The 115343-nt window shown below is 42.4% G+C and carries 94 protein-coding genes, 2 pseudogenes and 2 riboswitches; of the genes and pseudogenes, 27 read left to right on the forward strand and 69 right to left on the reverse strand.

Annotated elements, in window-relative coordinates:
* Positions 1-468: 468 nt before the first annotated feature.
* The 25 genes and pseudogenes from GC093_RS16915 to GC093_RS17030 form a co-directional block, all read right to left on the reverse strand.
* Positions 469-3645, reverse strand: coding sequence for a leucine-rich repeat domain-containing protein (locus tag GC093_RS16915; protein ID WP_171653076.1), 3177 nt, complete (start codon positions 3643-3645; stop codon positions 469-471).
* A gap of 37 nt (positions 3646-3682) precedes the next feature.
* Positions 3683-6643, reverse strand: a complete 2961-nt coding sequence (locus GC093_RS16920) for an EAL domain-containing protein (protein WP_171653077.1) — start codon at positions 6641-6643, stop codon at positions 3683-3685.
* Between the two features lie 130 nt (positions 6644-6773).
* A riboswitch (cyclic di-GMP riboswitch) is annotated at positions 6774-6860 on the reverse strand.
* A 932-nt stretch (positions 6861-7792) separates the two neighbouring features.
* Complete coding sequence (locus GC093_RS16925; RefSeq protein ID WP_171653078.1) at positions 7793-9229, reverse strand: sensor histidine kinase; 1437 nt, start codon at positions 9227-9229, stop codon at positions 7793-7795.
* Positions 9220-9969, reverse strand: a complete 750-nt coding sequence (locus GC093_RS16930) for a response regulator transcription factor (protein ID WP_171653079.1) — start codon at positions 9967-9969, stop codon at positions 9220-9222. Before GC093_RS16930 ends, GC093_RS16925 begins: the two co-directional genes overlap by 10 nt.
* A gap of 266 nt (positions 9970-10235) precedes the next feature.
* Entirely contained in the window at positions 10236-11108 is an 873-nt protein-coding gene (locus GC093_RS16935; RefSeq protein ID WP_246314647.1) for a hypothetical protein, read from the reverse strand.
* A 59-nt stretch (positions 11109-11167) separates the two neighbouring features.
* The gene (locus GC093_RS16940; protein WP_171653081.1) at positions 11168-12376 is read right to left on the reverse strand and encodes a copper amine oxidase N-terminal domain-containing protein; all 1209 of its coding nucleotides are present in this window, start codon (positions 12374-12376) and stop codon (positions 11168-11170) included.
* Between the two features lie 55 nt (positions 12377-12431).
* Positions 12432-12659, reverse strand: a complete 228-nt coding sequence (locus tag GC093_RS16945; RefSeq protein ID WP_171653082.1) for a hypothetical protein — start codon at positions 12657-12659, stop codon at positions 12432-12434.
* Between the two features lie 68 nt (positions 12660-12727).
* Complete coding sequence (locus GC093_RS16950) at positions 12728-13486, reverse strand: sugar phosphate nucleotidyltransferase (RefSeq protein ID WP_171653083.1); 759 nt, start codon at positions 13484-13486, stop codon at positions 12728-12730.
* Positions 13487-13507: 21 nt separating this feature from the next.
* Complete coding sequence (gene glmS / locus GC093_RS16955) at positions 13508-15337, reverse strand: glutamine--fructose-6-phosphate transaminase (isomerizing) (RefSeq protein ID WP_171653084.1); 1830 nt, start codon at positions 15335-15337, stop codon at positions 13508-13510.
* A gap of 31 nt (positions 15338-15368) precedes the next feature.
* Positions 15369-16724: a nucleotide sugar dehydrogenase gene (locus GC093_RS16960; protein WP_171653085.1), complete on the reverse strand. Its 1356-nt coding sequence runs from the start codon at positions 16722-16724 to the stop codon at positions 15369-15371.
* Positions 16725-16756: 32 nt separating this feature from the next.
* Positions 16757-17575, reverse strand: coding sequence for a response regulator (locus GC093_RS16965; protein WP_171653086.1), 819 nt, complete (start codon positions 17573-17575; stop codon positions 16757-16759).
* A gap of 44 nt (positions 17576-17619) precedes the next feature.
* Positions 17620-19068 (reverse strand): glycosyltransferase family 2 protein, encoded by a 1449-nt coding sequence (locus tag GC093_RS16970; RefSeq protein WP_171653087.1) that lies wholly within the window; start codon positions 19066-19068, stop codon positions 17620-17622.
* 15 nt (positions 19069-19083) lie between these two features.
* Entirely contained in the window at positions 19084-20253 is a 1170-nt protein-coding gene (locus GC093_RS16975; protein WP_171653088.1) for a HEAT repeat domain-containing protein, read from the reverse strand.
* Positions 20254-20274: 21 nt separating this feature from the next.
* The gene (locus GC093_RS16980; RefSeq protein ID WP_376768659.1) at positions 20275-22512 is read right to left on the reverse strand and encodes a hypothetical protein; all 2238 of its coding nucleotides are present in this window, start codon (positions 22510-22512) and stop codon (positions 20275-20277) included.
* A 523-nt stretch (positions 22513-23035) separates the two neighbouring features.
* Positions 23036-25741 carry a UxaA family hydrolase gene (locus GC093_RS16985; RefSeq protein ID WP_171653089.1) on the reverse strand — a complete coding sequence of 902 codons (2706 nt, stop codon included), beginning with the start codon at positions 25739-25741 and terminating at the stop codon, positions 23036-23038.
* 556 nt (positions 25742-26297) lie between these two features.
* Positions 26298-27785, reverse strand: a complete 1488-nt coding sequence (locus GC093_RS16990) for a nicotinate phosphoribosyltransferase (protein ID WP_171653090.1) — start codon at positions 27783-27785, stop codon at positions 26298-26300.
* 1 nt (position 27786) lies between these two features.
* On the reverse strand, positions 27787-28596 hold the full coding sequence (locus GC093_RS16995; protein WP_171653091.1) for a phosphoribosyltransferase family protein: 810 nt from the start codon (positions 28594-28596) through the stop codon (positions 27787-27789).
* A gap of 112 nt (positions 28597-28708) precedes the next feature.
* A complete protein-coding gene (locus GC093_RS17000; RefSeq protein ID WP_171653092.1) occupies positions 28709-29473 on the reverse strand; it encodes an NUDIX hydrolase in 765 nt (254 codons plus the stop codon).
* A 133-nt stretch (positions 29474-29606) separates the two neighbouring features.
* On the reverse strand, positions 29607-30401 hold the full coding sequence (locus tag GC093_RS17005; protein ID WP_171653093.1) for a TatD family hydrolase: 795 nt from the start codon (positions 30399-30401) through the stop codon (positions 29607-29609).
* Entirely contained in the window at positions 30398-30976 is a 579-nt protein-coding gene (locus GC093_RS17010) for an RNA 2'-phosphotransferase (RefSeq protein WP_171653094.1), read from the reverse strand. The genes GC093_RS17005 and GC093_RS17010 overlap by 4 nt, the downstream gene beginning before the upstream one ends.
* Before the next feature lie 184 nt (positions 30977-31160).
* Positions 31161-31280 (reverse strand): annotated as a pseudogene (locus GC093_RS35505) (hypothetical protein); the annotation flags it as partial.
* Between the two features lie 28 nt (positions 31281-31308).
* On the reverse strand, positions 31309-32730 hold the full coding sequence (locus GC093_RS17015) for an RtcB family protein (protein WP_171653095.1): 1422 nt from the start codon (positions 32728-32730) through the stop codon (positions 31309-31311).
* 540 nt (positions 32731-33270) lie between these two features.
* Positions 33271-33450: a hypothetical protein gene (locus GC093_RS17020; RefSeq protein WP_171653096.1), complete on the reverse strand. Its 180-nt coding sequence runs from the start codon at positions 33448-33450 to the stop codon at positions 33271-33273.
* A 143-nt stretch (positions 33451-33593) separates the two neighbouring features.
* Positions 33594-34454 carry a phosphorothioated DNA-binding restriction endonuclease gene (locus GC093_RS17025; RefSeq protein ID WP_171653097.1) on the reverse strand — a complete coding sequence of 287 codons (861 nt, stop codon included), beginning with the start codon at positions 34452-34454 and terminating at the stop codon, positions 33594-33596.
* A 49-nt stretch (positions 34455-34503) separates the two neighbouring features.
* Positions 34504-34815: a hypothetical protein gene (locus GC093_RS17030; protein WP_171653098.1), complete on the reverse strand. Its 312-nt coding sequence runs from the start codon at positions 34813-34815 to the stop codon at positions 34504-34506.
* A 111-nt stretch (positions 34816-34926) separates the two neighbouring features.
* Between GC093_RS17030 and GC093_RS17035 the strand changes: the two genes are divergently transcribed.
* Complete coding sequence (locus GC093_RS17035; RefSeq protein WP_171653099.1) at positions 34927-35154, forward strand: helix-turn-helix domain-containing protein; 228 nt, start codon at positions 34927-34929, stop codon at positions 35152-35154.
* A gap of 680 nt (positions 35155-35834) precedes the next feature.
* Here GC093_RS17035 and GC093_RS17040 read toward each other — a convergent pair.
* From GC093_RS17040 to hsdR, 3 genes are read right to left on the reverse strand one after another with little or no spacing between them, the layout of a single operon-like run.
* On the reverse strand, positions 35835-37313 hold the full coding sequence (locus tag GC093_RS17040; RefSeq protein WP_171653100.1) for a restriction endonuclease subunit S: 1479 nt from the start codon (positions 37311-37313) through the stop codon (positions 35835-35837).
* A gap of 1 nt (position 37314) precedes the next feature.
* Positions 37315-38784, reverse strand: a complete 1470-nt coding sequence (locus GC093_RS17045; RefSeq protein ID WP_171653101.1) for a class I SAM-dependent DNA methyltransferase — start codon at positions 38782-38784, stop codon at positions 37315-37317.
* A 35-nt stretch (positions 38785-38819) separates the two neighbouring features.
* Positions 38820-41171, reverse strand: coding sequence for an EcoAI/FtnUII family type I restriction enzme subunit R (gene hsdR / locus GC093_RS17050; RefSeq protein WP_171653102.1), 2352 nt, complete (start codon positions 41169-41171; stop codon positions 38820-38822).
* A gap of 549 nt (positions 41172-41720) precedes the next feature.
* Between hsdR and GC093_RS17055 the strand changes: the two genes are divergently transcribed.
* Both GC093_RS17055 and GC093_RS17060 read left to right on the forward strand, forming a co-directional pair.
* Positions 41721-42389 (forward strand): helix-turn-helix domain-containing protein, encoded by a 669-nt coding sequence (locus tag GC093_RS17055; protein ID WP_171653103.1) that lies wholly within the window; start codon positions 41721-41723, stop codon positions 42387-42389.
* Between the two features lie 871 nt (positions 42390-43260).
* The gene (locus GC093_RS17060; RefSeq protein ID WP_171653104.1) at positions 43261-44775 is read left to right on the forward strand and encodes a recombinase family protein; all 1515 of its coding nucleotides are present in this window, start codon (positions 43261-43263) and stop codon (positions 44773-44775) included.
* Between the two features lie 141 nt (positions 44776-44916).
* Here GC093_RS17060 and GC093_RS17065 read toward each other — a convergent pair whose 3' ends face one another.
* From GC093_RS17065 to GC093_RS17130, 14 genes are all read right to left on the reverse strand, one after another.
* Positions 44917-45486, reverse strand: coding sequence for a hypothetical protein (locus tag GC093_RS17065; protein WP_171653105.1), 570 nt, complete (start codon positions 45484-45486; stop codon positions 44917-44919).
* A 35-nt stretch (positions 45487-45521) separates the two neighbouring features.
* Positions 45522-46025 (reverse strand): hypothetical protein, encoded by a 504-nt coding sequence (locus GC093_RS17070; RefSeq protein ID WP_171653106.1) that lies wholly within the window; start codon positions 46023-46025, stop codon positions 45522-45524.
* Between the two features lie 212 nt (positions 46026-46237).
* Complete coding sequence (locus GC093_RS17075; protein WP_171653107.1) at positions 46238-46690, reverse strand: hypothetical protein; 453 nt, start codon at positions 46688-46690, stop codon at positions 46238-46240.
* 517 nt (positions 46691-47207) lie between these two features.
* Positions 47208-47741: a hypothetical protein gene (locus tag GC093_RS17080; protein WP_171653108.1), complete on the reverse strand. Its 534-nt coding sequence runs from the start codon at positions 47739-47741 to the stop codon at positions 47208-47210.
* A gap of 47 nt (positions 47742-47788) precedes the next feature.
* On the reverse strand, positions 47789-48235 hold the full coding sequence (locus GC093_RS17085) for a hypothetical protein (protein ID WP_171653109.1): 447 nt from the start codon (positions 48233-48235) through the stop codon (positions 47789-47791).
* Positions 48236-48281: 46 nt separating this feature from the next.
* Positions 48282-48674 (reverse strand): hypothetical protein, encoded by a 393-nt coding sequence (locus GC093_RS17090; protein ID WP_171653110.1) that lies wholly within the window; start codon positions 48672-48674, stop codon positions 48282-48284.
* A 326-nt stretch (positions 48675-49000) separates the two neighbouring features.
* Positions 49001-50020: a PM1201 family protein gene (locus GC093_RS17095; protein WP_171653111.1), complete on the reverse strand. Its 1020-nt coding sequence runs from the start codon at positions 50018-50020 to the stop codon at positions 49001-49003.
* Between the two features lie 57 nt (positions 50021-50077).
* The gene (locus GC093_RS17100; protein WP_171653112.1) at positions 50078-50740 is read right to left on the reverse strand and encodes a uracil-DNA glycosylase family protein; all 663 of its coding nucleotides are present in this window, start codon (positions 50738-50740) and stop codon (positions 50078-50080) included.
* A gap of 590 nt (positions 50741-51330) precedes the next feature.
* Positions 51331-54447, reverse strand: coding sequence for an AAA family ATPase (locus tag GC093_RS17105; protein WP_171653113.1), 3117 nt, complete (start codon positions 54445-54447; stop codon positions 51331-51333).
* Positions 54444-54977 carry an ABC-three component system middle component 1 gene (locus tag GC093_RS17110; RefSeq protein WP_171653114.1) on the reverse strand — a complete coding sequence of 178 codons (534 nt, stop codon included), beginning with the start codon at positions 54975-54977 and terminating at the stop codon, positions 54444-54446. The genes GC093_RS17105 and GC093_RS17110 overlap by 4 nt, the downstream gene beginning before the upstream one ends.
* Positions 54967-56286 (reverse strand): ABC-three component system protein, encoded by a 1320-nt coding sequence (locus GC093_RS17115; protein ID WP_171653115.1) that lies wholly within the window; start codon positions 56284-56286, stop codon positions 54967-54969. The genes GC093_RS17110 and GC093_RS17115 overlap by 11 nt, the downstream gene beginning before the upstream one ends.
* 4 nt (positions 56287-56290) lie before the next feature.
* Complete coding sequence (locus tag GC093_RS17120; RefSeq protein WP_171653116.1) at positions 56291-57340, reverse strand: ComEC/Rec2 family competence protein; 1050 nt, start codon at positions 57338-57340, stop codon at positions 56291-56293.
* A 385-nt stretch (positions 57341-57725) separates the two neighbouring features.
* The gene (locus tag GC093_RS17125; RefSeq protein ID WP_171653117.1) at positions 57726-58328 is read right to left on the reverse strand and encodes a recombinase family protein; all 603 of its coding nucleotides are present in this window, start codon (positions 58326-58328) and stop codon (positions 57726-57728) included.
* A 242-nt stretch (positions 58329-58570) separates the two neighbouring features.
* Positions 58571-58843, reverse strand: coding sequence for a hypothetical protein (locus GC093_RS17130; RefSeq protein ID WP_171653118.1), 273 nt, complete (start codon positions 58841-58843; stop codon positions 58571-58573).
* Between the two features lie 1090 nt (positions 58844-59933).
* Here GC093_RS17130 and GC093_RS17135 point away from each other — a divergent pair.
* Positions 59934-60161, forward strand: coding sequence for a hypothetical protein (locus GC093_RS17135; protein ID WP_171653119.1), 228 nt, complete (start codon positions 59934-59936; stop codon positions 60159-60161).
* A gap of 92 nt (positions 60162-60253) precedes the next feature.
* Here GC093_RS17135 and GC093_RS17140 read toward each other — a convergent pair whose 3' ends face one another.
* Positions 60254-62269 (reverse strand): NACHT domain-containing protein, encoded by a 2016-nt coding sequence (locus GC093_RS17140; protein WP_171653120.1) that lies wholly within the window; start codon positions 62267-62269, stop codon positions 60254-60256.
* Positions 62270-62690: 421 nt separating this feature from the next.
* On the opposite strand from GC093_RS17140, the gene GC093_RS17145 reads away from it, so the two are divergent.
* Together GC093_RS17145 and GC093_RS36440 are read left to right on the forward strand one after the other, a co-directional pair.
* Complete coding sequence (locus GC093_RS17145; RefSeq protein ID WP_376768660.1) at positions 62691-63032, forward strand: recombinase family protein; 342 nt, start codon at positions 62691-62693, stop codon at positions 63030-63032.
* Positions 63007-63132 (forward strand): hypothetical protein, encoded by a 126-nt coding sequence (locus tag GC093_RS36440; protein ID WP_281365260.1) that lies wholly within the window; start codon positions 63007-63009, stop codon positions 63130-63132. The genes GC093_RS17145 and GC093_RS36440 overlap by 26 nt, the downstream gene beginning before the upstream one ends.
* A gap of 554 nt (positions 63133-63686) precedes the next feature.
* Here GC093_RS36440 and GC093_RS17150 read toward each other — a convergent pair.
* The 3 genes from GC093_RS17150 to GC093_RS36645 form a co-directional block, all read right to left on the reverse strand.
* Positions 63687-66296, reverse strand: a complete 2610-nt coding sequence (locus tag GC093_RS17150) for a DEAD/DEAH box helicase (RefSeq protein ID WP_171653121.1) — start codon at positions 66294-66296, stop codon at positions 63687-63689.
* A 1154-nt stretch (positions 66297-67450) separates the two neighbouring features.
* Entirely contained in the window at positions 67451-67675 is a 225-nt protein-coding gene (locus tag GC093_RS17160) for a hypothetical protein (RefSeq protein WP_171653123.1), read from the reverse strand.
* Positions 67676-68196: 521 nt separating this feature from the next.
* Positions 68197-68529 carry a helix-turn-helix domain-containing protein gene (locus tag GC093_RS36645; protein ID WP_312886553.1) on the reverse strand — a complete coding sequence of 111 codons (333 nt, stop codon included), beginning with the start codon at positions 68527-68529 and terminating at the stop codon, positions 68197-68199.
* A gap of 405 nt (positions 68530-68934) precedes the next feature.
* On the opposite strand from GC093_RS36645, the gene GC093_RS17170 reads away from it, so the two are divergent.
* From GC093_RS17170 to GC093_RS17190, 5 genes are all read left to right on the forward strand, one after another.
* Positions 68935-69732 (forward strand): hypothetical protein, encoded by a 798-nt coding sequence (locus tag GC093_RS17170; protein ID WP_171653124.1) that lies wholly within the window; start codon positions 68935-68937, stop codon positions 69730-69732.
* Between the two features lie 113 nt (positions 69733-69845).
* The gene (locus GC093_RS17175) at positions 69846-71339 is read left to right on the forward strand and encodes a tyrosine-type recombinase/integrase (protein ID WP_171653125.1); all 1494 of its coding nucleotides are present in this window, start codon (positions 69846-69848) and stop codon (positions 71337-71339) included.
* Positions 71340-71349: 10 nt separating this feature from the next.
* Complete coding sequence (locus GC093_RS17180) at positions 71350-72450, forward strand: tyrosine-type recombinase/integrase (RefSeq protein ID WP_171653126.1); 1101 nt, start codon at positions 71350-71352, stop codon at positions 72448-72450.
* 8 nt (positions 72451-72458) lie between these two features.
* On the forward strand, positions 72459-73397 hold the full coding sequence (locus tag GC093_RS17185; protein WP_216624677.1) for a tyrosine-type recombinase/integrase: 939 nt from the start codon (positions 72459-72461) through the stop codon (positions 73395-73397).
* 103 nt (positions 73398-73500) lie between these two features.
* On the forward strand, positions 73501-74679 hold the full coding sequence (locus GC093_RS17190) for a site-specific integrase (RefSeq protein ID WP_171653128.1): 1179 nt from the start codon (positions 73501-73503) through the stop codon (positions 74677-74679).
* 9 nt (positions 74680-74688) lie between these two features.
* Here the strand turns inward: GC093_RS17190 and GC093_RS17195 are convergent, their stop codons facing one another.
* From GC093_RS17195 to GC093_RS17210, 5 genes are all read right to left on the reverse strand, one after another.
* Positions 74689-74871, reverse strand: a complete 183-nt coding sequence (locus GC093_RS17195) for a hypothetical protein (protein ID WP_171653129.1) — start codon at positions 74869-74871, stop codon at positions 74689-74691.
* Positions 74861-75022, reverse strand: a complete 162-nt coding sequence (locus tag GC093_RS35510; RefSeq protein WP_216624678.1) for a hypothetical protein — start codon at positions 75020-75022, stop codon at positions 74861-74863. The genes GC093_RS17195 and GC093_RS35510 overlap by 11 nt, the downstream gene beginning before the upstream one ends.
* Complete coding sequence (locus tag GC093_RS17200; RefSeq protein ID WP_171653130.1) at positions 75015-75449, reverse strand: hypothetical protein; 435 nt, start codon at positions 75447-75449, stop codon at positions 75015-75017. The genes GC093_RS35510 and GC093_RS17200 overlap by 8 nt, the downstream gene beginning before the upstream one ends.
* Positions 75439-75765: a hypothetical protein gene (locus GC093_RS17205; RefSeq protein ID WP_171653131.1), complete on the reverse strand. Its 327-nt coding sequence runs from the start codon at positions 75763-75765 to the stop codon at positions 75439-75441. The genes GC093_RS17200 and GC093_RS17205 overlap by 11 nt, the downstream gene beginning before the upstream one ends.
* Before the next feature lie 213 nt (positions 75766-75978).
* Positions 75979-76791 carry an FRG domain-containing protein gene (locus tag GC093_RS17210; protein ID WP_171653132.1) on the reverse strand — a complete coding sequence of 271 codons (813 nt, stop codon included), beginning with the start codon at positions 76789-76791 and terminating at the stop codon, positions 75979-75981.
* A gap of 73 nt (positions 76792-76864) precedes the next feature.
* Here GC093_RS17210 and GC093_RS36030 point away from each other — a divergent pair, with 73 nt between their 5' ends.
* Positions 76865-77053, forward strand: coding sequence for a hypothetical protein (locus tag GC093_RS36030; protein ID WP_246314657.1), 189 nt, complete (start codon positions 76865-76867; stop codon positions 77051-77053).
* Positions 77008-77218: pseudogene (locus tag GC093_RS37075) on the forward strand (tyrosine-type recombinase/integrase); the annotation flags it as partial. The gene GC093_RS36030 and the pseudogene GC093_RS37075, both read left to right, overlap by 46 nt.
* A 159-nt stretch (positions 77219-77377) precedes the next feature.
* Here GC093_RS37075 and rlmD read toward each other — a convergent pair.
* From rlmD to GC093_RS17235, 4 genes are all read right to left on the reverse strand, one after another.
* Positions 77378-78958 (reverse strand): 23S rRNA (uracil(1939)-C(5))-methyltransferase RlmD, encoded by a 1581-nt coding sequence (rlmD, locus tag GC093_RS17220; RefSeq protein WP_171653182.1) that lies wholly within the window; start codon positions 78956-78958, stop codon positions 77378-77380.
* Entirely contained in the window at positions 78951-79931 is a 981-nt protein-coding gene (locus GC093_RS17225) for a diacylglycerol kinase (RefSeq protein ID WP_171653133.1), read from the reverse strand. Before GC093_RS17225 ends, rlmD begins: the two co-directional genes overlap by 8 nt.
* Positions 79928-80731, reverse strand: a complete 804-nt coding sequence (locus GC093_RS17230; RefSeq protein ID WP_171653183.1) for a sirohydrochlorin chelatase — start codon at positions 80729-80731, stop codon at positions 79928-79930. Before GC093_RS17230 ends, GC093_RS17225 begins: the two co-directional genes overlap by 4 nt.
* Before the next feature lie 372 nt (positions 80732-81103).
* The gene (locus GC093_RS17235) at positions 81104-81394 is read right to left on the reverse strand and encodes a YerC/YecD family TrpR-related protein (protein ID WP_171653134.1); all 291 of its coding nucleotides are present in this window, start codon (positions 81392-81394) and stop codon (positions 81104-81106) included.
* Positions 81395-81667: 273 nt separating this feature from the next.
* Between GC093_RS17235 and GC093_RS17240 the strand changes: the two genes are divergently transcribed.
* On the forward strand, positions 81668-82168 hold the full coding sequence (locus tag GC093_RS17240) for a hypothetical protein (protein WP_171653135.1): 501 nt from the start codon (positions 81668-81670) through the stop codon (positions 82166-82168).
* Positions 82169-82320: 152 nt separating this feature from the next.
* Here GC093_RS17240 and GC093_RS17245 read toward each other — a convergent pair whose 3' ends face one another.
* Positions 82321-84393 carry an S-layer homology domain-containing protein gene (locus GC093_RS17245; RefSeq protein ID WP_171653136.1) on the reverse strand — a complete coding sequence of 691 codons (2073 nt, stop codon included), beginning with the start codon at positions 84391-84393 and terminating at the stop codon, positions 82321-82323.
* Between the two features lie 70 nt (positions 84394-84463).
* Here GC093_RS17245 and GC093_RS17250 point away from each other — a divergent pair, with 70 nt between their 5' ends.
* Entirely contained in the window at positions 84464-84619 is a 156-nt protein-coding gene (locus tag GC093_RS17250; protein ID WP_171653137.1) for a hypothetical protein, read from the forward strand.
* Here GC093_RS17250 and GC093_RS17255 read toward each other — a convergent pair.
* Positions 84616-85347, reverse strand: a complete 732-nt coding sequence (locus tag GC093_RS17255; RefSeq protein WP_171653138.1) for a ThuA domain-containing protein — start codon at positions 85345-85347, stop codon at positions 84616-84618. The two genes, GC093_RS17250 and GC093_RS17255, sit on opposite strands and share 4 nt — an antisense overlap.
* Before the next feature lie 212 nt (positions 85348-85559).
* Here GC093_RS17255 and GC093_RS17260 point away from each other — a divergent pair, with 212 nt between their 5' ends.
* The gene (locus GC093_RS17260; RefSeq protein WP_171653139.1) at positions 85560-86465 is read left to right on the forward strand and encodes an AraC family transcriptional regulator; all 906 of its coding nucleotides are present in this window, start codon (positions 85560-85562) and stop codon (positions 86463-86465) included.
* Between the two features lie 561 nt (positions 86466-87026).
* Here the strand turns inward: GC093_RS17260 and GC093_RS17265 are convergent.
* Together GC093_RS17265 and GC093_RS17270 are read right to left on the reverse strand one after the other, a co-directional pair.
* Positions 87027-88181, reverse strand: coding sequence for a glycoside hydrolase family 88 protein (locus tag GC093_RS17265; protein ID WP_171653140.1), 1155 nt, complete (start codon positions 88179-88181; stop codon positions 87027-87029).
* A 110-nt stretch (positions 88182-88291) separates the two neighbouring features.
* The gene (locus GC093_RS17270) at positions 88292-90850 is read right to left on the reverse strand and encodes a glycoside hydrolase family 2 protein (protein WP_171653141.1); all 2559 of its coding nucleotides are present in this window, start codon (positions 90848-90850) and stop codon (positions 88292-88294) included.
* Positions 90851-91023: 173 nt separating this feature from the next.
* On the opposite strand from GC093_RS17270, the gene GC093_RS17275 reads away from it, so the two are divergent.
* Positions 91024-91887: an AraC family transcriptional regulator gene (locus GC093_RS17275; RefSeq protein WP_171653142.1), complete on the forward strand. Its 864-nt coding sequence runs from the start codon at positions 91024-91026 to the stop codon at positions 91885-91887.
* Positions 91888-92002: 115 nt separating this feature from the next.
* Here the strand turns inward: GC093_RS17275 and GC093_RS17280 are convergent, their stop codons facing one another.
* Both GC093_RS17280 and GC093_RS17285 read right to left on the reverse strand, forming a co-directional pair.
* On the reverse strand, positions 92003-92419 hold the full coding sequence (locus GC093_RS17280; protein ID WP_171653143.1) for a hypothetical protein: 417 nt from the start codon (positions 92417-92419) through the stop codon (positions 92003-92005).
* A 140-nt stretch (positions 92420-92559) separates the two neighbouring features.
* On the reverse strand, positions 92560-95619 hold the full coding sequence (locus GC093_RS17285) for a stalk domain-containing protein (protein WP_171653144.1): 3060 nt from the start codon (positions 95617-95619) through the stop codon (positions 92560-92562).
* Positions 95620-95973: 354 nt separating this feature from the next.
* Between GC093_RS17285 and GC093_RS17290 the strand changes: the two genes are divergently transcribed.
* Positions 95974-96123: a hypothetical protein gene (locus GC093_RS17290; protein ID WP_171653145.1), complete on the forward strand. Its 150-nt coding sequence runs from the start codon at positions 95974-95976 to the stop codon at positions 96121-96123.
* Between the two features lie 275 nt (positions 96124-96398).
* Here GC093_RS17290 and aroA read toward each other — a convergent pair whose 3' ends face one another.
* Entirely contained in the window at positions 96399-97751 is a 1353-nt protein-coding gene (gene aroA / locus GC093_RS17295; RefSeq protein WP_171653146.1) for a 3-phosphoshikimate 1-carboxyvinyltransferase, read from the reverse strand.
* 180 nt (positions 97752-97931) lie between these two features.
* Between aroA and GC093_RS17300 the strand changes: the two genes are divergently transcribed.
* Both GC093_RS17300 and GC093_RS17305 read left to right on the forward strand, forming a co-directional pair.
* Positions 97932-98840, forward strand: a complete 909-nt coding sequence (locus GC093_RS17300; protein WP_171653147.1) for a LysR family transcriptional regulator — start codon at positions 97932-97934, stop codon at positions 98838-98840.
* 97 nt (positions 98841-98937) lie between these two features.
* Positions 98938-99020: riboswitch (cyclic di-GMP riboswitch) on the forward strand.
* A 103-nt stretch (positions 99021-99123) separates the two neighbouring features.
* A complete protein-coding gene (locus tag GC093_RS17305) occupies positions 99124-100881 on the forward strand; it encodes a sensor domain-containing diguanylate cyclase (RefSeq protein WP_171653148.1) in 1758 nt (585 codons plus the stop codon).
* 28 nt (positions 100882-100909) lie between these two features.
* On the opposite strand, the gene GC093_RS17310 is transcribed toward GC093_RS17305, so the two are convergent.
* Positions 100910-101800, reverse strand: a complete 891-nt coding sequence (locus tag GC093_RS17310) for a helix-turn-helix domain-containing protein (RefSeq protein ID WP_246314661.1) — start codon at positions 101798-101800, stop codon at positions 100910-100912.
* 341 nt (positions 101801-102141) lie between these two features.
* Here GC093_RS17310 and GC093_RS17315 point away from each other — a divergent pair, with 341 nt between their 5' ends.
* The 3 genes from GC093_RS17315 to GC093_RS17325 all read left to right on the forward strand — a co-directional run bounded on the left by GC093_RS17315 (position 102142) and on the right by GC093_RS17325 (position 103596).
* Positions 102142-102432 carry a hypothetical protein gene (locus GC093_RS17315; protein WP_171653149.1) on the forward strand — a complete coding sequence of 97 codons (291 nt, stop codon included), beginning with the start codon at positions 102142-102144 and terminating at the stop codon, positions 102430-102432.
* Positions 102425-103213 carry a phytanoyl-CoA dioxygenase family protein gene (locus GC093_RS17320; RefSeq protein ID WP_171653150.1) on the forward strand — a complete coding sequence of 263 codons (789 nt, stop codon included), beginning with the start codon at positions 102425-102427 and terminating at the stop codon, positions 103211-103213. Before GC093_RS17315 ends, GC093_RS17320 begins: the two co-directional genes overlap by 8 nt.
* A gap of 227 nt (positions 103214-103440) precedes the next feature.
* Positions 103441-103596: a hypothetical protein gene (locus GC093_RS17325; RefSeq protein WP_171653151.1), complete on the forward strand. Its 156-nt coding sequence runs from the start codon at positions 103441-103443 to the stop codon at positions 103594-103596.
* Positions 103597-103864: 268 nt separating this feature from the next.
* On the opposite strand, the gene GC093_RS17330 is transcribed toward GC093_RS17325, so the two are convergent.
* Positions 103865-105001, reverse strand: a complete 1137-nt coding sequence (locus GC093_RS17330; protein WP_171653152.1) for a prenyltransferase/squalene oxidase repeat-containing protein — start codon at positions 104999-105001, stop codon at positions 103865-103867.
* Positions 105002-105318: 317 nt separating this feature from the next.
* Positions 105319-105723: a DUF2500 domain-containing protein gene (locus tag GC093_RS17335; protein ID WP_171653153.1), complete on the reverse strand. Its 405-nt coding sequence runs from the start codon at positions 105721-105723 to the stop codon at positions 105319-105321.
* Positions 105724-105951: 228 nt separating this feature from the next.
* Here GC093_RS17335 and GC093_RS17340 point away from each other — a divergent pair, with 228 nt between their 5' ends.
* Complete coding sequence (locus tag GC093_RS17340) at positions 105952-107301, forward strand: polysaccharide biosynthesis protein (RefSeq protein WP_171653154.1); 1350 nt, start codon at positions 105952-105954, stop codon at positions 107299-107301.
* An 83-nt stretch (positions 107302-107384) separates the two neighbouring features.
* Here GC093_RS17340 and GC093_RS17345 read toward each other — a convergent pair whose 3' ends face one another.
* The 3 genes from GC093_RS17345 to GC093_RS17355 form a co-directional block, all read right to left on the reverse strand.
* Positions 107385-108773, reverse strand: coding sequence for an ABC transporter substrate-binding protein (locus GC093_RS17345; RefSeq protein ID WP_171653155.1), 1389 nt, complete (start codon positions 108771-108773; stop codon positions 107385-107387).
* A gap of 61 nt (positions 108774-108834) precedes the next feature.
* Positions 108835-110391 (reverse strand): ABC transporter substrate-binding protein, encoded by a 1557-nt coding sequence (locus tag GC093_RS17350; RefSeq protein ID WP_171653156.1) that lies wholly within the window; start codon positions 110389-110391, stop codon positions 108835-108837.
* Positions 110388-110939: an RNA polymerase sigma factor gene (locus tag GC093_RS17355; RefSeq protein WP_171653157.1), complete on the reverse strand. Its 552-nt coding sequence runs from the start codon at positions 110937-110939 to the stop codon at positions 110388-110390. Before GC093_RS17355 ends, GC093_RS17350 begins: the two co-directional genes overlap by 4 nt.
* A 267-nt stretch (positions 110940-111206) precedes the next feature.
* On the opposite strand from GC093_RS17355, the gene GC093_RS17360 reads away from it, so the two are divergent.
* Genes GC093_RS17360 through GC093_RS17370 form a run of 3 tightly spaced genes read left to right on the forward strand, consistent with a single transcriptional unit; the run spans position 111207 to position 113581 of the window.
* A complete protein-coding gene (locus GC093_RS17360; protein WP_171653158.1) occupies positions 111207-111344 on the forward strand; it encodes a hypothetical protein in 138 nt (45 codons plus the stop codon).
* A 16-nt stretch (positions 111345-111360) separates the two neighbouring features.
* The gene (locus GC093_RS17365) at positions 111361-113415 is read left to right on the forward strand and encodes a peptidoglycan D,D-transpeptidase FtsI family protein (RefSeq protein ID WP_171653159.1); all 2055 of its coding nucleotides are present in this window, start codon (positions 111361-111363) and stop codon (positions 113413-113415) included.
* Positions 113399-113581, forward strand: a complete 183-nt coding sequence (locus GC093_RS17370; protein WP_171653160.1) for a hypothetical protein — start codon at positions 113399-113401, stop codon at positions 113579-113581. The genes GC093_RS17365 and GC093_RS17370 overlap by 17 nt, the downstream gene beginning before the upstream one ends.
* 538 nt (positions 113582-114119) lie before the next feature.
* Here the strand turns inward: GC093_RS17370 and GC093_RS17375 are convergent.
* A complete protein-coding gene (locus GC093_RS17375; protein WP_171653161.1) occupies positions 114120-115316 on the reverse strand; it encodes an enolase C-terminal domain-like protein in 1197 nt (398 codons plus the stop codon).
* Between the last annotated feature and the right edge of the window lie 27 nt (positions 115317-115343).

Here is a 115343-nt window from a genome sequence, read left to right on the forward strand (position 1 = left end):
CTTTTTTTATTTCTCACGGATGTTGTTTTTTCAACCTTCATTCGTGTTATAAACAATTATCGTAAGCACCCGCTCTGAAATCCCACTGACACTCCACACCAAGAATAGGATATAAAAATTTCGTCTGTCTCACCTTAATCGATCAACTGTTATACTCCTCAAGCTCTAACAGTTGTAGGGGACTCAAGCAGCCGATCTTCCAATGGCAGCTCCAGTGAGTATTATCCGGCTCTAAGTGCAGCAATGGAAGCTCTAGTACTTCAAGCTGTTCAAGCAACTAACGAACTTCTACAACTTTGCACATAAAAGAGCTTTATTACACAAAAATACCGGCATTCATCTGCAGTCGCAGATAATGCCGGTATTTTAAATGTCAGTTACAGATTTGTCCGCTCGACTCAATTATATGTATCTGCAGATAATTGAGTCGAGCAGATGCCGATAATTAAGTTACTTCATCTTCTTCATTTACTTCATTCTGACCGTCATCCAATCTCCCACAAACAAATCTTTTTTCTCATTAATGTAATTGGCGTAAGGCTTGGACTCATCAAAATCGCCTTTAAAGCTAATCATTCGAATATACGGGCCTGTTGCCGTCAGTATTTGCGGTGTTCCATCCGGACGGGTTACTGTACCCATATTATCTCTATAAATTTGTTGCAGAGCCGTGTAATCAATATCACGCACCTGGAATACTTTGGGTTGGCTGGAGTGATTAGCAACAACTACTTTTCCGCCAAAGTGGTAGTTATAATGATCCTCCTCAAATTTCACAAAGGAAGTCCCTGCTGTAACATAAATGGCGCTATAGGACGGCAAAGTAAAGGAGCTTTTGTTGAAAAAACCATAGTAGTTTACCTTGCTGCCATCCGGTTGCGGATGGCTTTGGTGGATATATAATTCAAATAAGTTCCCATCGAAGGTATTCGTTGTTGCAGCAGGTTCAGCCTCCGGTTGTTTCTTCGTATCTACTTTTTTGAGTGGCGCTGTTTTATCGTGCATTCTTTTTGCCATAATAACGGCTTGTTCAATTGTCGCATTTTGCTTAGAACCAAACGTATTTTCAGTAATACCTTTAATCACATCAATCGATGACATGAAATCAATTGAATCTGCTGCATAAGAACTAAACCCACCTTGATCTGCAAACTCCACAGACTTCCCTTTAGAAATGGTTAATTCCGTCCGATCCAATACACGCTTAAGCATGGTGGCCAGTTGTTCACGAGTGATCAAAGCATCAGGCGAAAATTGGTCCGCAGCCGTGCCTATTACGATACCTAACTGATAGGCCTTCAGAATTTCGGGATTGACAGTATCCTTAAACGGGTTATCCTTTCCTTGCGGAACGGTTGCAGCCTTGAGGACCTCATACAGCTTGACCGCTATCTCACTGAACTGTTCACGGGTAATGTCTTTGGTAAAGATCAATTCCCTCACGGGTTGGGTCAATCCAATCTCGCTTGCGGACAAAAGATCAGCTTTTGCCCAATCGGATGCTCCACGCAGTTCGATTTTAATAGTAAATTCAATGGTTGTACGGTTACCTGCTTTATCGGTTACTACCAGCTTGTAGGCGCCTGAGTCGCTAATCATGTCTCCATTTTTAAATGGCTGGTCGTTCAATGTTGCAGTTCCATGATCAAAGGTTATCACCTTCGCCGAATTGTAAGTCCCTCCTACTGATACACCTGTCACAACTGGAGCTATCTTATAAATGGAAAACCGGATCGTTGTACGTTTGCCTTCCATACCCGTAACAACAAGTGTATAGGTACCATCCTCACTAACCTTATCTCCACTAGAAAATGGCTTATCGTTAAGCGTTGCCGTACCTTGTTCAAAGGTTATCACCTTGTCCGTATTATAAAACCCACCATCAGAAACACCACGCACACCCGGAGCAGCTCGATTAAGAGTAAAGTTAATGGTTACACGATTACTAGCTTGATCGGTGACGACAAGTATATATTCCCCATCGGCACTGATCTTACCAGAGCTTGAAAAGGATTTGCCGTTTAAAGTTGCTGTACCTTCATTAAAGGTAATAATCGTATCCGTATCGTAAACTCCTTCAGAAGACACGCCTGTCACAACTGGGGGAGTTTTGTCGATAATAAAATGAATCGATGTAACAATGCCTGTTTTATCGATTATATCAAGCGTGTATCCACCCTCTTCGCTGACTGTACCTCCATTGGCAAAAGGCTTGTTATTTAGCATGGCTGTGCCTTTATCGTAAGTAATCACCCTGTCCGTGTTGTAAAATCCTCCATCAGATACACCTTTTGCTGTCGGTTCTATCGTCGATTTATTGCTGTCATCCGTTCGTAGATCTCTCAAGCTATTCAACTTGGAAAGCGGGCTTAGATCACGAATCGGATTATTAGTAAGCCATAAGATCTCCAAATTCATCAGCTTGGAAAGCGGGGTTACATCACTGACTTGATTGTCATCAAGAGAAAGCTCCTTTAAGCCGATTAATTGGGAAAGTGGGCTTGTATCAACGATTTTATTTTTGGAAAGCCCTAAGCTTTTTAAGTTGATCAATTTGGAAAGCTCCGCGATGTTACTTATATCGTTGTTACTAAGAACAAGCTCCTTTAAGTCGGTCAATTGGGAAAGTGGGCTTAGATCACGGATTTTGTTGTTAGGAAGATACAGCTTCTTCAAATTTGTTAAATTTCTGAGTGGGCTGACATCACTAATTTCGTTCTTATTAAGGCCGATGTCTTCCAATCGAATCAGTTTCGCAAGGGGGGCAACGTTATTTATACGGTTATCATCAAGAAGGAGGTTCTGTAAACCAGTCAAATTAGCAAGCGGGGATACATCACTTACCGTATTGAAATCAAGATGAAGTTCCTTTAAACCCGTTAAATTCGATAGAGGACTGATATCATTAATCGTGTTCTCACTAAGATATAAGATCTGCAGCCCCTTTAATCTCGCAAGCGGACTGATATCACTTACCTTGTTCGTTACAAGATTGACCTCCCGCAAGCTGGACAGATTCGATAGAGGACTAATATCGCTTATTGCATTATTAAAAAACTGAATGATTTTCAAATTGTTCAGCTTAGCAAGGGGCCTTATGTCGCTGATCTTGTTGCCTTGCAGATATAAATATTCCAAGCCACTCATCGTTGCAAGCGGGCTTAAATCGCTGATCCCGTTTCCCTCGAGAGTCAAAAGTCTCACACCTGTCAAATTAGCCAGCGGGCTTAGATCAGTAATATTACTAAAACCAAGACCTATGCTTTCTAATTTGTTTAGTTTCGCAAGGGGGCTGAGATCACTAATTTTATTCTTATTAAGAGCAATGCTTGTTACATTCACGGCGTACTCAAGCCCCGTTAAATTAGTAATCCCCTGATTTCCTAGGTTAAGCGACCCCATGCCATTACCCATACCCAACGAATCGGAACGAGCAGCCAACTCGCCGCGTGTAATATTCCCATCTCCACTGGTATCCACACCAATGTTTAATAAAGCTTTCTTCAAGTTTGCATCCGGAAAATTTACAATTTCATTACTGCTATCCGATGCGTTAACATGAACAAGCGAATTCCCGGAACACAATAAGGAACCAATTACCGCTAATGATACTAATAATTTATTCGTTCGTTTCATACTTCTCATCCTCTTACTTCCTCCATCTGCAAGCAGCTTATTATTTTCACAATTTCTTTTTCTGTTCTTTAATTCTACTTACTGGGTCCCCAACAAATATTTGTGTATGAGGTGGAACTCCTTCACGAATTTTGATAGCTAGTAAGTTTAAGTTTTTGACCAATTCTAACTGTTTATTTTCTTCAATCTGAAATTGAACACCGTATTCATAAACCTCACCACCCTCAATTTCGTTCATCCAAACAATATTCCCGTGAAGTTCATAAGCTTGATGCAATATTTCCGTGCCAAATTTTAAAATAATGTCATCATTAACAGGTAATTTAACTCCCATCAAAAACTTCAGTCCACTTGGTCCTATATTAGTTATGAACACTTCTGTACTGCCTAGATCAACCTTTCTTCCCTTAAACATGAAAATGGTCATTCCCGCCACCAATGGATCTTCAAGATCAACCCGAAAGTATCCTCTGCGGTTTGCAATTAGTTTCTCTTGTTTTGTTTTCGATGATTGATTTAACAATTGTTTATTTTTCAATAAATGCACAAATTCTTCCGCATCAATAGGACGGCTGAAAAAATATCCTTGAATCTCGTTACATTGTTGTTCCTTCAAAAAGGCATATTGTTCAGCAGTCTCTACACCTTCAGCAGTAACGTTCATTTGCAGCGCTTTCGCTAAATTCAGGATACATTCAATAATGCTTTTATTTACCGGATCAGTTAGAATCTCCTCAACAAATGTTTTATCAATTTTAATCGTATCCAGCGCTAATCGTTTAAGCAAATATAAGGAAGAATAACCTGTACCAAAATCATCAAGTGAAGCTTTTATTTTCCGTTTCTTTAACTCAACCAGTAGTTGGGTCACTTCTTTTTCATTACTAATGAAAGAACTCTCCGTAATCTCAATTTCTAACCGATCAGGCGATATTCCTGACTCTTCAACGATTTCATCGATGGTTTGCAAAACATTTTGTTTCAATAACTGTTGGACTGAAAAATTGACCGAGACTGTCATTGGAGGAAGCCCCATGTCCTGCCACTGTTTATTTTGTTTACAGGCTTCACGTAAAACCCATTCACCGATAGGTACAATAAGTCCTGTTTCCTCTGCGATTGGGATAAACTCGGCTGGGGAAATAAGGCCCCAATCAGGATGATTCCATCTAATTAAAGCTTCTGCCCCCACTATTTGTGTCGTTTGGGCATCTACACGAGGCATATATTGTAGGAATAATTCCTTTTTATCTATTGCTTTTCGAAGATCATTGCTTAAAGTAAACAGCTTAAAGGATTGAACGTTTAAAGATGAGGAGTAATATTGAGCTTGGTCTCTCCCCTGCGATTTGGACAAATAAAGAGCAGTATCCGCATTTTTGAGTAAGCTTTCTACAGTAATGCCATCTTCAGGTGAAAGGCATATCCCTATGCTGGCCGTTATATGTAACTCGTAACCTTCAATTAAAAATTGTTCTTTGGTTATTTGTATAATTTTGTACGAAAGCGACATGACTTCACTGCGACTCTCCACTTCGGATAACACAATACAAAATTCGTCACCACCTAGACGATAAACAGTTTGATCTTCACCTAAGCAATTCTTCAACTTATTTGCAAGTTGCTTTAACAACTTGTCACCTATTGGATGACCAAGAGTATCGTTAACACACTTAAAACGATCCAAGTCAATTAACAACACCGCTAGCTTCTTATTATCAAATTGAGCCAGCCTTAATTGTTTGTCCAGTTGTTCCTCAAACATCCTTCGATTAGGAAGATCGGTTAAATAATCATGGTAGGCTAAGTAGTGATTTAATTCCTCTGTTTTCTTCCGTTCTGTAATATCCAAGACAGTACCTAAAATCGCTGTTTTCCCCTTATGAAGTACTTTCGTATAATGAACCTCTACAATAATAACAGTACCATCCTGTTTTATCGCCCTATGACAGAGATTCTGAATGGATTGCCCTTCATTTAAAGTTGAAAGCCGGCTAACAATGGGGGCTCTACCTTCGACATCTATTGTCAGTTCTACATCTAAACCTGTTAAAGAGTTGTATCCCAACATTCTCTCTAACTCCGGATTCGTATATACAAATACTCCATCTTGGGCAATAAATACACCGACTATGGACTGTTCTATAATACTACGATATTTAGTTTCCGCTTCAAGCAGAGATCGCTCCATTGCTTTTTTTTCTGTAATATTTTTAGCTATCCCATAAATGCCGACCAGTTCTTTATTTATTATGATAGGGATATTCGTAACAATAAATTCTATAAACTCTCCATTTTTATGTATACCTGTAGTGTCATAAGTTTGTGGTAAAAGAGTTCTTATTGTATCCAAAAAGTATTTTTTTGTTTTTTGCAAAGACTCTGGTTCTACGAGACGATCGAAATTCGCTTGTAATAGCTCTTCTTTCGAATATCCAAACATATCTTCTAGGGATGAATTGCATGATAAAAAATTACCTTGAAGATCAAAAGAGTAAACTGCATCCGCATTATTTTCAAATAATGACTTATAATATTGTTCTTCTTCAATTAATCGTAATCGAAGATTTTTATTGTCCGTTATATCTTGGATTGTACCTATTGCCCCAGACCACTCGCTAAATTCATTGGAGAAAAATTCAGTACTTTCAAAAACATATCGTACTTCCCCATTGGGACGGACTATTCGATATTCGATTTCATATGGTGTTTTTGCCTCAGCAGATAACGAAAATGTTTCAAATACTCGTTTTCGATCATTAGGATGCATTAAATTAAAAATTTCTTCCAGCTTTACCGTTAAATCATTATCGATACCGTATATAACAAACATTTGTTTTGACCATGAAACCTTGTCGAGCAATTGGTCATATTCCCAATATCCCACGTTGGATATTTTTTGGGCTAACTCAAAACTCTTTTCTTTTCTTTTAAGTAATTCAATTAATTCTTCTTTGTCATTTGTTGTTAAAATTTCGTCTTTCTTTATATTGTATTTCTTTTCCATTCTCCATTTTCACTTCCCTATTCTATGGCTCCATTCTTCATAACTTCGGAAAATTTCTTTTAGAGTCATTATGTTATTATTGAAAAAAACAAGAGACACTACCTTTGGTAGTGTCTCTCTCTCTCTACTTAAGGGTAACCCGGCTATCATTGCAGTTTCTGCAGAAGACCCGTGGCTTTGCGTCCCTATCTTTCGATTAGGTTTGCTATTTTCCTATGTTTTTGATTTATTCAACAAGAAAATGTTTGTGAAATGTTCTGTCAAGTTCCTACAGATACATTATAACAACAAAATATTGCATTATATCATAGGTCTATGGAACTAATTATTTAAGGTTTTTTGGAGTCGAAATGGTAACGGACTTGTATAGATGCGGAAAGGGACATAAAATATAGCATGATTTGCATTCATAAATAAATACAATTATGGTACTATGACGGTACATCTGATGTTAAAGCTTACCATTAAGTACACATCGTTGAATTACTTAGGAAGGGGAATTGTTGTTTTGCGTTATACTGCCTTTGAAGCTTTATCCATTGTATTTGCATTATTATGTTTTGCGCTTGTGTATTTCATAATTACGAGGATTCTAAAATCTAGGAACAAAAGCTTATTGCAAAGTTGCAAAGCATGTACCAAGGAAGTTGCTTCAACCGCTAACAACTGTCCACACTGTGGGGCTAGTCTTCGTTTACATCCTCTTATTAGATTTTTAATTGGGCTAGTGCTATGGATTGTGATAATACTCATTACGATCTTCGGTATTATTTTTCTAAAAACATTCATATCGGCTATACCTTACATATTCGGGTAAAAAAAGAGAGGGGCTAATACCCCTCTTTACTATTTCCGCCCATACATCCTAACTCCTGACCAACAGTGAGCAACACTCCACATGCACGTTACGGTTTAACACCATTTGATCACCAACTTTTTATATCATTACTTTGTATATAAACATTCTTTTAGGCATTTGAAAGATAGTGTAATACTGAAATAAGCAGGTCGCCTCGGCAACCTGCTGGTGTATTTCGTTCGCAGAAAAAGGAATTGCCCTACTCTGCAGTCTTTAAACAAGCATGTTGATTTGGAATGTATCTAAGGTACTCCAACGATTACCTGGCTTACCGACGGTTGCCGGTGCTGTCAGTTATCATAAAGCGGAATTCTTACCTCGAAGGTGCTTCCTTTTCCCATCTCGCTTCTAACGCCGATGCTTCCGTTGTGGAGCTCGACAAGCTCCCTGACGATGGCAAGCCCCAAGCCGGATGAGCCTTTATGCTTTACCGGTCTGCCTCTTTCCACTTTAAAGAACCGTTCCCAGATGAGCTCTTGATCCTCCGGCGATATCCCGATTCCAGTATCGGTTACCGTGATCAGGACGCACTTCTCCGACGGAACCGCCATCGCCTTCAGTTTTATCGTTCCGTTCTCGGTGAACTTGACCGCATTTTTGATCAGATTGTTTAAAATTTGTTCCAGCCGGTCAGGATCGGCATAGGCCTGCGGTGAATCTTCATCCATGATGGAGTGGATGACCGTCCCTCGGGCTTCGGCTTCCGGATGGAATTTGAAGGCCAGCTTGGACAGCATTGCCTGAACATCGACCGCCATCCATACGAGCTCGATTTCTTTATTTTCCAGCTTCATCAAATCGGTAATATCATCTACCAGCCGGTTCATATGAAGTGTTTCGTTATACATGATTTCGTAATATTTTTCTCTCGCTACCTCTTCGATCAAACCATCCTGCAGAGCCTCCAAAAAACCCTGCAGAGCCGTAAGGGGAGTACGCAGCTCATGCGAAACATTAGCCAAAAAATCATGCCGAAGCTGATTCAGCTTTCTCTTTTCCTGATCAACGCGTTCAAGCTGCTCCATCATGTGGTTGATCGTCGTCGCCAGATCTCCGATCTCATCCCTGGAGTCTATCTGAATTCTCTCACTGTAATCTCCGACGGCGATCTTGGCAGCCGCCTTATCAATCCGTTGAATGGGTCGGGTAATCGACCAGGATAGATAGGAGGATACACCAAATGAAAAGAAGATGCCGAGCAGAGTAACCCAAAGGATCGTTTCTCTTAGCTGAGCGATGGTCTCATTCATCCCTTTAAGAGGCGAATGAAGAACGATACCACCATATACGTCGTTATCCTTTCCCCACGGAACCGCAACCGAAAGCATACCTTCCTTTAGTCCTTCGAATTGATTCCATTTCGCAGGCTCACCATTGATGACTTGATTCACCACCTCGGTGCTGACGACCTTGCCTACGTTCACCTCATCCTTGGAGGAGGTTGTGACGATGTTTCCATCCATATCAAAAATCCAAATCCGCGAGTCAAAGGCTTGATCAAAAAAATGCAGCTGCTCCTTAAAGCTGTCATTAGGTTTCGTCTGATTTTGTATAGCGAGATTGACCTGCTTGGCCTGCCGGATCATCTCATTACTTTTGGAGTTGACTATGTATTCTTTGGCGAACAATGAAATCACGAGCCCGACCGCACAAAGCCCCAGGAGCACCGTAACGATAGAGCTGGTCAGCATTTTGCGGAGAATGCTTTTATTCGGATTCAGGAACATGCTTCTACCTCAAGCTTGTAACCCACTCCCCATACCGTATGAATGCACACATTATGACAAGAGCTTAACTTTTCACGAAGCTTTTTGATGTGAACGTCCACCGTTCTCATATCGCCTAAAAAATCATATCCCCAAACCTGCTCCAGCAGCTGTTCTCTCGTAAACACATCACCTGGAGATTTCGCAAAAAACGTGAGAAGCTCAAACTCCTTGGGGCGTAAGTCGATTTTCACGCTACCCGCGATGACCTCCCGGCGGGTCACATGAATGGCTAAATCATCAAACTCGTATTGGGAGGGCGCATCAACTTCGATGGCGGCCTGTCCTTTCTGCATTCTGCGAAAGATCGCTTTAATGCGCGCCACCAGCTCCCTCGGACTGAAGGGTTTGGTCATATAATCGTCCGCGCCGAGCTCAAGACCAAGTACCCGATCAAATTCATCGTTCTTTGCTGTCAGCATAATGACGGGTACATCGTATCGTTTTGTAATCTCCCGGCATGTTTCAAAACCGTCAAGCCCGGGCATCATCACATCCAGTATTACTATATCAGGCTTAACTTCCGCTAGCATCGCCAAGGCCGAGACGCCGTCAGGTGCTTCTATCAATTCAATGAGCTGCTGACGAAAATAGAGTCGGATTATTTCCCTCACATTCGGATCATCATCCGCGATCAACACTTTCCAGGGCACAAGCGGTTCACACCTTTCTATGGTCCTTATATAGGATTCTGAAATCATTTCCATTTTAAGTGGGTAGCCGGCCTGCGGTGTATTATTTATACGACTAAGTGATAAACGGCTGCGCTAAGAGGACACGTCAGTAAGCTGCTTCAGAAACACGCGTTTGTCTAGGCAGATCCAGGTTTATACAAGTTACCTTTTCTCTCTACTAAAAAACGCCCTCTATCGCATAGAGGGCGTCACAATCTGATTATTAATATGTGTTTGGGAAGCGAAGCGCTTATGCCAAAGTTTCGAACGCGGTGGTTAGGGAGAGCATTGCTTTACCAGGAAGACAACGTCGTCCTCTTCCATGTGTTGGGGGCAACACAAACATACACGTACCCGTTGTCCCAGGCGATTTCCCCCTCTTGTCCGGGGGCTGAGGACGAGGCTGGCGTCATGGATTTCCTGATGCGGATGCTGTCATCGCTGATGTCCAGCTTGGTCTTGGCGTCCGTATTTCCAATGCCAATGTTGCCGCTGCTGCGATTGATGCTTAGCGGGTTGTCCAGTGCTTTACCGTCATCCGAATAACGGATAATTTGCAGATTGGAGCCGGCATTCCCTCCGGATTCCTCGGATGCATCCGCGCGCACGGCCCAGCGGGGAGTCGTGACATTCCCATCAACCGATTTAGCCCAAGTCAAATCGCGATTAATGCCTTCGGTTCCGGCAATTCGTAAAATGCCATCCATGACATTGAAATTGGAGGAATGCGTGCGAATTTCAGCCATATCCTGATCGAACGGAATCTCCAGACGCGTAAACAGCTCATTGGGGTATTTGCCGTCAGGCGACATCGTCGTTTCAAACGACATATGATTATGATCATGCTGTTCAGGGTCATTCGCTTTGGCATGAGAAACGATAGCCGTCTTATCATTACCATTTTCATCCAACCATGATATGGCTGGCTTCGCCCGGTCTTTGGTCCACTGAAGCCGGATGAGATCCGACAAGTGGCCGTCTGTGGAAATCCACTGCTTATCCGTAGAAAGGTGAATCCTTTCATTGTGGGGGACCTCAATGCCTCCTCCTGGTAAAGACGATTCCTGAAAGGTATTGGCTATATCGCTGCCGCCTGCGAGAGCCATCCCTGAAATACCGAGAGCCGCACCAGCCAACAGGGAAACAACCAAACCTGAAATTTTCATTTTGCTCATCCTCCTTCTTTTTCACCAATCCTGCTCCAACTCTGTCCGGCACCCATCTGTCAGCGATTATTTTGCAATAACTCGCTCCATCTCACGTAATCATGGATAGCTATTCCGGAATAGCTCGGGTAAGGGGTGAGGTTTTCCTTGACCAGCTGCAATTGCGACTCCATATGCGCAGGGTCAAGCGTATAAAAGGTGGTAAAATCACCTTCCTTGCTGGGTAGCGTATCCACCGCAACGATTGCTTGTTTCTTAAGCGTCACTGCTTCCAAGATGATCGACTTGGCCATGGCGATAATTCCGTTACTTCCCAGTGCGGTATTGCGATATGCCATAATGACGACACTGTCCGCCTTCTCCAGCAGCCAAGCACTAAAGGAATAGTTTGTTCCCGGAACTACGATACTGTCGATCCAGAAGGGAATATCAAAGGCTATCGTCATGCTGCGATCGGCGCTTCTCACTTCCTTTTCAATCAGTCTGATCGTATCCATCCAACGTTCGAGCACCCAGCTCTGCTGTGTTTTCCAGATGCCCAGAGTGTACGGTTCAATATCAAAGTGGTAGCCTTGAAATCGCTCCAGGGCATCCACCGAAGTGTTATATTGGGTAACCGCCCCAATAAATTGTTGGATATAAATCTGCTTATTTTCATAAATCCAATCCGACGCTCCGGCCAGAGCTTCAACCCTGATACCCAAATCATTAGCGCTGCGGATAAACATCCGGTAGGCTTCTTGATTGGTATACGTTTCGTAGCGAAGATATATCGAAGTCAACCTTTGGTTGACCGCAAACTGAAGGATGCTGTCGCGGTCGTTCTCAATCATCTTGCTGTCCCAGATCCAAGTAGACCTTTGCACTTTGTCAGACGAAGTCACCAGCACCAGATTCCTTTCCTGCACCCAATCGACATCGGCTCCGAGGCTTTCGCTAACAGCCCTGAGCGGTACCATGGTTCGGTCATTTTTAATGACTGCCGGCGCGTCCAGCTTAACTTCCTGGCCGTTGACTGAAGCATATTTTTGACCGATGGTTAATTTCGCAGTGAGGTGCTGATTATGAAGGGTCACCTGTTCCAGCGAACGATCCCATTCCACCTCAGCCCCCAATCTTTCGGCGATCTCTCTTGCCGGAACCATCGTACTGCCCGTCTGCTCATCGATGTAAGGCTGCACATTCGCAAAGTCCATCTTTTCCCCGTTCACCTCCACCTCAAGCTCGGTAATGAAAGAGTACACCGGGATCAACAAGGGTACGATCAAAAAAATCAGGCAAAAGACTAAACATGCAATCGTCTTTCTCATATGTTCAATTAGACTAAACAACGCTATATTCAAGCTCTTCTTTTACCACCTCTACAATGCCCTCATCATACCCAGACAACTCCCTTTCATCCGGACCCTCCGCCATCACACGCACCCGAGCCTCCGTACCCGAACGCCGCACCAATACACGGCCGCAACCAGCCTTCTCACTCTCAACATGCCTTATCACCGCATCAATTCGCCGATTGCCATCCAGCTTGTATTTGTTTATCGCCCACACATTAACAACCCTCTGACACCATCCGTACCGAAAATAACTCCCATATTGGAACTCCTCCCCATGACTTATTATGCAAAAATCCCCATTCGTGCATAAAAGGCCCGATTCGCCTCCTCTAATTGTTCAGGGGTGTTAATCCCCATAACCTCCGTCGGATCCTCGAGGACGATCGCTTCAAATCTCAGACCCCCTGAAATGCCCGTCTGACTCATTACCTTCACAATATCAGTCAAGTAGAACTCATGCTGAGCATTGTTATTGCTAATGGCGGGGAGCGCACGAAACAAACTTTCATTATCAAAACAGAAAATCCCTGTGTTGATCTCGTTAATCCGTTTCTGCTCCGGTGTCGCGTCCTTCTCTTCAATAATATCGATGACTTCACCGTTCAAGGGATCGCGGATAATTCTTCCGTAGCCGGTCGGATCATGAATCACCGCAGTCAATACCACTCCGGAGCATGAGTTTGCCCTCTGGGCAGCAAGCAGCCGTTCGATGGTAGATTGCCTGATTAGAGGCGTATCCCCCGTAAGCACCAAGGTCGATCCACAGCGGTTTCTGAGCAGATGCTCGGTCTGGAGAACGGCATGCGCCGTTCCAAGCTGTTTGGTCTGCTCAACGAATGTAACCCGCGTTCCCAAATACGCCTGCACAAGCTCCCCCCTATGTCCGATGACCACCATAATCCGGCTGATGGGCATGCTTTCCAGCTTGTCGACCAAACGTCCGACCATCGGTATGCCCCCGACGGGATGAAGTACTTTGGGCAGCTCCGACTTCATTCGTGTGCCTTTACCTGCAGCTAACAGAATAGCGAATGCTTCCATGTGTATTCCCCCTCATATCGTTTATTCGACCGTAACGCTTTTGGCCAAATTGCGGGGTTTATCAATATCGTTCCCTAGGGCCAAAGAGGCGTAGTAGGAAATCAACTGCAGCGGCACGACCGCCAAAATGGGCGCCAGCAGCTGAAGCGATGGAGGGATGAAGCAAATTTCGTCCACCGCATTAAGCAGCTCCACGTTTCCTTCGACCGTTATCCCCATGACATGGGCCCCGCGAGCCTTGACTTCTTTAATATTGCTGACTGTTTTTTCGTAAAGATCCATATGTGTGGCCAGCGCAATAACCGGCGTACCCTTCTCGATCAGAGCCAATGTGCCGTGCTTCATCTCTCCGGCCGCATAGGCTTCCGAGTGAATATAGGAAATTTCCTTTAATTTGAGAGAGCCCTCAAGGGCAACGGGGTAGTCCAGTCCCCTTCCGATAAAAAACAGGCTTTTGGCTTCTTTGATCGATTCGGCAAACAACTTCACCTCATCGGCGTTCTCCAGCACCTTCTCCACTTGAACGGGAAGTGTCTTTAATCCTTTAACCAGCTCCGAATGAAGCTCTTTACCCAGCGTCTGTCTTTCCTGTGCCAAGTAGATGCTGAACAAATAAAAAGCAAGCAGCTGAGCGGTATATGCTTTGGTCGAAGCCACAGCAATTTCCGGGCCAGCCTTCGTCGCAATCACATAGTCCGCATCCCGCGCAATAGAGCTGGTCGGCACATTGGTGATGGCCAGTATTTTAGCACCATTTCTCCTGCTTTCGTGCAGGGCGGCAAGCGTATCCGCCGTTTCACCGGATTGGCTGACGACAATCACCAGCGTTCTATCCGTTATGATAGGGTCGCGATACCTGAACTCCGATGCAATATCGGACTGAACCGGGATTCGCGTTAATTTCTCAATAATCGTGCTGCCGACGAGTCCGGCATGATAGGCGGTGCCGCAGGCAACGATGAAGATTTTGTCCACGTCTTTGAAGGCACCCGCTGCGTGCGCCAATTCCGGAAAGCTCACTTCATCCCGGTCATTGATGCGTCCCAGCATCGTATTTCTGAGCGTTAACGGCTGTTCATGAATTTCCTTCAGCATGAAATGTTCGAACTGGCCCTTCTCCACCTGGTCGACGCTCCAATCGATTTGCAGCAGCTTACGGTCCGCCGCCTCCCCTGTTTCGGCCTTCATGATGGAGATGTGGTCCTGAGTAATGACCGCCAGATCTCCATCCTCCAAAATATACACCTTGCGGGTATGCTCAATTACGGCTGAAATGTCCGAAGCAATGAAGTTTTCCCCTTGACCTGCACCAATGACGAGCGGACTGGACTGTCTGACCGCGACAAGCTTATCCGGCTCATGCTCCGTCATGACGCCGAGTGAAAAGGCCCCATGCAGCTTCTGGATCACCATTCGCATGGCGGCAACGATATCGCCTTGGTATTGTTCGGCGAGCAAATGTGCGATCACCTCGGTATCGGTCTCCGAAGTAAACATGACTCCTTTTTGCTCAAGCTCTTTTTTCAGCTCCATATAGTTTTCTACGATGCCGTTATGCACAACGGTAAATTTGCCCGACATATCCGCATGAGGATGTGAGTTCGCATCCGACGGCTTGCCATGCGTTGCCCAACGCGTATGGCCGATGCCGGCCGATCCCTTCAACGGGTGCTTGTCCATCTGACCCGATAAGTTCGCCAGACGTCCTTCCACCTTGCTTATCTTGATCTGATCCCGCTCCAGCACCGCTATCCCAGCGGAATCGTACCCTCTATACTCCAGCTTGCTTAATCCATTCAGCAGAATCGGCTGCACATCTCGTTTTCCAATATAGCCTACAATGCCACACATCGTTGTTTCTCCTCTCTATGCTGTGATGAGCTTAAACCCCTACCGCGATTTTCACTTCTTGTTTCCGGATGCCGGTACCCAGTTTATAAATATTGTTGGCCTGAATCTCTGCAAACGCATTGCGCGTATCGATGATCGGCACTCCCAAGTCGGCCAGCTCTCGATTATTGAAGCAACGGTGATTCGTGATCAGCACCATGCAGTCATACTTAGCTAATGCAGACAGGTCATAGTCCACAGAATGAACCGTATGGCCTTGCTTGTCCCGGAACGAACCAGCATGCGGGTCGTAATAATCCACATCAGCTCCGCTCTCCCGCAGAAGTTCGTACAGTTCAAGCCCCGGCGATTCACGGAGATCGTCTACATCCGGCTTATACGCCATTCCCAGAATGAGAATCTTCGAATTGCGGATGGACTTCGCATACATATTGAGCACCTGCGAAGCTTTATAGCGGACATACTCCGGCATATTATCGTTAATGGACTGAGCCAGCTCGATAAACTTGCTGTAGAAACGAAATTCCTTCGCCTTCCACGACAAATACATCGGGTCCAGAGGAATGCAATGACCGCCGATGCCTGGTCCCGGGTGGAAAGGCATAAACCCGAACGGCTTCGTCGATGCTGCTTTAATGACCTCCCAGACGTCGATGTCCATTTTGTCGCACATCATGGCCATTTCATTAATAAACGCAATGTTAATGCTGCGAAAAGTATTTTCCAGAAGCTTGGACATCTCCGCCACCTTCGGAGAGGATACGGGAACGACATTTTCCACCACATGACTGTATAAGGTAACCCCCAGGTCCATGCACGCTTCGGTCGTGCCTCCGATCACCTTCGGCGTATTATAGGTGTTAAAGCTCGGATTGCCCGGATCAACACGCTCGGGTGAGAAGCAGAGGAAGAAGTCCCTGCCCACCTTCAGCCCTTGTGCTTCCAGCTCGAACTGAATCAATTCCTCTGTGGTCCCCGGATAGGTCGTGCTCTCAAGAACGATCAAAGCCCCTCGCTTTAGATTTTTCTTTATTTCCAGAACGACACTCTTAATATAGGAGGTATCCGGGTCCTGATTATCGTTGAGCGGAGTCGGAACGCAGATGCTGATAGCATCCAGCTTTTGAACCGTATGGTAGTCGTCGGTTGGAATAAATCGGCCGGATTCCATCGCTTTCTGTATCCCCTCACTCGGGACATCCTGAATATATGACTCGCCGTTGCGAAGCGACTCCACCTTACGGAAATCCAGATCAATGCCATATACCGTAAACCCGCCTTTTACCATCTCCATACATAGGGGCAGTCCCACATAGCCAAGACCGATCACCCCTATTTCGGCGGTTTTTTTCAGGAATTTATATTTTAAATTGCTGTATGCGCTCATCGTACTTCCACCTTTCCATTTTTATTTCCAGCTTAGTAGCCCAACCGAGAACCCAATTTTTTGATTCTCCATTCCAACTCCGAAATGGAGAAAGGCTTCGTCACATAATCGGATGCACCCAGTTCAAAGGCACGGTCCATACTTTTCGGCAGCTGCTTATCCGTGAGAACGATCACTTTTCCTTCACTGGAATAGTTTCTCTTGATTTTATCGATCAATTGATAGCCATCCAGAATGGGCAGGTTCAATTCGGTGATCACCAAATTTGGCATGGTTTTCTCGAATTTCTCGAGCGCTTCACTTCCGTCTTTAGCCTCTTCCACCTTGTAACCGTTCATCTCAAGCCGAAGTTTGACAAATTCCCTGCTCACTTCGTCCGGGTCAGCGATTAGAATAGAAGAAATCCCTTGCTGAATACCTTGATTCATAAACAAATGAATATCTCTGTTCTCTCCTTTCGCATGAAGTGTCGTGTGAAGCAGCTGTGACAGTGACTGTTCTGTCAGTTCTCCGCTCTCCGGGAAGCTGGCGACAACCATTTGACCCTGGAGCAAGCCCTGCCGTTCCACAAATTCTTTGAGAACGAGCGACACATAATGGGTGTCGATCAGCTTTTGCTCGGCTAGAACCACCCCGAGAAGGCCAGTTGGATCCAAGTAGAAGCATTGAAGGGGCACCTCCAGCTCAAAGCCGCTCACAAAGGTTTGGAATTGTTCCAATACCTTCTGGTTGACCGCTGTGCATGGAGCCAAAATAATCCCGCATGAGGTACCTTCTTCATATGAGGCCTGGACTCGCCGGGCCAACTCAAATTTTGCTTCTTGAATCGGATCGTGAACTAATACCGCCATCTTCTCCACTCCTCTTGTCTTTGATTAGGATCGAGTCTACAAAGCTATTTATTAAAATTAGTACGGACCATCGTTCCCCATGAGTTGTTGTTGCGCAGGAATTGGACATGTCCGTTTAACCTCCACCACACGCCAATCTGCCGATAGCCTACAAACATCAAGAAGGAATACAGGAGCATTTTGTTTAAATCGCTGAGCTTCGGATAACGACCGAAGGCGGTCTCTTCAATGAACAAGGCCCCCAGACTTAAGGAAAAGCAGGAAAATAAATTCACTAAAGAAAAGATGACGATGGTGCTCCAATCCGTCATGTTCAGCATCCAGTACCCCAATATAGCCAGCATGCCGCTGAGACGGAAATACGGATTCAGCGTTTCGAACACGATGTTATACGGAAGCGTGAGTAGCCCAAAAATTTTGTATTTCGGGCGAAATACCATATGGATGCCTTCCTCAATCATATTTTTCAGATTTCCCCGCCCCCAGCGCTTACGCTGGCTGCTCAAAATCCGATACGAATCAGGGGCTTGCGTCCAGCAAACGGCATCCGGGCAAAAGGCTACCCGGTAAGGGATCTTGTTTTCCAGGCAGTAACGGTGAAGCTTGATGACAATGTTCATGTCCTCGCCGGGATAGCCACCCCGATATCCCCCGACCGCAATCACCTTATCCTTTTGAAACACCCCGAATGCTCCTGATATGATAATGAGACCATTGACTGCACTCCAGCCTATCCTCCCACCGAGAAACGCTTTCGTATATTCGACGTTTTGCAGCGCCGGCAACAGCTTACGGGGAAATTGGACATCCTTGACGATACCGTCTTCTACTGTGCAGCTGTTGACGATGCGGACGTTGCCGCCGACGGCGATCGTTTCTTCGGGGTTCTCCATGTAGACCCGGGCAATCCTCGTTAATGCGTCCTTTTCCAGCAAAGAGTCTGCATCAATGGTTGAGATGAGCCGGTAATGGGAAAGATTAATGCCTGCATTCAGAGAGTCGGCCTTCCCCCCATTCTCCTTATCCACCAAGTAGAGATTGGGATACTCGGGATTATGGTACACCCCTCTGATTTTCCCTGTCCGAATGGTGCTTGAAGGCACAGGATGGATGAGCTCCAGCTTAAATTCGTTGATCATGCGCTGCAGGGTAAGATCCTGCGAACCGTCATTGACGACGATCACTTCATACTCCGCATAATTGAGAGCCAGCAAGGACCTTACATTTTCGATAATGGTTAACTCTTCATTAAAGGCGGGGACCAATAAGGAGACCGGCGGAAGATGACTGGAGCTGGATAACTTATTCATCCGGTTATACTGGATTCCCCGCTTGATTGAAAAAATATGGCGGATCGAAAATCCGAATATGAAATAATAAAGCAGCGTTACGAGAATCACATAAAACAGAGCAGTGTAGCTGTAAAATAACAAGAATTGTCTTAATCCGCTCAAGAATGAATCCACAAGCACCTGATAATCGAAAATCCACATGTATGCGCAACCCTCCTAAACCACACGATACATTCGTGTATGTTTGCGAAATATTTTGTCATAGGTGTACATCAGTGTGTTATATTGCATGAGCTTATCCAAATCGTGCAGCTGCATAGACAAATGCTTGAGCTCCTCATCGATCAGCCGCTGCATGAATTCCCCACGATCCGTGCCCTGAGCCGCAGCTGCGCTCTCACAAAGCGCAACCATGCCTTCTTCTCCCATTTTGAGCATGCCTTTGGCACTCGTATAGACCACACGCTGATCGGCGTCTGCCAGACTGGTTTTCATCAATTCCACGTATGTAGCGTTTTTGATGTTCCCCAATGCATCTAACGTCAGCCTGCGAATATCCAAATTCGGATGGCTCAGCAGCTTGCTGACTACATTCCTTGGAAGCAGGCGTGAGCTTTTCAGATAGACATCCACTGCTTTTACTTGAATATCCTCATGCTCGGAATCCATGAGCCGGTAGACGGCAGAGGAGGCCGCAGGGTCGGAGTAACCATTCATCCCGATCAACCCGATCTGGATATATGCCGGATTCTCATGGTTCACGTATTCCGTGTACAAGGAAACGGTCTCCAGCTCCGAATCGGCAATAATATCGACGATCAGCTCATAACATTTCTTATTGTGCTGGAGCAGAACCTGAACCATAGCACCAAGGTCCTGCTGGCTGCGGGCGCACTTGGCAACAGCTCGGGCCACAACAAACAGCGAGGAATTCAACCGATGCTCCTTTAGCAATTCCAGTAAAGCCGGCACCGCCTCCTTCGCCCTCATACATCCCAAATGGTAAGCGGCATCCAGCTTCACCGGGTAAGAGCGGTGATTGAATCGTGCCAGATGATGCTTCACCAATCCAAGATCTTCGCAAAGCGTGATCAGCTTTTGGCGCTGCCAACCAGAGAAGCATTCCATCATATCGTTCAGCCTTTCCTGCATCGCCTCCCTTTCCACCTCGTTCATAGTCCATGGAGGAACCCTTAACGGCTCCACACCATTAAGGTTGGCGTGAACATAGGTCAAGTAATCTTTAAACTTCACTTGAAACCGGTCGTTCAGCCTCCTCCTTTGGATATTTCTCAGCTTGATGGCATAAATGAATGCAATACAAACAAGATTAAAAGCAACAATGACATATAACGCTTTTATGGCTACATCAAGATTCGTGTACACCTCATGAACTCCTCTCCTGCTTCAGCTGCCCGATATGTCGGTAACGGGACCGTCAATCTTCTGCATAGCCTCTTTCATGATCGAGTAACTTTGTTTAGGCCGTTCCACATAATCGACCTTATCCTCCCATCGCTGCCATGTGTATTTCGGCAGACGGGACACCGGATATGGCTCCGCCGCAGCCGAATCCTCCCGGCCTAAGACTTTATCGTCCTGCACAATCCACGGAACGATGCGAACACCTTCCACCTGAGTCACTTCGAATTTGCTCCGGCTCGTTTGATTGTAGTTGATTACGCTCAGGGAACTAGGATCGCTGAAGCCCAGCAGCATCCAAGGAATACGCATTTCCAGCACCTGTCCCTGAGCCTGCCACATAGCCTTGGAACTATAATCGGGACGAGACGGATCGGTGTAGCCTCTCTCCAATTCCCCTACCTCCACATCGCCGAACGGATGATTAAATCGGGAATCCGGATATTCCAGAAGATAATTCACAGCAAGCTTCCATGGCTTAAAAATCCCCGAATCATCCTGATTTTCCTTCGGGTCGATATCCGGCAATCCGGAACGCTCATACAAACGAGCGTGAAGATCATAATTAGAGGCTATCATCATCCGGCCTTTATTTTCGTCTGACAGCTCAATAAGGGTTTCCAGGCCTTCATCTAATGTCACTCCATGAAGCTGCGGTGCATGACGATTTCCTCCGGCTATCGTATCTGCTCCCAAATATATGCTTTGCCGGGACGGGTCGAAGGGCTCAGATAGCTTGGCCATAAGGTAAAGATACCCTTCGTCATGCGTGGCCCAAATCTCCTCAAAGCCGGGAACCTGCACATCCAGCCGCTTCTTATCGTCTCCCAGCCGCTTCCAATCCGAAGCGTCTCCATCTATATGAATATCATCATCCTTGCTGGGGAACATCCCCAATACCCCGAAAAAGGACTCATTGGTCAGCGTATTATACCAGTATGCGCGGCGATCGGCTTCATCGTAGCGTTGGGTGTTCCACGTCTTTTTAAACCATTCATCCTGCCACGTGAACAAAATCGCCCCCGAATAGCCAGCCCCGTGAATTTCCTGAAATAAATCCGCATCGATGTCACCCTGCTGCTTCTCGTTATGACCGCCTTGATTGCGGCCGAGCATTCCCAAGTGGGCTACCCCCAACGAAGCCGGCACTCCGTATTCGGTGATCATGACCGGTATGTCGGGGTGAGCTTCTTTTAATTTATGCAAATACGTTGTGTAGCTGTCGATTTGTCCTTTACTGTTGGCCATTGTCTGAAAAGAGCTGTCAAATGAAAAAAAGTCCGGGTAATACGGATACACATGATAGGAAGCAAAATATCCCGCCGCCCAATCCGCCACCTCAATATGGGCAGGATCGACACTAACCAGATCCTCTTCAAATAACGGCTCTCCCGGATGCTCCAAAGGATCGGTAGTCACCCAATTGGCAAAAGCGATAGGATGCTGCCAGCCGTACTGGATTTCCGTTTGCGCGGCAGTATCCATCATTAAGGCCAGCCACTTTTCAAAGGCCGACGCTCCCGGTTTATTGCGGAAGTGTTTCCCTTCATAATCTGCGGTATCGACGTGCAGATCGTTGGTCCCCTTCACCATTTTGGGCTCCCATTCCGTACCGACAATCCAACTCATGAGATAGGGACCTGCATTATATTTGTACGCACCTCCTGCTTTTCCCGAATGAGGCTCGGGTGTAAGTGTCGTTTTTCCATAAACCGCCGCAACCGCGTCTTTAATTTCTTGCTCGAATTTCTGCTTGATCTGGGGGTCATACGCATCCTGCCCTTCAATCAGCTGCTCCTCGGGACTCCATATTCCCTGAATAAAAAACAGCGGATTTTTTTGATGCTCCCTATTGTATTTGACCAGCGCTTCATAAAATTCGGGCATCATGATCGTATAGATCCGGACGACATTCGACCCCATGTCCTGGATCATTTCAAACCATCTCTCATAGTCATCCTCAGAAATGGCCAATTCACCAGGAAAATGTCCGGGGACGGTCGCCCCCATATTTACCCCTTTGGCGAAGTAGGGCTTCCAGGCTTGATTCGAATACTCCTCCACGTTCGTTCCTTGGACCCTAAACTTCACATGTATGCCGTCGGCAATCGTCGTGCTTTCTACCTTTACCAAAAGAGGACGCAGCCAATAAAAGAGCGCACCGGCTACAATCGCAAAGACAAGACCGAGCTTTAATACGTATTTGAACCACTTGCCCATCATATTCACCTTCGTTAGTTCCTGATAGTTATGCTGTCTGGTTGTCATGTTACGACATTAAAGTGCTGTTTGTCTGTTTTCTAAATGTTAAACATTGTGATCATTTCAAACTAATTGTGTTCCTTATTTAAATTTTGTTATCAAAGATTAAACCTTTATTAACAAACCTTTATCTTTATGAGAATTGGGGACTACAGAAGATTATCAAGCAGTTCAAGCTACGCTGGAGCGGAAAAACGAAGAAAGGAGCAGGAAAACACGTGGTTAGCTACGATGTGGAACTAAAGGGGATTCGATAAAAACAGAAAAAAAGAAGCCAGCAGAAATAATCTTTCAGCTGACTCCTCTTCCTATAGAAATCAAAAAACTTAGTTAAAATCGAGCTGCCTCTCAAGTGAGATTATCTACTTTTAGGACAGCCCCTGTTTCGATTCACATATGGAGTATTATTTTGTATCACACCATGAGGACTTCAGCAAAGCTGACTTTCATCTGAAGCCAGAGTCGACCTCAGCTTACGTCCCGATCACAACGAAACGCCCAGAAATCCGCGTGTTAATTGAAAATCAACGTTACCCTGTTGATAAAGCCGAGGAGTATAGCTATGCTCAATGACTTGCTTACAACTCTCTAGAATCTGATCGGTCCAAACAGCGGGATTTCCGGCGAGTAACAGATCCAAATCATTAGCATAGGTTTGCTGCATAGACGGGTCCGATGCCACTTGAAGCATAGGCACGAACGGATGCGTCTGCATAGGGCGGCGATGGACCAGCGCTATAATCAACTCTACTCCCGTGGCTGCTAAGCCCGTGACCGTCTCTACCCAATGCTCGGTTGGTGTTTCCATGACGTGGAAACCGGTTCGGTGGGCATGTTCCCCATAGGCCAATGACGGCTTAACATTGGATGTAGTCAATAAATCTTCACTGTAAGTAGACGTTGAAAGCAGCCCGCTGTTCTCGGGAACAACCACCATACCGCCTGCGCCGACAATCATTTTTGTCAACATCGCCAGTTGTTCACCAGCAGCGTCAGTAACGGAACCATCACTTAAGATCCCAACACGCAATGCTTCTAGTCCGGCAGTCTCTTTCGTAATTGGCCCAGTTGCAGACAATTGATCAGCAAACCACGCTTCCACCTTCTGAGTTACCTTATTAATCCCACCATCAAGTTGAATACTAGCAAAACCAAGACGACTCGGATCAACCCCCATCTCCTCCATCTCGTGACGCATAAAGTCATTGTGGGTTTTCTCACAGCCATGTTCCAGCAGCAGACAATGCTTGACTAGCGGATGGGTGACATAACCAATCATTGTTCGGGCATACAACTGCTCGGGTTGACCACCCGAATTCCCGCATCCTTCCGTGTGAGCCAAGGCCACAAAACGCGAGAGATGTCCGGGTTGACCCAGCCCCTGTTTGTTCAACCGCAGTGCAATCATATTCGCCACCTGACCGGCGCATAGACTGGTGGGCAGGATTAATCCGATGTTATCACTGGCCCGACGGTCTTGGTGACGAGTGAATGTAAATCGGATCTGGTTGGCGACCGCGGCTATATCTGTTCGAATCGCAATAGGTTCCCCTGTCGGTAGAGACACATTGAGCAAGGTATCCAGTTGGCTCGCATCCGTTTGCTGCCAGTTGCGCCAGATCTGCACCTGCGAGTGGCCAGCTTTCTCACCGACACTGCGCTGACCGGAGGCTATTTGTATCGAGTGTTCGAAGGCTTGCTTGCCCAATTCATCCATGGATACACCCTCCAGATACTGACCGGCGTTGATATCCATATCATTGACCAGCAATTGGAAGCGACGCGTCGTTGTCACCACCTTGACCGTTGGCACAAAAGGAAAGTTGGTGATCGAGCCGTTACCTGTCGTAAAGAATATCAGGTTGCAGCCTGAAGCCACCTGCCCGGCAATGCTCTCGAGGTCATTACCGGGGCTATCCATAAAATAATATCCGGGGTCTTTCATCAACCCACCGTATTCAATGGCATAGTCAAGGCGAGTGGCTGGGTCTTTCTTGCGAGCAGCACCAATGGACTTGAGGTAAATGTTATAAAGGCCGCGATATTTATTACCACCCGATGGATTTCCTTCGGCGTTAGCACCATGCCAAGCCGTACGCTCCCTGAATTTTTCTACAAGCGTTAAGAATTTGCGGGCGGTTTCCACGTCGCGCACCTTCTGCAAGACATAAGGCTCAGCGCCAATTAATTCATCGGTTTCAGCCAGACTGGCAGCGCCGCCGTAGCGTATCAATTCCTGCGCAATCCAACCCAGCAGCGGATTAGCGGAAATGCCGGAAAAGGCATCTGAGCCTCCACATTGTAGTCCAATCTTTAGATTGCTAATAGATTCCGGGGTCCGTTCCATGGCATTTACCGTAGGTAACCAATCACGCACAATAGCTTCCCCTATGGTCAGATTATCTTGAAAGCCACCTTTAATTGATAAGAATCGATGCACCACTTCATCTAATGGATAATTGTGTTCGCGTAAATACGCTTCTACCATCTGGTTAGTCACGGATTCAATCCCATAGTCTACTATTAAGACCGCACCCACGTTGGGATTAACGATAAATCCGGCCAACGTGCGCAGCAATAGCTCTAGGTTATTAGGCTGATCCGTGCCCCCCTCAGTATGCGCCACGGGAACAATACCCTCGACTTGGGAATAGTTCTTCAGTTCGCCTTGCAGACGAGCTGCAAGCTGCTTGACATAACTCCCTGTACGTGAGGTTGTACCCAACAAGACAATCGTGTTGCGGGTACCGACGCCGCGAGCTTGGCTGCGCCGATAACCCAGGAAGGTGCGCGTATCCGGGTAAGCGGGCATTGCTGGAGCAGGTTGGAAATTAGCCTCGTCGAGAACATAAGGGTGAACTTGGTCAGCAAAATTGGGCGTCACCGGCAGCGCGAATTTTAACGAACGCACACTAAGCGCCTCCAACACAGACTTGTTAATTACATAACTACCTGGCTGAATGGATTGCAGCGCTACACCAAAGGGTAATTCCCAGGAGAGTAAGACTTCACCAGGAGCAATCGCATTTACTGCAAAACGATGACCTTCCATAACGGTGTAATCCAAGGTCAGGGTTTGGTCTTGATAGTAAATGATGGTGCCAGCGTCCAGTTGGCGAGTGGCAACAGCAACATTATCTCCGGGTAAGGGAAGTCTACCGACTTCGTCAAAGCGGTAAGATACGCTCATAGATTTCATACTCCTTATATAAGATTTCGCTTGAGTTAAATATAAATCCGTAGCCGCACTGATCTTTAAAGAGCATACCGATCACCGACAGAAAGAATTGAAACCGATTACAACAAGTCGAACGAAGCTTCGCATCAGCACATGTTCATGCACATATTGTATCATAAATCAAAGAAATTGAATGATATTTTCAGCACATGGGAAGGTTCGTTATGTCAGTGTTAGTGAAGGACAGAAGCACAGATGGCCCAAGCCTATGTTCGTTTGCAAACGTTTGTTCTTTAGCACGTTAGACTGATATTTCCTTTATGTCATCAAAATCCTATCTTTGCACGAGGAAATGCCGCATAGTTGCAGGCAATTGTAAACAATGAACTATGCAGGTCATCAGACTTCTATATACAGTTTTTTTGTACTCCCCTAAGATAAAACCATTCGTACAATTAACGAATAGGTAAACACAAAAAAGCGTCGGCACTCTAGCCAACGCTTCTTCGTTATTTTTTAAAGTACCCCCATCCCCATATACCTGAGATGAAAAAGAGTACGCCCTGCATTAGAGATTTTGGAGTAAATTCTCTCGAATTTCTTTTAATGATTTATCTCGAACTAAATTCCCATCCTCAAACACAACTTCCAATAAATCAGCAGACTGTTTATTTTCATATTCATCTACACTAAGATTATCTATATAATCTATTTCCCCATCCTTCTCAGTAACAAGTACCAACCCAGTTTGGGATTTCTTAAAGTGACCGCTGTCCGTTTTAGGATCCTTGAAAATTTTACGTTCTTCTCCATTAATGATGGTGAACGTAGATTTTAACGCAAACCCAAATGTATCTCTCGTGTTGTACTGATAGGTATAAGAACCGATTCCATAAACCATATTGGTCGAAGCGAATCCTTTTGCGGCTAACTTTTCACATATTTCCCGACAGCGGCTGATGGTAATCGCATCCCCATATATGGCGCCGATATGACTGTCCAATTGCTTATATCCCTTATCGGTAATCGTACCCCCAAAAATTTCCCAGAGGATTTCAATAACTCCTTTTCGTTCAAACTCATTTATTGATTCAAGGTCGCCGCAGATGATTTTAACTGGATCTCCACTATCAGGGCGAATTACGACTTTCCCATCTCTGCTAAGAATATCTTCTTTTAATCCTCTAATAACAACATCAAGCACACTCCACAAATCCCAAGTATCCGATACAATCGAAACAAAGCCACTGGGATAAACTTCTTTTATTAAAAATCTATAAGAAGCCATTTCATCTGTACCGTGCGCGCACATAACACTATGCTCCGTTGCGGGAATCGAGGTTCCCACTAATTCTTTCTCAATATTAGCCTTGTAGTAGTCTTCAAGATAAAGAATCGCTGGGATGGTATCTGTCCCTGTAAAAGAAATCAAATGACCTGCACCGCTGCTCTTAGCAGCTTCAAGCGAACTCATGCCGCGCATCGAGAAATCATGTCCTTGAAAGGGAACCATCGATGTATCGCCATTCGTTAATTTTGCAAACTCTTCAAGAATTTTGCGGTATTCAAATGCCAATGTTGCGCTTGTTGCAGGCATCCATAACTGACAGGACATCAAAGTTTCCAAGTAATTCGTTAGCCAAAAGAACTCAGGTTTCGTATTCTCAATCGTCAGCATAGGAACCTTAATTGGTACTAGTGTGCCTTCTTTAATGGCTTTAATTTTAATCGGCAAAAATCCTAAATCATGTAGGGCCTCTATATGCGATGCATCCGGATCTTCGACTCCAAGGGCATATTTAATCACTCTTTTATATTCATTGGCTACTTCGGCTTTAGTTCTTTCAAAGAAATTTTCATTAAAATAGTTTATTAAATATTCCTTGATAAAGGATTGAAACCCAAAAGCCACTACTTTGTTGATATCTTCAATTCGGCTCGTGCGCGCAGTCCATGTCGAATATACAAGCTCCGTGCCTTTAGGGTATTGATTCTTATGGCTTACCTTATAAAAATCGCATAGAAGTGTAGCCGGATATACGAATTTTTGAGTCATTTTACATACCTCCTATTTCGAATACATGGATTTTTTCATGATCTGCCTGATCTAAAATTGAGTTGGTAGTAAAGACCTTATCAATTGCATCAGTTTCGAGAAGCTTCCCTTTATAAATAGATTTTTCACAGTGTCCTACCAGTAAGTAAATTTCGGAAGCCCCGATTTCCTTTAACTTCTCAGCACTCCTGATAAATGTGCCTCCATATGAGCACAGGTCATCCACAATGATTACTTTAAACCCTTTTCTTTCTACACTCCCAACAACATCCAGCTTCATAATCTGTCCTGTTTGGAAATCCCTCACTTTAAACCCTACAAGCTGTTGATACCCTCTTACCTTACCATAGCGCTTCTGTGCTCCTGCATCGGGAAAGAACAAGTAATCCTCATTGAGTTTAAAGCCTACTTCTGAAATGACTTTGTCTAGCAATTCAACGGAAGGATACCTTGCGGTACTTTTATTGATTAATGCTAGAGAAACATCCGAATGGGGTTCGACCAGAGTTACTTTTTCAAAATTCAAAGAATTAATAAAGTTTGAAACATATTTTAAAGTAAAGACAGAAGATCCCTCTACTCGATCCATTCGACTATAAGGCATATAGTAAACGATGAGAGATGCTTTTAAGTCAAGATCGTCTAGATAGTTCTTTAAGAACATTACCTTTATTAAATCACTGTCATTTTCATATTTAAAAGTAACTATATTGAACTCATTAACATGATTAAGTATTTGTTCCCCATCGACCAAGGTCTCACCATTAGGAAAAAGTTTGAATTCCAATACTACGTCATTTAGCTGAATCACAGTACTCACTCTCCCCGTTTCATAATCTCTAAAGCTGATTTCAGACAAGTATATGCTGAGCTCAACCCTGCCTGATCGTTACGTTTAAATCTATTTCGCATGACCACCTAATTCAACTATAGATAGACAATTGGGGTTCTAGGTCTGTAAATCGATACAACTGAGCTGCCCTTTGTGAATACCGATTGGATAATTCTAAGCTTCCATTCCTGTCTTTTACTTCTTCAATAATCCCTTTGCGGCTTTGAGTTGATGTGATTTTTCGAATGAAGTTTTTCTCCTCGAACTCTGGCACTACCGTTTGAATAACTTGATAAAGCTCCCCAATCGTAAACTCTTCAGGAAGAAACTCTTTAGCAATTGTTGTGGTAAGCATTCTCTGGCGGATTCTTTGTAAGGCATCCTGGAGAATCTGTCGATGATCGAAAGCTAGATCCAAGGACAAAGCTTCATTTACTGTATATAATCGAACTTCCGATGCATCAACTGCAGCTCTTCGATTTTCTAATACATTTTCATTCACTAAGGCAAGAAAAGCGTGAGAAATGATCCATCCTCTCGGATCACGTCCAGGATCACTATAGACATTAAAATATTCAAGATGAGCAAGATCAACACCCGTTTCTTCCTTCAACTCACGTTCTGCGCAAGAATAAACCGTTTCTGTTTCTCGAGTAAACCCACCTGGTAGAGCCCACTTTCTTTCATATGGCCAAATATTTCTTTGGATCAACATCACGTACAATTCACGTGAGGGTAAAGACTTTTTAACCTTATTTTTCTCCTTAGATAGAATCGTGAAAATGACAATATCTGTTGGTGCTCCATCAGGAGTTCTGTATTTATTCGCTGAATAGTTCAACTCATTTTCGAACATGCTGTTAATCACCATTCCATAATTTCACTTTGATATTATCATTATGACATAATTAAAGATCGTGTCAAGATATTTTTGGAAAAAACCACCTCTTTCTTAATAGAATAGAGGCAGCTTCTTGAATTTAAACTTATTATTTCAAATCAAAAAATTCCTTCGCTGTCTTAGTCGTAATATCCGCAACTTCCTCTGTCGTCTTTCCCACACATGCGGCTACCGCTTGTGCAATATGTGGTAGAAAAGCAGGCTCATTTCGTCCATCCAGCGGCTTCACACTCAAGTCTCTTGGAGTTAGAAACGGGGCGTCCGTCTCGATCATCAATCGATTCAACGGTACTCTTTTGACCACTTCCCGAAGATGTTTTCCTCTGCGCTCGTCACAAATCCAGCCCGTGATTCCAATGTAAAAGCCCATGTTCAAATAGACCTGCAGTTCTTGGATGGAGCCCGTGAAGCAATGCACAACCGCTTTATGGATTCGCCCGGCATACGGCTTTAGTAATCGAATAAAATCATAATGTGCCTCCCGCTCATGCAAAAAAAGCGGTATCTTCAGCTCACACGCTAGCTGAACTTGCTCTTCGAACCATTTTTTCTGTACATCCCTAGGCGAAAAATCCCGGTTGTAGTCAAGCCCGCACTCTCCAATAGCAACCACTTGGGGTAGTAAAGCCAGCCGATGCAGCTTTTCTATCGTATGAGCCGTGCAATTGCGCGCATCATGCGGATGAATCCCTGCCGTTGCATATAATTTCTCTGGGAACCGCGCGGCATACCGTGCCGCCTCTTCACTGTTTCTCTCATGTGTCCCTGTGAGGATCAACGGTGAAACGCCTGCTTCCACCGCGCGTGCAACAACCCTGTCACGATCCTGCTGAAAAGAGCGGTGCATCAAATTCACGCCAATATCAATCATCTGTTTATTCATACCCGACCAATTCCTCCATCACTATTGTCAAAAATACTACAGCACACTGACGGAATTCCGTCTGCAAGCCAGACCTCGTTACCTGCATAATAAAAAGGGACTCCCAAACTTGCAGCTTTGGCCGTATCGACCGCCAATATTACAAGCTCCCCCCTCCGTTCTCCGGCAAGGGTGGCAAAATGAAGGCCCTCCGATAAATGCACATACTGCCGCTTCATCGGTTGGATGCCTTCTTTCAAAATAACGGGTGCAGCCTTGATGTTCGTTCCATGGTATAGCACATCAGGCGGCTCAGCAGCCGGATAGCTTATCTTGTCATGGCTGTGTCCATAACGCGCTCGGATTCGTCCGCCCGTAATTTCAAAACGCTGCTTCTCACAGTTCCTGACTACTTGTTCAATGTCTTCTAAACCGATATCAAACCATTTTGCTTCTTTAACTAAGACTGTCAGCAGCTCATCCAACGTACAAGAACCATCCGCAGCATTTAAAGACAGGCCAAAATCTTGAGGTGAATGCCGTAAAATTTTGCTCATCAGCTTGCTTAAACTCATTTCCTGACTTTCGTTCAACATGTTAATCACTTCCTAATATTCATATTTACTTCTAATTTGCATAGTTACATAGCCGATAATCCGAATTGCTTTTCCGTATCCTCTTTCAACCAGGATAACATCTGTCCTTTATGGAGATCCGGCTTCATCGCTTTAATGTGTTTCTCTATTTGGATCGTTTGCTCGTAGTGCCACTCCAATGCTGATAATTCGTCGTACCTATCAAAAACATACCTTCCTGAGAGGTTGCCCCGTCCAGCAGGTTCAAAAAATAAGACCGCGCCCGTTCCGCTATGGAATCGATGTCTTCGATCACAAGGATCATACTGCACTTTGAGGATCTCTATTCATCATCATTTTGCACCTTTTACTGTCGCCATCGGCTTACATTTTGCCACTACTTGAGCCAATCCCGCTCCTATGACACTCTCGATAATTTGATCAACATCCTTATAAGCTTGTGGGGATTCATCCAAAATAGATTCCAGAGATCGCTGATTCACAACAATCTCATCGTCCGTTCCTACTTTGAGCGACGAGGAAAACTCGTTCAATGTTACCAATTTCTTAGTCGCGCTGCGTGACCGAATTCGTCCTGCCCCATGACAGATGGAATAAAAATTTGCCCTTCCCGTTGGGGAGCCTACCATGATATATGAGGCCGTTCCCATTGAACCTGGAATAAGTGCAGGATGTCCGGTGCTCATATAAGGCTCCGGATTGGCTGGATGGTTAGCCGGTAGCGCTCTTGTAGACCCTTTACGATGGATAAAAAAGGACTGCCCCTCGTGTTCCTCTTCCCATGCATAGTTGTGCATAAGGTCATACAGCGTCGTCATCTCGAATTTGGACCCGAATACATCCTTGCCGGCTTCCCGCACTGCATAAGCGATAAGATGCCGATTCACGACTGCATAATTCAATGCCGAGTACTCCAAATTCACATACGTCTGTGCAAGAGGATGTGTTAGCGGTGCAAACAGCAGCTTCGGGTCAGCGGTCCCGAGCCCTTCAGCCCGCATCATTTTCGTTATATTGCTTCCACAATACTGGCTAACAGAGCCTCCCCAGGATCGCGATCCCGAGTGGATCATCACCACCACTTGACCGTCGAGCAGCCCCCAAGCTTCCGCTATTTCCCGTTGATCCTCGGCAATTTCAATTGACTGAATTTCAACAAAGTGATTACCATTCCCGAGCGTTCCAAGCTGTCGATGTGATCGATGCCAAACTTGCTCCGGGAACAGGTTCAATGCATTTTCATCAAAAGCAAACTTGCTTCGCTCCACATGGGTAAGAGATGTCGCCTTGCGTGGGGTGTACCCATCTGGAATATATTTTTTCGGCAGGCCATGCAGCCCCTTCTTGATCACATGCTCCAGGCGAATATCCGAGAAATATCCCCTCGCATGGTCCTCCACCGGCAAATACTTCTCTATGACTTTGACAAGCTTGCGCCGCAGCTTCACTTCCTTTAAGTCATCCTTGTGCAGATTCGTCAGATGGACCCTCATGCCACAACCGATATCACTTCCGACGATTGAAGGCGATACATAGCCGTCTTTGGTGTTCCATACCGCAGTGGTTCCGATACAGGTCCCCACACCTACATGCACATCCGGGGTATAGCTCATATATACTTGATTCGGAATTTGCAAATTATTATTTGCCATCTCGAATACTTTATAATCCAATTCTTTAAACAGGGTATCCCCTGCATACACATGCACAGTCCCGGAAGGGAGCTGAACCTGCTGGTAATAGGTTTCGTTCATTATTTATTTTCTTTCCTCTCTTTGAACCCCAAATTTTATTGGAAGTTCCTTTATAATGGGCATTTTGTTGCCGTAAAAACACGTTGCTGGACCGTGACTGTTTATCTTCTTGCATCGGACTCACCCTTTCTTTGGTACTTTTTTGAACGCAAAAAAGCCATAGACTGACATCGTCTATGGCTTTACGAGTTAACTAAAAAAATAGGTACACGAATCCCTATTTATTCATCACAAGTTCGCTGAGACCGATGGAATGAAACTTTTTGCAATTGTCAGGTTACTGTTATGGATGCGAATCATACTCATCGGCCTCCTTTCCATTTATTTACAAACATCTTACTACCTACATCCAATTGCCGTCAATGAGTCGCAAGCGGAAAGATTAATTAAAACCAATTGTTATTACGCCGGGAATTATGACAAATTCAGAACGTTTCATGATTATTGCCACGAAGTAAGATTAGGGATTTTAAAAAGGTATACTCGTTATTGGGGTATCCTTTGTTTGTTTACAATGCTTGATGGAATGGGTTGAACTAATTAATTCCATTCCTCGCGCGATTGTTTCACTTCATCCAATACCTCTTTTTCGCGTTCAGGTGTCAAAGCCCCTACTGATTCCAACAGATCGTCTATGGAGTAATCTTCTTCTTGAGTTTCGATAGTTTCCTTTTCAAGATCAATCAGAACGCGAGAATTATGAATGTTTTCTGGAAGCATAACAACCCCTCCATTTCAAGTTAGCTGTAATTCATTATTGCACACACCATTACAATTCCATACTGCTATATCCCATGGCCCGGTTCCGGGTCAGTACTAAAGTTTGGATAGCAAATTTCTATACAGGAATACAAATAGGTATTTTACAGACCTCCACTTTGGTTAAATCTTGCAGGTCCTCTAAACACTTCTTTAATATGCCACCCGATAAAACTATCGTTAGGTTGATAGATAGGGTGGATTGGTGATCGTACTTTCTTTCCGTGAAATCTCATCAACCACTCTTCAAATCCTACAGAACCATGAGCTTCCTCAGCTACAAGCATCTCCCTCTCGGAGGATACACCGCGATCAAAAAGCTTATGGTGCAATGAGCATAATGCGATTCCGTTTTCCTCACTATCCGGGCCTCCAGCCTGATGCCATTGAATATGAGCTGCGTCAATAGCCACCAAGTTGTGTCCCAAAAGCACATCAAACCCGCATATGGCACAGCTATATTCATAGGCTCTCAGAATCTTATCCCTGAAGTGCGGATCACGCGGCCGTTTTCTTTTCATTGAAAAATCGAGGCCAGCTTCGTCAAATATATCTTGTTGCATGGTTTCCGGAAAATGCTCGTTTACTATCTGTACCGCAATCTCTTGAATAAGGAAGTCATTTCCCTTAAGAAGGGAAAGAACCTCATTAGTAAATCCACCGGCCACTCGATTTGTTAAAAGCTGTTTGTCGGAGAAATTAGCTTTATCGACTTGGGTTGTTAACTTCCATATTCCATCAGTCTCTAGGCGTACAAAAGGCTCTTCAGGATGATATGATTTTCTGGATGGACCAAATTCAGTCAACAGTTTCTTGAGCTTTAACCGTACTTGCTCATAAGGCAATGAGGTTTCGTTGTGCTGAAGCCGGCCTAGCGCGTAGAGCAGTAATAAAGGTTTATGAGGCGCTCTTTGTCCGTTCTTTTTCCATATGGTTAGATTGTTTTTCAAACCATCCGCATTCATTGGCCTGCCCACCTGACATTAGATGAAATTCATCTAAATCATACCATATTCAGGTTCCTACAATCTCTTCTGCGTTAGGATTTATCTCTTTGCCCTTCATAAAATAGAGTAGTTTCATCCCATCCTGAACCCCTTTCATATAAAGCCATTCCTTCTGCATAGCACAATGTTGCGTAGATAAATCCAACAAATCTTTAACGCAGAGCTGATTGGTTCTATCCAATACATAATTCAAGTGCTTCTCTAATATAGCTGCCTGATCTATTAATCGGGCTACAACCTCGAGTTGTTCAGCTATTCCAGCCAGCTCATCGAACCTTGTGATCACAGTCTCTTTTATCCAATCTTGATCAAATATCATAGCAATTGCCTCCAACAAAAGATGAATATTATACGCAAATGCGTACCATCCTAAAAATGATTATATGGTACGTTATCGCGTATAGTCAATGATCAATTGGGGAGGATCCAGATGCCAAATAAGATTGTAGTAAAAATACCAGAGCTGCTAAAACAACGCGGAATGTCCTTGCGTGAATTATCTCGCTTAGCAGACGTTAGACACGCCGCGCTAAGCGAACTTTCGAATGGCAAACGCTCGAATATTAACTTTGCCCATATAGAAAAAATCGCTGATGCATTAAGCATTAGCGATATTCGTGAGATTTTGGAATTGGTTGAGGTTGGGGAGATAGAGTAGAGATAGTCAGAGAAGGAAATGCATTTTCTATTTCATTCATTAAATAATGATCAATAATACCAATACCATGATCAAAAGCAACTACATGTACCGTATGCGGGATCATATTACCCTGAGTTGTGATCTGTAGCAACCCGCTGAAACCTTGATTTGACGGGCTTTTCATTAATAAGCTTCTGTTATGGCAGGCTTCATTCCGATCGTTTTTGTTGATGTTTTACATCAATTTTACATCAACTGCAAATCCCTGACCTCATCGCTACCAATGTTAGTGATGGGTTAGATCTAGTATGATAAAGGTAGGAGAATCCTTATTAAATAAAGTTTTTTTCTTTTCCCATTTGATCTATTTGGTTCTATATGGTGCTTGGTGACGGTTTTCGTCACCAAAATATAAACTTACAATGTTCCGCACTCCGCATGTGTTGAGTAGACAGTGAGAACAACCTTACGAAGTACTCTCGCCTAGTTGAGTTTTCTCAGCATACGAGTTAATAATGTTTATCATTATCAGATTAACAATGAATCGCATTCAGAAGATTTGGATACCTAGTCCAACCTTTCGCTGTTGCTGGTTCAAGCGGATGAATAGCTGGTGTAGGTATTACAAATAAACTGGATTAAAAAATCGTATCCCCTCACGTAATTCTACAAATTACTAAACCGAGGGGGGGCGGTCATCATAATGTAGCTTGTACTAACTGCTGGCAGTAAGGCATCATTTCTTCAATTTTGACTACAATTCTTTTTTGTTCTTCTAGTGGAGGTATTGGAATCATAAATTTCTTAATAGATTCCAAGCCAATATTGGGTTGAGTAGTTTTATTAATATATCTATTAATTTCCTTCTTAATCACACCAGATTTAAGGGTATGGAATACATATTTTGGATAAATGTATTTTTCTATATTTTTAATTGTACAGCACGAATACGAAACTAAAAACTCTCGATCAGTATCAACCATCCTTATAACACCAATTGTTCCGTATCTCGGAAAAATAATATCGTTTCGCTCAGGTTTAATCTTTTTTGACAAATGCTCAAAATCATTCTGACCAATTTTTTTTGCACCATCGTAATCAATACTATTTGTTGTAAAATTCAATGGAGATACATACGGGTATCCATCTTTTACAGTTGGAGGCATTTTATGATCAATATCACCAATATTTAGTGATATATCCCCTAATCTTACCCACTTCCAACTATTAGGGATGTCAAAGGGTATCTCCTCCTCTGTAATCTCAGGCAGTGGCTTTTCTTTCTTAATCTTGCCAACCTTAATCAGCATTGCTTTTTCTTCTTGAATCTGCTGATAGAGTTCCTCGGCAGTTCCCTCATCTTCTCGTTGTTCAACCAGCCTACCTTGGATAGCATATTGCAGAATGGATTTCTGCATATCTTCTGGAAACTTCTTATTAAACACTACTAATTTAGAGTGGGCTTCACCATGTTTTTTAACATAAGGCATTAATTCTTCTATCTTGGCTACAATTCGCTTTTGTTCTTCGAGTGGAGGTAGAGGCATTATATAGTTTCTTAAAAATGATAGAGAGACAAAAGATTGAACACCACCTGAAGCTTTTTTCTTCATAAAAACCTGTTCTAGCTGCAAGTACCACAATAAGTATTCCATGCTAAATAAACTATTGCTAATTGTTTTAAATAGAGCCATATTTTTAATTGAAAATTCTCGATCTTTTTTTACCAAAACAGGATTTCCTATCGAGCCAATCATTGCAAATAATATATCGCTATCTTCTACAAGAGAGCGTTTATTAATCTTATCGGCATCTTCAATGGATATTAATTTGGCATTATCAAAATCGATTTTACCATAATTTAAATTCTTGCTAGTTACTAAAGGAACGCCTTCATTTACATACTTTGGCGTATCATGAGTGCCATCTCTAACATCAATTACTTCCCCAAACCGCACCCACTTCCAACTCTCTGGAATTTCAAACGGTATCTCATCTTCTTTGATTTCTGGCAGTGGCTTTTCTTTCTTAATCTTGCCTTCCTTAATCAACTTTGCTTTTTCTACTTGAATCTGCTGATAGAGTTCTTCGGCAGTTCCCTCTTCCCTTCTCTGTCCAACTAGCTTTCCTTGAATCGCCAACTGCAGTATGCTGTTTTTCAAATCCTGTGCATTCATTTTAATTACCTCCAAGCATAGAAGTAATCTTTTCTAGCACATGGTCGATTTCAGCATTTAGAGAAGACCTTTTTTCTTGGTACTGATGAATCAGATCCATCGGTTCCAAAATTATTTCTTCCTCATGTGGGAATCCACATAGGTCAATGTTATAATTCAAAGCTTCAATCTCACTAACAGTATACTTCTTAGCTTTTGGGAATCCATCGACTTCGATTTCTTCTCGGTTATCCCACCAAGTTAAGGCTGGCTCAAAATGCTCCAGCTTCATTGGTTTTGTCTTTGAGAAGTTCTTATAGCCCTCTGGCATATCTAGACGATAGAACCAAGTTTCCTTGGTCGGATGCGTATTATCGAAGAATAATATGTTCGTTGTAATTGAGGTATATGGTGCAAATACACTATGAGGCAACCTCACCACGGTATGAAAATTGAATTCACTAAATAATTTTTTTTTGATATTAACCTTGGCATTATCCGTACCAAACAGGAATCCATCTGGAAGAATGATTCCACACTTACCGTTTTTCTTGAGTCTAAACATGATGATATTTATGAATAAATCTGCAGTCTCTGAGCTTCTAAGATCTGATGGGAAGTTTGCCTTGACGCTGTCTTTTTCATTGCCACCATATGGCGGATTCATAAGAACCACATCAAACTGCCCCATCTTCCTGTATTCCTTGTAATCTGTTTCTAATGTATTGCCATGAATGATGTTTGGATTGTCAATATCATGCAGCAGCATGTTGGTAATACTTAGAATGTGCGGAAGTGCTTTCTTTTCCACCCCATATACAGAGTTATTATAAATCTCTCTATTTTCAAGTGAGTTTCCAACCTGCTTCTCTAGAGCATTTAAGGCTGAAACTAAGAATCCGCCCGTACCGCAAGCAAAGTCTCCTATTTTTTCACCTAAAATCGGCTTAATCACTTCTACCATAAAATCGGTTACCGCTCTTGGTGTATAGAACTCCCCTGCATTTCCTGCACTCTGCAGGTCTTTTAAGAAAGATTCATAAATCGTACCAAAGGCATGTCGTTCTTCGTATTCTGTAAAATCAATCTCATCAATGATATTTATAACTTGCCGCAGTAACACACCATCCTTTTGATAGTTGTTGGCATCTTCAAATGCATATTTCACAATGACTTGGTTCATAGGCGTTTCATCATCAATTTCAAGATTCTTAAAAGTTGGGAATAGCGTATTGTTTACAAAGTTTAACAAGGCATCACCAGTAAGTGCTTGCCCGTCTTTCTCATCTACAGCCCAATCTCTCCATTTTAAGCCTTCGGGAATAATCGATTTGTAATTATCATCATACAGTTCCCATGCTTCTTCTTTTGCATCATATATTTTTAGAAATAGAATCCAGACGATTTGTTCGATCCTCTGAGCATCGCCATTGACCCCTGCATCATTTCTCATAACATCTTGAATTCTTTTAACGAAATTGGTTATTGCCATTCTTTTTTACCTGCCTCATGTGTTGGTTTATGATTTTATGCGTAATAAATCTCGTTCTCTAATTCCTGAATCGCCTTTTGGTAAGCTTCTTTTCCACCAAAGGCCTTAACTATTTTCATAGGACTTCCAAGCTTGGTAAATTCCTTGAGTTGTAGGACTTTGGTTTCTTCAATTTCTTTGATACCTTCATTGGCATACTTATCAAGCAGCGCTTCTAACACTTGCTGTGCCAATTCAGAGTATTTATAAAGATAATTACGTTTTTTAACATTATTTGCCCTTTCAGCCTTGGTTAGAGGTGGTTTGTCATAGGCTAAATGACATATCAAATCAAAATCATCCAGTTCTGTTTTGCCCATTTCTTCTCTTACCGCATCCAGCAAAACGCCTTCATCTTTTAATTCGTCAATGATGGCTTGCTTTTTCTGAGCTTTTGTCCATGTTCTAAGAAAATCATCCAGTCTTGCATACTGTTGCAAGATATTTTTCTTAGCATAATCAATAAGGCTCTCGGTGATTAATTTGCCATCCTTATCCACATATTGAACTCTTTCTGAAAGGACTTTTACGCAAACATCGTTAATGTAATACTTTTTAGGCCTGTCGTCATCATCAAAACCATCCGTATTGTAATCCCCTTTCGTTTCCCTAACGCCACTTGCATTAGTGTTACTCTCTGTGTCTTCAGGACTATCTCCGATTGGCTCGGTTACTGGCTCATCTCCATTGATTTCTAATACTACTTCTGGCTTGCCATCAAATGCGGGATCAGCAAATAATCTGCTGGCATTACGAAAATCCATAATGGTGAAGTAGGTCTTGCCGTATTCTTCTAGAAGCCTCGTTCCTCTACCGATAATCTGCTTAAATTCAGTCATACTATTAATATTGTTGTCCAACACAATCAATTTGCACATTTTAGCATCCACACCAGTGGTCATTAGTTTGCTGGTAACTGCAATAACAGGGTATGTGCTTTCTTCGTCTATGAAATATTCTAGTTGTGCTTTCCCTTCATCATTATCCCCTGTTATACGCATGATATATTTTTCATTTTCAGCATACAAGTCCTTGTTTTCATTAATCAAAGCTTGTCGCATTCGCTCTGCGTGTTCAATATCGACACAGAAAACAATCGTCTTGCTAAATCTGTAGGTCTTCTTTAAAAACTCTGTAATCTTGGCTGCAATTACCCTCGTTCTATCATCAATAACCAAGGTTCTGTCATAATCCTTGATGTTATATTCTCTATCCTCAATTTCATAGCCATGTTTATCGACTTTCCCACTCTCTGGTCGATACCCTTCAAGGTCTTTATCAAGGCCGATTCTTATCACTTTATATGGGGCTAAAAAGCCATCATCAATCCCTTGCTTCAAAGAATACTCATAAATAGGTTCCCCAAAGTAAGTTTGACTAGAGGCTTCCTTCGTTTCAATAGGTGTAGCCGTACATCCTACATGAGTGGCTGATGAAAAGTAATCTAGGATTTTTCTCCATGCAGAATCCTCTTTTGCGCTGCCTCTATGACACTCGTCTATAACAATCAGATCGAAGAAATTCGGCTGAAATTGGAGATAGGTTTCTTCTCCGTCATCCCCTGAAAGCTGCTGATATAAAGCAAGATAAATCTCGTAGGAACTATCTAGTGTTTTTTTCTCTACCTTTGTCATCTTGCCACCAAATGGCTTGAAGTCACCTGATATCGTTTGGTCTACCAATACATTTCTGTCTGCTAAATATAATATTTTCTTCTTTAAGCCAGCCTTCCAAAGTCTGTATATGATTTGAAATGACATGTAGGTTTTACCCGTTCCAGTAGCACATACCATTAATACGCGATTTTGCCCCTTTGCTACTGCATCCACAGTTCGATTAATCGCTATACGCTGATAATATCTAGGGGTCTTGTATTTAGGCACATAGTAATAAGGCTCAAGTAGTGCCTTTTCTTCCGAATCAGTTACATTCTTATCTTTTAAGTATCTTCTATATAATTCCTCTGACGAGGGGAATTCCTCAAGGCTTAGTTCACTTACTTGACCTGTTATCAAATTTTGCTCAACAAATCCATCTCCATTGGAAGCATATACATAATATATGTCGAGTGCTTTTGCATAGACTATGGCTTGCTGCAAGCCTGCACCGACTGGATGATTATTATCCTTTGCTTCAATGATCGCCAGAGGAATGTTATTCTTGTAGAACAGAACATAATCCGCCCTTTTCTTCTTGCCTCTGGTAGTGATATTACCACGAAGTATGATTCTTCCAGCCGTAAAAGCATATTCTAGACGAATTTGTTTTAAATCCCATCCTGCATTAGTGATTGCTGGTGTGATATATCTGACTTTGATATCTTCTTCAGACAAATCTTTCTTTGCCATTTGCTCAGTCCTTTCCCCATGACTTTTTCTATATGAAAATTATGTATTCTTATCAAACGTGTTTCTGTATATTAGCCAGTTCGGAACCCCATCACGCTGATCACTACGATAATCCAGTTTGAATTTAGTCCAATGGACTTATTCCATAGATCAACTTAAAAATCCTTTATTCGACGGTTATTTCCCAATATTATACACCATGCCACCGTCAACTTACTGTCAGCGAGTATGTGTTCGCATGAAAAGAACCACTATGTCACCCTAGAGTACATCAGGCTTATTATTTATACATGGTGCGGCCGACATTTTCTCGAAATGTTGCGTTATGGTGCTGCGGCGATTATATCATATCCCCGCACCACACCTTTATTATCAGCAATTTGAGAGAAGAGATCACCAGGCAAATTTAAGAATTGTGGGACAGCATGGTACACAGGCTTTCAATCAGAGTTATCACTAAAGAGCTATCATCCTCTTAACTCATCTTTACCTAAATCGTATAAGAATAGTGTACGGAAAGGAATAGATAATTGAGAGGGGAAATTTCTTGTGAAAAAGTTTATTGAGGACATGATTTTAAGACCGTTTGAAGAGTGGGGGGAAGCGTCAAAGCAAATCGCCTCTATAAATGCCAAGTATTACTTGCCTACTCCTGATATATTAAGGCGTTGTTACTTTATACAACAATCTGAAAAACAAGTATTATTTGAACTTATGTCTTGGGCAAGTAGCAATCATGAAAGTGATGAAACTGGGTATTGTTCTGTTCCCGAACTAATTATTAGGGGAGCTACCAATTTATCCAGAAGTAGCATAATGAACGCTATTAAATCACTCAAAGCAATGGGATTTATAGAAGTTCGACGTTATTATAATCAGAGAAGCCGATATAAAATAATGTCCCTATCAAAAAATCCTTATGTTCTTATTAGCGAATGGGTTCATTATGACAGGAAACAACTGATTACAAATTGGGAATCACTTGAAACTTCATTTGATAGTCCCGATGCACTTGCTTATTCAGCACATTGTTTCACAGAAGCATGTCTTATCTTTGTGAATACTCAGGCATTCTATATGCCATTCATAAACCGATTGGCTGCTTCATATGACCGTAACTTTATTGAGGAATATAATAAAGTTACGGATGATGTAAGCAAGAAGATTGGAGAGTTATATGATGATTGCTTTGTGAAACAATATAAACAAAAATCCTAGCCGCTTTTTAGCGGTTTTTTTGGTGTTTAAAATTTAGATTCAAAAAAGAAATTTTATTATTTAATGCTATATTTCAAGCTCAGACTAGCTAAAAATTATACCTAACAATAATATAAACTACTGCAACTCTGTCCATTAATTAAACCCTATTATTATCATTTTATTATCTTTTATTATTCTAGTTATAATCATAACACTCCGCCCAGCTCCGTTGGTCGGGGGATTTTTTATAGAGAGTAAAACGCGCACCAAATCTCTGCTATTTGTTCCTAGAAAAATCACGTCGCTCTCTGACCAAAACTTCAAACTTGCGCCGTTCTAAGGCATAGGGGGGGGGATATTTCTTAGAAAAATCATTAATTCCGACCATTTATTTTTCTTGACTTTCACAACAATCACTAATATATTCCTGCTTACAGTTCTTTGAAAACTGAATAGTTTAGCCCCGCTCCCCAATCGTTAGCATAGAAGCGCTACAAAGGCGACTAGGGAGGCGGGAGGGCACTATAGGTGAGAAGACCATCAAGAAGTAAAGGAGCGCTAGAAATTGATTTAAGAGGTCAATAGACGAAAAAGAAAAACGCTTCACGTAGTCCATGTAATACTGGACAAGGAAGCGTTCTATACCTAGACTTACTCACAATCGGTTGTTAAAAGTCCCGCACGTACTAATTCAATAATCAACTGCTCTAATGACTCCTGTATTGACTGTGTTCCAATGTATTCGGCTTCCTGATTCATTGCTCCCCGCCCTCCTTCCTTACAAACGCTATACGAGAGGGATAGATCAAAGTTAAGCGGTCGCGGTGCTAAACAATGGCGAGAGCACTTCGTATAGGTTCAGTGATACCATTCCGAGGAGGAACTACCTATGCGCTATGCAATTTATGCAAGAGTGAGCACCAAATTAGACAGCCAAAAGGATAGTATTGTTAATCAGATATCGTTTTTCAATCGGTATGTCGAAGAAAAGGGCGGCACAATTCATGACGTATATAAAGATGAGGGCGTTAGTGGTGTTAATGTAAAGAATCGTCGGGAAATGCAACGATTACTGAAAGATGCTAGGGCCAAAAAATTCGACTACATTCTGTTCAAGTCCATTTCCCGCTTCGCGCGTGACAATCAAGATGGAATTAACATGAAACGTGAGATGGATGAACTCGGAATTGGTATGATCTTCATAGAACAGAACATTGATACTCTTTCTGTGGATGAGTTTCTATTCATGGCTTTTCTTAATTTTGCACAAAAGGAGAGCGAGGGACAATCGTCGCGTGTTCGGTTTGGAAAAGCAGAAAAAGCAGTTCAAGGCGGGTTTAACGGCTCACTCCCGCCCTTCGGCTACATGCGTGATGGTGATAATCTTGTTATAGACGCACAGTACGCTAGCCTTGCAAAGGAAATTTTCCGCCTCTATTTATATGAGGGATGGGGGCTAAGCCGAATATCCAAGTACCTGTGTGACAATAACATCCCTACTCCCCGAACTATTGCAGGAGCAAAGAATGCTGGAGAGCTATGGCAACAAAGTACGATCAAACTCATTCTAACCAACCCAGCATATATGGGGCATATGATACAGCACAGGAGTCAAGTTAAGAGTATTCGGATTAAGAAACGTACAATCATTCCACCTGAAAAGCAAATCGGTGTAAAGAATACTCACCCCGCCCTCATCTCGGAGGATGAGTTTCGACAAGTTCAGGAAAAGTTAAAACACAAGGGCATGAGAAGGAGTAATGGTCAGGAAAGCATCTTTGCACATATTGCCATTTGTGCCGATTGTGGTATGGGAATGCACTTTAAGAAGGACAGGAACGGATATCAATGTGGACGATATGGAAAATACGGCAGAAAGTATTGTTCATCTCATCTCATCAAATATGACTCCTTCCTAACGCAAATCAAAGAGGCATTAAAACAGTTAAGCCTCGGCGGAAAAGTCCATATGAAAAAACTTATGGAAACTGTTAATGCCGAGACGAGCAATCAAACTATCAATTACAAAAAGGAACTCAGTCAAATTGAAAAGCGGATTGGTTTACTTATTCGTAAGCAAAGCAGTCTCCTTGAACAACAGCTTGAGGGAGATATTACAAAGGAAGAATGGCGGCGGCTTCATTCTTCCACTAGAGAAGAGCTAGAGACATTAGAGCACAAGAAAGTTGAATTAACCCGTTTGCTCCAGCATGATGAAGAAAAAGAGAGCGGATTCCGCTCCTTTGAAAAGCAGGTCAAAGCTCTACTCAGCCTTGATATTGAAAATGAAAAAATTCTAAGGTGTATTGTGAGTAAGCTCATTCATAAAATTGAGGTTTATGAGGGCGGCAATATCAAGATACACTACAACTTCCGCAGTCCCGAAACAAAACAGGGAGCGTAAGCATAGCTTACGACTCCCTCCATTTTAGCAACACTGTACACTCCACATGTGTGGAGACGGTAATAAGGATATAAATTAGTTGAATATATGTCGGTTTAAATCTTTGTTTTATCAACGATTTATCTTTTTGTGATACAAGATTCATTTCATTTGTTCTTTTAATCTCCCAATTGCGAATTGATCTGCAATTATTTCAAATGGATGTTTTCTATATAATTTGTGGTATTCGGATAATAATTCTATTTGTTCCTGAGATCCTTTCTTCGCTTTCTTTGCAAGCTCTCCTATTTTCTCAAGTTCCAATTTTAACTGGATTTCTTTATAATCGGTAATATACTTTTGTCCATTCAATCCCCTTCTGGTATAATTCTCCTGGAAATGATACCAATGTCCAAGTTCATGTAAAATTGAAAATGAAGCATACAAATGCGGATTCATCACCTCATTCGCAGCTATGATATGATTCTGTTTAAGCAGGTTTTCCAAGGCAGGAATCATACATGGATCATCTGGAACTGATTTTATCATAGCTTCTATAGAGTCCTCGACTCTAAGATCAGGAACAATAATACCTGACTCGTAAGAGCCTTTAGATTCTGGCCAAAAAGCAGGTGCTGGTAATCTGCTTGCATTAAATAAAATTGCTAAAGATATTTCATGACAAACTATATCACAAGGAATCAATTGTTTTGCCCGTTCAATTAGCTTCATTGTTATGTATTTTCCCTTCCAATAAAAGACTCGATTTATTCTATTTGTAATACCCTGACTTCGTTTTCTTTGACATTATGATATACAAAATATTGATTCGGAACTAAAATGCGGATGAAACTCCGAAGACGTTTTTCACTTAGAGTTCCAAATACATGACATATACTATATGTATATCTACCTGTTAACATGTAGTTATGAAGTTTAACGATATCGTCCGTTATAGCAGAGTTGTCGGAGTGCTTAACTTCAATTACGGCTAAATTTGATTCCATGCTTTCTGGTTTATGTAAGATAAAATCAGGTATTCCGTTTAAAATCGAATGATCGATTTTATCCATCTCTCCATGGAGCACATAATCACTGCTGTCCTTCCACATACACCTGATTTGATGGTACAACTCATAACAGTAAACTCTTTCTTTAAGCTTAGCGTCAGGAGCACCAAATCGTTTTATTTCCCAAAACTTTTTTGAAATTCTTCTAGTTGCATCTTGATACTTTTCAAAGAACTCAAAAAAAATGTTGTCTTGCTCCATAAAGATCTCCCCAATAAAAGTATTGTTTATTGCCTTTTGTATTTATTGATTAGTTCAATTACCAGTGTTATTAAGCCTAGTACAATTCCCCCATACCCAACCCAATTGTGAATTAGGAAGCCAATTATTAGCATTACAAAGAATCCTTTCCTTTTAGCACCCTTCTATAAGCATAATTCAACTCCTCAACTCCTAATGAATGTATCATAAAATTATCTTTGAGTTTCAAATCCTTCGTACTTAGGGAGATACATACAATGTAAAGCAGCTTCAATGAAATTCATTACGAAAACCCCAACCTCCGCATTCAATTCAATATCTACCCTATCGACATTGTTTTTTATCCAATTTCCAACTGAATTCTCATTTAGATTATAAATCTTCATACTCTCATCTGATAATATTGACTTAGCTAAATTACTCTGGCTACTTGCTGGATTATAATGATGACCTATAACCCTAGCCTTACTTTTGTTTCCAGCCTTTCCGATTTTCAAGTATACGTTGTTATAATTAAATGTGTACACATACAATTTTTTCTCATTGAAGCTTAATAGATGAGGCCTACCACGATCAATAATTGTTAATTGGTTTTCACCGATACCCTTTCCTACTTGATTTAATAAATCTAATAATTTGGGCTTAACTTCTCTTAAGGAATGCATTTTTCTATCTTTAGCTCCTCATGAATTATTTGTTTTTATCTAACTAATTCATCGGTCTTATTGAGCCAATGCATCAAACGAAATATAGGGTTTGTTCTTTTAAGGCCGCAAACTCTACAATCACTCTCCCAAGCAGAACCGATTAGTGCAGGGATATTATTTAATCCTATATGCTTTGCTATACAAGTTCGATGCTGTCCCCATGTAAAAGAATAGTGTCCACAACTGGAAGGGTGAATCCAAACATACTCAGTAGCTTCTTTAGACTTTATGCTTTCCACTAGTAATCGGCAGTGGTATACCGAAGACTTATTGTGAGGTCGACTTTTGACATCTTGCTTTGAATTTTCAAGAGACTTGTAGTACCCAACTTCTCTTTCGGTCAAATCTAAAGAACATTTTCCTGTTAGTTTACGAAAACACGAGAACTTATCCAGATTATATGCATATTTATTTTTTGTTGGATCGAAGCAGAGACAACATCGCTCAATATAGGACTCCCTTTAAAATTGTTTTTTTATTCAAAATTTTCAAATTTGGGTAGCTCACTATATGAGAGCATAGACTGTGCTCTATTAAAAATGTTATGTAGAATTTGAGTATCAGTTTCTGCTTCTTCAAAAAAATCAACAATACCTAAGCGAAAAGCCTGAAAAAGCGTCTCAAATTTAATGGCGATATGTTTCATATTTGTTAAATTAATTAGATTTTGTAATTCTTCAGATTCTTTATCTCCCCATGTATAAAATATTTGAATTGCTTTCCCCTGTCTTGACATTTTAGATTCACTTCTCATTGAGTGAACTACCGCGCAACGTGCAGAGTATATGTCATCACCAGTGAGAGGAATGTTTATATGCGGAATCATATATTTATTAACCCAATTGATAAAGTCACTTCTTTGAACATCTCTTCCTATTTCTGTATTCAGTGACGCTACAATATCAATCCCACTATATAGCAAAACCAAGGAGGGTGTTATAAATTTTTTCTCAAGCGTCAGCTCGATTGAAGATATTAGCTGAAAGAGATTCTGATATACTGTCTTCATTTTATGAGTCACCACCTATAAAATTATCTTTTTATCATACTATGTAATTATCCAAGAACTTCCACCATTGAAAATTGAGGATGAGATTTAGACCCATTACTTCTATTATTAATATTTTTTTGAAATACTGGATATGAAATTAGGTGGCTTTTAATGATCATTGCCATCTTCTCTAGCATGAAATCACCATCTAAAGATATCGCAATCAATACAGTCCAGTCCTCTAATATATTAACAGGAGATGTTTTTCCTAGTGTATTCTCAGTTGTTATTGTTTTTACTGAGTATTTAATTCCAAGAGAGTCTTCAAGATCGTATGGCCAAATTAGATTTTTAGCAGGTCTAACAGATAGTCCGAATGATTCAAGGTAAATTTTTGCATACAATTCACCAATTGTACCTACATGGTTATCATTAACAATTATACCATTCTCCTTAAAAATTTGACGTAGTGAAGATCTTGCTTGAGCATAAAATTGAATGGTTGGTAACAAAAAAATTCCCCCATAAGTCGCTTATTAAGAACCAGACCCACTGAAATTAACCTTTTATCAAAAATACAAAGGGACTCCTATTTTTATCTATTAATGAAATAAGTAACTCTCCATTGCTTAGTCCATTCTGTTTACAATATATTTCATCTGCTAGAGCAAAGTAATACATTGAAAGATCGAAATCACCTTGTTCATAATTCAGAAATCCTAAATTATAATATACTTCTGTAAAATCAAGTCTCTCATGGAATTCTTCAAAACCAGGGTAGAATCTGCCTTTGTCGGGAGCCTGATACAAAAAGAATTCATAAATCCTTATTGCCTTCGCATAATATTGTTCACTTCGCATTTCAGTAGTGTATATGTATAAAATCAAAAGCAACTCATTAAATTTCTCTATGTCTTTCTTCGAGTAGATTTCAACAATTAATTTTTCCATTAATCTAAACATTTCTGACCATTGCACTCTTATTTTCAGGAAAGCATCAGAATCAAACTTATAAAATTTGAGGGTCAATTATCTCAATGTTCCTTGAGTGAAAGTTATACATAATTATCCCTTCTTAATAGCTTCATAAATTAATAACGTTCAAAACATAAAAGAACTGAAAATCCCTTTATTCGACATATTATTTCCATCATTATACACCGCACCATCGACAACAGCCTGTCAGCAAGCGTATGTTCGCATGAAAAAGAACCTCCGCCGCGTGATGGGGGAGGTCGTCAATATATAATTATCATTCAACACATCTAAGAAATTTTTCATTTTATCATTGCCCATTCACTCAGAGCATCTTCCTTGAAATTCATTAATAGTTTACTGTCATACTTGGTTAAAAATTTTGTAACAAAATGATTAATCCTACTTTCAATATTGTGCGATAGAATAAAATTATTAAAATCATCGATAAATGCTTTGAAATACTCAAAGACATATTTGTGAAATAAACCTTGGAATTCCCGAGGCCAGTCTCCAGTTGTTTCATGACCAGTCAAAGGGTCATACATTTTGGGGATTAAGCAAATATTCCAAACCGCTTCAAACAATAATGGATTCTTTGTTTTACCAAAAACATGGGAGCATTGATAGTTAAAAATGTTTTTGTTTATGGCATATCCTGTTGCACTTTGTATATTTCTTCTCGGAGCATTATTGTTTGTTGGGTCTTGAATAATCTTATTATTGTTAAATAAGTATTCATATAATTCTAGATACAATGCTGTGTTTATGCCTTGTCGACCATATCCTCTGATTGCCAACTGTTGATTAGATACAAGTTTATTTTTCAAACTTTCCCATTGGGTATTCGCAATTGTTATATTCGCAAAAATGGTATTCTTAATTCCAAAATTATAGAAATCGGTGTTGTCAATATTGAAATGGTGTAAGAAGAGCGCATAAGAATCAATTGCAGTGGCCTCTTTCACTTTCGACGTATCGCTCTGATCAAATGTATTAGTTAACGGTGTTAAACCTATAGCCTTGGAATTACCTTCCACTAGGAAGGAAATGTATAGTTTTAATGCTTGCTTAAAGGTTGCCGTCCCTGTGCGAATAACACCATTTATTGGAATATTATGTCTTGCTGGTAACCCATTTCTTTCATCATCCGTTGAATATTCTAACTTTGGCAACAAAGTCTTGCATTTATCAATTTCATAATGATGGTCAATGTTTCCCTCAAATTCACAAATTCGCTGACAGTTGTAAATGCGTGATTTCACAGTCCCTGTATCGTAACCTTTATCCTCTAACCATTTCCTAAATTTTATTTCCTGCATATGGTAACACCTTCATTTCTGCTACGTTTAAAATTTAGACATTAACTGCTGCAAGCCCTACATTCCCACATTTTGATTATTTACAAAGCTAATGTAATCATCCTTGTATCGCTTATAGAAATATTTTTGGATACTCGGTTGATGAGGGAATGGAAACACTCGCCGCTGGAGCAAATTATTGTTTTCAACACTGTAATGGAATTTTGACACATCAGATTGGTTATTACCTTGATATCCCCAATAGTCCCTAATTTTCTTAGAACCACTTATTATCAATGCATTGAGTACAGGTTCGCCCAAAGTGATTACGACTGCTTCAGGAAAGCTAGCAAGCTCACTTCTCAATAACTCTATCCAATAAACAGTATGTTCTCTAATACATCCAGGGATAGTTGCAGGGGGAGCAACGTAGAAGCACTTTAACAGATTAGTTACATACACGTTTTCTTCAATGTCACTGCCAAGCTGTTTGGATATGGAAGATAAATAATTGTACAGGCTATTTTGTTGTTTATCTAAATTTAGTACCGTCTTGATTGTATCACGACTTTTTTCATTCTTAACGGTTGGGTCTTGCCCAATAATTATGAGCTTAATTTTTTGACTTCCAACCTTTGATATAGGTATATAGTCTCTGCCCTTATCAATGTGGCGTGCTAATTTCTGATTTCTAAGCAAATTTTCTCTTATATTTCGGGCCTCTTGAACGACTTTATCCATCACCTCATATTCCTCCCAAGGTTATTAAAATATCAAGGAATTATTTATAATCCCGATATATTACTACCACGCACTCCACATGTGAGGAGTAGACAGTGACAACAAACATGTTTGTGTCCAAAGGAATAGTGTTTGCTCTAATTTGTAATCACTCAATGTGTTGTTTTCGGCAGGATTGAAACAATCCTTCAATTAATTTTTCGAAGGGTTGTTTAGCTTATAGAACTGGTAATAATATTGCCTTCAGCTTACTTATTCCACATGTGAGGAGTAGACAGTGACAACAAACATGTTTGTGTCCAAAGGAATAGTGTTTGCTCTAATTTGTAATCACTCAATGTGTTGTTTTCGGCAGGATTGAAACAACCCTTCAATTAATTTTTCGAAGGGTTGTTTAGCTTATAGAACTGGTAATAATATTGCCTTCAGCTTACTTATTCCACATGTGCGGAATACTTGAAATAGACGAAAATAAATGATGTGATAGTATTCGCTTACTATATTCAAAATCACGTATATAAAGCTTAGATAAACAACAGAAATACAGAGCATTTTATCATTAAAATTTAATTTATTTCCGTTCTAATATATCAATTACCTACATATCCATGTGCTTTTAAAGTAATAAATTTTGATGCATAATACTTTGGATCAACTTTTTTTTGTAATAATTTATAGAAGTTTTCATCATGAGTCGAAATGATCACTTGTTTATTTAAATCTGAAGTTATCGTCCTAATCAAATCTATAAATGATAATGTATTTGTATTATCTAGATGTTGAATAGGATCATCCATAAAAATGGTATCTAGATATTCATTAGGAAATTGCAATGTTCTAGCTAGAAAAATACTTAAAGACAAGATGTTTACTTGAGCAGAACTAAAATATAAAACTGGTGCTACTTCTTCCTTATCTTCCCCAGTCGCATATATATGCAATTCAGGTTTCGCTTTAGATAGGTCGGGTTCAAATCTTATATTAGATAATTCTGGATGAGGGTCAATTCTATTGTAAATTTCATTAACTGATGCTAAATTAAACATCTGATTAATCTTATTAACAATAAACCCTTTACTTATCTCATGATATTTTTTAATCTGGGTTCTCGCAAAACTCACTTTTTCTAATTTTTTTTGTAGTTCATCTAATTGCTGTTGTTTTTGAATTCTTTCTGAGTTACTTAAAATAAAATCTAAATGCTCAATGATTATTAAAACTAGCTCTAAGTCCGATTTGACTCGAGTTAATTTATTGATTATTATCTCCTCTTCTATTTTTAAAGATGAAATCGTATCTTCATTTATTTTTAAATTACTGTGAATATTCAATTCGTATTCATCAATCATTTTTCTTATTTTATTTTTTTCATCGATTATATCGTTCAGTTCAATTAAAATCTCAGTTTTATCTTTATCAAGTAATTTAATTTTAGTTTCCAAAATACTAATATCTGTAGTAATTCGTTCCCGTTCGTCAGTTAAAGTAAGCAATTCTGCTTTCGCATTAATTAAATCCACAGATAATTTATCAAAATCTCCAATATTGTTTATATCCTCAATCATTTTGTTAAAATTAATATAAAATGGAGTTGACTTTATTTCATTAATTTTTTGCTGTTTGATTAATAACTCATTTGAATTTTTTGATAGTTCCTCATTTAATTTTTCAACTTTAGTCTTAACGCCATTTAATAATGCATTTTTATTCTTAATTTCCAATTCAATTTTTAGAATTGCCGATGTTAGTTCTTTTTCGGCAGCAGTTGTTTTTAAATCTAAACTTTCATCTATCTTTATATCCATATTTAATAAAGAAACTTCTATTTTACCTAGTTCTAAGTTTGAATTTTCAACTCGTTGTGAAATTTTGTTAAGGAGCAGATTATTTTTATTATTCTTATTACGTTCTTTGGTTTTATACCTATTATTCAATAATAACTTGTCTTGTATAGTGGTGAGAAATGTTTTATGTTGACCAATAAAGTCTAACTCTTTATCCCTCAGTATTTCTTTCATGATTGTTAAATCCTCTGAGATCTGTTTTAACCCCAGAATGTCACTTACACTTTCATCAACCCTTTTCAACAAATCCACAACGCTGTCATAAGGTTGTTTACAAAGAGGGCAGTGGCACGAATTAGTCTTTTGAATATATTCTCTACCTTGTTTGAAAACTACATTTAGTTTTTCATTCAAAGCACCATAAGCATTATATTCTTTTTCCTTATCAATAATCTTATTTCTTTTCTCAGCATTATCTAGGTATGCTTCTTTCATATATTTATGTATTTCTTTTATTTCATCAATTGTCAATTCAGACATCATTAACACTTCTGGCTTCATACTAGAATAAGAATCGAGTAATTGATTTTCCGATTCTATGTGATATATTCTATCGTTTCTTAACTGAATTATTTTCTTAATTCGAGTCAATTTTTTCTCATCCAATTTCTTTACACCGATCAACTCATTATATTTTTCTACATTAAAAGCTAATTTTTCTTTATATTCTTTATTTATTTTATAATCATTGTCGAGGATTTTTAGATTTTTATTAATTTCAGATACCTCTTGCTCCATCTCAGCATGTTGTATTAGTAAATTGGTTTTTTCTGTATTGTGAGTATGAAGTTGTACCTCAAGATTAGATAGATTAGTTAGCAAACTTGAATAGGTATCTTTATTATCAAGTGCAAATGTTAATTTCCCAATAATATGATTTGTTTCAATTATCTTTTTTGAGTTTTTCATTTGATTTTGTTGATGTACTTCAATTTCATTAAAATTTTTAATTACTACATTAATTACAGATGCTTTTTGATCTAATATTTTCTCGTGTTCCTTTTGTTCTGAATACAACGGGAATATATCAATCAATCGGACTACTTTTGAATGATTGTCTATTAATGATCGTTCTTCAGTCGTAAGAGTAGTTTTTATTTCAATACATTTATTAATGTATGGTTCTACTTGATTCCCTGACAAGTTAGCATCTATTGGTTCTAACAATTTCCCTTTAGTATTGATTTTATCAATTAATTCATTCAAATACTTTATTTTATCTGTTGTGTGTAATAAATTTATAATATCATTTTTTAAAGTATCAATTTGATTGATCAATGAACTGTTGACTTGCTCTACTTCTGAATACGTATCACTTATTTTTTTATATAGCTCGTTTTCATTTCTGTCATCCCAAAACAAAGAAAGGGTTTCGTATCTATCCCTAGGAGACGAAAACCTTAAAAATGTATCTATCTTGTCATGGGCCAGAATATTTGTATTAGCGAAAGAGGTTAATAAAAGTTTTTCGAAATGCTCGCTTTTGTGAATAATCTCCCCTTCATCGTAGTCTGTCTTTCTATTATAATGTCCTATTTCTTTTGTTTTCTTTTCAAGGATATTATTATGTTGATCAATAATTTTTATCTTCCCAAAAGAGTTAGGACTATCTGTGTTTTTCAAAATATTCCCTTGTTCGAAACCCGCAATATTTTTTAGATATGTATTTTTAGATATTCTATCTATTTTACCTGTAATCCCCCATTCAATTGCATCGAAAAATGAAGTTTTCCCAAAACCATTAGGTGCAAAAATTACGACTAAATTAGCTATTTTATTTTCGTTTATTGCAAAGTCGAAAATCTGTAGATCTCTAAAAGCTCTAAAAGCATCTATTTCAATTCTTTTAAGTTTATTGCTCATTTTTTCACCTCAAGATATTTTTCAACCCTATCTATCGAATTCTCTGAAATAATTTTAAATAATACTTCATTTTCTTTTAACAATATTGTTTCAAGATTTTCATCATCGAGATGTGGTTTTGCATTAAAGGATAAGTTAAATAATTTACTACTAATAATTGATTGTATGTGATCCTTCTTTAGATTTTTATTTCTATTTTGAATGTTGTCCAGTACAATTTTTCTTGATGAAAACTTATTCTGTTCAATAAGATACTTGAGCTCTTTCTCGACTTTATTGTGTATTATGAAAACAACATATATGTTCCATATTTCGACTGTTTTCTCTAATGTGCTTTGAAAATTAACAGCAATATCATTAATAATTGATAACCATCGTTTTTTTAGAGTATCCACATCGGTTATAACAACAGAAAATATATAAAGCTTAAAAAGCTCTTCTTGTTTTATCCAGCAGTCAACGTTTTCATATATTTGCTTCCCAGAATTCGATATTAAATTATTTATAATTCCTTCTTCTCTATATAACATTATCTAACACCTCAGAAATACAGTTTCTCAACTTTTCTTCAAGATCAGGGTCGTCTGACTCGGTTTCAATACTGTCATAAAATTTTCTAGAAAAACTATCTATATGTATACACGAAATTTTTTTTGTAAAATCAGAGTAGTTTATCATCATCTCATCTTCAAAAGATTGCCCTACATGTCTTAATATTTTTTTTATGCGTTCGTTTTTCAACTCAAGGTTTCCAACTTTATCATTCGAATTTACTATAATGCAATCATTTGAATTCAAATCCTCATAAACTGTTGTATTAAGAAGTAACCCAACTATGTCTTCTAATCGCTTAGTTGGTTCAGAGAAATAGAATTTAATTTTCTGTACAACGTCTTCCTTTTCCCTTGTTAATAAATTTGTAAGATCAATGTATTGTCCACTTTCAATGTATAAGTAGGTTAATAGCGAAACCCATCCACTCCAAATATTTTCGTTAAGTATATCTACTTTTTCAATCTCAGTGTAAGGAATAAACAATTTATTATTGAATTTCTCTAGCATTGCCTTAGGACTTATATTGTTTAATTGTCCGGCTTTTTTTGACAAAACTCTTTGTATCGACCTATCGTGCTGATTAAAAGCTTTTTTTATGTACTCCACAAAATTCATTAAACATTTTGGAATCAATAAAGGAAGTTGTTTCTCAACCAAAATCTCATTAATTCGTGATGCATCTGTTACAAGAAAAGCAGAATACGCACCATCTGAGGTTTTAAGCTTAGAAAATATTCCACCGAGTAAAATATTATTATCCACTTCTGTATATACGCCCGAACCGGACAAACCAACAATATTATTGGGTATGCCATTGTCGTAAGTCATTTGGTGCTGGTTTGTGGTTAATTCATACATCTCGGGTAGAATATCATTAATTGTGCACTCTATTTTATGTCGATAATCAGTTGAATTATTTTTCAATCTTTCTGGATAGCCATATACATTCACTTGGCCCTTATAATGAGGCTTTATGATAAATGTATGCGGTATATCTGGGACTAATGCTACTATGATTACTGCAATATCTAGGTCGTCATGAGCGAAACATTCTTTTACTTCAATTGTTTGATCAAAATATCTCTGCACCTTAATTCTACTAGCATCAATAGTCCCATCTTCAAGTATCACGTGTTTTAAACAATGTTTAGCAGTAAGTACATACGTATATTCTTCTGTATCAGGTTGAAAAAGACAACCGCTACCATAACTAAGGTCTTTACCCGCATTATCGGTACACATAATTTTCACAGCAAGTTCTTTATATTTTTGATATATTTCCAATTGATTATTCCTCCACTATATATTCATAGTTGGCTAAAGAAATATCATTACATGTAAAACTGTAGTCCCTATGGTCTTCTTCTAAAAAAATATTATTAATCTCATAATTAAAATATAAATGAGCTTTATTTTCATTGTTGTTAACACTACTTATTATTCTAGCCAGACAAACTTTATTCGGATGGCCATTTTGACTACCATCTGTACTAATAATAAAATTACTACAGTCAATTAAATCTAAGATCTTATAATTCGTGTTTTTCCCACTACCATGATGGGCTACTTTAGTAACATCAATTATTGACTTTTCTTTTTTTTCTTTGGCATTATGAAGGCCTAAATATTTGCTTACTATACTTGGAATAGAATCTGCAAGCATGAGAATTGATTTATTTTTATACTCGAAAATGAAAGCAATACTACTAGCGTTATGGAAGGATGAGTCTGCTAAAAACCGTTTTTTCTTTAGTATATCAAGTGGAATACTGTAATCATTGCCACCTGACATTTCAGCGTTTTTCGCTTCAGCTTCCTCCCATTTCGAATAAAGTCTAGTAATTTTTTTTATATCAGGTGATAATATCGTAAATTTACCACCAAACATTTCATAACTATCGCCAGCTTTTATTATTTGTTCTGATAATAGTCCTAGACTATCTAACGCTTTTTCCAAGCTAATTCCGTCAACCAAACTCATCTCAGTAGTGTCATTTAATAAAAGTGGAATTTCACAATCCCCTGATGGCTTTTCTCTAAATAATTGAGACATTACTTTTCCGCTATTAAACCAAACCTTCTTAATAATAGATTTATCTATTGATTGATCTTCAAATATTTTGAGTATGCCAGAAATATGGTCATCATCTACATGTGTAATTATCAAAAGGTCAATATACTGATTCTTTTCTTTTATGGAACGGATTTCTTCCTTCAGCATTTTTATGCATTTAAAACCTATACCACCATCAACTAGTATGTTTTTTTCATAATCTTGATCCCCAAAACTGATTAATATACAGTCTCCAATTGTTGCTGGTAAAACTTTTAATTTCAACACCATTCCACCCCCTCGTATAACAATGAATTTGTAAATCCTTGTAAAACAAATTCGACTTTTTTCACTATAATCCTTTTTATAACTACAAACTCGCTATAGGCCATATGGTCTCTGACTTAATTCAAAGCCTGGGTATTGCCCGGTATTTGTTTCTGTAGATTCTGAGCAATTGTTGTACGTACACTGTATTTCAAAAAAAATGGTATGAATCAAACGGGGTTAAACTCCGCCGCGCTAACAATAAATGATTCATTCGGCACTGGGTGGGTCTAATTATAAGCCCATTGAATGCCTTTACAACATAGGTAAAAGAGCCGCCCTGTCTTTGGTGGCTCTATCTTTATCAATCCATATACAGTCCATTAGCGGTCCTCAGAGTTTCTTAATGAGCTTGTAACGGCTCGCTACTATTATCATCCACCTTTGTTGCTCCTAGCTTCCTCCGATTTAATTCACGGTAAAGTGAACCCTTGCTTACGTCAGTCATTTCTTCAATCTGTGCTACTGTAAATTCTCCGCTCTCATGAAGCTTGATCGCCTTGTCTAGCTTCTTCTTATCTGTCATGGGGCGACCGCCCTTCCTTCCACGCGCTCTAGCCGCATTTAACCCTGCTACAGTACGCTCATAAATGATTGACTTCTCAAACTCCGCAAAGACAGCCATCATGCCAAACATTGCCTTTCCAGCCGCCGTAGACGTATCAATATTATCGGACAAGCTTACAAACTCAACGCCTTTCTTTTTCATTAAGTCAAGCGTTTCAATTAGCTTTAGTGTCGAACGTGCCAAGCGGTCAAGTTTGTAAACAATGAAAGTATCGCCTTCACGTAGCATATCTAAAGCCTTAGCTAGTTCGGGGCGGTCATCTTTACCTCCGCTTGCTTTCTCAGTATAGATACGGTCATACCCGAACTTTTCCAGTGCGTCCATTTGTATATTGAGTGACTGGTCAGCTGTAGATACCCTTGCATAAGCTATTTTCATAGTTTATGTCCCCTTTATCATTTCGGTAACTTAATTGTATCAAAAACGAACCTTTTCGTAAATTTGTTTATGGAACGAGTTTCGTACTAAATTCCACATGTTTTACTCATGAAAATAATAGTTTCAAGAATCGTTTCATAAACAATCGTTTTCGTACTGTCTGTCACCAGCATAGAAATGTATTTCTACGCAAAAAAAGAGCGTAAAATTTCTACGCCCGCTCGTTCATCTTTCTAAGATTATTAATATAACTCTTCATGTAACCAGAATATCTGATTACATGCATCATCAAATTCTTCTTCTATGCTGAGAAATCCCTTAATAATACATTGATAGAGCATTGCATCTTTACCGTAACTTGCATCATTCAGACGCGCCAACATTGTATTTTTTGTTTCATTTATAGAAACTTTAGTTCTTACAAAATGCGACCCATCTTGTCTTTCGAATAAACTTATCCAGTCAAATAGCAGTAAGATGTCCTTTGTAATTTCATGCTTGTCTCCATAATTCAATTGAAGATTTTGAACGACTCAATTTTCTTACCCCTTTATTATTTTCGCACCACTCTACAAATTTTTTCTATTCATCTTCGGTCAACCCGTTAAGTCTTGAGATGTGCATAATAATATTTTGTGCCGTATGTCGAAATTCAGGGTCTTAATGTATGAAATCATTAAAAGCCTTAAATGGATTCTTATTACACTTCCTTTTATTATATGCTCTTTTAAGAAAGTAAACATTACATGAGCAGTTAATTCTATGCCCCAATCCCGTGGAATAAAGTGGTCGAGGTCATATTCCTTTATATCGTTTTTATCTATCTTTAATTCATTACGAGTCCTTTCGTAGTCCTCATAAGTGAAATCATTATCAACTCCAAGACGACCTATACGTGAAAATGCGTTGAAACAATACATACATGCTTTATGGCTTGGCTCATAGTAATCTACTAATCGTTTCTCTTCGTGGCAATATCGACACATCTTCATATTTATCTCTCCTCAACATAATTAATTTTTGACGTCTCTCTGACATAAAAATCTTTCGGGAAATCTTTATTTAGATGGTCGAGGATGAAGTCCTGGTCTGCCATAAAACCTTTTTCACACTCAATAAGGTGCTTTTATTACAAAGAAAAAACCGTCCCTGTTGACGCAGGAAACGGTTTGTTGCCCCTGCTGACACAGGAAGCGACCACTAACCACAGTGCAGGGAAGGAAGCCTTTAGACTTCTGACCCTCTCATTTATTATACATAATATCCCCAATTTAGTAAGTGTATTGTAATTACTCCTCAACAAAAGATCCATAAAAAGATTCTCAAGTTGTACTTAGATTTTATCTTATTCTGCCACAAGCAGGAGCGGAGCGGCAGATGGATTTAATCGGAGGGGTTCATAATTACTAAGAATATCCGTTATTATCGCCACTTTACACTCTGTGGTTTTGAACACTGTACGCACAACATCGTGCATTTCGTGCCGTATTTTATTAACATACCGTGCAATTTGTGCCGCTTTAAAAAGGGCTAAACACCTTGAAGCAACAAGCCTTTAAAATGAACGTATCCAATCTGAACAGCAAGGAATATTGAAACGAAAAGTTGAGTTGGAATCCATTCTCTCAACGCAAAGACACGGAAGAGCGATTCCGTGCCTTTAAGAAACAAATAGCGCTGTTTGCACAACTTGACATTGATGATGAGCAAGTTCTGAAGCAGTTGCTTCATCAAGTAATTGAGAAGATAGAAGTCCATCAAGATGACTCTATCAAGATTTCCTACAACATAGCCCATCCTCAAGGAATGGGTGAATTACTACAAGGGGCTTAGTCATTAGCCCCTTTCAATTTAAGTAACACTGTACACTCCACATGTTTGGAGTAGCCATTATTGACAAAAACAAAAGATGTAGCAGTGTTCACCTAAAGATTTAAAAATATCTCTTCCTGGCTATTTTGTATCTCCTCTTCAATAAGTGAACAATATTTTTTAGCTTCAAAATAATCTAATGCTATCAATTCCCGACTTCTAACCTTTCTGTTCCCCATACGATTACGATTAATATTAATTGTTTTGTCTTGTCCAAATGCTCGCTTTACAATTGATAGTCTATTTTTAATATCTTCGATGTTAAATTGATTAAGATAATTAATTTCATAAGAGAAAAACAAACTTTCTCCCTCATTTTTGTTTTGCGATCTATCTGATTTAACACTTTTAACTAAATTACTATTCTTAGTTAAGAGCAAATTAAGAATATTCTCTAGTCTTCTATTTTTAATTAAAAGCAACGTTGTATTAGAACTTTGAACACCTTTAAACATCTGATAGTCTTTTATTCCCGGAAAATTTCCCGAATATTTTTGGAGTAGCGCTTCTTGTCTTTCGCTCCATTTAAGACGGTCTCGTCCATTACTTTCGAATATGACAAGTCTATTATACATAACTTCTAAATATTCAAGAAATACTGTATCTTCAGAGGTAGAGATTTCATATCCTTCTACGAAATCTATAAATTCTTTTACTATAGGATAGACAAACACCTTATCGAATAATCTTCTATCTATTTCATAATAAAAATCCAACATATTGATAAATATCGAAAAGTTATTACTCATATATATATCATTAAGAATTTTTTCCCTATTCTCCTGATTATCAACAAAATATGCGGCAAAATACTCCATAAATGACTTATGTGCCCACTTGTAACTAAGACCTATTGTAGTAAACAAGGGAACAGTTTCCAATAAATCTTTAAATATATCTTCTTCTTGAATATCCTTAAAATAAGGGCTGCTTTTTGCCTGACTGATTAACTTAAGTAACTGGCTCTTATCATAATCATTTTCGTTTTCCCTTAAACATAAAAATCCTAGTTTCATTAAAACCCTTTGTAAATTACCACTTGTTAATCCACTATATTTTTCTCTCTTATAGCTATCCTTTGATAAATCATGAAGTTCAAACAGCGCATCATAAACTTTTCGATAAAATTCAATTTTCAACGATGGAATATCCTTTTTATGTTTGAATGTTAAATATAAAAAGGACACTAACAGTGGATTTCCTAAAAAGGTTTCCAGGTCAGAAAATTGCCCACTCTCTATTGAATCGTTAATCTGTGAAATAATCTTGTGAGACAATTCTAAGTTTGTAACTTTATCACATTTTTCAATAAGCGAGAATGCTTCAGATTGTTTTAATTCTATTATTTCAAATTTCTGAAATTGTCCAAAACTATTTAATGAATCATCAGGTCTTGATGTAAGAAAAAAAACATTTTCACTTGCATTTCCTATAAATTGTTTTAATCCTCTTGTGACAAATTGCTTCTGTTGAAAAGGAATTTCATCGTATCCATCAAGAAAAAAAATAAAATCTCCTCTATTAATTACTTCCAAAATAAAGTCCTTATCATGTTTCGAAGAAAATTTATTTAGGTTCTCAAGGATGATATCTATGATATCTTTTTCTTTAGAAAGATTTCTTAGTTCAATAAAAATAGGTATTCCGACATTTTGCTCAATAGCGGAAATAAACATTTTTTTCATTAGGGTTGATTTGCCCATGCCCGCGGTGTCTTCTACAACGATTTTCTTATAGTTATGGGCTAAATCCTCTGGATAATTAGTGATAGTTAATTGTTGCTTTTTTTCTTCAGAATAAATTGTAAGGGGAATGTATATTTCATGCAATTGAATTTGCTGTAAGCCCAGCGCGATAATATTTAATGAACTTTGCTCCTCGTAGGTTTTAACTAGATAATCCTCAAATACTTCAAAAGCGAACATTTCTAATTTTTCATTTATTCCACTATTTTTTTTCATTTCTTCAAATTTTGGTTTTAGCCAAGTATTAATAATATGTTTAATTGGTTCGACAACAATACTTGAAACAGCGGTAATTCCTGCTTTAATTAATAAATCATCGGACACAAAATATCATCCCTTCTCAACCCAATTTAAAGGAAATATTCGACATATATCTTATATATCCTTCTTAAGTAATGGGGCGAGATATTTCTAATATATCTAGAAAGCAAAAAATGATTCAATTAATGAGGCAACTTGACATGGAGCCGCTAGTGGGCATGATTTCTTGCAAATTGCGCCGAATCCTGTATGATTCACTTGGCTAAGCAGCCTCTCATACCCACCCCTCCATGTAAAGTTTTACAAGCAGTTCTTATCTTATGCTTCTTCCATTTTTGTTAGAAAAGCCATAAATGACTTGTCTTTCTCTCATAGTGTGTGAACTCGATTATTACCCTTGAAGCATTAAAGTCACGCGCCGCGGAGTTAGAGAAACTGCTAACGAACAGTTTGATAGGTTACAGGCATATGGCTGTACTAAAATATTTTCGGAAAAAGAACTGGCTGTAAAAATGATCGCCCAGAATTGCAGGTTGCTTTGGAGTATCTCCGTCCGGACGATAGCCTTGTTGTTACGAAGTTAGACAGACTTGTCCGTAGTACCTTTCTTTTGAACTACACCGCCAAACAGTTAGAGGAACGTGGGCTAAAACAAAACATCGATACATCCACACCAGCTGGCAAACTGATGTTTACGATGTTGGGAGCCGTAGCTGAGTTCGAGAGGGATATAATTGACCTTGCACCGAATAGATGGACACAGAGAAAAACCTCTATAATAAATCACGGAGGAGTACACAATGGGACAAGGAAAGAAGTACGATAAGGCATTTAAGGAGCAGGCGTCCTGCGTATCTTGGCTGATGAAGCAACGGATACTTTCCAGCAAGAACTTATTCGTACCGTTATTGAACGCTCTTTTATAGATTTCTCTTTCTCCATTCATCATAGCCAAAAGGCCTGCGCCGATCCCTCATTCATACCCGTAATCTATAATTGTCGATTCAACTATAAACTAATCCTTTATAGGCATCCGACTTGTAAATCTGCTTCTCTTCTTCTAATTGCTCAAGCTCATCTTCCAAACACTCTTTCGTTGTTAACATATCCAATTACGCTTTCTAGAAGATAATGAGTTCCTAATTGTCCCGCCATTTTACATTTCCTTCTCTTTAAAAGATAGAATGAGGTGAATCTATGTTTTAATATTCCCATACACAAATAATGCTATTTGAATTATTATACTAGAGTAAAATTCATATCTATTATTTTTAAATTACAGTGCTTTCTTAGTATATAGTTACCATTGATTTTAACTGTGTCTTCATTAAAGGTATCTATTGATCAAACCACACTTCAACCTTACTTTTTAAATAGATTTACTTTTCAATTTCGGAATCAGAACTTATAGTCCTTATTTTCATCGTCCCCTCCAATATTAAAAGGTGTTGCGTATTTAATAGCAACACCTTTATTGTTGTTAATTTACAACTTCAAGTTCATCAAGAGAGAGTGTTTTGAAGAACTCCTCTATTTCACGATATGTAAGATTCTCTGCACTTAGAGTATTACTTATATGTTCCTTTGTGAATAAATCGAAACCCTGGTCTTTTACTAATACTGCTCTTATTTTTCTTAGCACTCCTGCTGTCTTTAATGCTAATTCACGAATTGAGCCGCAGTTAATATGATAAAGCTCTCTTGAATGTGGCAAAGCATCTTTTCGAATTGTACTTTTATGACTAATTAAAATAGCATCGATGTTCGAATCCTCAGGTACATTACAATTTTCGATTATCCATTTTTTATGTCCACTTGTTTGTCTACATGCATCGATATAGACAGGGTCCTTCTCGTTTTCTTCCGTTTTTGCTTCAAATCCTAAGTATCTATTTCTCAACGACCAAATACCATCAGGTGTACCATCACCATTAGGTTTTCCAGGCTCGTAACCTAGATACTGCCCGATTAGTCCTAAGCCTTGTTCAAACTTCTTGGCATCATCATTATTTATAAGCTCTAAAAACTGTTTCATATTTTTCTCAAACTTTTGACCATGGAGGCCTAGCCCACTAAGAACTGCATCAACATTTTCAACTTGCGTAGTTAAGTAAGGGTCTACCTTCGGAACATCTTTCTCAGCAGGAATATGATGTACCAACTCTGAAAGCCATGAAACTGCGTTTGTACTTCTAAGTGCTGTCGAATAATATTGCTTATCTAAATTCGAATCTATAGGAAGTGTCCCTTTTGCAAGATATGCCGCATTACCTGCTAAATAATTCCACCATGCACGATATCCATCAAGTTCTCTTCCACCGCTTAAATTTTCAATAACAGATTTAACTTTCTCAAGAGAGCGACTTAGCTCTTTCTTCCATAGTGCGTATACAAAATCAACTTCATTCTCAACACTTAGTACAAGTTTTTTAACCTCTGCTTTAGGCCTCTTTTCGTATTCTTCGCGTATATCTGTTATCGCATCGTTGATTGAAGCATAGTAATCCTCATCAGTAATGAAATCATTCATGAAATCAACCATCTCATCGACTGTTTCAATTTTTTCTGAGTTTTCCAAACCGAAATCTATTTCCGCTTGAATTTCAGGATGGAATCCTATTCGATTTTCAACCTTTGCACAAAACTTCATTAAATTCGAATCTATCATAAGGACATTAGCAAAATCGTCGCTTGAACGTGTACAACGACCGAGCGCCTGTGTGATTCTTGTCTTTACAAGTTCATTTAATACGGAATTAGCATTTAATCTATTCCACATAAATGCCTCTTGTAAATTAGTCGCCTCTGGCATGCCAAAAACAATTTGCAATCGACAAATATCTCCCGAAAGATCAATTCCATCGTATCTGTTTGTTAGTATTAGTACTGCTTTTTTCTTTGAGGTAAATGAATCCAAACTATCTTCAATATCTGTAGATTGAAGAATATTAAAGCTAGGCAATGTTTTTTCAACCATTGATTTGAAGAACTGAGCGGCCCTATTATCTGGACATAATACCAAAGCTCTTCCATGATTTCTAATAGCTTTCAAAGCGACTTCAATCGACTCTTCTTGATTAAAAACCCTATTTGGAAACAAAATCAACCTTCGACCATTGCTATACTTATCCCAGCCTTTCGGGATTGGGATTTTGTCAATTTTTCTTACTCCTGTTATTCTCTCAAGTTCTCCACCTTCGCCGAGTGTAGCAGACATATAAATCCTTTGTTTAGCCCTGCTAAATGCCGAATGTGTTTGAGTAGGAGAAATAAGTGGTCTGATATTAATTTCCCCCCATGAAAAGTACATTTGGCAGGATTCTAAGTTCTCATTTATCATTGACCATGCATACTTAGCGTTTCCACAATTTGCAATATTTGCTTCAAGTAGCTCTATTAATTGGGGAAGTTTCTCTAAGTACTTTGGATATGGAATAAGGTCATATATCGGCTTATAAAATTCCATATCATCATTCATTATTCTGTTATAATGATAATCATTAATATCGCCTCTGAATAATTCAATGATGCTCTCGAAAACTTCCTTATTATCCTTCCTCTTTATCTCAGTTGTCCAGAGTGAGGAAATGTAGTTTTCAGCAGAATGAGCGTCATCAAATATAATGGTATCTGCATCGTTTAACTTTGGATTTGTATTGTAAACTGCACTATATGTAGTTATTGCAATTGCCTTGTTAGTTACATAATCTCCATATTCATCATCAGGATAGTTATTTTGTGGACCTATTAATAAACTCGCGGGCAATCCATATTCATTTGCTTTTGCATAAACTTGACCAGCAAGTTGTCGAGTAGGACATAAATAAAGTACTTGCTCTTGATTACATCTCCTTCGATACTCTGCAATTAATAACCCTATCAACGTTTTACCTGTACCCGTTGGCAATTCAATTGCAATATCCTGCCTACCTTTAAAATTATTATAATATTCACGTAAAATGTCTGCTTGTTGAGACCACAGACCCTTCACATTAGGAATTTGCAGCTCTCTAAATATAGATTCAGGGTCTTTTTCAATAACTTTACCTACTTTGGGCTTAACAAACTCGAATCTCTTCTTCTCCGTCAATACAAACTCCCCCTTCCTTATGTCAACAAGTATTGATAGCATTCGATATAAACTCATTTTATTCGTTCCAATTTGAAAAGTATGTCGAAATATGTAGAGAAATGACTTGTTTTTATAATTATTAAGCTGAACAACCAGCAAAGTAATTACATAGAAAACGAAATCAAAAGTATTGACAAATTTAGAAGAGAGTACAATTAAACGAGAATCAGTTAAGTTGTCTGACTCTATTACCGAGTTTAACAAGGAAAAACTTGTGAATAAGATAATTGATACCGGAGTTTTTGCTTCGCAAGAGCTTCTAAAGTTGGATATTGCCTACAGATATGTACATATGCACTACACTGACAAAACAATTGATCCCAATATACTTGAGAAATTTCAGACACAGGAGCTACAGTTATTGAATCGTATCATAAGACTTATAGTCAAAGAATGTAACGAGAAGCTAAAATCGTGTGGCATGCCATATAACAGTAATGAAATAGAATTATCAACTATGATTACTGATTATAATTCTGACGAGCAATCTCCACATGACGATAAGTAAATAGAATTGGTTATTCTTGACCAGAGTAGTCGGCGCCATTCAGATTATATTTATAATTTCATTGGCAAGATATGATTGACAAAATCTAATTTTCTCAAATAAATATATTATCTATTCTATCCGCTCAACTTTTTAAGGTAGGTCCCAGTTATGAACATAGGACCCAAAGCAATTAATCTTCTATTTGAATTCATACTTATGCACCTACATTGGCAAGTCGAGATATTATTCAGCACATTGACTTAGTTTCACTTCAAGTGCACAATTGGGGTTGTTACCCTCTTTGTATAAGATGGTTTGCTGGCCCTTTCTGACCACTATTGAGGAGCTGCTCATCACAAGCTCCTTCTATATCCCTTTTCCTTTCGCTCCAACTTACCACACCGCCCCAAGACCATAAGCCTTGCTTGTAGAATAGGAAATACTTTGGAGGCTCCTTGTTTCAATCGACTATTTTATATTTGGATAGCGGTTCGATGGTTATGGAACCTCATAAATTTCTTTCACAATCTCATAAATCAGTAACACTTTTCTTTCGGTAACTCCTTGATTAACAATACTTCTTTGTCAATCGGACTTGTTGTTTTTACAAAGGTTTTTAAGTTTACGCCTGTTCCTCCCGACTAACTAGATCATCGATGTTCTGAAACTTTTCGGCGAACTCTTCGACATTAGGTTGCATTCCCCACTGCTTATAAATTGGGAGATAGTATTTTTCAAAAAGCTGTGTTGCCTGGGATTCGTCCAAACCTTTATTTTGTTGCAACTGCTTAATAACCGCATTCATATATATTTCACTTATAGGAAGTTGGGGGCCAAACTGGATCATAAAATCTCCACTCCTCTCTATTATGTAATACAGTGAATGAGTTTAAATAGATCATTACATGAAGCATTAGGTATTAGCTGTTATCACATGAAGTCAGGTGCGGTCAATGGATCCAAGATCTTATCCAGACTTTCGTAATTTTGAAAATAGCATGTTCTATATGGATATAATCAACAATATCTCAGCCATACCCTTAGGGTACCAAAAAGCTACTCATATCCATCTCACCTGTAACTCCTCGGATACAAGTACAATTTACCTATAGTTTTTATGTTAATTTTATTGTATCGTTGTATTAATCAAAACAAATCAACCACCACAAATTAATCCCTTCATTAGGGGTAGTTTGTGGTTTTTTGTTTTTAGTGAAATTTTCAGATGAAAATACAAATGTAACTTGGGATATTTGATTGTTAAACAATTTCGTCTTTCCCATATGAGCAATAATCAGCATTTTCATGAATTTCATTTTAGTCAAGAGCTGATTAAAGATAACTTCTCTTTTTGACTGTACGTTTGAGTTACTTAGTTTTTTTGGGGGGAGTGTGAATCCATGAATTGATCGAATCTCTGTAAAATAATATTCTTCTTCGAATCCTTACAAATGGAATTTGATTTTCACGCACCATCGTATATATACAGTCAGTTGAGACGCCAAGATAATCGGACAACTCCGATACAGAAAATACGGCTTTAACCTGAATATCATCTTTTGGAAAGGTTAAATTCTCATCCCTGCTATCTGCAGTCGCCTGAGATTGAAAGGTTGCCTTTTCGACACCGACTAACAGCTTTTCCTCCATTTCTAATAATGTTTTTAGTAATTGAATTCGTAACAATTCATATTCTCTCATAACAATCCCTGCTCCTCTTTGTGATCTTTGAGAATACAGTCCCAAATTGATATATGACTTCTGATTTTGTTTAGGAGGTGTTATCTCTGGTATGTGTACACTTTGGATATTCTGAATTTTGTTTTTCTGTTTGTGGTATCGATAATTTTAAGCATCAGCCTTTGCCTGATATGTAATCATTAAAAATTCTAGCCATGTAAAATTTCTGTAATTTACGTCCTAGAACAACACTAGACTCTTTAGCTACTTAGTTTTCCAATACAAACTACATTTAAGGAGAGAAGCGTGGTGAGAGCCTTTGAAGTCTCGAATTACCCTGTTTGCATTAATCTCCCACTCTTGGTTTTTTAGAAAATCGGCATTCGATTCACATCATGGCTATGATAAATGTGGTGGTGAATGCTAATGAATACAAACGATATATATTGGAATCTGCCTATACAAAAGGCCAGGGAATTTTTAAATTCGACGGATAAAATAAAAAAAACGGAGTGTCGTACTTATTTACTTAATGCAAATCATCGTTTGCTATTACGTATTCAAATCGACAAAAGTCTTTGGGAACAATTGGTTCTGTATCCAGATGTCTTCTTCCGAAGAATGCTATATGCAAATTCGTACGGTTTAAGCCAACAAATGATACGAGAAGGAACAGGAATTGCCTCAGGAACCGCACATAAACTGTTAAATACAAGTTTGCAGCCACCTCTCAGTGTCATCCATACTTTTGCAGTCATGTGCAATGCTCCTTGGCAAACTATTGTAGAGCAAAAACCTGATGAAAAGTCTTTTTCTATTCCAACAGAATATTGGTTTAATGGGGCATCCACTGAAAAACGAATCGATGAACTTAGTGCGGAGAGAATTCGGGTTCGGAGTATACAAGGCTATTGGATTAGTAATCCCCTCTCACTTTTTGAAGGGGAGAACAGTCCAATCACTGCAAGATGGGTAAGAAGCTATCCAGAAATGGAGTATCTCGAATTCCATTTAAACCACGAACCCGCACTTTATCCGAAAAAAAAGAACATCATTTATAATATGTTTCCGTTTGCAACGCATCTTGTGACAACATACACTCCTCTTCGACCAAACAAACGATCTTTCTGGATCATAGGACCAAAATCCAATAAAGAGGCTGCGTTTGCAGAATTATTAAACATCGTAGAGGCGCGTGACCTTACCACCGTTTCCCCCCTTTAGATTTACTTATATTCCCCTCCATAATGGTGGCTTTCTCACATTGATGAGTGTTTAACTATAATTCATCAACATGGTTAGGCTAATGCTAAACATACCTAATGGAGGCCAAGCTTATGCAGAAAAACCCTTCGGATATACACCCCCGTTTGGAAAATAAAGCCCAACTCGATCCCCAAGAATCTTTTCGGCAGAATTTTTCTTTTGCCGAAAAGATTCTTGACGTTCCGGGTATTTTTCCTACTCTAAGTGACGATCATGATATTAAGAAAGTCACACGAGAGAAGGTGGAGAACCTGTTATACGCAAAGCAGTTGATGCCTGAAATTCAAAATACTGAGGACAACACCCATCTAGGACCGTTAGGTATTAATCAGTGGATATGGGAAAATAGGGTGCTAAGCGAAATTCCCGTAAGTTTATTACGGGAATTTCTAAGTCGTGGGATGAAGATTGTCCCCCATGACTTCTTCAAAAAATATGAACACGCTCGTAATCTACTGATTCAGACTGCCAAACTCCATGGAATTACGCCCGTCCAGGTTGAAAATAGGCACCTGCTTGATCCTGTGTCTCTTTGTTATTGCATGAAGCATTTGGCCAAGAATGAGTTAACGTCATCTCTTTTTCATTTCTTAATGCGGAAGTCGATACAGGCAGGGTTAATGGACAAAAAATTCCCCATAGCTAAGGCACCACGTGAGCTTCCACGTATGCATCCACGAATCCTAAGTTTCAAAATGTATCTTGAGCAAAAAGGATTCGCACGCAAACATGTTCGGAACACAATTACCTATGTTCACCAGCTTTTTGATTGGCTTTGTGCAAACGTCCGAATATTTGCGGGAACTTCCCCTATGGAAATTTCGGTTTTCCAGATTCAAAATGACCACTTGCTGGCGTACCGGAGCTACAAAATGAAATTGGTCAAGGAGGGGATTTGCAGTACGATAACGTTTACTCACTGCATATACGCCATTCGCTCGTTTTACCGCTATTTGAAAGAACGTTTTGGATACGAGCCTCCGCTTCAGCGTTTCCGTGCGATTAAGGCTCCCCGTTATAAACCACGTGACATTCCGACAGATCAGCATATTGAAGCGTTTTTTCACGTGGTGAGGCGGTACGCTGGGGATCCCGTGCGCGAACAGATTGGATATCGATTGATGTTACATCTGGGCCTCAGGTTATCTGAGGTGGCGAAAATCAAATGGAAAGATATTAATTTGGGGACGCGAACGATTGTCATCCATAGTAAAGGCAAGAAGACCCACGTTTTGCCACTCGTAGGGAAACTCTATCAGCTTTTGCGAGAGCTTCAATACCAACCGATGACAACGTACCTAATGGGAGAAAAAACATCTACCATTGCGGGCAACTTATATGAATATTTCAAACTCTACGCCATGATCACTGATTGGGCTTTTCCTGGCGGTGTACATCTCTTTCGACATACCTTTATCACACGTCTTGCACACAAAGGGACCCTACCGCAAGTGTTAAAAGAATTGGCCCGCGTAACCATGCTGGATACCGTCGGCTTGTATATACATGTGGCACGCCACGACCAGCACATGATCAGTCAAATCAATTTACTGAAATACGAGTGAGGACAAAGCGATGCCTATATTTGATGATGCTGTGACAAACGAAGTCGCCCTGGAAGAAACCCTATCCCAACTGGCAGATCAGTATGGACCGGATACGTTTAAGCGCCTGTTGCATTCTCTATTGCCTTCTAACAACACCGAATCAATGAAGCGCTACGAAGAGCTTCTGCTTGAGGATGCGGTTCCTCATTACTTCGCAAGCGATGCGTTTCAAAGTTTGGCAAACTCTTCGCAGCAAGCCTATCGATACGAGATGGACTTGTTCTTGCGGTATTGCCGACGTTTAAAAGGGACCAATCCATCAATTACAGAGGTTAGTTCTGCTGTCTTTTTGACCGAATATTTGGCACCTGTTCAGAAGCTCAATACACGTAGTAAAAAGTCTGCATTTTTGAGAAGTTTTCTCGGTGAGATTTTTTCGCATTTCTTTAACCGTGATATCGGAAAACTGAAAAGAACCCTTTCCATCGAAATAGATCGAAATCGCGAGCCACGAGCTTTCACCAAGGAGCAGTTGGATGAGCTCCTTTGTCATGTCAGGCTCGGCCGCGAGGCTCATCGCAATTTCACTATTTTATGGACCTTTCTTGGCTCCGGTATTCGGTTAAGCGAATTGTTATATTTGCAGATCAGAGATATTGTTTCATCCCGTCAAGAAATTTTGGTACGTGGAAAAGGAAAAAAGGGGTATAAACAGCCAAGTAAAATCACCAAATCAGCCCTTGATATACTGAATGTATACGTAAACTTTCGTTACCACGGCGTAAAGAATGAGCAGGATTATCTGGAACGATTTATTTTTTCCGATGATAAGGGAAAATCCCCCCTGCATGAAAGCACGATTCAGAAGATGTTTGCATCCTTGATCGACGAGACGAGCTCGATACCAAAATCCGATAAAAAACCTTATCAGCTTTCTGTACACTCACTGCGGCATTCCTTTGCCCTTTATTTGCTCGAGTCTGGCGTAAACCTCTATACGATCAAGGAGTTGATGCGACATTCGTGGCTCAGTTCTACGGAGGTTTATCTAAAATTATTTGACAGTATGCTGGTCACGGCAATTGACCAGCATCCCCTGGCGCAACTTAAAGCCAGTGATCTGTTTTGAGAAAGCAGGTGATTTTTTTGGCTTTTTTACTTCAATCCGGCTATTTTCAGTTCTGGAGTGACCATTTTATGCTGAGTAAGAGCACTAAGCAAGGATACATTATCGCTCTAAAAAGGTTCGAAGCCTTCTTGCTTCGGGAAGGCTTCGAAGGTACGCTTGATTTTGATCAATTTCATGCCAGTCGTGAACACACGGGCAGGTACCTACCCATTCAACGACAAGTTATTGACCGATTTGTTTTTGATTTAAAGAAAAAAGAGCAAGTTACGGATAAGCTGATAGCGAGCACTATTTCCGCGCTAAAACGTTTTTTTGAATTCCTTCATGACATGAATCTGATCCAGCATAACCCGATGCTCGGTTATCCCAGGCCTAAATTCGAGAGTCCAATTCAGAACACCTCATTATCCAAAGAAGAGTGCTATGCACTTTTAAGAGCTGCTTTACTAAGAAACCCATTTTACCGGCAGGAATTTGTGTTTATCTGGTTTATGCTGATCACAGGGCTGCGTAGTTCAGAGGTCCGTTTCCTTAGAAGGAAGCGATTGAATTTGAAGATAAGGATTATACAGGTTTTTGACGCACAAAAAACTGACAAACGATCTGTTGCACTTCCTAAGGATCTCACCGAAGAGCTTAAACGTTATACACAACATCCCGAGTATATAAAGTATGAAAAACAAGGCGATGAATACCTGTTCCATCAACAGGGAAAAATCATGACCGTTGACAAGATTAAACGGATATTATCTGAATTAACAAATGATGCGAACCTAGCAAGACACATTCGTCCGCACGATCTTAGACGAACGGCCGGATATTTGATGCAAACAGGCGGTATGAACATCGTCGATATTCAACACCAGCTACGACACAAAAATGTAGGAACAACGCTACGCTATGTACCACCTTTGAACGATTTGGCTAAAATTCTCGAAGATACTTAAACGAAGTAAATTATTATCAATCAATCTTTCGATGTAAGGTCTTACTTCTTCACGATTGGAAATAATAACTATTATAAAAATCCATCGTAGAAGGTGTTTGAAGTTGGCTAATATCCAAAAGCGCGGCGATAACTCATGGTTCTTGACGGTCAACGCTGGCAAAGACGCTAGAGGTAAATACATTCGGTTCACAAAAACTGTTCATTGCCGGACAAAACGGGAAGCGGAAAGCGAATATGCGAAATTTCGGCTGGAAGTTGAAGCCGGAGAATATATCGCACCAGAAAAAATGAAATTCGGAGCGTTTGTTGAAGAGTGGCGGAATAAATATGCCGTAAAGCATTTGGGATACAAGACGTTATATACTTACGACTCTAATCTAAAGACCCGGATTCTTCCGTACTTTCAGCATCTAAAGCTGGAAGAAATCAAACCGCTTCACATTGTGAACTTTCTTGACCAACTTGAAAAGGAAGGCAGCCGTGGAGATAAAAAAAGCGGAGGGTTAGCCTCGGGAACAATCGAAATTCAACATCGTATCTTAAAAAATATACTCAAACGTGCAGTTGAATGGAGAATTATTAAACGAAATCCGGTAAGCGATGTGCAAAAACCAAAAGTCAGTTCAAAGGAGATTATTCCTTACGATGGGGCAGAGGTTGAACAAATGCTTCGAGCATTGCAACGTGAGCCTTATCACTGGAGGGTCATGATTACGTTGGCTCTTACATCCGGCTTACGACGAAGCGAGTTGCTTGGACTTGAATGGAAGCATCTTGATTTCAACAGTGGCGTGTTGGATGTTTCACAAACGATGATTCACGCTCTCAAAGGTGAAATCATTGTCAAACAGCCAAAAACAAAAAAATCCATTCGAAAAGTTGCTTTACCAAGTTCTATGCTTAAAGAGCTAAAGGAATATTACGACTACAGAATGCAAGAACGAAATAACATTGGGGATGCGTGGCGCGGCCGTGATTGGTTTTTTATGTTTTCACATCCCGATGGACAACCATTCCATCATGAACGCCCCTATCTTTGGTTTCGACAGTTCGTTAAGAAAAACGGGTTCCGGTACATCCGATTTCATGATCTTCGACATACCTCGGCTACAATTCTGATTAACCAAGGCGTTCATGCCAAAATCATTTCAGAGCGGCTTGGACACGGAAGCATTACTACAACAATGAACATTTACGGCCACGCTCTTCGAACTGCCGATCAAGCTGCTGCTGATAAATTCGAATCATTCTTTACATCTAAAGCTGCACAAGGACAATAACGAAGACGCCTAGGAGTTTCCCGGCGTCTTCAGTTCATTTGGGCTGAAGTCACTGACTGCCGCCAAAGGAGGCGGTTTTGAAGTGGCCGTACGCGTGTCACTCTTTTGGACAACCTCAGTAATGTTAATAGCGAATTGAATATGAGCGCGGTAAGCAAACTTACTTAAATCAACCGTATACTTACAGTTCATAAAGTTGATCGTTATTATCAACCTTTACATGCAAAAATATTCCATCAATGTTATCTGGAATTTCTGCTTTAAAGGATGAAAAAAAATATTCCGCAAAAGACTCGGTGCTAAACAAATCCATCTCGAAAGTCAAATCGCCCAATTCAGACACAGGTGAAATTACAATAAACCTTTCCTTCTACACCACTATGGAACTTTTTCTCACTTTCACGGATATTTCTAATTACTTCATTAGCCACGTTTTTATACAATTGAAGTGTAGGATATGCTCCCCAGAGCTCATCTATGTGTTTCTTCGTCGGATCGAGAAGGAAAATAGTATTGCGCTCATTGGCTGTCTCATAGATAACAGATCGTTCGAGAACAGTATCGGCATGGGCTACAATACTATTCAGATCTGGAACGCTACGCTCAGGGCCATTTATGCTGGATAAATATTCTGCACCATCCTCCCAGTAACTAATTTTAATATGCTTCCCTTGGTGCTTGAAACACCTCAAATCAAGCTTTAAATCGCAATAATCTTCCAACTTCTTAAGAAATGAATTTGCTTCCAATTCGATTTGCTTATCGGACATAGGCTGGAAATTTAAAGCCGACTGGATTAATCAAATATTTATCCCACTTTCCGACCATGTTAAGGAATTTCTCTCTTACATAGTGCAGCTTCTTTTCCTCCGGATAAATAAAAATGGGAAGACGCTTATGTTCCACGATGAGCTTCTCTGTTAAATCTTTCTTATTGATATCCTCCACATCAGCTCCAGTGCTTCCACTATCGAGAATCCTCGCGATAGGTTCAAACGCTGTTTTAAAATGCTGGTTATAAATATCTATAAATGGCTTAAGAATTATCATCGTGTCTGCATGTTTCATTTCATTTTTAGTAACCATTGTCCCAACTCCTAACTGAGATCAAGTAATTGTCTATGCTGAAATAGGTTTCTAGACAGTCAACCGGTCACTAAGTACTGAGAGAACAGAGAATTTGAGGCCGCGTATTTCTCTTAACATCCGTATGCTTTAATCAGAGTCCACCTTCTTCGTACACCTGTGTCCAAATGCAAATCAAGACTCAAGGTTAATAAACTATAATAAGCCATTTTTCTAGTAGTTCTTTATTTTAGATGATAAATTACAATATAGTGATGCGCCGGTAAGATCGGGAAATAATGTCAAATGATTAATATTCATTCTGTTTAAAGCTTTTAAAAACATCTCTCTCTGTTCGTCTGGAACTTTTATTTTCATCAATCTTTGTCTCCTAGTATCATTTTTGAAATTGTTACAAATCCATGATTTTAAGTCAACTGATATTGGCCCCAAAGTGAATAAGCCACTTTGATTTACCAGCCGTTGGTTTTCATCAGTTAGTGGATTTATAAATCGAATGATGTCCTCATTTCCGCAAGATGGATCCTCCAATATTTCCTCACTCTTCATCTCAATCTCTGGTTTATTAAACGCATAAATAGCACGAAATCCATCTGTCGATTTTGCTTCTTCAGAGAAGGCAAAAAAGGCTGCAACGTAAGGAGAAATTGACCAATCTAATAGAGGAGTGTCCAGACCGTGATGTTGCCCCAAAGCCCACCATTCTTCTTCGGTTAACTTTGCGGGATTAAAACCTCTTCGTCCCCTAGTCGCATACTTAAAATTCTTAAGATGATTATTAATATATGAATTCACATTTTCTTCATCATCGACAATACCCTTTATTGTTCTTGAAAGAGTGGACTCAAGTAACCACTCCGAGTCTCTTTGTCCTCGCCAAATATAGTTAGGAATGTCTAATAACTCGTCACAAACAAGTTCATTAAACTCACTAAAATCCTTGATCTCGAATTCTGTAAACCCATCTTTATAATTTCCCCTAGCGAGTTTTACAAATTTATTTTCTTCCGTACGCGTTGTTACCAAAATTACTACCCCCTATTTGATTATTAAATTTTGATTTATGCTTAAAGAGCTAAAAGAATATTACGATTACAGAATGCAAGAACGAAATGACATCGGGGATGCCATGACGCGGCGGCAATTCGTTTTTTATGTTTTCACATCCAGATGGACAACCTTCCATCATGAGCGGCCCTATCTTTGGTTTCGGCAGTTCGTTAAGAAAAACGGTGGTTCCGATACATCCGATTCCATGATCTTCGGCATACCTCGGCTACAATTCTGATTAACCAAGGCGTTCATGCCTAAAATCTTTTCAGAACGGCTTGGACACGGGAGCATTACTCAACAATGAACATTTATGGGTGCCCACGCTCTCCGGACTGCCGACCAAGCTGCTGCTGATAAATTCGAATCATTCTTTACATCTAATGCAGCACAAGGACAATAACGAAGACGCCTAGGAGTTTCCTGGCGTCTTCGGTTCATTTGGGCTGATTTCTGATCGATTTTTACATCAGTTTTACATCAAGCCTGTATTTCATCCCCTGTACCACTAATATTTCAAATCTGTACTACATCGAAAAATCCAGTAAATATAAGGTTTTTATTACGCTGTACCATTCCTCACCAACAAAGCCACCGATTCTACGTGTACGGTATGCGGAAACATGTCCACCGGCTGGACCGTGACGGTGGAATACCCCCCGTTCTCGAGGACGCGGAGATCGCGGGCCAGTGTCGATGGGTTACACGACACATAGACTACGCGATCCGGGCGCATCTCGAGGATGGTCTCGAGCAGCGCCGCGTCGCAGCCCTTGCGCGGCGGGTCAACGACGATGACGTCAGGCGCGATGCCCTGACGCTTCCACGCGGGGATGACTTCCTCCGCCGCGCCAACCTCGAACTGAACGTTGCTCACGCCGTTCAGTACAGCATTGCGTCGAGCATCGTCAATCGCTTCGCTGACGATCTCGACGCCGTACACTTGGCGCGCACGTTGCGCCAAGAACAGCGAAATCGTGCCGATGCCGCAATAGGCATCGATCACGGTCTCTTCGCCGCTCAAGCCGGCGAACTCTAACGCTTTACCGTACAAGACCTCCGTCTGTACGGGATTCACTTGATAGAACGATCGCGCCGAGATCGCGAATCGGACATCTCCGATGGTATCGTAGATAACATCGTCGCCCCACAGCACCTTCGTCTGATCGCCGAAGATGACATTCGTTCTGCCCGTATTTATATTCTGGCAGATGCTCTTCACACCCGGTATAGCCGCGCGAAGCAGGCCTACCAGCTCATCCTTGTGCGGTATATCCAATCCGTTCGTAATCAGAACGACCATAATATCGCCGGTGTTGAAGCCGTAACGAGCTACGACATGACGCAGCAATCCTTTGTGCGTCTCCTCGTTATAAGCTCGGATGCCGAGCTCACGGGCGATGCGTTTGACCTCCGCAACAACGCGGTCATTGTTCTCCTGCTGGATGAGGCACTCATCCATATCAATGATGCGGTGGCTGCCCTGTGCGTAGAAGCCGCCGACCAGCCCACCCTCTCGGTCTGCCGAAGCAGCCTCAAAGCCAATTGGCACCTGAGCCTTGTTGCGATAGCGCCAAGGCTCGCTCATGCCAAGCGTCGGAAGCACAACGATGCCTTCCCCTGCATTTGATCCATCATCAGACTCCACGTCCGAGTCCAATGCCGCCAATCTCGAAGAGCCCCCACTAACCTTCACTTTCCCAATCCGCTCGAGGTTGTCCACCACCAGCTGCCGCTTATAGCGCAGCTGGCCTTCGTAGCTCAAGTGCTGCAGCTGACAGCCGCCGCACTGCTTATAGATCGGACAGGGCGCAGCGACCCGATCCGGGCTCGGCTCGAGTATCTTCAACAGCTTCGCGTAGCCGTATTGCTTCTTGAGCTTCATCACCTTGACGAGCACGCGCTCGCCGGGGAGGGCACCCTGAACAAAAAGGGTAAAGCCGCTGACGCGGCCTACCCCTTCCCCCTCATGACCGATGCCGATAATCTCAGCTTCATACTCATTATTCTTTTCTACCGGCAGCCCTTCAATGACAGCAGAAGCTGCCGACTCCTTTCTCCCAGCACCAGCACCAGCGTCTTGCCTGCGCCCTTGTCCTCTATCCATACGGCTGCTTCCGCTGCCGCTTCTTCTTTTATTCATCTTGCTCATGATCTTCCACTCCGGGTTTCATTTTCCAAGGCAGCTTGATTTGCTGCAGTGGATTGGTTTTGTATACCGATTGACCGCTTTCATCAATGAAAATTTGTATATGTGAAGGCAGGTTCGTGAACACGCAAGGCAGCGTGCCACCGAACTCGCCGTCCAGGTTGATCTGTACGTAGTCAGGCGAAGTCACCTGAATGGTGCTCGTCTGCAGGTAAATGATATTCGGGTCGCCCAGATGCTCACCCCGCAGCGCTAAGGAAACGACGCGGATGAACTCCGCGAGATTGCATTTCTTCAGGATCAGTACATCGAACAGCCCATCATTGAGCGAAGCATCCGGTGCCAAGCGCTCGAAGCCGCCTACCGAATTGCTGTTAGAGATCAGGAACAGCATCACTTCCTCATGCAGATCCCCTGAGTCCGTTCTTATGTACAGCTCGATTGGCCGCAAGCGCGGCAGCTTCTCGATCCCCTTCATATAATAGGCCATTTGTCCAATCATCGTCTTAAGCTTACTTGGCACCTCATAGGTCAGCTCTGTCATGGAGCCTCCACCAGCGATGTTGATAAAGTAGCGTTGGTTCATTTTGCCGACATCAAGGAATGGAGCATGCTGCTGCAAAATAACATCAACGGCGCCTTCCCAGCTGCGCGGAATATTGAGTGCCCTCGCAAAATCATTGGTCGTACCTAGTGGTATGATGCCGAGTGGTGGACGGTAGCTTTTCTCCGCAACACCGTTGATAACTTCATGTAGAGTGCCATCACCGCCCGCAGCGATGATAATATCGAAACCGCGTTCAATAGCATCGGCTGCGGCTAATGTAGCATCCCCTTCTCCGATAGTTGCGTGAGTCGAGGTCTCTAGTCCTCCCCGCTCCAACCGTTGTAAAATTTCTGGCAGCCGCTTTCTCATTTCTTCTCTGCCCGAGGTTGGATTATATATTAATCTTGCACGTTTACTCATTCCTCAATCACCCGTTCACTCCGAATTCCAGTATCGTTCCCGCTCCTATAAGGAGCCGTCTGCCGTTCCATCCACCGAGACAGCAGCGGATGAGGCAGCAGCGCTCTCCCATTGTATTTATATGTACACTCTGTTAACCGAGAAGGTATCACATCGTTCGTAAAATAACCATCGCTCAAAAATAGCGGCACAACCAGCACCGTATGCTCCGGCTTCTGTATATTCCATTTGTCCATCCGCGAGGCGATTTGATCAGGCAGCAGCATCGCTACATCCCACTCATCAAACCCGCCCAGCTCCTTCAGCCTGCCAGCCAGCTTCTCCAAGCCTATCCGCCATAGCTGATGAAAGCCTTCCTCGACACTGCCATGCCCTACAAGGAGCACAATTTCTCTCGTCGGGTCGACGGAGAGCTGCTTCATTTTTTCATATAAAATTTCGGCAATGACAGGGTCATCATCAATCGGAGACGTGAAATGGATCCGCGCCCTAATAGCAAAAGGCCTCATATCCGTAGGAAGCGCCGGCTCCGACTTGACGCCAAGCGCATAGCTAATTTCATCTATATGCGTGCTGCCCGAGGAAACAAAGAACGGCACGACGATAATATCGGTTACCCCGAGCGATTCCAAATGTGTAATCCCATCCTGAATAAGCCGCCCCTCGACAATTTCGAGAAAAGAGGAATACACCGCGATCCCTTCCGGTACATTCATTGCCTCTACGGCCTCATCCACCAAACGAACCCACTCCGCACTGCGCGAACCATGGCTTATGACTAATATGCCGTAATTTACCACCAACTATCCCCTTCCTTTTCGCGAAAAAAAGAAGGCGCTTGAACGCCCTTCGACCTATTTTCCTAATTATAGCATAAAAACTAACCCTACGTTGTTTGTCACACTTTTGCCCTACCAAGGATACACAGCTTTGACTTCCTTTGAATACAAGCGCATTTGCCGAGGTTGAGCGAAGCCAAACCTAATATTTATACTTGCTATTTAACTGAAAAAAGGCCCCCTATCCCATCATCCCAAAAGGAAGATCAACAGGAGGAGGCGCCTTTATCAAAACCATCTTCACTCTCATCGAGCCAAGGAGAACTTAGGAAAAGTCGTAACCCCTACAACAGCAGATATTACCCCGGATTCTCTCCTGATCAACCAGCTAATCTAGCGGCCTAGTCGCTCTAACGACAACTTGTAGCCGTCATTGCCATAGTTCAAGCAGCGCTTCACACGGGAAATCGTAGCAGTACTAGCACCTGTTTCAGCTTCGATCTGGTTATAGGTGTTGCCTTTGCGCAGCATTCTGGCTACCTCCAGGCGTTGGGATAAGGACTGGATCTCGTTAACCGTGCACAAGTCATCAAAAAACACGTAACACTCTTCGATATCTTTAAGCGTTAAAACCGCTTCAAAAAGCTGATCGATCGCTTTGTCGTTTAATTTTTTCAATTGCATGTCTCGTTCAACCCCTTGCTGGTCTACTTCAATTCTTACAGGATACTATTCGACAGCGGCGTATAAAATCCTCCCTTTAGGTTAGCAAAACTTTACTATTTTTATGCGGCAATGTGCTAAAACATTGTAAATCGTTGTGAAACCGTGACAGGAGTCCAATCCATCCATATGCCTATCACATAGACTAAACTAGTTAAAACGTCTATTTCATCCTGCAAAGCAGCCGGCCGCGCCCGTCCTTTGCTTAAATCCAATAAAAGGATCGTGAAACCCGTGAGCATTCAAAGACCAATGATAGGGAATCAAGGCATACCACGCAGCTTTCAGCAAGGCCCCCCTTCCTACCAAGGAGGAGGACAATATTCGGCTCAATATTCGGCTAACTCTTATCCCGGACTCGAAGTAAGCAGCTTTAACCAGCCTCAGACACCAGCAACACTGCCAACGAACACTGGAGGCGGCGGCTTACTGGGCGGACTTTTTGGCGGAGGGGGTGGAGGCTCATCCAAAGGGGGCTCCTTCAACATCGCGCAGATTAAACAAATTGTCGACCGTCTGGGCGGCATCGATGGCATCATGGAAACCATGAGCAAGGTACAGAAAGTTGTGAAAAATGTGCAGCAAATGGCCCCGATGTTGAAAGTACTGATGGCCTCCTTCGGTAAAAAGAGAAAAGCCGATTCCGACGATCTCGCCCCTCGCCGCAAACGCCGTAAGCGCAAAGGCGCCTCCGCAGCAGGTAAAAGAAGACGCAAACGCTCTAGCGGACGCTGATATTTAAGAGTATACACCTATACATTCTATTCAACGCAAAAAAGAGCTGCTACCGGGATCTCCGGAGCGGCTCTGCTGTTGTTTACTAGTATATGCATGGCATGAATCTGTTCAAAGGCATTATTCACAAATTTCCTCATGCATCTTCAAAGCTATTTCTGCTTCACATTTTGCAGACTGACAATCGCACTCGCCGCTTCCGCGCGGGTTGCAAACACATTCGGCGCAAACTTCTGAGCATTCAAGCTTCCGACAATAATAATCCCTGTCTTCTCAGCTGTCGATGCGGAACCTTTCGCCCACTCAGGAATGTCGCTGTAATCTTCATAGTTTGAGACTGGGTTCACAACGACCGGCAGGCCGGAAGCTTTCACAACCATCGCAGCCATTTCAGCATGGGTAATGTTCGCGCCCGGACGGAACGTATTGTCGGGGTATCCACTGATGATGCCCATCTTCACAGCTGATGAAACCGACTGTAACGCCCACGTTCCAATGCTGTCCGTATCGTGAAACCGCAGCTCAGCTTCTTCTTTGTCTGGCTTCAAGCTGTTCATCAGCATGACAGTAAACTCAGCGCGGGTGATGTTGCCTTCGGGCTGGAAAGTCCCATCCGGATAACCGTGTGCGATATCCCTTTTTACCGCCTCTCGGATGGCCGCATTTGCCCAATTACCGTTAATATCCGTGAAGGGGTCTTGCCCCTGCTGTGGTGCTGTCCCTACTGCTGGGGGGGCCTGATCAGGGCCTGCTGCTGTAGAACCGGTAACCGTCACGTTACATTTGGCCACAAACTCACCGTCTTGCGTCATGACGGTAATGACGGCTGTGCCGACTGCCTTACCCGTCACATTGCCTTCATTATCCACTTCAGCCTTTAATGGATCGCTGCTCTCCCAGGTTACCTTTTTGTTCGCGGCAGTATTCGGTAATACGGCTGCCGTAAGTGCTTGCTTTTGCCCTATGCCGAGAGCAAGCTCTCTCTTGTTCAGTGTTACACTGCTTACCGGGACTGTACCGAGCGCGTACATTACTCCACTGTAAGTTTTTACATAAACCGTGCCGTCCGGTCCGGTTGCAGGATCGGTCCCAATCAAGTATCCGGTATCATAGCTCCATCTGCCAGAGCCATTCGGATTTACTGCATACACAACGCCCTCTAATGATGCTATATAAACCGAACCGTCCGAGCCAATCGCCGGTCCAAAAAGTACCGTATTTATATAAGATCGTACGACTTTTGTGGAAAAGACCCACTTCTTAGCCCCATTCGGATCGATCGCGTACAAATTTTTATCATTCGATGCCACATAAAGGGTACCATCCTTTCCAATGGTCGGGGATGAATAAATTTCCCCTCCGGTAGCAAATTTCCATTTAACAGTACCATCTGGATTGAAGGCATATAGGTTTGTATCTCCCGATCCCATATAAATCGTGCCATCCGCACCAATGACCGGAGTACCACGCAATTTGCCGCCTGTGGAAGCCACCCACTTCTTCATTCCATTGGGCTTGATTGCCAACAAATTATGGCCGGATCCCACGTATACGGTACCGTCTTCTGCCATTTTAGCGGAGAGAGGGGACCAAGGGGACTCTTCGACATCCCAGTCTATGGACCATTTAATAGATAGATCGGGTTTGATAGCGAAAAATTTACCTGTACGGCAGCCTGTATACATAGATCCGTCCGTTTCGACCGTAAGCGATCCGACAAGCTGACACTTCATATCGAGCTCCCATTTTTTCGTTCCGTCGGGATGAACCGCATATAACTTTTGTCCCGCTGCCGCATAGATCTCACCGTCGGCGCCGACTGCTTGGGCTACCACGATTCCGCCTGTGGAAAAATCCCACTTCATTATCCCATCCGGTGAAATAGCTGTTAAGCTTCTGCCCTTCGTTCCAATGTAAAGAGTGCCGTCGGAGCCGATTGCTGGTGGCGTGTAGCTATCGAAGCCGTCTTCATCCCTATTTTTCACCAGCATATCCCATCTGTACGTTCCTTTCCTTGGATTTAATTGTATGGGATCGAGTTGTTTAATGATGTCTTCTATTTTCTTAATGTCCTTAATGTCCTTAATGTCCTTAATTCCACTGATATCCGGAACTACTATGCTATCTTTTATAACTTGTAGGCTGGACTCCGACCTTGCGGTGCCTGATGGGAACAAACCAATCGCTAACCCTACTGCAAGAAAAAGTGCTACATATCGTCTCATAACAATCAACTCCTGAACTCACCGCCGCGGCGTTGAAAGAATATTTACAAGCCAATTATCTTATTTCTCTATGACAACAACAATCCGACTGGATGCTTATTTCCATGTCGAACTGTATCAGAATCCGCCCGCATCATTATCTAAGCAACAAAAAAAGCCCGACCAGAACACGAATGCTCCAACCGGACTTTTTTTATTTAACTATGTTGACCTTGTAGGCAATTAACCTTTAGCCTTAATAACCTCAAGCGGCTTGTGGTTGCCGTATTTCGGATACTCACGGGTTGTCGGAGCGGCCCAATGAACAGCGTTGCTGATGACGCGGCGCACTTGCTCATTATAGTAGGTACGGTATGTCTCATGTCCAGGACGGAAGTAGAAAATTTTGCCTTGGCCACGACTGAACGTGCAGCCGCTGCGGAATATTTCGCCGCCTTCAAACCAGCTAACCATGATCAGCTCGTCCGGCTGCGGGATATCAAAGTGCTCGCCGTACATTTCTTCGGCTTCCAGATCAATATACTCGCCAATGCCTTCCACGATAGGATGGCCCGGGGACACAACCCAGATGCGCTCCTTCTCGTCAGCCTCTCTCCATTTCAGATCGCAGGAGGTTCCCATCAATGCTTTGAATACTTTAGAGAAATGGCCGGAATGCAGTACAATCAAGCCCATGCCTTGTAGAACACGGTTTTGGACGCGTTTTACAATTTCATCCTGAACCTCGCCATGTGCTTTATGCCCCCACCAGATAAGAACGTCGGTATTTTGCAGTCTTTCTTCCGTCAGACCGTGCTCCGGCTCATCCAATGTAGCATAGGAGACTTCAACTTCTCCACTTATCCCTTCGCCAATTGCCTGATGAATACCATCCGGGTAAGCGGCGCGGACTTTCTCGTTTTCCTTTTCGTGACGGAACTCATTCCATACGGTAACTCGCAGCTTTTGACTCATGATTTTATCCAACCTCCAACAATTAGTAACGTAGTAACTACCTAAATTATATAAGATAACGCCGGGAAAAAGAAATTCTCAATACTGCCGCATCTATATGCAAAACTGGCATCTCTATTCCAAAAACATGCTATACTATTTAGTAAATCCAAAAGTAGATTATGCAATAATGGTTTAAGAGATTTATACATTGGAGGTCTTGAAGCAGCGGCATGAACACACTTTTAAATAATGAGCCTGACGCACACAACGAACATGTTGACTATCAAAACCCTCTGCTGCGTCTAAAAATATGGCAAATAACGAGTCCAGAATCTATCGTCAGTCCACCCGTCCCCAAGGTTTTTCGCTGGCATTATCATAAGGAAGTTGAATTTCTGGCAGTGCTTGGCGGCGGTCTTGGTATCCAAACGAAACATGACACACGGTCGCTGCGATCAGGTGACGTTCATGTGTTAGGCTCGTCCCAGCTGCACCGTACCCGCAAGGATCTGCCGGAAGCGCTAAGCTACATTGTATGCCAGTTTGATTTGGCGCAGCATTTTGATGAGAGCACCATGCCTTACTTACATTATTTCAGTGAGGTGCGGCGGCCCCTTAGCCAGCTTAATTATATTTTTCGGGACGACCCTCTCATACAACAGCAAGCCTATGGGCTAATTATGGAGATTTACCAGGAAACACAAACGAAGCAAAAAGGCTACGAGCTCGCCATCAGCGCCTCGATCCGCCGACTCATGCTGCTGCTGATACGAAGCGATACTCAGGGTGTTCTGCATGGCGCTGAGAATAATGAGCTGATCCGCCTGCAGCCGGCACTGGATTATGTGGAGCAGCATCTGTCCGAAAAGATCGCCATCGAACAGGCCTGCGCGGTCCTGAACCTGAGCTACCACTACTTTATTAAGTATTTCAAAAAGGTGATGGGCCTATCCTTCGTTGATTATGTCAACTACAAACGTATTAAAAAAGCCGAGCGCATGCTGCTTACGCAGGACGTGAGCATTATGGAAATAGGCGATTCCGTTGGCATTCCGAATATGGCGCAGTTTTATAAGCTGTTCAAGCGTCATAACCACTGCTCTCCCAAGGAGTTTAAACAGCGGATGAAGGCTTAGCTGGAAGCTGATATGTTACGGATCAACATCTGCAGTGTCCTTGTTTTGGATGAACGATTTTAGGGATGGCTCGCTTGCGGAACGTCATTCCCTTATTCTTCTAATATTCCCTCGAATTCATGAACTCACGGAACTACGATGCGCTATCGCTCTCCATTAGGTTAAAATCCCTCCATTTCAAGCAAATAAGTGATCCACGTTCCGTTTCACCGGAATGATAACGTGTGCACATCAAAATAGCGTATCCTAGTTCCTCTCAACCGTCGCTCGGGAGGTAAATAGGCGAATCTGATCGTAGCTAGCTTAATATACCCAACATTCGATTCACTCAAAATGGGTCAAGTGGATCGTATGCCCAAAAAACTCACAGGTAAAACGGCTGCATCGTCTTCAAGGGTTGGACACGTTTGTCGGGTTCGATCGACTAATGTGTGCAACATGCGGCCAGGATTCACGTGCGATGGAAAGTCCTTCAATCCATGAAAAGAAAAGAGCACCTCAAACCACTTAACTGTGATTTGAAGGTGCTCGTTATTTTCTCAGGTTTCGCTTATGGTTAGATTAGAAAATGCGTGATTTCCAGCCTTGCAGTTTGGCAAGTGCTTCGACGTAATAGTAGTCGCCGTAGATCAGCGCAACGTTGATGTTCTGGCCGGCAGGCTTGTTGCCGGTGCCTTCCACTAGAATCGCCTCGTGTTCAGGATGCTCCCACGTGGCATAGCTTTGCGTCAGCGAGAGCAGGATGCGCTCAGCGGCTTCGCGGTACGGGCGACCCTGTACCCCTGGCAGCGCATCAGCAAGCTCGAGCAGTCCCGAGGCAGCGCAGGACGCTGCCGATGTGTCGCGCGGCTCGTCGGCGAGCGATTCTGCCGCGCGGAAGTCCCAATGCGCCACGCTGTCTTCCGGCAGCATGGAGAGGAAATAATGCGCGACGCGCTGTGCTGCGCGCAAATATTTCATATCGCCAGTATAGCGATATGTGTTGGCCATGCCGTGCAGCGCCCATGCGGCGCCGCGGCTCCATGACGAGTCGGGACCGGCGCCTTGGCCGCCTAACGACTCGATAACTTCACCCGTCAGCGGATTGAAGCTGACGATGTGATTAACGGAACCATCCTCACGGATGAAATGGTTCACGACTGTATCAGCATGGGCTTTGGCGATCATGCTGAACCTTGGGTCGGCGATTTCTTCCGCCGCCCAGAACAGCAATGACAGGTTCATCGAGGAGTCCACGATAGCCCAGCCGGTTTTGTCCTGATTCCATGCGCGCAAGAAGTTACCCGCTATATTGAATCGTCCTGCTAAGAAGTTGGCTGCTAGTAGTCCTCTACGTTTGCCATCCACATCACCAGTCAGCTTGTATTTGATTACAGCTGTCGGCAAGTATTGAAAGCCTACATCATGATGGAAATTGCTAGGCTGAATCGACTTCTGATCAAACTTCTCGTCCCAGCCCCAAGCTGCTTCCTTGTAATGTTCCTTGCCTGTCATCTCGTGCATAATCCACAAAATCCCCGGCCAAAAGCCTGCTGTCCACCAGTCGTGGCGCATATCATCATAAACCCCTGTATCTGCAGGAGCCACATGCGGTGACTTGTCGCCAATCTGCTCGATCATTCGGCTTACCTTGTGCTGCAAAGCCTCCCATACCTCAGGCAGCACCTCTTGCAAATTCGTGGCTTGCTTCAATTTGTTCATATCCAATACAGTCATGTTCATGCTCCTCCTTCAAATGAATAAATGCTAAAACCCTATTAGCTGTACAAATTTTTTCTATATAGTGAGCTGTTAAAATGATTACTTACAACGCAATAGCTGTAGGATTAAATCGTGATAAAAGCTGTGGACAAACCCTCGCTAGCAACGCTAACCATAGACACAGGCTTACGGCCTGAAGCCGAGGTTACCTTATGAGTTTCAGCTTCTGAGCTCGTGTTAGCCTCAGTTACGCCTGCACTCGCACCCGCGCCCGATGCCGGACCACTTGCGGATACAAATCCAGTCACAGCTACGCTCGCTGCTGCGCCTCCAGCAGGATCGATCAATATACGTGCTCGTCCATTCGTCAACTGGATCAAGCTTGATCCGCGCACCGTGCCTTGATAGTCAATCAGCTTGCCGTCTCCTGTTAATCCGAATCGAACGAAGTTGATCGCATCCAGACAGAGCACGCCTCTTTCATCGTAAGCCAATGCTTCCACCAGAATGCTGCCGTTTGCCTGAGGCTGCGAGTTCAAACGCAGCTCAGCAGGCTCGCCCCAGCTCTCCGTTTGATACTCAAACGTCAGCTCATCGCTTACGGTTACTCCCGCTTTGGTTGCTACTACCTTAACAGTGTTCGTTCCGGGTTGCAGCACTGTATCCCAACGCAATCCCGCTGCCGGGAAGTTTTGCGAGTCACGCTGTTTCACACCAAGACTGGAACCGTTCAAGAACAGCTCTGCTTCCGTACAATTGGAGTAAACCTTGATGCTTTTCACTTCGCCCGCTTGCCCCCAACGAACCGGCATCGTATGACCGTAGATACGTGCCATCGGTTTTTCGGTCCAGTAGGATTGATAGACGTAGTAGGCGTCTTTTTTCGTGAAATCACGTTCAATGATGCCTTTCATATTCAAGTAAGGAATCGGTGAGTCCGGACGCACCGGTGTTGCAAAATCCTTAAATGCCCATTGAGCAGCCCCTGTCAACCATTCCATCGTTTCCTGGGATTTCAAGTACCAATCGATCATCTCGCAGAAATAGGTTTCCGACCAGTCTCCGTCTCGGGATACACGAGGCTCTCCACCCGTCAGCAAGTAATCTCCGTCACGCTCATCCGTATCGCCTTCACCTTGCTTAATAAACTCAAAGCCGGTGAACGTCTTCTCAACGTGGCGAGTCGCCAAATTGTCCGCGCCCCACTCCATGTGGAAGAAGGAATCGACATTTTCGAGCGCCTGACGGCTGCTTTCCTCGTAATCCGTATAGATGCCTCGGTACCAGCCAGCCCATATAGAAGGCGAATACACATCGATAATGTCCTTGCAAAACTCGCAGCGGCGGATCGCCGTCAATCGGCTTGGATCTAACTGGTGGGACAAATCGTGAAGCTCCTTCATGAAAGTACGGATTTCCTCTTGATCAAAATAATCAAAGTCGCACTCCCAATCATTTTCATTGCCCAATCCCCACAGGATTACAGACGGATGATTATAATGCTGCTCTATCATCGCGCTCAGCATGTCGCGGCACTGCTGGCGGTACTGCTCGCCGCCCAAACCGCCACGGCACCAAGGGATTTCTTCCCACACAAGGATGCCAAGCTCGTCGCACAGCTCGAGTACAATTCGTGATTGCTGGTAATGGCCGAGACGGATGAAATTCACGCCCATGTCTTTAATCAAATGCATCTCCGTACGGATCATATCCTCAGTCATGGCTGGACCTACACCAGCATGATCCTCATGGCGGTGTGTGCCTCGCAGCAGCAGCCGCTCGCCGTTAAGCTTAAACGGACCACGCTTTACGAACTCAAAGCTGCGTACGCCAAACCGCTCAACCAGCTTCGTGCTGTCTTCAGCTTCGGCTGTTCCCCCAGCACTGCCATTCCCTGCAACCTCTACCTTGCAGCTGTACAAATAAGGCTGCTCCGTTGTCCACAGCGTCGGATTGGACAGCTCATATTCAGCCAACTGCTTCATCCCGCTCCAAGGCTTCGAAACCTGCGTAAATTCTGCAATCTCCTTGCCCTCGTGATCCTGCAGACGTACCGTCAGCTTCAGCTCGTCCTGAAGATTCAATGGGTTGTACAGCACTCCCTGTACTGCAACACGGCAGCTGCCGTGTCCATCAGCCAACTCAGTCTGCACATGCGCACGCTCTATAGAAACCGCAGGAACGTACACCAGGTTTAAATACCGGTAAATCCCGCCGTACAGGTTAAAATCACTCGCATCCGACGGAATCGTCTCCAGCTCCCGGCTGTTGTCGCAAGCGATTGCTATGGGAATAAGACCGTTGTAGCGCTCAATACCTCTCGCCTCTTCAACTGCATCCGTAATATCTACCGTAAACTCATCGTAGCCACCTAGATGCGAGCCTACTTTATTTGTGTACACATACACATCTGATCTTTGCCCAGCCCCTTCAAAATGAAGCAGCGTACGCCCGTTCGGATATGGATTATTTACCTCTATCTTCGTCCGGTACCAGCCTTGGCCTTGATAATACTTGCCATCAGGGTCCAGTACATCCAAGCCGTTGTACGTATGAGGCAGCTCCACTCCGTGCCATGGCACATTATAGTGATTTTGCAGCTTATCCTGACGCCATACCTCCCAAGGCCCGCCCAAGCTTCCGCGGTGATGCTCCCAGCCTTGAATCAACCTTTGCTTAATCACAATCATTCACGCTCCATTATCAGTTTCTGCTATTGTGTATGCACCAGATGGCACAGCTTCATTGACTCAAAATACCTATACCATTAGCTTAGCAAAAATTGACGGAGCATTGTTTGGTGCGTTTATGATAAAATGTTGTTGTATTACGGTTGATTCTACCGAGGTGAAGCCCTATGAAAATTATGAACTATATGAATCTAAACCAGCATCCGGTTCAGCTTTCTTTTAGCAAAGACCGGACGGATGAATTTACAGATATCTTTCACGCCCATCAAGGAATGGAGCTGCTCTATGTCCATAAAGGGCAAGGAAGTGTCGTTGTCAATCAACAAATAGTGGAGCTTTCACCGGGCTGTCTCGTCTTTTTCCGCCCTTTTCAGCTCCATCGTATTCAATTAAATCTTAGTCCAGGATCGCCTTATATTCGTTCATTGTTCGTTTTCGAGCCTACTGTTCTGGATAGCTTTCTAGCGCCATTCGCCTCGCTGCAATCCTTTTTCCGTCAAGTGTGGAAAGGCTCTGCAAGCCCGCAAATTTTTAGCGGATTGCCACAAGAGTCCGTTGAAAGACTGCTGAGTGATTACCGGAAGCAGCTTTCCGCCGCGGCACCTGGAGTATTGCTTGAAGAACAGATGCTGTTCTTAGTTGCTCTATTGCAGCTGTTAAAAAGCCACGGAGGCTCCATTCTTCCAGCAGCTTCACCCATCAAATCTAAGTCTACCGCTGCCGAGCTCGTCATGGAGTGGATCGAAGAGCATTACATGGAGGAATTTCAATTGGAGCAATTAGCCAAAGCCATTCATCTGTCGCCTAACCATGTATCCGCGGTGTTCCGGCAATCGATTGGGACTAACATTACTGAATATTTGACCGCGCGCCGCATCCGGCAAGCTTGCTGGCTTTTGAAAACTAGCGATATGACGGTTCAGGAGATCGGTCTATCCATCGGTCTGAGCAATTTTTCTTATTTTTGCCAATTGTTCAAAAAGAATGTCGGTCTAAGTCCCTACCGTTATAAAAAAACCTCCAAATCGTGAGCACAATCGCACGCGGCAGCAAAGCGAATGGACTACGGCAAGTTCAATAAGCAAAAAGATAAAGCCTTACCTCACTCCCACTGTGGGAAAGAGGATAAGGCTTTTAGAGATTCAGCTAAGAACAGCTAAACCCTTGCGGTCGATCTCCCTTACTGTAATTTACGAGATAATATTGAGCAGAAGCTGTATCATTTTTTAACCTTAACTCTACATACTCATCGTTCTTCCTAACCAGCCCGACTCTTATTTCAAAATACTTGGCCCCATGAATCGCATCTACCGGTTTAGTCTCAACGCCATGTTTGGAGATTGTAATCCTTTCGTGAATAGACATAACACGAGTACATCGAACTTGCGAGTACTTTTCGTTATATATGCTATTGAGGGAGGATTGAATTATTGGATGCAATTGCTGCAGAAATGCCTCTTCAAGGACTCTATCACGAGGCACTACATCAGCCGATGCTTGAGATCTTATCATCGTTAATATTAATAAAGCACATATTGCAGCTCTATAAAGCCTTTTCTTCATCTACCCACCACCTATGGATAGATTACCCAATTAGGATGATTTTATGAATGGACTGAGACTTATTTCGTAGTCAACTTCGACTGCCTTAACTCTTTTAACGCTTATAAACCTTTCATCCTGCGGCGGAATCTCCCCACTTCCTAGTCCTCCCAGTTCGCGCGATAGCCATTTTTGAACAAACCTGTATACTCCAGCTTGCCATCCCCATCGAACAGCTTCCCCTGTCCCTCTGGCTTGCCTTCCTTCAGCTCTCCTTCATAAATACGGCCGTCCGTTTGATAGAACTTCCCTGACCCTGTCAAGGTCTGGTTTACCTGCACCACACTGCCGTTCGCATCGGTAAATAACCCCGTTTGGCCAAAATCGCCATAGTCGAATATCCCTGCATACACGATGCCGTCGCTATAATAAAGAGTTCCTTTGCCCTGGAAGTCACCTTCTTCAAATTCTCCTTCATAAAGCAAACGACCTTTGTCTGTATATTGACGTCCTTGACCCGACCGATCCCCATAATCAAAAGAACCTTCATAAATGACATGGCCTTCCTTGTTGAACTCCTTGCCCTTTTGCATATATCCATCGTTATAAGTGCCTTCGTAATATTTGACCCCTTTAAAATCATAAGACATCCCTTGACCTTGAGGCTTTCCTCCAACAAATTGACCACGATAAGAAAGACTACTGTTCGCCCGATACAATTCCCCATTTCCTTGCATAACGCCTTTCTCAAACTCACCCTTGTAGATCGAGCCATCCGCCTTGTGGTAAACCCCTTCGCCCTGCTCTATGCCATTCTTAAGCTTCGCTCCAGAGGCATTGAAGAAGGTGCCTACAGACCCGAATTCATCCTCTTTAAACTCGCCTTCGTAGCGGTCACCATTATAATAAAAGAGCTTGCCCTTGCCGTGATACTTACGATTCTGAAACTCTCCTGAATAGATGGGAACCCCATCACGATATTGAGTTCCTTGGCCTTCCCAGGTGCCGTCCGCATATTCGCCTTCGTACGTCAGCTTGTTTTTCGAATCATATTCTTTGCCGCTTCCGCTTCGCTTGCCATCCTTATAGCTTCCTTCGTATCTGAGGCTGCCGCCTTTCCCATAATCTTTGCCTGGGCCATTACGCTTGTTATTCCGGTACTCCCCCTCAAACTCAAGCTCGCCTTTGGGCGAATACATTTGTACGTGTCCTTGCAGCTCGCTGTGTTCAAAAGAACCCGTCGTTTTTCCCTCATTCGGAGAGTAATAGGAGCCCTTACCATGAATTTCTCCATTAACCAGCTCACCCTCATACCAATCCCCATTAGGATAGAAATGAAATCCGGTACCATTCTTCGTGTTAACTAGTTCCTTCCCTGTAAAATCTGTAAATTTCCCCTCAAGAAATCCCTTATCCTGAAAGCTTCCCACATACTTAGCTCCATTAGAATAATACATGGTTCCCTCATGAAAATTGTTATTCCGATATGTACCCTCATACCACAAGTAGGAATCCCCGATAAAATATTTGCCTTCTACTATATACTGATCATCAATCTTGCCCTCGAATTGAACACCGTTCGTATATCGAACCCTCCCGTAACCCTGCTTCTTGTTTTGAACGAAGTCTCCGGAGTACGAGCTCCCGTCATCATAATAGATGGAACCTTTCCCATGCAGGCTGTTATTTACGAAATCACCAACATAGACCAGCCTTCCCTTCGCATTATAGAGCTTCCCCGCACCGTTCAGCTTCCCTTTGGCAAACAAGCCTTCCATGCGTTCACCTGAGATGTAGATGTACTTCCCCTGACCATCCAGCAGGCCATTCTTAAACTCGCCTTCCATATGCAGCTTGCCGTTCGAATCATACTGCTTGCCTCTGCCATGTATTTGTCCTTGATCCCATTGACCCTCATAAAAAATATCGCCATTTGGGTAATAGCTGGTCCCTTGGCCCTGCTGCTTGCCTTCTGCTAAACCACCGTTATAAGCTAGGAAATGACCCTTGTCATCGTACAGCTTTCCTTGACTGCTGTCTGATTTGGTTGTGATTTGTACCGAAGCATTGGCTTGATTCCAGTGTACTTCTTTGCCGGACGCCTCCCCAATAAAGCGAAGCGGAACAAAGGTAATACCGTTAATAATTCGTGGCTCTTCCGACAGCTCCGTATTATCGCCATTAACTAGCGCCGATTTTTGTCCAATGGTTAGCTTGATATCTACCTGCTTGCTTCGACCCGATACCTCCTGTGTGTCCTCATTCCAATTAACGGCGATCCCGAGCTTCTCAAAAACCGTTCGAAAAGGAACCAATACCGATCCATTTACATTGATAGGCGGCTGTTCGAAGCTTAGCTTCCCATCATCAATAAATACGGGAATAGCTGATACGATGTCAGGGAACAGCTCTTGATCAAACTCCACCTTCACACCACGCTCAATCAAGTCTTGTATGATTTTTTTGGACTCCTTTTGCAGCGGATTTTTCTTAAGATTCACCTCTTGCAAATGCACCAGGGAGGATAAAACCTTAATATCCTGAATCTTATTGCCGTTTAACCCAAGCTTCCTTAGCTCCTTCAGATTCGATAACAAAGACAGGTCGCTTAATCCAGTATTCGATACAAATAAGCTTCTAAGACCGGTGATTTTATTGATTTCTTGCATATCCCCTATGGCGTTATCTGATAGATCCAGAAAAGTCAATCGCTGAAGGGAGGAAATCCCCGCAATGCTTTTGACTTCAGTTTGGTTTAGAAAAAGATCCTGTAACGAGGTTAAGCTCCACAAAGGAGTAGCATCGGACAAAGGATTTCTGCTTATAAATAATGTTTTCACTCTCTCCAAATTCTTCAAAGGGCGAACATCCTTGATCTCATTGTTGGATAAATCAAGCACGAATAATTGATTCAAGCTGCTGATTGGATAAACATCGGATATCTGGTTGCCGGATAGCACCAACCAGTTCAGCTTCTTAGCGAATTGAATGCCTGCCAAATTTTTGATTGTATAACCCTTATATGCATACAACGAAGTAAGAGGAGCCAAATCTTCTATCGTAAGCTCCCCTGTCTGCTTCTTCAATTGATCCCGAATGGCTTTTTCCATCTCAGAATCGGGAATCAGTGTGCTCGTGCCTGCCCAAGCCGCACCGGGTTGGATAAGCAGAGTGACCATCATAGCCAGTAACAGCAGCTTGAATAAATGTGAACGTACCATTGGCGAAGTCCCCTTCATAATAAAATAGCAAAACCCTTGGCTGCGATGGCTCAAGTCCTAATCAATTTAACCACATTTTTCCATATTAATAAATACATTTTCAAGCTATTTCAAGAAAAGATAACTCCTTCAATTTACAGTAATTTCTGTACAATTTAAGGTTAGATGTAACCCGAAGAATTCTATATAGCTAGCATAGAAAAAGCCCGCACAGCGCCTGCTGTTACGAGCTTTCGACATTCACTATGTACAAGACATTCACCATTATATTTTTCAAATGGCGATGTCCAGATCACTGTTCGAATAATTTGCTTAAACTTGGAAACTCTACTTCTGATGAAAGGAGGTTCCTCTATGGTTGAATTCACTAACATTCAAGATAACTCCGAAGAAATAATGAACTGTATCGTTAATTGCGATACCGCCCAAGATCCGGACAATAAAGCAGATGAAAACCCATCGAACAACATGGCAAACGAAGAAGAATACATCGATGAACCTTAATTCTCCGACCGCCAGAAATGGCGGTTTTATTTAATAAGAGGTTTCGAGCTTGGGTAAGCGATAGCTTACCCTTATTTGCGTCCGGCAGGGGCACAATCTTTGGGATCAATAGCCAGGTTGGCGATTGTAACCCCATCGTCTTTTTCAGACTTCGGCCCTTATTTTCATCATAGGCTATCATGATTAGCCAGATCTTCTATGGTCTGCACACTTGCCAATTTCCTCGACAAGCAGGCGGCAGGCGGCACCTCTGATCTATGAGTTAAATGATTTTCTTAACTTAACTTCACCTGCAGCCCAAGCTTCCTCATATCCTCGAAAAAGGACGGGCAGGTTTTGGACACACAGCCTGGATCGCGCAGACGCAGCCCTCCTACACGTGAACCAATCAGTGCAAGCGACATCGCCATCCGGTGGTCATCGTAAGTAGCAAGCGCTTCGCCGGGAATTGGCACCCCAGGGTGGACGGTCAATCCATCGCGGTGTTCCTCCACTTGAATACCCAGACGGGTCAAGGAGTTGCACATAGCACTGATCCGATCGCACTCGTGAGTGCGGATATGCTCTACATCGGTTATCGTAATCGGCGCATCGGCAAACGGGGCAAGTACCGCAAGCGTTAACGTTTGGTCAGACATTTCCCGCATACTTATGGTGAACCCCCCTTGTAACGAGTCCGGTCCCCACAGCTCAATTCCGTCAGCATCACTGCTCACACGGCATCCCATCCGTTCGAACACCTTAAGCATGCCGATATCGGGTTGGAGCGTTGCGGCAGTCAGATTCGTTATCCGAATATGCCCACCAGTAAGAGCGGCGTATGCGAGAAAGTAGCAGCTGGTGGAAGCATCCGCTTCCAGCTGAATATCCTGCCCCTTATACCTCTGAGGCTCAATGGTAAAATGCTCATACGCCTCGTTATGCTTCACCACAACTCCGTAACGCTTCATAAGCTCTATCGTCATTCCGACATAAGCATGCTGCACGATATTATCGACTACTCTTATTTCAGTCCTCTGCTCGGCATAAGGACTTGAAATAAGCAGACCACTCAGAAACTGGCTCGATACCGCCCCCGATACCGTCACCATTCCACCGGTAAGCCCCCGCGCCTTAATGTTAATCGGCAGCTGCCCCACGTTTGCTGTATATCGAATATCCGCACCGATTGTATTTAAGGCCTTTACCAAAGGCCTAACCGGTCTCTCGCTCAACCGCTCGTTTCCTTCCAGCACCCAACTGCCACTGCTGCCGGCAGCCAACGCACCTGGTAGAAACCGCGCAATGGTTCCCGCCGCTCCAATATATAAGCTGCCTGATGGATTAGGCCACTCTCCTCCGGTTCCTTCGATTGATACCGTATTCCCTTCCACTTGCACGCTGACTCCAAGCTTCTGCAGAGCATCCAGACACCAATAGGAATCATCGCTGCGCAAAATATCACGAAGGATCGAGGGGCCCTCTGCTAAAGCTGAGATAATGATGGCTCGATTCGTGTAGCTCTTGCTCCCAGATACCGCAATAGCGCCGTCAGGTGGCTGCGATGGGGGGTGAATTTCTACTTCCTCTTTATCGTGGAGCGCCGCCCATGGAGAGCGGGAATTTCGTTCCGGTTCTGCTACTCCCATACTTGAACACCTCTTTCTAAAAGCCTCCGTGAAGCTGCCAGCCGCTTTTTCACAGAGCTTCTAATTCGTTAAGCCCTCTTCCCGACTTGCACGGTTCGAGCTGTTAGCTTTATTATAGGGAATAGTTAGACATATAAATAATTGAAGTATTTTATATAATCCATAGAGAGGATCTATGTCATGAGCGCAATGGACCATTACAAAGTGTTTTATTACACCGTGAAATGCGGGAGTATCACAAGAGCAGCGCAGGAACTCTATATAACGCAGCCCAGCGCCAGCTATGCTATGAAGCAATTGGAGGAGCAGCTTGGAGTTCGCTTGCTGGTGCGCAAGCCTAAGGGAGTGGAAATGACGGAGGAAGGCAAAGTACTGTACCATTTTGTCGAGCAGGCCTATGGATTGATTCTAGCGGGAGAACGTAAGATCAGCGAGATGAAATCGGTATTAAGCGGAACCATCCGTCTAGGAGCCAGCGATTCTCTGTGCAAGTATTATCTGCTCCCTTTTCTCGCTGAATTTCATAAAAAGGCACCCGAGGTGCGCATCTGTCTGTCACATGGAAAAACCGAGGATATTCTAAAACGGCTAGGCGACGGAGCTATCGATTGCGGCATTGTCCATCTGCCCGTGGATGACCGTATTCAGGTGCAGACAACCAAGACGATACAGGACTGCTTTGTTGCAGGTCCCGAGTATGCCCGATTAATGGAGTCACCCTTAACCCTTCAAGAACTGGTTAAAAACCCCTTCGTCATGCTCTCGGCTCACAGCCGTTCACGCACCTTTTTTCACGCCTTTCTCCACACCTATGGCATCGATGTAATACCCGACATTGAGCTCGGATCAGTGGATCTGCTGATTGAATTCGTACGTAAAGGGATGGGCGTCTCCATGCTCCCGAGGGATTTTGTCAAAGACGATTTAGAGGCTGGCACACTGATTGAACTTAACGTAATCGAGCCCATTCCCTCCCGCTCTATAGGAGTTGTCACCTTGCCTGGCGGCACTCTGCCCATGGCTTCTTCGTTTTTTGTTAAAGAGCTAACCGCACATTTGAAGCTAGTTGAAGTGAACGGAGTCGTTTGAACTACACATTTAAGCCTAAAGTCCTAAATTTATCTTTATGTAAAAAGGATTTTCAGTTCTCCTGTCAAATACTATCCATTACAAAATATACATCTTCCGATGTCAAAGGCAAACCTACTCGAAAGGGAGGGACGCAAAGCCACGGGCCTAAGGTAATACTATGGCAGCCGAGTTCCCAAAGAAGGTTCTTAAAATCTACCTTTGGTAGATTTTTTGTTTTTTCAGAGCTTCGGAAATGTATAAAAGTGGGACATATGCAGTTTGAATGGGAGAATCCATGATGATGACTTACAGCAAACTTCAGACAAAAATAACAATTATGCTTGTGATTATTTTGACTGTCTCCATCGGATTAAACAATGTCATTGGCACTTATTTTTTTCAAAAACAATACTACGAAGTGCTGGAGGAACAAATTCTAGTCATAGGGCAAAGTCTGAAAAATCAATTAGACCACATTCATTCATTCGGATTCACAGAAAAAAATCTCGTTGGATTTGATGAGCTATGCAAAGAAATAATCTGGAAACATAAAGAGATTTCATTAGTTTATGTGGCAGACACCGATGGCCAAGTACTTTTTAAGAGTAAAAATCAAGAGAATACCACTATGTTGGATATCCCTGAGCTTTTAGAAGCTGTTAGATTGAGTAAGGAAGGCGTTATTTCTTATACCCACCAAGGCAATTCCTATTTGGGCGCAGTTATTCCGTTCCTTAATACAGATAAGACACATTACGAAGGTTCCGTTGTGGTTATTGTGGAAAGTAACAAAATTAATCACAAGCTATTTTCACTCTATAAATACCCTGTGCTTCTTACGCTGCTGTTTTTCATCCTTTCCTTCTTCCTTATTATGTTAACTCTGTCTAATTGGGTCACAAATCCGCTTAAGAGTATGGTTCTGCATATGAATGAGGCGGCCGCTGGTAATTTACGCAGCTATGCGAATACAACTGCACGGGATGAAATTGGCCAGTTAGGCCAGGTGTTTAATCGCATGCTGAAGCAAATCTCTGAGCTGGTAGTGCAAACTGCACAAACCATTGAGCTGGAGAGCCGTTATAACGCGGAGTTTAAACAAAGGAAAGACGGGGAGGCACTGAGGCATGCTATTTCTTCGGTCAGCTCGACGTTGGATGAACGGGAGGTTAATGAGCGTATCCTAACTTCGTTAAGGGAGCTTGTTCCTTACACCAGCTCTACTTTATGGATTCAGCATTACGATATGCTGACTTCCATGATGACCAGATATGATGAGTCTTCTAATGGTTACAAAGACATTGAATACGCGGAGCAGCATGCTCGTGAAATGTTCAGCTTGCTGCAGCAGCAAGAGCAGCCGTTTGTGAAAGAAACGAACCGCATCCACTTCCTCTACTTGCCTATCTTAATTGAAAGCAATGTTCAAGGGATGATCATTGTGCAGAACGGCGGCTCCTATACTCAAAGCGATGTGAATATAGCCTTTACCTACACCAGTCAAGTAGGAAGCTATATTCAGAATGCTCGGCTGTATCGTCAAATGCAGCGGCTGGCTGCGACAGATGTATTGACTGGCATTTATAACCGACGTCATTTCTTCGATCAGGCCTTCCGCGTCTTCCAGCAATCCGTTCATACGAACAGTCATCTCGGTATAATTATGTTCGACGTTGACCATTTCAAAGGGGTCAACGACCAGTATGGGCATCCTGTCGGCGACCTGGTGCTGGCCTCTGTTGCTGGGCGTGTCAGCTCCTACCTGCTGAATGACGAATCACAGACCTTCGGCCGTTACGGCGGTGAAGAGTTCATAATCCTGATCAACGGCACCTCTGACGAGTGGCTTCAAGCATTAGCTGAACAAATTCGCAGAGGGATAAGCGAAATGAGCTTCCCCACTAGCCACGGAGACTTGCGGGTGACTGCCAGCCTTGGTATCGCTTGCCGGAATGAGCAAGCAGAAACGCTAGAGAAGCTGCTAAAGTTGGCGGACACCGCTTTGTACAAGGCCAAAGCAAGCGGGCGCAATTGTGTAGCTGTGACCGATGACCACTAGAGCCTATAGAACAGTTTAGTTTAAGTCACTAGTCCAGCCCCTCTGAAGTCGTATCCTCATCTTCTGTCATGGTTGTTTTCCCGGATGCCTTGCGATATTCGGATGGTGACATACCAGTCTGCTTTCTAAATAGCCGTGAGAAATAATAGAGCTCCATCCCAATTCCTTCAGCGATATTGGATATCGACAATTCAGTGGTGGCAAGTAAGCGGCGGGCTTTCTCCAGCCGCTTTTTGTTTACATACATAATCGGAGATAAGCCCATCATCGATTTAAAGTAGTTCATGAAATAATTAGGGTGAAAATGCACCAGCTTTGCCAATTCATCAACCGTCATCGACTCTGCCAGATGGCTTTCAATGTAGGAAAGCACACTATTGATTTTTGAATTAGTTGTCGTCGCAGTCAAATGCAGCTCATCCACGGAGGACTGCTCGATATACTCGGAAATGATCTCAAACAGGATCGATTTAATACGCAGCGGAGCTGACACCGCATTGCTGTTGTGCAGCTCGATCAATTCTTGGAATTGGCGCTCCAGCTTCTGCTCATCGCTCACTTCAATCCAATGCGGCAGCTCCAGCATTTGGAACAGGTTGATATCCCCCATGGTCGCCGAGAAATGACACCACAGCTTCCCCAATGTATTGTCCTCATTTACAGGCGAGTACGACAGCTTCATTCCTGCAGGCAGCAAATAAAGCTGGCCCTTGCGCGGACTGTAGTCTTTACCTCGAATATGGATCCACCCTTCACCCTCACGGATAAAATAGAACCGATTCACATCCGTCATCATATTCATGGCCCGCCAATTTTGCCCAGTTTTCGTATAATGCGCTGTTTGCAGCGTTATCTGTGTATTTTCTAAATAGCTGCGAATCAGCTGCAGCTGCAGCTTATCCTGATCCATTTCATCCATCCCTTTGTACTGTAAATTCGCAGAACTCACATTTTTTCTTTTTCTTCAACGGACATATGTAACTTATCAGCCGATAACACCTTAGCTTTGTGCAAATGTTTGCTATTATCATACATCCTCACAGCCTCATTTGCATACTACAATATGTACATAAGGCAACGGTTTTCTCACGAGAACCAAATCCGTTTTGCTAATAGAAAATCCAGACCATGTTTTACGTAGAAAGTACTGCTAAAGCAAAACTCAGACCACAGTTACGATGCAAATTTTACGGTAATATTCAGTCCATGCTTACGATGCTGGTTTCGCCAAAGCGAAACCCTTAGGAGGAAAACAAAACCATGAGTGTAACCCGTCAGAAAATTTTAGTTTTGCACTTGGCAGATCCAGATCTCGAATCCCGCACCGTTGCTTGGGCGCTGTACGACAGCACCATTCCAAAGGGACAGCTCCAAATGAACACAGGCGATTCCAACGAGCCGCTGTATGCTTCCGTACTGGATGCGATGCGTGATGGCTGGAACGTCATTCAACTACCGTCTATGCCGATCTTTCTAAGCGGCTTTGAGCATGAACAAGGGCATCTGCCTTATGAATATGTTTTAGAAAAGAAGGTGACTATCCATGAGTAGCGTTGATAAGAAGCATCTTTTAACGGCTAAACAAATGGCCGATTTTGCTGTGAACGGTTTTTTGAAGCTTGATGAGATCGTGCCGCAAGAGCTGAATGAAGCCGCTTATAAAGAGCAGCGTGAATTTCAAGGCAACGGCTCCACTTATTGGAATGAATCAAGTATTATCCGCGAGATTTTTGACCTGCCGCAGGTCAAGGGCGCGATTCAGAGCTTTGTTGGCCAATACCCGATCTATGACCATTCTTTTATGCATATTGTACGGGCCAAACACCTGAAAGGGCAATTCTATCACGCTGATTCTGTTATTGATACTCGGCCGTTCGGCTTTGATATTCAAGCCTTCTATTTCTCTCATGATGCTCCCGATGAAATGGGCCCAACCCTGGTCCTTCCTGGCTCCCACTTGCGCAAGGTGAGCAACGGCAGCATTGCCCGCTACAAAAACATCGTTGGCCAAAAGCGGATGGTATCCAAAGCCGGATCGATCGGCTTCCTTCACCATGGTATTTGGCATTGCGCGCAGCCGAATCACACCGACGATACACGTTATGTGTTCAAGCTGCGTCTTCGTCCCGGTCAAGAGCAGCGCAGCTTGTTTAACACCGATGATTACAACAGTCCGGAAGTACGCGATGTGTTCAAAAAAGCGTACCATCCATGGTGCGGAGATGAAGCACGCGTCAACCAGATTCAAACCGCCAAGTTCTGGCGTTACCTGTGCGGCGACGATAAGGTGGACACCTCATTCGAAGGCGTGCTGACGCGGATGGGACAATAGTTTCTAATAATGTATGCCTTTGAAAAAGAGGCTCAACCTCAGCATCAGTGCTTAACCCTCTTTCGATCAACAAACAGCCTGCACGAATTCCTGCAAACCTGCAGTTATTTTCTACTGAAATTGCTGCTTAGAGGAAAAAACTGCGAAAGTGCAGCAATTTCCATGCAAAAGAGTCCGTTTTCAGCTAAGAATGAAAAATAGATGCATATTTGCATGAATTCTCGAAGATGCTGATAAAGCTTCCAAAAGGCTGTATAGATGCAGGTTTTGGGGGAGGCAATAGCTTCGAATATCTCATGTGCTCTGCCATTACCGCTCATAGAGTCTTGCCAAGGGCTGAGCTAAGTACGGAGCTGAAATCGAATGACTTCGGCAAGCGCTGATTTCAGTTTTATGCCGACAAATAATTATTAAACCCTTCGAACAAAAAAAACCAGTCCAAACACAAAATGTGCTAGACTGGTTTTTTCTTTATTTCACTATCGCATTTGCATTATCTTCCAAGCTGCATATCGCTCTCTCTACCAGAGCTGTGTCGATATCAGCACACCATCATTATCCGAAACTAGTACCTCGCTAGTTCTGCCGTTTTCTGATATTACCACACCACTGCATGACACTTCAGTCAGTCTTACAACCTTTATCGAGTATTTAAACCAAACGAGCCTCTATGGCGCTTCGGAATTTACGGGCATACTCCAGAGGGAGATGGTCGAAACCGCCGAGCTCATAGCCAATCTGGCGAATCCAGATCGCCTGCGTCCCCGCATTCATATCGCCCTCTACACGGCCGAGACCAATTGGCACAGCTGCCGGCATGTACGGATAAAACTCTCCTTCCTTCACCTGCGCCACATTCGGTGCAGGGGGAGAATGCTTCAGCTCCCGTGAGAAACCGCCATCGGAACGAAGAAGCTTTTTCATATTAGCGACAGAGATGCGCATAATTTCGGCATATTCGTCCGCAGGCACCTTCAACTCCTCGCGGAATGCCTCCAGCAAATCAAGAGGATTGCGAATCCAACACATATCAATCGCTTCCTCCGTCCTCAAGCACAGCTGAATCGTACGATAGATACGGTCAAGATGAGGTACCGGTACCCCGAAGCGCTTATAAAACATGTTGAGTTTAAATGTCCCTGAGATGCGAATATACAGGTTGCCCCCTCCCCACAGCCCTGTTTCCTGATCTTGGATGGATGCGAAATAAGCGGCTGCCGCTTCCACATAACTACGTCGGTCTTGTTCATTCAGCGCCGCCACATGGTGATTAGGTGCACACATAAGGTCGCAGCCTCTCCAGCTGTTGCGCAGGTCGACGCTTTTCAGCCAGTCCACGTAGGCATCAGCAGATTGCATGAACACAGGTGGCTCCTGCTTGATATGAGGCAATGTATAAAGCGGCTGTCCGCCGAGCTTCTGTAATGAACGTGTGCTGTAACCCAGCGCCCGCCCCACCATCACTTCATCCTTGCGCATATTGTCATCCTTATCGTAAAAGTACCCCGAATCCGGATCCTGCTTTTTTTGAAAAAAAGCGATCAGTCCTTCCCGTACACGCTCAGGAAGCTCGTGCAACAGCCCAGACCTCTCGATAATATTCACCGCCTGGGCGCTCGACTCAATATCCGGTATGAAGTTGTCCATGTCATAGGAGCTATGTGCATAATAAAATCCGCCCGATGCCGGATCATATTGACCTGCCAGCCATTCGTAAAATGAGACGAACAGCGTATCAAGTTCACCCAGTTGTTCCTTAATCTCTTCTTTAGCCGTATTCGTATTCATTCTTCGTCTCTCCTCTTCCAAAGGTTGAACAGCTTCCCCGCAATCGTCTATGAAAACGAAAACGGATGCATAACTAATGTCTTCTTTTTCTTGCTTCCAATTCCTTCTTAAGCGCAATTTCAACTGATTCAGCAAGAATATCGAATTTCTCTGCGATGGTGTATGTAAGGTTCTCCCCACAATAAGAACAATCTATTTGTTGAAGTTGAAGTTCAATAGGTTTAAGACAATTAGGACACTTAATCATTATGTATGCACATCCTTTGAACTTAATAGTTATAGTTTATATCGGCCAATATCTTATTGTGTATGAATACTTATACCCGTTCCCGTTCAAAAGCAACAATCCAATCGCCTTGAACAGCGGCATACCCTTCGTCTCCCTCGATAACAAGTCCGAACAAGCTTTTCACATCAAGGTATTCTTTCCGTGAGCCGTCATCGAACTCCAGTGTAATATAGTAATAGGTCCTGGCGGAATTTACAGGATGCATGCCACCGTTGCTATTACTGTGATGGCTCGTATGGTTACGAACCTCCATCCTCTTAGCTACCACCCTGGCAAAGGCAGATTGTCGCGGCGCCCTCGCATTTTTGAAATAACGCGCTCCGTTGGTAACGATGCCAACAATGACTATCACAAACACAATCACTATCAAAATAGGAATAATAGTAAACATCAATCCAAAACCCCCGCCCAAGGACGGTCCGGTGTCAAACATACAATTTTTCCTCCAATCTCGAAACTAGTTGCCTATATATACGTGAGTACAGCTCACTTTGTTTCCGCATCTTCTGATAAAATCTGGTAAATGCTGCTGATCAAATGGAGCTGATCCAGCTCAATCAAAACTACCTCATTCATTTTTTGCCAAATGAGGTAGTTTTTCTGAGAGATTCACCTTACAATGAATGTAACCTATAATGCTAGCGGGAAGGATCTTTAGAACATGTCCGATAACGAACAAGTCCGAATCCGTTTCAAACAGCTGCTCTCCTTCTTTATTCCGCTTGGTTTTTCGGCAAGCCTCACGGCCATTTCCCATGTCATTATCAACAGCACATTGGCCCGCGCCCCGAATCCTGAGCTAGTCATCGCGAGCTATGCATTGCCCATGAGCATCATGTACATAACCGAAAGGCCAGCTCTTCTGCTAAGGCAAACCTGCTCTGTCCTTGTCAGAGACCATCAATCCTTTAAATCCATGGTGCTCGTTACCTTATACGTACTGGGCTCCATCTTTATGCTGGATCTGCTTATTGGTTACTCTCCCTTGGGAATATTCATTTTCACCCATTTGTTCGGAGCTAATGCAGAAATGACCGATTCCATGGTGCAAATTTACAGGGTAGCGATGCTTGTAACGATTTTCTCAGGCATCCGCTGTGTCTTCCATGGCATTATTATTTCGAATTTACGTACCAAATGGCTTACGTTCGGCATGATTTTCCGGCTTACTGGCATGTATTTGCTATCGCTTTATTTTATTCAAACCGAAAGCGTTACCAGTGGTGTGGTTGGTGCTATTATTTTCTTGACCGGGATGATTATTGAGGCCATTGTCAGCTTCATCGAAGGACGCAGTCTTCTTAAAAACGTCATCCCGAAAAAAGCTCCCGACCACCCGATAGAACGTCCCAAGCATATTTTCAAATTTTACAGACCGCTGCTATACTCAGCTTTTATTGCTGTAATAATAGAGCCTTCCATTAATGTGTACTTGGGCAAAACATCGGGAATCCAGCTGTCGGTAGCCGCATTTGCGATTGCAGCCAGCTTGACTGAGCTCGTTCACAGCTTTTTCTCCTACATCCATCAAATTGTCCTGAACTTTTATCAAAAAGATAAGGATGCTGTAAAACGATTCGTTGCTGTGCTCTCATTAATTCCAAGTATATGTATGGCTATATTGGCTTACAGCCCTATCGGTCCTTGGTTTATGCAGAATCTCATGGGGTTGAATGACCGCTTGATGCCCGAAGTCTTGTCAACCTTGCGTGTGTTTATGATCATTACGCTTGTGTACCCTTGGCTAGATTTCTGTAACGGACTATTAATGCTGCGCAATCAAACTAAGGTTTTCGTATATTCGCAAGCAAGCAATGTGTGTACGGTATTGTTAACTTTAATTGTATGCGTTGCCTTTTTCCCTGATTGGAACGGCAAGATCGGGGCGCTGGCCCAATCGCTCGGAGCAGCAGCAGAGGTATCGGTATTGCTGTTTGTGCTAGCCAATGCCTCCAAATGGGATAATCGATTGGCCCGTCTGCCTAGGACACCGAGAAAAGAAACCTTCTAGTGTTCAACGATCAACCCCATTTCCACACAAAAAAACATCAACCCGGAGTCTCCCTGCCAGCTGCAGGAATTCTCCGGGTTATTTCACTTTCCGGCCGCCGCCATCGCCCAAGCCTCATCCAGTGCCAGTTGACCCTGCTCCTGCAGCTGCTTCAAGCCTTTTTCGACGCTGACTTCGCCTTTCATCATAGCCGATACTTGCTGTAAAGAAACCTTTCTGTAGGCTTCACCAAAACTACGCGGAATGCTTTCATTATAGCTGGCTTGAGTGGTTTCATCATACGACACCTGATAAAAAGGCTCCAGGCTGTGCCCATCCATTTCCTTGGCAAATGCCTTACGAACCGGCAGTTCAACCGACGTTTTGGCTTCAATCTTGGCTGCCTCCGCACCATTAAAATATTTGACAACTTCCCATGCATTGGCCACATTTTCCGCTTGTGCATGAATACTGAATATAGGATACAGGTAAAAATTCGGATTGCGCTTGTGGTTCGGATCTGCCGACGGCGTACTCGTCATAGACCATGCAAATGAGGCACCGCGCTGCTTCAAGCCGGATATTTGCCCAATGTTGGATATCGTCATAGCTGCGCGTCCTACGCTGAATAAATCCTCCGCTTCAACATCTTCTTTATCATATCGAGTTTTATTCTCAGGGGAATATGTCCATTGCAGCATGCCGCTTTTGTACCCATCAATGACCATCGTATAAATACGTTTCCATGCCTCTGTGTTAATCAACAGCTTCTTGCCTTCTGCATCCACCAAGCTAAGCCCTTGGGTTTGCCCGATATAATCGGCAAAATCTTGAGGCGATTTCATATAGCCCATATGAAATCCGTAGATACGTTCCGCTTTACTGCCATCTGCAGGGAATCGCGCCGCCAAACGGAACATGTCCTCCCAAGTCATTCGATCTGTGGGATACGGAATTTGATAGCGGTCGAACAAATCCTTATTATAGAACATAACCGAGCTCGAAAAGGACGGCGCCAGCCCATAGAGCTTACCCTGACCCTTGATCTTCAAATAATCGACCGCAGCAGGAAGCAAATTTTCGATATCAAAATGGTCTTTCGCTATCAGCGGAGACAAATCATATAATCTCCCCGTCGAAGCAAGCTTATCGTAATCGAAGCTGTTGGTGAACAGCAGATCAGGTTTCTTCTCATCAACTAGCTTCATATATTCCTTCAGCGGATCTTTACCTTGTCCATATATGTCCTCAGTAGGAACAATCTGCACCTCAAGCTCCGGGAATTTGGCAATAAAATAATCGGCGTACATATGCTGGAACGAGTCCTCGCTGCCGAATGCTATTCGCAGTACTCCTTTGGGCGAGGATGTCTGCTGCGGCTTCTGATCGCAGCCGCTGAATACTACAGCTGCCGCTAATACGGCAACGAAGATGTATTTCCATCTTGTGAGGGCCAACCTTAGCCGCCCTCTCTCATTTCCTCTATGCTCCATAGTTCAAATCTCCCTTGCTCAGTTCTCTCTTAATCTCCCCTTGCATCATCCTCAGATGGAGTCAATTGCTGCTGCTCAGCAGGGCCGAGTAAAGCGCTTGTTGTCCCTCGTCCTGCAGCTGCTTCAGCGCTTCATCCAGCTTCATACGGCCTTCTGCAACAGCCTTTGCCTGTTGAGCGGCCAGAGGATAATAACCCTCCTTGAACTTACCCAGAATACGTGGATGGATTAACGATGACTCCATATCAAGAGCAGCTGGTTTCATACTATAAAAGGGCGCATAATTGTGGCCATCATTCGGTTTAACCGACTGAAACCGTGTCGACAAGCTTCCACCACCCATCGTACGGCTGAGCTTTCGGGCCATTTCCTCACTGTTGATCAGCTTAACCATTTCCCAAGCTGCGCGCTGCTGGTCAGACTGCGCATTTACCGCGTATACCGGACCGGGAATAATGGAAGGCGATTCATCCGGATGCGCCGGATTTACAGGCTCGCTCACTATGTCCCAATTGAAAGATTTCATTTTATACTGTGATTTGGCTATTTCTAAATCCCTGCTCAACGAATATCCCCCCAGCGCTATAGCGGCTGTACCAGATATAAACGGATTTCTTCTGTACACCTCATCCATCATCATGTTTCCTTGAGGGCTCGGCTGTCGCTGATAGATATACCTCTTTGCATAACCATCGATTGCGAGGCTCCACGCCTTTTTCCATGCTTCGGTATTCAATGTCACTTTATCGCCCTTGGCGTTAAGCAAGCTGAGCCCGTCAGTCTTGGCGATTAGCTCTGCCAGTCCTGAAGCCTCACTATAATAGTAGGGCATAAATCCATATACGCGGTCGTTGCCATTACCGTCAGTAGGGAAACGCGCCGCCAGCTGAAGTATTGCCTCCCAGCTCATACCGCTCACCGGATAAGGAATCCCGTACTTGTCGAATAAATCCTTATTGTAATAGATTGCGTTCATATCATACTCGGGGGTCAGTCCGTACAGCTTGCCATCTCCGAGCTTACGCAGTAGATCCGTTATGCCCGAGTTTTGATTATGAAGATCATAGTTATCCTGCTTCATGACCGCATCGAGCGGGTACAACCGACCTTCCTTGGCTAACTCGCCATACAAAAACGTTGGCAAATACAGCACATCCGGCTTTTCCTTATCCATCAGCTCCAGCACCATTGCCTTGTTGGTTCGGTCATTCCACCCATTATCACCTACCGGAATAACCTTAACCTCAATATTCGGATAGCGGATGGTATAGGCTTTGCCGTAACGCGTCATAAACGTATTCTCGTGGAAATAAGCTACTTTGAGAGTCGTTTCTTTCACTTTATCGATAGGCTCCAAGGCTATTGGGGTTACAGGCTTAGAAAGATGGCTCAACCATACGCCCAACTGCTCCTTTTCGCTAATTCCGAATACCAGTATCAGCATACAAAAAGCCAATACTGGACCTACCCGCAGCCATGTTCGGTTTCTCGGACGTTCCCTCACTTCCACACGCTCCTTAATTTTCCGCATTAATTGTTTGGAAAAGCCTCCCTCGCCCGGTCGGATAGGGGTGCCGGCAAGCTGTTTCTCCCATTGCTCAGGTTCCATTGGCTTCATAGCTTTCTCCCTTCCTTATCCAACAATTTGGATACCTTTACTCTAGCCCGGTGCAGCCTCGATTTGATCGTACCTTCAGACAGCGACAGCAGCCGTGCAATTTCGATATACGACAGCTGATGGTGGGCATGCAGCAGCAGCACCTCGCGCAGCTTGTTCGGCAGAGCCAGAACTACCCGCCATACCTCATCTGTCACCAGTTGGTTCATAACCTCCGTTTCTGCTGATGGTGTGGGCGTGCTTTCTGCACGGACAGGTTGGCCGAACGGAATGACCCTTCGAAACCAGGCAGACCGCCAGTGATCTCTTACCAAATTTCGTGTAATGGTTAGCAGCCAAGTTTTCACGGAGGCTTCCCCACGGAAGGAGTACAGTCGTTCATATACTTTTACAAATACGTCCTGCGTTATATCGTCTGCCAATTCAGAGCGCCGAGTTAGGAAAAAGGCATAATTCCACACATCCTCGCCGTAAGCAAGCATAAGCTCCTCCAAAACGACATTTTTGTCCATCCCCTCGGAGATTGATTTCAAATATTCAAAAGCCACCCTTTACTCACCTCTTAACCTATTGGACGATAGTACCAGGAAAAGGTTCCCTAAATGCCCATTTATTTCTGAAAAGCAGGAAAAATCTGCAACCTTCGATCCTGCTGAATCGTCACTTTAGTGTCAATCTTTTAGCGGTAGAAAAATTTATTTACTCCAGTAATCATTTGCGTCATAAACCTTTCACCACTTAGAGCGTTCCCATGGTAAAATAAACCTACATGAACTCACGTTAGCCTACAATCATTTACATAAGGAGAAATCATCATGGCCGTTCAATTTAAAAATAGCTCTACACGTAAGCGGAGAGATTGGCGCCGAACTACGGTGTTCATTCTTTGTGGCCTTCTTATGGGTATATTATTCTGGATTTTTGTGCTATGGACGGCTTTAAAAACCGGATAGCTGGGGGTGGCAAACAATGAGAAACCGTTTTTTTCAGTTCACAGAAGATCAATCGGAGAAAAAAGAAGTCCGAAAACGCAAGCATTTCTCAATCCGGTTAAATGTGTTCTTTTTTACTACTTTTTTAATGTTTACGGTACTTATTGTTCGCTTAGCTATTCTGCAGTTTGTGGAAGGACCTAGGCTGAGTCTCGAGGCATCCAAGGTCTCTATGAGTGACAGCCCCATCGCCCCGATCCGCGGCTCCATCTACGACCGCACCGGATATCCTATTGCCCAATCACGTGCTATGCAATCGCTCTATTACCGTGTAGAGGGTGGTGCGACCAATAAAGACGAAATCATTGAAATGGCTAAGACGCTGGAGGATATTTTTGCCCGCTATGGAAAAGCAACGGCTAAGCAGCTATCCGCAGCAGATGTTCTGAAGCTCATGGACGTAGGATTCGATATGAACAAAGTAAAGACCAAGGAACCAAGCTACTATTCCATCCCACGCAGAATTAAAGTGGATCTTTCCCGAGAGGAGATCGCCTACTTGCTAGAGCATAGGGATCTGCTGAGAGGCATCGAAGTATTCGAGGACAGCATCCGCTACTACGATTCACAGACCATCGCCAGCCAGCTGGTAGGATACATGAAACGGTTTAATGCGGCACGGAATCCAGTCTCAGGACTCGACTTTTATAAAGGCAGAACGGATGAATATCTGGACGTAGAGGATGTCGGCTTCGATGGACTTGAGCTGATGTATCAGGAGGACCTTCGGGGTAAAAAAGGCAGCAAATCCTATCCTCTTAACGCAGCCCAAAAAATTATCGGCCCTGCTACCATCATCCCACCCGAAAAGGGTCACAACCTTTATTTAACTCTTGATAAAGATGTACAGCTGGCGACGGAGCAAGCGATAGTTGATCATCTAGCTTTTCTCCGCAATCGCAGCTTGGCTGGAGAGTTCGCCTATGCGCCTAATGCCCGATCAGGCTATGCCGTAGCTATGGAGGTCAAGACAGGCAAGGTGGTCGCCATGGCGAGTATGCCGGATTACGATACTAACAATTGGACCGGCGGTATGAGCAATGAAAAATACAATGAGATTATTCCGTTCGTCAATAATGGGACGATTACGACCTCTTATCCCGATTTCCCTACGGACAAGGAAAGAGCCAAGCATCCTTCCTCCATCGTTTATATGGGCTCGACTATTAAGCCGTTGACGATATTGATAGGTTTAATGGAAGGTGTTATTTCGACCGGCAGTACATATAGCGACAACGGGTCGTTTACATTCGGTCGGGGCAAAGGAGCTACTATCTCCAACTCCGACGGGCATGCCTATGGGCTGCTTAATCCGACCACTGCGATCCAAAATTCATCTAACACGTACATGTCCGCTATGGTCGGCATTCCTCTGTGGAACAAGTATGGCGGGGAGAAATCGAAGGTTCTCGATGTTTGGGCAGAGCATCTGGCTGAATTCGGACTTGGCGTCAAAACAGGCAGTAAACTTCCTAACGAATACGAGGGCTCTAATGAATTCATAAAAAATGCCAAGACCAGCAGTATGCAATCTGCTATGGTTTACGCTTCATGGGGGCAGAACGAGAAATACACGACCCTGCAGCTCGCTCAGTTCTCGGCTACACTAGCCAGTCGGGGCAAACGAATGATGCCTCAGTTTGTTGATAAAATTACCAAATCCAACGGAGAGCTGGTCAGCGGGTATGAGCCCCAAATGTTAAATGAAGTTAACTATCCTAAGGAATATTGGGATGCGGTAATTCGCGGAATGAAGAGTGGCGCGGAAGGGATCGACACCCTGCCGTACCCTGTCGCCCGCAAGACCGGTACATCGACGCAGGATGTATCGGGTGGACGGGTAGATAACGCCGTATTCGTCTCGTTCGCTCCCGTCGATAATCCGGTTCTTGCTGTAGCTGTTGTCGTCCCCGAGGGACGCTTCGGCCGATACGGCGCCTCTCCGATAGCAGCCAAGATTTATCAGGCTTATGATCAATATGTCGGCGGACTTAGCAATCCCGTCATTAGCGCTGGTGCGAAGAAACCGTAAGCCTGCCTCACTAGCAGAAGGGTGCATCAAGGACGATTGGGGCGACCATAACTCGATACAGAGGAACGATGATTGCGGAATGGGAACAGCAAGCAGTCCCGCTGCCATCGTTCTTGATGTACCCTTTACGTTTGTTTTTGAAGAGATGAATGTGGGTGTGGGATAACGGCCGCTATTGAGGTATATTCATTCGAATTTATGGCTTCACGAGCGGCAGTCGGAACACACTCTCCAAAGATAGCTTGCATACCCGAGCATTCACCGGAGGTGACGACTGGAATGGATACTACAGCCCTACAGCCCTCCCCACTACACCAATGGCCTCTTGTTCTACTCTGCGCTTTAAGTTATGTTCGCTCTTCTTTACGTTTTCATCAATCCTGCTACTATCTTTGGGTCGCTCCCACTCGCTCGCGGAACGTCAATCCTCTATTCGTCTTCTTTCCCCTCGAATTTACGAAGTCACGGAACTACGATGCGTTATTTCTTCTCAAAACTGCTGAAATGACCCATTTTAAGCAAATAAGGGATCGTACTTCCCTTTCACTTGTATAATCCCGTGTTCACAACAAAATAAGGCATCTCTGTTCCTCAACCTGCCCAATTAGAGGAACAGAGGGAAACGATTTGCGGTTAGTCTCATGATATTATAGAAAAAACCGCCCAAATCCATTATCGGATTTGGGCGGCGATAAGCCGGTGCCTTATGGACGGAACGAGGTTCCATCAGGTAATCTGGCCAATGTCCATGCCGGAAGTACATCGGAGCATGGGAACTTGGCTGCCATTTTCTCGTCAATATCAACGCCAAGACCTGGCTTTTCATTCGGATAGACGTAGCCATTGCGAACTTCGGGGATACCAGAGAACACTTCATGCACTTCGTCCTTGAAGCCATTCCATTCCTGAATACCGAAATTAATACTGCTAATATCCAAGTGCACATTCGCCGCATGGCCTACAGGAGACACATCGCCAGGACCGTGCCAGGCCGTACGTACACCGAACGTTTCAGCTAAAGAAATAACCTTCTTGGCCGGTGTAATACCACCGATTTGGCTGACATGGATGCGAATGAAATCAATAAGGCGGTTTGCAATCAAAGGAACCCATTCATTCGGATTGTTAAACAGTTCTCCCATAGCTAACGGAGTTGTACTGTGCTGACGGATATTTTTAAACCATTCGATTTGTTCCGGAGGCAGTGCATCCTCCAAATAAAATAGTTGGAATTTTTCCAATTGCTTAGCAAAGCCTACCGCATCGATAGGAGTCAGACGTTCATGCACATCGTGAATGAATTCTACTTCCCAACCTAGCTTGCTGCGAAGATGTTCAAAAAGTCCAACAATGCTTCTCATATAAGCTTTCGGATCGTAATAAGCACCGTCAAGCGCGTTCTCAGGTTTCGTTATAGCCGCACCACGGCCTCCGTACAAGCCCATCTGGCAGCGGATGTAACGGTAGCCCTGCTCCATATAAGCCTTCGCGTTAGCTTCCACTTCTTCCACGCTGTTGCCGTCGGCATGCTTATAAACAGCGGCTCCCTCGCGGCATTTTCCACCCAATAGTTGGTACACCGGCATCTCGGCCAGCTTCCCTTTAATATCCCATAGAGCCATATCAACGCCGGACAGCGCATTATTCAATTCAGGCCCATTCCGCCAGTAGCCGCTCACCATCGCGGTTTGCCAAATATCCTCGATCCGCTGTACGTCTTTCCCTATCAAGAATGGCTTCAAATAATTGTCCACTACGGAAGCAACCGACAAATATCTTTGAGTAAAGGTTGCGCAGCCCAAACCGAAAAGGCCCGGTTCCGAGGTTTCTATTTTAACTACGACCAGATTAATTCCTTCCGGGGCAGTCAAAATGGTTTTAACATCTCTAATTGTGATCATATAGCTCTCTCCCTCGTCTTATCCTGT

It is taken from the genome of Paenibacillus foliorum (assembly GCF_013141765.1).
Lineage (GTDB): Bacteria > Bacillota > Bacilli > Paenibacillales > NBRC-103111 > Paenibacillus_S > Paenibacillus_S foliorum.

Excerpts from the sequence above, each read along its gene's own strand:
- GC093_RS16915 (WP_171653076.1), bottom strand. The coding sequence starts at position 3,645 with ATGAGAAGTATGAAACGAACGAATAAATTATTAGTATCATTAGCGGTA.
- GC093_RS16920 (WP_171653077.1), bottom strand. The coding sequence starts at position 6,643 with ATGGAAAAGAAATACAATATAAAGAAAGACGAAATTTTAACAACAAAT.
- GC093_RS16925 (WP_171653078.1), bottom strand. The coding sequence starts at position 9,229 with ATGTTCCTGAATCCGAATAAAAGCATTCTCCGCAAAATGCTGACCAGC.
- GC093_RS16930 (WP_171653079.1), bottom strand. The coding sequence starts at position 9,969 with ATGATTTCAGAATCCTATATAAGGACCATAGAAAGGTGTGAACCGCTT.
- GC093_RS16935 (WP_246314647.1), bottom strand. The coding sequence starts at position 11,108 with ATGAAAATTTCAGGTTTGGTTGTTTCCCTGTTGGCTGGTGCGGCTCTC.
- GC093_RS16950 (WP_171653083.1), bottom strand. The coding sequence starts at position 13,486 with ATGGAAGCATTCGCTATTCTGTTAGCTGCAGGTAAAGGCACACGAATG.
- glmS (WP_171653084.1), bottom strand. The coding sequence starts at position 15,337 with ATGTGTGGCATTGTAGGCTATATTGGAAAACGAGATGTGCAGCCGATT.
- GC093_RS16960 (WP_171653085.1), bottom strand. The coding sequence starts at position 16,724 with ATGAGCGCATACAGCAATTTAAAATATAAATTCCTGAAAAAAACCGCC.
- GC093_RS16965 (WP_171653086.1), bottom strand. The coding sequence starts at position 17,575 with ATGGCGGTATTAGTTCACGATCCGATTCAAGAAGCAAAATTTGAGTTG.
- GC093_RS16970 (WP_171653087.1), bottom strand. The coding sequence starts at position 19,068 with ATGTGGATTTTCGATTATCAGGTGCTTGTGGATTCATTCTTGAGCGGA.
- GC093_RS16980 (WP_376768659.1), bottom strand. The coding sequence starts at position 22,512 with ATGATGGGCAAGTGGTTCAAATACGTATTAAAGCTCGGTCTTGTCTTT.
- GC093_RS16985 (WP_171653089.1), bottom strand. The coding sequence starts at position 25,741 with ATGAGCGTATCTTACCGCTTTGACGAAGTCGGTAGACTTCCCTTACCC.
- GC093_RS16990 (WP_171653090.1), bottom strand. The coding sequence starts at position 27,785 with ATGACTCAAAAATTCGTATATCCGGCTACACTTCTATGCGATTTTTAT.
- GC093_RS17000 (WP_171653092.1), bottom strand. The coding sequence starts at position 29,473 with ATGTTCGAAAATGAGTTGAACTATTCAGCGAATAAATACAGAACTCCT.
- GC093_RS17005 (WP_171653093.1), bottom strand. The coding sequence starts at position 30,401 with ATGAATAAACAGATGATTGATATTGGCGTGAATTTGATGCACCGCTCT.
- GC093_RS17010 (WP_171653094.1), bottom strand. The coding sequence starts at position 30,976 with ATGTTGAACGAAAGTCAGGAAATGAGTTTAAGCAAGCTGATGAGCAAA.
- GC093_RS17015 (WP_171653095.1), bottom strand. The coding sequence starts at position 32,730 with ATGAACGAAACCTATTACCAGCAGGTTCAGCTCCCTTCCGGGACTGTG.
- GC093_RS17020 (WP_171653096.1), bottom strand. The coding sequence starts at position 33,450 with ATGCTTCCAGAAAACATTCATAATTCTCGCGTTCTGATTGATCTTGAA.
- GC093_RS17025 (WP_171653097.1), bottom strand. The coding sequence starts at position 34,454 with ATGAATGCGGATGGTTTGAAAAACAATCTAACCATATGGAAAAAGAAC.
- GC093_RS17030 (WP_171653098.1), bottom strand. The coding sequence starts at position 34,815 with ATGATATTTGATCAAGATTGGATAAAAGAGACTGTGATCACAAGGTTC.
- GC093_RS17035 (WP_171653099.1), top strand. The coding sequence starts at position 34,927 with ATGCCAAATAAGATTGTAGTAAAAATACCAGAGCTGCTAAAACAACGC.
- GC093_RS17040 (WP_171653100.1), bottom strand. The coding sequence starts at position 37,313 with ATGAATGCACAGGATTTGAAAAACAGCATACTGCAGTTGGCGATTCAA.
- GC093_RS17045 (WP_171653101.1), bottom strand. The coding sequence starts at position 38,784 with ATGGCAATAACCAATTTCGTTAAAAGAATTCAAGATGTTATGAGAAAT.
- hsdR (WP_171653102.1), bottom strand. The coding sequence starts at position 41,171 with ATGGCAAAGAAAGATTTGTCTGAAGAAGATATCAAAGTCAGATATATC.
- GC093_RS17060 (WP_171653104.1), top strand. The coding sequence starts at position 43,261 with ATGCGCTATGCAATTTATGCAAGAGTGAGCACCAAATTAGACAGCCAA.
- GC093_RS17065 (WP_171653105.1), bottom strand. The coding sequence starts at position 45,486 with ATGAAGCTAATTGAACGGGCAAAACAATTGATTCCTTGTGATATAGTT.
- GC093_RS17070 (WP_171653106.1), bottom strand. The coding sequence starts at position 46,025 with ATGGAGCAAGACAACATTTTTTTTGAGTTCTTTGAAAAGTATCAAGAT.
- GC093_RS17075 (WP_171653107.1), bottom strand. The coding sequence starts at position 46,690 with ATGCATTCCTTAAGAGAAGTTAAGCCCAAATTATTAGATTTATTAAAT.
- GC093_RS17080 (WP_171653108.1), bottom strand. The coding sequence starts at position 47,741 with ATGAAGACAGTATATCAGAATCTCTTTCAGCTAATATCTTCAATCGAG.
- GC093_RS17090 (WP_171653110.1), bottom strand. The coding sequence starts at position 48,674 with ATGGAAAAATTAATTGTTGAAATCTACTCGAAGAAAGACATAGAGAAA.
- GC093_RS17095 (WP_171653111.1), bottom strand. The coding sequence starts at position 50,020 with ATGCAGGAAATAAAATTTAGGAAATGGTTAGAGGATAAAGGTTACGAT.
- GC093_RS17100 (WP_171653112.1), bottom strand. The coding sequence starts at position 50,740 with ATGGATAAAGTCGTTCAAGAGGCCCGAAATATAAGAGAAAATTTGCTT.
- GC093_RS17105 (WP_171653113.1), bottom strand. The coding sequence starts at position 54,447 with ATGAGCAATAAACTTAAAAGAATTGAAATAGATGCTTTTAGAGCTTTT.
- GC093_RS17110 (WP_171653114.1), bottom strand. The coding sequence starts at position 54,977 with ATGTTATATAGAGAAGAAGGAATTATAAATAATTTAATATCGAATTCT.
- GC093_RS17125 (WP_171653117.1), bottom strand. The coding sequence starts at position 58,328 with ATGAAAATAGCTTATGCAAGGGTATCTACAGCTGACCAGTCACTCAAT.
- GC093_RS36440 (WP_281365260.1), top strand. The coding sequence starts at position 63,007 with ATGGGACAAGGAAAGAAGTACGATAAGGCATTTAAGGAGCAGGCGTCC.
- GC093_RS17160 (WP_171653123.1), bottom strand. The coding sequence starts at position 67,675 with ATGATCCAGTTTGGCCCCCAACTTCCTATAAGTGAAATATATATGAAT.
- GC093_RS36645 (WP_312886553.1), bottom strand. The coding sequence starts at position 68,529 with ATGAGAGAATATGAATTGTTACGAATTCAATTACTAAAAACATTATTA.
- GC093_RS17170 (WP_171653124.1), top strand. The coding sequence starts at position 68,935 with ATGAATACAAACGATATATATTGGAATCTGCCTATACAAAAGGCCAGG.
- GC093_RS17175 (WP_171653125.1), top strand. The coding sequence starts at position 69,846 with ATGCAGAAAAACCCTTCGGATATACACCCCCGTTTGGAAAATAAAGCC.
- GC093_RS17180 (WP_171653126.1), top strand. The coding sequence starts at position 71,350 with ATGCCTATATTTGATGATGCTGTGACAAACGAAGTCGCCCTGGAAGAA.
- GC093_RS17195 (WP_171653129.1), bottom strand. The coding sequence starts at position 74,871 with ATGAACTGTAAGTATACGGTTGATTTAAGTAAGTTTGCTTACCGCGCT.
- GC093_RS17200 (WP_171653130.1), bottom strand. The coding sequence starts at position 75,449 with ATGTCCGATAAGCAAATCGAATTGGAAGCAAATTCATTTCTTAAGAAG.
- GC093_RS17205 (WP_171653131.1), bottom strand. The coding sequence starts at position 75,765 with ATGGTTACTAAAAATGAAATGAAACATGCAGACACGATGATAATTCTT.
- GC093_RS36030 (WP_246314657.1), top strand. The coding sequence starts at position 76,865 with ATGCAAGAACGAAATGACATCGGGGATGCCATGACGCGGCGGCAATTC.
- rlmD (WP_171653182.1), bottom strand. The coding sequence starts at position 78,958 with ATGAATAAAAGAAGAAGCGGCAGCGGAAGCAGCCGTATGGATAGAGGA.
- GC093_RS17225 (WP_171653133.1), bottom strand. The coding sequence starts at position 79,931 with ATGAGTAAACGTGCAAGATTAATATATAATCCAACCTCGGGCAGAGAA.
- GC093_RS17235 (WP_171653134.1), bottom strand. The coding sequence starts at position 81,394 with ATGCAATTGAAAAAATTAAACGACAAAGCGATCGATCAGCTTTTTGAA.
- GC093_RS17245 (WP_171653136.1), bottom strand. The coding sequence starts at position 84,393 with ATGAGACGATATGTAGCACTTTTTCTTGCAGTAGGGTTAGCGATTGGT.
- GC093_RS17250 (WP_171653137.1), top strand. The coding sequence starts at position 84,464 with ATGACAACAACAATCCGACTGGATGCTTATTTCCATGTCGAACTGTAT.
- GC093_RS17255 (WP_171653138.1), bottom strand. The coding sequence starts at position 85,347 with ATGAGTCAAAAGCTGCGAGTTACCGTATGGAATGAGTTCCGTCACGAA.
- GC093_RS17260 (WP_171653139.1), top strand. The coding sequence starts at position 85,560 with ATGAACACACTTTTAAATAATGAGCCTGACGCACACAACGAACATGTT.
- GC093_RS17265 (WP_171653140.1), bottom strand. The coding sequence starts at position 88,181 with ATGACTGTATTGGATATGAACAAATTGAAGCAAGCCACGAATTTGCAA.
- GC093_RS17275 (WP_171653142.1), top strand. The coding sequence starts at position 91,024 with ATGAAAATTATGAACTATATGAATCTAAACCAGCATCCGGTTCAGCTT.
- GC093_RS17280 (WP_171653143.1), bottom strand. The coding sequence starts at position 92,419 with ATGAAGAAAAGGCTTTATAGAGCTGCAATATGTGCTTTATTAATATTA.
- GC093_RS17285 (WP_171653144.1), bottom strand. The coding sequence starts at position 95,619 with ATGGTACGTTCACATTTATTCAAGCTGCTGTTACTGGCTATGATGGTC.
- GC093_RS17290 (WP_171653145.1), top strand. The coding sequence starts at position 95,974 with ATGGTTGAATTCACTAACATTCAAGATAACTCCGAAGAAATAATGAAC.
- aroA (WP_171653146.1), bottom strand. The coding sequence starts at position 97,751 with ATGGGAGTAGCAGAACCGGAACGAAATTCCCGCTCTCCATGGGCGGCG.
- GC093_RS17300 (WP_171653147.1), top strand. The coding sequence starts at position 97,932 with ATGAGCGCAATGGACCATTACAAAGTGTTTTATTACACCGTGAAATGC.
- GC093_RS17305 (WP_171653148.1), top strand. The coding sequence starts at position 99,124 with ATGACTTACAGCAAACTTCAGACAAAAATAACAATTATGCTTGTGATT.
- GC093_RS17310 (WP_246314661.1), bottom strand. The coding sequence starts at position 101,800 with ATGGATGAAATGGATCAGGATAAGCTGCAGCTGCAGCTGATTCGCAGC.
- GC093_RS17315 (WP_171653149.1), top strand. The coding sequence starts at position 102,142 with ATGAGTGTAACCCGTCAGAAAATTTTAGTTTTGCACTTGGCAGATCCA.
- GC093_RS17320 (WP_171653150.1), top strand. The coding sequence starts at position 102,425 with ATGAGTAGCGTTGATAAGAAGCATCTTTTAACGGCTAAACAAATGGCC.
- GC093_RS17325 (WP_171653151.1), top strand. The coding sequence starts at position 103,441 with ATGCTGATAAAGCTTCCAAAAGGCTGTATAGATGCAGGTTTTGGGGGA.
- GC093_RS17330 (WP_171653152.1), bottom strand. The coding sequence starts at position 105,001 with ATGAATACGAATACGGCTAAAGAAGAGATTAAGGAACAACTGGGTGAA.
- GC093_RS17335 (WP_171653153.1), bottom strand. The coding sequence starts at position 105,723 with ATGTTTGACACCGGACCGTCCTTGGGCGGGGGTTTTGGATTGATGTTT.
- GC093_RS17340 (WP_171653154.1), top strand. The coding sequence starts at position 105,952 with ATGTCCGATAACGAACAAGTCCGAATCCGTTTCAAACAGCTGCTCTCC.
- GC093_RS17345 (WP_171653155.1), bottom strand. The coding sequence starts at position 108,773 with ATGGAGCATAGAGGAAATGAGAGAGGGCGGCTAAGGTTGGCCCTCACA.
- GC093_RS17350 (WP_171653156.1), bottom strand. The coding sequence starts at position 110,391 with ATGAAGCCAATGGAACCTGAGCAATGGGAGAAACAGCTTGCCGGCACC.
- GC093_RS17360 (WP_171653158.1), top strand. The coding sequence starts at position 111,207 with ATGGCCGTTCAATTTAAAAATAGCTCTACACGTAAGCGGAGAGATTGG.
- GC093_RS17365 (WP_171653159.1), top strand. The coding sequence starts at position 111,361 with ATGAGAAACCGTTTTTTTCAGTTCACAGAAGATCAATCGGAGAAAAAA.
- GC093_RS17375 (WP_171653161.1), bottom strand. The coding sequence starts at position 115,316 with ATGATCACAATTAGAGATGTTAAAACCATTTTGACTGCCCCGGAAGGA.